The organism is Mitsuaria sp. MSU3D (assembly GCF_056867975.1).
This window is the reverse complement of the sequence record NZ_CP200314.1, coordinates 3,972,057-4,082,927: the sequence shown is the minus strand read 5'-3', so window position 1 is coordinate 4,082,927 and position 110,871 is coordinate 3,972,057. Positions and strand designations below refer to the sequence as shown.

Below are 110,871 nucleotides of genomic sequence, written 5' to 3'. Positions count from 1 at the left end.
TCGACCTGAGCGAGGCCGAGCCGCCCGCCCACGGCTACCGCTCGCTGCGGGACGTGTTCACGCGCCGGCTGAAGCCGGGACGGCGGCCGGTCGACCCGGCGCCGGCCACGATCGTGAGCCCCTGTGACGCCATCGTCGGGGCGCACGGCCCGGTCACGCGTGGGATGGCGCTGCAGGCCAAGGGCATGGATTACCGCATCGCCGACCTGTTCGGCGATGCCACGCGCGCCGCCCCGTATCTCAACGGCACCTATGTGACGCTGCGGCTGACCTCGGCGATGTACCACCGCTTTCACGCGCCGGCCGACCTGCGCATCCAGCGCGTCACGCACATCGCGGGCGATACCTGGAACGTCAATCCGATCGCGCTCAAGCGCGTCGAGCGGCTGTTCTGCCGCAACGTCCGTGCCGCCGTCGAATGCACGCTGCCCGATGGCACGCCGATCGCGCTGGTGCCGGTGGCGGCGATCCTGGTCGCCAGCTTGAGGCTGCATGCGCTGGACCTGACCTTGCGCCCGGACCACCCCGGTCCGCATCGCTTCGAGGTGGGCCACGATCACGCGCGCGGCGAGGAGATGGGCTGGTTCGAGCAGGGCTCGACGATCATCGTGTTCCTGCCGCCGGGCGTGAACCTGTCGGCCGGCTTGCAGACCGGGCAGCGGGTCCGCATGGGAGAGGCGATCGCGCGTCTACCATCCGCCGATGGCGATGAATGACACGACGCAGCTCCCGGGGGGATTGACCGGTCCCTATGCCGGCCCGTATGGCGGAGACGAGCACGGCCTGATCTGCGGCTTCTGGATCCATCCGGACCGGCCGACCGAGGCGCTGCCGACGCTGGCGCAGGCCCAGGCCCGGCTCTCCCAGCCGGACGGCGGCTATCTCTGGCTGCACCTGAACCTGGCGCATGCGGGCGCGCTGCCCTGGCTGCGCCGCAATGCCGCACTGGCCGAGAGCTTCGACGAGGCGCAGCAGCAGGGCTCGCGCTCGTCGCGGATCGAGCGCGTCGGCGACCACCTGTTCGCCGTGCTCAACGACGTGACCTTCGATTTCGCCTTCGACGTGGGCGATGTCTCGACGCTGTGGATGCAGGTCAGCGAGCACCTGGTGCTGAGCGTGCGGCGCGCGCCGCTGCGCTCGGTGGATCGGCTTCGGATGGCGATCAAGCGCGGCGACCGGCCGCGGTCCAGCGTCGCGCTGCTCGACCACCTGCTGCGCGACCAGGCCGATGAGCTCCAGCGCATCGTGCGCCAGGCCACCGAACGGGTCGACGACATCGAGGATGCGCTGCTCGCCGGGCGTCATGCCGGCCACGGTTCCGAGGTCGCCGCGCTGAGGCGGCTGATGGTGCGCTTGCAAAGGTTGCTGGCGCCGGAGCCGAGCGCGCTGCTGCGCATGCTGTCGAATCCGCCGGAGTGGGTCGCCGAACGCGACAAGCAGCAGCTGCAGCAGGCCAGCGAAGAATTCGCGCTGGTGCTGCGCGACATCCAGGCGCTGCAGGAGCGGATCCGCGCGGTGCAGGACGAGACCTCGGCGCGCGTCGCGCAGGAGAACAACCAGACGCTGTATGTGCTGACGATGGTCACCGTGCTGGCGCTGCCGATCAACCTGATCAGCGGCCTGTTCGGCATGAACGTCGGCGGGCTGCCGCTGCTGGCGCATCCGCACGGGTTCTGGGTCGTCGTCGGATTGATCGTGCTGCTGACCGGCCTGGTGACTTTGCTGCTCCTGAAGGCGACGGGCCGGAGGAAGTAGCGGCGACGGCATGTCCCGCCGGGACGTGTGCGCGGGCGAGACCGGCGATAGCCGCCGGGAATGACCGTCCCGCCGATTGGCATGACCGATGGTCCCGGGGCGCTCCCACAATGCGCGCGACTTCACGCCGCCGCGCCGCCATGACCTTCCCGCCGCTTCGATGCCTTGTCCACGCCGTGCTCGCGACGGCAACGGCGTTCGTTCCCGCGCTCGCCGCCGCGCAGTCGTGCGAGGCCCCCGGTGCGGCCCCCGAAGTCGGCGCGCGCATCGCGTCGATCGCGATGCAGGAGTACCAGCGCTTCAATGGCCATCGCATCGATGCACGCGGGCATCTGTGGAAGTTCGGCTCGGTGGAGACGGAGACCGAGCCGCTGCGCGCCGCCGATGGCGATGTCGCGCCGCCTGCCGACCGCTACGCGTGGCGACGTGTGTGGCACTACTGGCAGACGCTGGACCAGCACCGTCCCGGCCTCCTCGGCCAGCGCGACCTCAAGTGGGCGCCGGACCTGCTCGACGATCCGGTGTCGGCCGGCAGGAGCCGCGTCGACGCATTGGGCCCGCTGCTCGCCGCCGTGCCGGCAGACGCGCCGCAGGCGGAGCAGATGCGCGAGGCGCTCGTGCGGACCGCCATCTCCGATTCGCCATGGTCAGGCGCGTTCATCTCGTTCGTGATGCACGAGGCGGGGCTGAGCGACCAGGCCTTCCACTTCTCCGGCGCCCACGCCGTCTACATCGGCGGCGCGCTGCGCGAGACGCCGGGCTACGCCTTCCGCGCCTGCGACATCCGGCGCACCGCGCCGCGCGTCGGCGACCTGATCTGCTACTCGCGCGGCCGGCCGGTGCTCGATACCTTCGCGGATTGGCAGGCCCTGGCCGATCGCATCGACAACCGCACCAAGTCGCACTGCGATGTCGTGGTGTCGGTCGACCGCCGCGCGCTGAAGATCGAATCGATCGGCGGCAACGTGCTGCAGGCCGTGACCCGTCGCCAGCTGATGGTCAACGAGGCGGGCCTGCTGTCCCGTCGCCACTACGCGAGCGCCCCGACGAACCGGCCGCGTCCCGGCAGCCCGTGCGCCGAGGACGTCACCTGCGAGAAGTCCGATCTCAACCAGCAGCACTGGAGCGTCCTGCTGCAGCTGCGCTGAAGCACTTCCAATCGCCGGTCAGAGGCCGAGGAAGGCGGTCAGTTCGTCCAGGTAGTCGTCGAAGTCGGCCAGGCCATGGTCGCTGCCTTCGAGCAGCTTGATCCGGCAGGACGCGTAGCGCGCGTGCATCTCGCGCCAGTCGAGCACCTCGTCGCCCTTGGCGATCACCGCGAGCATCCGGTCGGGATGCGCCAGCGCGCCTGCATTCAGCGCGACGAGTTCGTCGACGAACTCGGGCCGGAAGAAGAAGCGCTCCTCCGGGTTCTGCCAGCAGGTCTGTTCGCCGATGTAGTGGGCGAGGTCCCGGGCCGGATCCACAGCCGGATTCAGCAGCACGGTCCGCGCGCCGGTGTGCTGCGCGACCCAGGTGGCATAGAACCCGCCGAGCGAACTTCCCATCACGGCCATCGTGTCGCGCGGCCAGTCGCGGATCAGCGTGTCGACGAGCGCCATCGCCTCGCGCGGCGACGGCGGCAGCTGCGGGCACACGAAGACCAGGTCCGGACGGTGTTCCGCCGTCCATCGCGCCATCCGCAAGGCCTTCGCCGAACGCGGCGACGAGCGGAACCCGTGCAGGTAGAGGAGATGGGTGCGACGGGTGACGGTGGGCTCGGTGGGGGAGGACTGCGCGGCCGGAGCGGAGGACGGGGGACTCATGGCGGGGCAGTGTAGGCGGCACCCCCCGCGCCGGGTGGCCGGGTCACTTCCGGCACGGGTGGGCGGACGTCGACGTGGGCGATCATCGCCAAACGCGCGATTCGCAGGGGCTGCGCGCTCGTTAGTGCGCATTGACGCGAGGGCGCCGGCCCCGCACATTGCCCGCTTCACCGGGGCCCATGCGGCGCAACGACCGCAACGCCCGCTTTCTCAACACGGTCCGGCCCCTCCAGGACGGACCCACGACCACATCGATCCATGATCCACAGGGACACGATCCAGCTGACGGCCATCGCCGCCGCGGCGCTGCTGCTCACCGCCTGCGCCACGACCGGCCCGGCCGGCACCTCCACCACCGCGCCGACCGCGCAGGCGGCGCAGCCGCCGGCCAGCGCCGCCTCGGGGGCACCGGGCCAGCCGGGCGCTTCGTCGCCGATGACGGCGCCGCGTCCCGCCGCCGATCCGACCGCGCCGAAGCCCTTCGCCGAAGTCAGCCGCGACACCAAGCGCGACGACGGTCTCTTCCCGATCCTGCGCAAGGACGAGAAGGTCTGGCTCGAGATCCCGCGGGCGATGCTGAACAAGCCCTTCCTGTTCACCATCAACATCACGAGCTCGATCGGCGAGCGCGGCTTCTACGCCAGCCAGATGGGCCCGGAGATCCTGGCCGAGTGGCGCCGCGTCGGCAATTCGATCCAGCTGATCGCGCTGAACACGGCGTTCCGCGCAGAGGGCGGCGGCAAGCGCGCCGGCGAGGAGGCGTTCTCGCCCAGCCTGATCGCGGCCGGTCCGGTCGCCAGCGCGGACCACCCCGAACGCAAGGCCTTCCTGGTCGACGCCGGCCTGCTGCTGAGCGACATCCCCGGCATGTCCACGCGCCTGGAAATGGCCTACCGGCTGCCTTACAACGTCGACCGCGGCAACTCGTACTTCGAGCACACCCGCGCCGACGCGCAGCTCACGACGCTGAACGCCAAGGTCCACTACTTCACGCCGCGCATCCCCGCGCCGCCGCTGGTGGCTCCGCCCGTGCCGGTGCCGACGCCGCCGCAGGCGCTGCCGGATCCGCGCTCGATGTTCATGGGCTTCGTCTACAACTTCCGCGCGCTGCCGGAAGAGAAGATGGCCACGCGCCGCGCCGACGGCCGCCTGGGTCACTTCACCGAGTCCTTCACCGACCTGAGCGACGACGCCAAGCCCAATCCGCGCGTCCACTACATCGCGCGCTGGCGCCTGGAGAAGAAGGACCCGGCGGCGGCCTTGTCCGAGCCGGTGCAGCCCATCACCTACTGGATGGACAAGAACATCCCGCCGAAGTACCGCCCCGCGGTCGAGGCCGGCATCCTGGAATGGAACAAGGCCTTCGAGAAGATCGGCTTCAAGAACGCGGTCGTGGCCAAGCAGCAGCCCGATGACGCGGACTGGGACAACATGGACGCGTCGCACGCGTCGATCCGCTGGTTCGTCGGGTCCGACGTGGGCTTCGCGATCGGCCCGAGCCATCTGGACCCGCGCACCGGCGAGATCCTGGACGCCGACATCGGCATGAGCGACGTGTTCGCCCGCGGCGGCCGCGCCTTCATCGCGGAAGACGCGCCGCGCGGCATGGCCGGCGGCCAGGTGTCGACGCTGGCGGAAGAGGCGCAGGCGCTGGCCGCGCTGAACCAGGGCTGGCGCGAGGGTCGCAACGCGACCTACTGCACCTACGCGCACGACGCGGCGGCGGAGATGGACTTCGCGCTGGACGTGCTCGAGGCTCGCGGCGACATCGCGCCGGACAGCCCCGAAGCCGACGCCTTCATCCAGGCCCGGATCAAGGACGTGATCATGCATGAGGTGGGTCACACGCTCGGCCTGAAGCACAACTTCAAGGCCTCGACGCAGGTGACGCAGGCGCAGCTCAAGGACAAGGCCTGGACCGACGCCAACGGCCTGTCGGCCTCGGTGATGGACTACAACGCCTACAACATCCCGCTGGAAGGCGAGGCGCCGACCACCTACAACAACACGACGCTGGGCACCTACGACTACTGGGCGATCGAGTACGCCTACAAGCAGGTGCCCAAGGAACAGGAAGAGGCGGAGCTCAAGCGCGTCGCCGCGCAGAACACGCTGCCGGGTCATGCGTACGCGGACGACACCGACGCCGGCGGCTTCGGGCCGTTCGACGGCATGGATCCGACGATCAACCGCTTCGACCTCGGCGACGACCCGATGGCCTACTTCCGCAAGCGCCTGAAGCTGACGCAGGAGCTGTGGACGCGCGTGCAGAACCGGACGCCAGAAGCGGGCGACGATCCGCTGCGCCAGCGCCGGCAACTGGCCAGCGGCTTCAACCAGCTGGCGCGCGCGTCGGACCTGGTGGGCAAGTACGTCGGCGGCATGTACACGCACCGCGACGTGCCGGGCGCGTCGGTCGCGGCGATGCGGCCGGTCGATCCGGCCAAGCAGCGCGAGGCGCTGCGCTTCCTGGCGCAGGGCATCTTCAGCGCCGACAGCTTCCGCTTCAAGCCGGAGTTCCTGACCTCGATCACGACCGACTATGTCGAGTTCATGCGCGCGGGCTTCGTGAATATCCCGGCGGCGGTGGCGCGGGTGCAGCTGGGGTCGCTGGACCGCCTGCTGCAGGCGCAGACGGCGATCCGCCTGATGGAGCTGCCGGCCTACGTGCCGGTGTCGCAGCGCAAGGGCCTGATCACGATCGGCGAGGTCTACGGCACGCTGCAGGCCTCGATCTGGAGCGAGCTCAAGACCGGCGCGGAGATCGATCCGCTGCGCCGCAACCTGCAGCGCGAGTACCTGCGTCGCATCCAGGCCAACCTGACGAAGAGCGGCGCGGCCTCGGGCCAGTTCGCCGATGCCTACGCGGTGCTGCGCCTGCACGCCGTGCAGCTGCAGAGCGACCTGCGCGCCGCGCAGGGCAAAGGCTCGATCGAGACCCGCGCCCACCTGGCGGAAAGCCTGGACTTCCTCAGCAGCGTGCTGAAGGCGACGATGACGCGGACGTGATGCCGGGCGAGCGGCCTCGCGGTCGCACGCCCAGCAACGCAAAGGCCGGCGAAAGCCGGCCTTTTTCGTTGGTGCGGGCGCTGGCCGGTCAGTGGTTGTCTCCGACCGGATAGCGCCGTTCGGCCGCGACGATGTCCCAGACCGCGATGAACATCGCCGCGATCAGCGGGCCGATGACGAAGCCGTTGATGCCGAACACCGCCATCCCGCCCAGCGTCGACAGCAGCACCACGTAGTCCGGCATCTTGGTGTCCTTGCCGACCAGCAGCGGCCGCAGCAGGTTGTCCACCAGGCCGATGACCACGGTGCCGAAGACGATCAGGCCGATGCCGGAGCCGACGTGCCCGGTCGACAGCAGGTAGATCGCCACCGGCGCCCACACCAGCGCCGCGCCGACCGCGGGCAGCAGCGACAGGAAGGCCATCAGCACCGCCCACAGCACCGGCGCGTGAATGCCCAGCACCCAGAACGCGATACCGCCCAGCGCGCCCTGGATCGCCGCCACGGCGATGTTGCCCTTGACCGTCGCGCGGATCACCGTCCGGAACTTCTCGCCCAGCTGGCGCTTGTACGAGTCCTGCAGCGGCAGCGCATCGCGGATGCGCGTCGAGAGCTGCTCGCCGTCGCGCAGCAGGAAGTAGAGCAGGTAGAGCATCACGAAGAAACTCACCAGGAAATCGAAGGTGTCCTGCCCGAAACCCAGCGCCTTCGTCGCCATGAACTGGCTGCCCTGGTTCAGCGCGCTGCCCAGCTTCTCCTGCAGGTTCGCCAGGTTGTGCAGGCCCAGCCGCTCCAGCACGTCGAGCAGCCACGACGGCAGCGCCGCGTAGATCTGCGCCACATAGGTGTTGAAGTTGAACTGGCCGGACTTGACCATCTCGAAGACGACCGCCGCCTCCCGCACCAGCGCGCCCATCACGTAGGTCATCGGCAGCACGACCAGCAGCAGGATCACGAGGATCGTCAGCCCCGCCGACGGCCCGGGCCGCTTCGTCTTGCGCAGCAGCTTGCGATACAGCGGCTGGAACACGATGGCCAGCGCCACGCCCCACAGGATCGCGCTCATCATCGGCCACACGATCCAGCCGAACGCCACCGTCACCAGCGCCAGCAGGCACAGGAAGGACCGGTTCTGCAGCGCAGGCACCAGCTTGCCAGGACCACTCATCGTGAAGTCGCTCCTCGGGAATCTTGAAGGATCTTGCAGGGGGCGGGGATCGCCGGATCGGCACGCGGCGTGCCCATCCGCCGCCGATGCAAACCGGGCCGGCGGCGCAGGATCGCCGGTTTACTTCAGCGCGTCCAGCAGCTTTTCGTGGATGCCGCCGAAGCCGCCGTTGCTCATGCACAGCACATGATCGCCGGGCTTGGCCGCGCGCTTGACCATCGCCACCAGGTCGTCGACGTTCGCGCCCACCAGGCCCTGCTCGCCGAGCGGGGCCAGTGCCTCGCGTGCGTCCCAGGTCAGGCCGTCCTGGTTGCAGAAGCTCAGGTCGGCTTCCTCCAGCGCCCAGGGGAGTTGCGCCTTCATCGTGCCGAGCTTCATCGTGTTCGAACGCGGCTCGAAGACCGCCAGGATGCGTTCCTGCGGCGCGATCCGGCGGCGCAGGCCGTCGACGGTCGTGTGGATGGCCGTCGGGTGGTGCGCGAAGTCGTCGTAGACCTTGATGCCGCGCACCTCGCCGCGCAGTTCCAGCCGCCGGCGCACGTTCTTGAAGCTGTCCAGCGATGCCGCTGCCTGCCCGGCATCGACGCCGACGTGCTCCGCCGCGGCGATCGCCGCCAGCGCGTTGAGCTGGTTGTGCTCGCCAAGCAGCTCCCAGTTGACGTGGCCGACCTTCAGGCTGCCGCGCAGCACGTCGAAGGACTGAGGCTCGCCGCGCGCGCGCAGCGCGCCGGGCTCCTCCTTGCGGGCGCCGAAGCGTTGCACCTCGCTCCAGCAGCCGCGCGACAGCACGCGCTGCAGCGCTTCCTCGCGCGCGTTGACGACCAGCCGCCCCGATGCGGGCACCGTTCGCACCAAGTGGTGGAACTGGGTCTCGATCGCGGTCAGGTCCGGGAAGATGTCGGCGTGGTCGTGCTCGAGGTTGTTCAGGATCGCCGTGCGCGGCCGGTAGTGGACGAACTTGCTGCGCTTGTCGAAGAAGGCGGTGTCGTACTCGTCGGCCTCGATGACAAAGAAGCTGCCCCCGCCCAGGCGCGCCGAGACACCGAAGTTCTGCGGAACGCCGCCGATCAGGAAACCGGGCGCCAGGCCCGCCGATTCCAGGATCCAGGTCAGCATCGAGCTCGTCGAGGTCTTGCCGTGCGTGCCGGCGACCGCCAGCACGTGCCTGCCCTGGAGCACGTGCTCCGCGAGCCATTGCGGTCCGCTGGTGTAGGGCAGGCCGGCGTCGAGGATGGCCTCCATCAGCGGGAAGCGTCCCTCGGACGAGCGCGTCACCACGTTGCCGATCACGAACAGGTCGGGCTTGAGGGCCAGCTGTTCCGCGCCGAAGCCCTGGATCAGCTCGATGCCCAGGGCCTCCAGCTGCGTCGACATCGGCGGATAGACGTTGGCATCGCAACCGGTCACCGTGTGGCCGGCTTCACGGGCGAGGGCCGCCAGGCCGCCCATGAAGGTGCCGCAGATGCCAAGGATGTGGATATGCATGTCTGTCTCTCAGCTGCTGTACCAATCGGTAAGCAAGCGTAATGCCTGTCGCGGTTTGAAAGGATCGCGACAGTGCTGGCTCAGTGTTTGCCGAGGCCAGGCTTTCCCGAACCGGCAACCGGGCCGCCCGCCCGGTCTGCCGACGCGCTCAGCGCAGTGCGGCGCGGGCTGCTTCCAGCGTGGCGTCGATGTCCGCATCGGTGTGCGCGGCGGACACGAAGCCGGCCTCGTAGAGCGCCGGCGCCAGGTACACGCCGGCGTCCAGCATCGCGTGGAAGAAGCGGTTGAAGCGCTCCTTGTCCGTCGTCATGACGGTCGTGTAGTTCTGCGGCAGCTCCGGCATCAGGAAGAAGCCGAACATGCCGCCTTCGCTGTCGGCGCTGAACGGCACGCCGTTCTCGGCCGCCACGGTCTTCAGGCCGTCGACCAGACGGCGCGTGCGCGCCGACAGGGCATCGAAGAATCCGGGCTTCTTGATCTCGCGCAGCGTCGCCAGGCCGCAGGCGGTCGCCACCGGGTTGCCCGACAGCGTGCCCGCCTGGTAGACGCCGCCCAGCGGGGCCAGGTGGCGCATGATCTCGCGGCTCGCGCCGAAGGCCGCCAGCGGCATGCCGCCGCCGATGACCTTGCCGAACACGCTGATGTCCGGCACGAAACCGGGGATCAGGTCGGCGTACACGCCCTGCGCGCTGCGCAGGCCGACGCGGAAACCGGTCATCACCTCGTCCAGCACCAGCAGGGCGCCGTGCTCGCGGCACAGCTCGCGCATCCGGGTCATGAAGGGCACGCTGGCGCGCACGAAGTTCATGTTGCCGGCGATCGGCTCGACGATCACGCAGGCCAGTTCCGGACCGTGCAGGGCGAAGGCCTCTTCCAGCTGGGCGACGTTGTTGTACTCCAGCACGATGGTGTGCTGCGCCGTCGCCTCCGGCACGCCGGCCGAGGTCGGGTGACCGAAGGTCGCCAGGCCCGAGCCTGCCTTCACCAGCAGCGCGTCGGTGTGGCCGTGGTAGCAGCCCTCGAACTTGATGAACTTGTTGCGCTGCGTCGCGCCGCGGGCCAGCCGGATCGCGCTCATCGTCGCCTCGGTGCCGGAGCTGACCAGGCGGACCTGCTCGCAGCTGGGGACCAGCGCCAGGATCTCCTCGGCCAGTTCGACCTCGCGCTCGGTCGGCGCGCCGAAGGAGAAGCCCTCCAGCACGGCCTTCTGGACCGCCTCGACGACCGCCGGATGGCCGTGGCCCAGGATCATCGGGCCCCAGGAGCCGATGTAGTCGATGTAGCGCTTGCCGTCGGCGTCGGCGATGTAGGCGCCTTCGCCGCGCGTGATGAAGCGCGGCGTGCCGCCGACCGCGCGGAAGGCGCGCACCGGCGAATTCACGCCGCCGGGAATGACGCGCTGGGCGCGGGCGAACAGGGTCTCGTTCTGGCTCATGGGGAAATCCGGTGCTGCGTGGCGCTCGGCCAACTCAAGGCGGAAAAGGACAAGGGCGCCGCGCGGGCGCCCTCGGCGGTCTCAATGGATGCGGCGAGGGCCGCGGCTGGACGGCTCGTCGATCGGCATCTCGTCGGTGGCCGGCGCGGTCTCGGCGCCTTCCTCCCCCTCCTCGCCGGGCGGCAGCGCCCAGAAGAAGCGGTCCGGCACGACGTTGCCCATGCCGGGGCGGAAGCCCGCCTCCAGCGACTGGTCGAGGAAGGCGAGCGCCTCGCCGACGGCGTCGTGCGGCTCCGAGCCGACCGACAGCAGCGCCGCCAGCGCCGCCGACAGCGTGTCGCCCGAGCCGACGAAGCTGGCCTCGAAACGCTCGAACTTCTCCCCGGTGATCGCGCCCTGGGAGTTGGCCAGCACGTTGTCGATGTACTGGTTGGGCAACTGGATGCCGGTCACCAGGACGTTGGCGGCGCCGTGTTGCTGCGCGGCGACGGCCAGCTCGCGCGGGGACGCCGGGCGGTCCGCGTCCCAGTCGGGCAGCAGGCAGTCGCTCAGCGTCTTCTGGTTGCCGACCAGCACCAGCGTCTGCGGCAGCACCAGCTCCCGGAACGCGTCGAGGTAGCTCTGCTGCTGTTCCTCGTCCAGCCAGGAGATGCTGGGCAGGTAGGCCACCAGCGGCACGTCGGGATAGTCGGACAGGACCTCGGCGACCGAGGAGACGCCTTCGGCGCTGCCCAGGAAGCCGACCTTCCAGGCGGCGACGGGGACGTCCTCGAGGATGGAGCGCGCCTGCTCGACGATGCAGTCGCCGTCCAGCGTCTGGTGGTCGAAGACCTCGGCCGTGTCGCGCATGACGATGGCGGTGACGACGGGCAGGGCGTGCGCGCCCATGGCGGCGATGGTGGCGACGTCGCCGGCGCTGCCGCCCGCGCCGCTGGGGTCGGACGCGTTGAAGCTCATCACGCAGGCCGGGGGCGGCGAGTCCTGGTCATCGATCGCGGCGGCGTCCTGGGGATCTTGTTGGTGCGGGTCTGGGCGGCTCATGAATGGTTCGGCGATAAGCCGTGAACTGGTGCGCATAACGTGAAGAAGCACCGCAACCGACTGTTGTTTCATCGGTACTTCCGCCCCCCGGGCCTGACCGGGGGCATGGCTACAATCTTTCGATCATTGTAGTGATGCAAAGTCAACCCATCGTGAGCGAAGCAAGGACCTGGATGTGCCTGATCTGCGGCTGGATGTACGACGAGGCCGTGGGCGACCCTGAACACGGCATCGCTGCCGGCACGCGCTGGGAAGATGTCGACATGAACTGGACCTGTCCCGAATGCGGCGCCCGCAAGGAAGACTTCGAAATGGTCCAGATCTGACCCTCGCATCGAGCTTTCGGCCAGGTGCCGGTCCTCGATCATCCGGCGTTCCTTCCAGTGCTCGGCGCCTGTCGCGAGCCTGAAATCTCTTTGACAACCATTGTCTGAACAATACGGAGAAGAGCTTGGATTCCAGCGCAAGCCCCCGCACGGCGACCAAGGTGCTGGTCATCGATGACAGCAACACGATCCGCCGCAGCGCCGAGATCTTCCTGAAGCAGGGCGGCCATGAGGTCGTCCTGGCCGAAGACGGTTTCGACGCGCTGGCCAAGCTGAGCGATTACCAGCCGGACCTCGTGTTCTGCGACATCCTGATGCCGCGCCTGGATGGTTACCAGACCTGCGCCATCATCAAGCGCAACCCGCAGTTCGCGTCGGTGCCCGTGATCATGCTGTCGTCCAAGGACGGCCTGTTCGACAAGGCCCGCGGCCGGATGGTCGGCTCGCAGGACTACCTGACCAAGCCCTTCACGAAGGACCAGCTGCTGCAGGCGGTCCGACAGCATTGCCAGGTGGGCTGACCGGCTCGACGGACAGCCCGCTTTCAACGACCTCATCCACGACATCCAACGACGCTCACGCCTGGCTCGAACGACGAATCCACCGACGCGAATCGACACGAGCCAAGACAGAGGGAGATCCCATGCCCATCCACAAGATCCTGCTGGTCGACGATTCGAAGACCGAGCTGCACGCGCTGAGCGACCTGCTGACCAAACGCGGCTTCACCGTGCGCACCGCCGAGAACGGCGAAGAGGCGATGAAGCGCCTGGCCGAGGAAAAGCCCGACCTCATCCTGATGGACGTGGTCATGCCCGGCCAGAACGGCTTTCAGCTGACCCGCGCCATCACCCGTGACGAGCGTTATGCCGACGTGCCGGTGATCATGTGCACGAGCAAGAACCAGGAAACCGACAAGGTCTGGGGCATGCGCCAGGGCGCGCGCGACTACGTCGTCAAGCCGGTCAAGGCCGACGAGCTGCTGGCCAAGATCAAGGCGTTGGGCTGACATCATGGCCAACAAGCAAGCGCTGCGCGAACTTCAACAACGGCTGGCGCAGCGCATGCAGGCGGCGCGTGAAGCGCCGCAGGCCGCGAGTTGGCTGGCGGTCGAATGCGCGGGCCTCGGCCTGCTGCTTCCGCTCAAGCAATCCGGCGAAATTTTCACGCCGGTGCCGCTTCAGGCGGTCCCGTACACGCAACCTTGGATGCTGGGCGTGGCCAACTTGCGGGGCGGTCTGCATACGGTCGTGGATCTGTCGGCCTTCCTTGGCCTGCGGGGCCCGGCCCCGCTGACATCGGCCCACCGGCTGGTGTCGATCAATCCGGAACTGGGCATCAACTGCGCGCTGCTGGTGGACCAGCTGCTGGGCTTGCGCGGCGATGAACAGCTCCAGGCCGAGCCCGATGCGGGCGGCCATCCCGATTTCGCTCCTGCCCGCATGCGCGACGGGCAGGGCCGGCGCTGGCAAGTGCTGGACCTGGATGCGCTGACGCAGCATCCGCAATTCCTGCGCATTGTTTTGAACTGATAGCCAGACGACGGTCCCGTCACAGGCGCCGATTCGACGAACGAGATCAAACGAGGGTGAGATGAGCTTCCTGGACAAGATCAAGAACAAGGGCAAGAACGAGGGCAACGACGACTTCGACGCCGGTCCGCAGACCGACGCGGGCTCGGCGCCGGAGGACACGCAAGACTTCCAGCCCTCGATCATCACCACGGCGCAGCCCACGCCGGAGTTCCAGGACACGTCCGCGGGCTATCAGCCCTCGGCGTCCGCCCCGGAATCGCCGACGCCGATGCCGGCCGTGGCCCGCCAGCCCGAGCAGCGCCGCACCGGCCTGCTGACGGCGCTGGTGGCCGCCGGTCTGATCGGCACGACGCTGACGGTGTCCTGGTCGCTGATCAGTTCGAACCGCTCCGCGGCGCAGGTGCGCGGCGCGGGTCAGGCAGCGACGCAGTCGCAGCGTCTGGCGAAGGCGGTCTCGACTGCGCTGCTGGGCAACAAGAACGCGTTCCCGGAAATGAAGGAAGCGTCGGAGATCCTGACCGGCGTGATCGGCTCGCTGCGCGACGGCAGCGGTGAGCTGGCCAAGGCGCCGGGCTCGGTCGATCCGCTGCTCGAGAAGATCGCCCCGATGGTGGCGCGCGCCGACAAGAACACCAAGGTCATGCTGGCGCAGGAAAAGGTGTTGACGCAGGTCGGCGCCGCGCTGCGCGCGATCAACCGGCAGTCGTCGGACCTGCTGGAGAGCGCCGAGGCCGTGGCCTCGCTGTCGCTGCAGAGCTCGGCGCCGACGGGCGAAGTCGCCGCGGTCGGTCAGCTGGTGATGCTGACCCAGCGGATCGGCAAGTCCGCCAACGAATTCCTGACGCAGGAAGGCGTGAGCCCGGAGGCTGTATTCCTGCTCGGCAAGGACTTGAACGCGTTCCGCGAGATCGCCCAGGCGCTGCTGAACGGCAACCCCGAGCTGCGCCTGAACGGCGCCAAGGACGCGCAGGTGCGCGAACGTCTGAAGGTGCTGCTGTCGCAGTACGACCAGACCCGCTCGCAGGCCACTGCCATCCTGTCGAACCTGCAGGGCCTGGTGTCTGCGCGGGAAGCGCAGACGGCGATGCTCAACGACTCGGAATTGCTTCGCAAGGACCTGGACGATCTGGGCGTCGGCCTGGAATCCGCCGGCGGTTTGAATCCGGCGGTGCTGATCGCCATGCTGGCCTCGCTGGCGGTGTTGGTGATCGGTTCGGTCGGCTTCCTGCGGCTGTACGTGTCCGACCAGTCGCGTCGTGCCCAGATGGCGGAAGAACAGCGTCGTGAAGCCGAGGCGCAGGAGCAGGAAGCCAAGCGCGTCAACGACGCGAACCAGGCCGCGATTCTGCGACTGATGAACGAACTGCAGACGGTGGCGGAAGGCGACCTGACGCACCAGGCGACCGTGACCGAGGACATCACGGGCGCGATCGCCGACTCGGTGAACTACACCGTGGAAGAACTGCGCTCGCTGGTGCATCAGGTGCAGACGACGGCGGTCCGGGTGACGGACACGACCGCGCAGGTCGACCAGACCTCGACCGAACTGCTGGCCGCGTCGACCGAACAGCTGCACGAGATCCGCGCCACCGGCGAGGCCGTGCTGCAGATGGCGCACCGGATCAACCAGGTGTCCGCGCAGGCCCAGCAGACCGCCGACGTGGCCCGCCAGTCGCGGGAAGCGGCCGAGCAGGGTCTGGAGGCGATGCAGAACAACATCGGCGGTATGAACCAGATCCGCGACCACATCCAGGAGACGTCCAAGCGCATCAAGCGGCTGGGCGAGTCCTCGCAGGAAATTGGCGAGATCACCGAGCTGATCTCGGACATTACCGAGCAGACCAACGTGCTGGCGCTGAACGCGGCCATCCAGGCGGCGTCGGCCGGCGAAGCGGGTCGCGGCTTCTCGGTCGTGGCGGAAGAAGTGCAGCGTCTGGCGGAACGTTCCGCCGACGCGACGCGCCGGATCGCGGCGCTGGTCAAGACCATTCAGACGGACACGCACGATGCGGTGGCCGCCATGGAGCGCTCCACGCTGGGGGTGGTCGAGGGGACGAAGCTGTCCGACGCGGCCGGTCGCGCGCTGGAAGACATCGACTCGGTGTCGCGTCGCCTGGACGACCTGATCGGCCAGATCTCGACGGTCGCGCAGAACGAAGCGCGCGCCGCCAACGAGGTCGGCGCCAACATCCAGCACATCTTCGCGGTGACCGAGCAGACCTCCGACGGTACGCGTTCCACCGCCCAGATGGTGCATGAGCTGTCGCGGTCGGCGGAAGCGCTGAAGCAATCGGTGGCCCGGTTCAAGGTCACGTCCTGATCGGACGGGCCCCGCCACGCGGCCACACCGGTAGAACAGGGATCACCCCGCACCGCGTCGACAATTAGAAGAGAACAAGAGCGAGCATGGACCTTACGCGCGAATCCGAGTTCCCCGCCGACCTGAGCCCCTTGGCCTGGGTCCAGGAGGAGCTGCGCCGCACGCTGGAATCGGTGCACAAGGCCCTTCGCCGCGTGCTGCGCGATGCCGATGCGCGGTCGACGACGCTGGGCGGCGACGGCCAGCCCAGTCCCGCCCTGCAAGGCGCGGCCCAGCAGATGCACCAGGCCGCCGGCGTGCTGGCGGTCGTCAGCCTGCCCGCCGCGGCGCATCTGCTTCGAGCCGCCGAGGCGACGCTGTTCCGTCTGGCCGAAAACCCGGCCGCCGTGAGCATCGCCGAGGTCGAGGCGGTCGAGCGCGCGGACTTCGCGGTGCTCGCCTTCATCGCCAAGACACTGGCTGGCGGACAGCCGAGTTCGCTGGCGCTGTTCCCCGCCTACCAGACGCTGCAGGAACTCAACGGCGCCGGTCGGATCCACCCGGCCGACCTGTGGACCGAGGAATTCCGCTGGCGCGAACTGCCGCTGGACCGTGGCGTGCGCGCGCTGACGTCCGAGCAGATGCGCACCCCGTTCGAGGCGCTGCTGCTCAAGCAGATGCGCGCGCCGGCGCCGGGACAAGGGCAGCTGCTGAGCGATCTGTGCGCCGGTCTGGCGCTGACGCAGACCCAGGCCAACGCGCGGACGCTGTGGATGCTGGCCGCGGGCCAGTTCGAAGCTCAATCGCGCGGCCTGCTGCCGGTGGACACGCTGGTCAAGCGGCTCGGTTCGCGCCTGCTCGCGCAACTGCGCGCCGGCAGCGACGCGGCGCCTTCCGAGCGCCTGGCCAAGGATCTGCTGTTCTTTGCCGCCGCCGCCAAGCATGCGCAGCCCGGCTCCGCGCCGCGCCTGAGCGCGGTGCAGCAGGCCTATGGCCTGATCGAGGCCGACACCGTCGACTACCGTGACGACGCGCTGGGCCGCATCGATCCGAACTGGGTCGCTGCCGCGAAGCGTCGCGTGGTCGCGGCGAAGGAATCCTGGGCCTCTGCCGCCGAAGGCGAGACCCACCGGCTGGGTGGCCTGGACGAGCAGTTCGCCAACGTCGCCGAGTCGCTGCAGAAGTTGTTCCCGAGTGGTGAAGTGCTGGGCGACACGCTGCGCCGCGCCGTCGTCACGACGCTGCGTTCGGGCCGCGCGCCCGAGCCGGCGCTGGCGATGGAGATCGCCACGTCGATGCTTTATCTGGAGGCCGCGCTCGAGGACGAAGCCTTCGACCAGCCTGAACAGGGCGAGCGCGTGAAGAGCCTGGCCCGCCGCATCGAGTCGGTGGGTCACGGCGAGGCCCCGCTGGCGCTCGAGAGCTGGATGGAGGAGCTCTATCGCCGCGTCGCCGACCGGCAGACGCTGGGCTCCGTCGTCCATGAACTGCGCGCGAGCCTGTCCGAGGTCGAGCGCCAGTGCGATGAGTATTTCCGCGACCCCAGCAAGCGCGACCTGCTGATCCCGGTGCCGGGACAGCTGCAGGCGATGCGGGGCGTGTTCAGCGTGCTGGGCCTGTCGCAGGCCGCGCAAGCCACGCTGAAGATGCGCGACCAGGTCGACGAGCTGGCCAACACCGAGGTCGATCCGACGCTGTCGGGGCCGCGCGCGCAATTCGACCGGCTCGCCCACAACCTGGGCGCGTTGGGTTTCCTGATCGACATGCTGAGCGTGCAGCCGCAACTGGCCAAGCGCATGTTCCGCTTCGAAGAAGACACCGGACTGCTGCAGTCGCTGGTGGGCCGCGAAAGCGAACTGCAGGCGGACGGGGAGGAACTGGCCGCTGCGGAAGCTGCGGCACAGCCCCAGCTGATCGATCAGTTGCAGGCCACGGCGCAAGCGGTTGCGCAGGGCGATCGCTCGACTGAGGATCTGGCCCGCGATCTGGAGCGGATCTCTCACGAAGCCCGCGCCGCCGACGACCTCGGCATGGCGCAGGCGGCTCAGCAGGCGCAGCAGCAGCTGTTGTCGGCCGGCGGCGACGCCGCAGGCAGCCATGCGGCCGAGTCGTTGCAGCAGTTCATCGAGGCCGCCGCCCCCGCGGCCCCGCCGGCGCAGGCGCCGAGCGCGCCGATCCCGCAGGCCGAGGAAGCCATCGACGAGGAGATGCTGGGCATCTTCCTGGAGGAGGCGGCCGAGGTCGTGACGACAGCTCGAGAGGCGATGACTGCGCTCGCCCGCAACGGCAGCGACAAGGAACAGCTGACGACCGCGCGTCGCGCCTTCCACACGCTGAAGGGCAGCTCGCGCATGGTCGGGCTGAACGAGTTCGGCGAAGCAGGCTGGGCCTGCGAGCAGCTGTACAACCAGCGCCTGTCGGAGCATCCGCAGGCCGATTCGGACCTGCTGCGCTTCAGCAACGAAGCGCTGGACGCCTTCCAGGCCTGGGCCGCCGCGATCGCCGAAGGGCGTCCGCACGGTTTCCACAGCGCGCCATTCCGCGCTTCCGCCGACGCGCTGCGCCTGGAAAACCGCTACGTGCCGCTGCAGGTGTCGGCCGAGCCGGTCGCCCCCGCAGCCGCGCCGATCGCCGCCCTGCCTGACGCCGTCGAGGTGGTGGAAGTGGTCGAGGTCGGCTCGGTCCCTGACGTGATCGAGGTCGCCGAGGTGGCTGAAGTCGTCGAGGTTCCCACCGTCGACGAAGTCCATGACATCGATCTTTCCGGTCTGCCGGAGCTGTCGCTCGCCGACGAGGTCGCGGCGCCTGCGCAGCCGGCCACGTCCGAACCTGCATCCGACGAACGGGCCGCGCTGGACCTGCTCGCCAGCCTGGACGCGGAACCGGTTCCGACGGGCTCGGTCCTGCCGTCGCTGGATCTGCCGGCATTGGATCTTCCCGGCCTGGACGTGCCGGCGCTGCCGGTGGCTGACCTGGGCATCGTCACCGCCGTCGAGCCCGCAACGCCTCACGCCGATTTCTCCCTGGACTTCCCGGGCGAGCTGCCCGAATTGACCCGGGCGGTGCCGGAACTGCGTTCCTCGATCGACCTGGACGCGCTGTCCGCGGCCGACCTGCCCGCGCTCGACACGACGATGTCGCTGCCGACCGTGGCTGACGTGATCGAGCCGTCGTCGCTGCCGACACCGTCGACAGCCGAGTCGCCACTTGCCGTCGAGCCGCCGGTCTTCCACGACGAGCCGACTCAGGCCCTGGAGCCGACGCTGACGTCCGTCGAAGAAGCGGATGTGACGATGGACCTGCCGGCTGGCTGGCCGGAAGATGCGGCGATGGTCGAGATCGAGGCCACGACACCGATGCCGCTGGACGAGCTGCCGGTCGCGTCGGTGGTCGACGAGCCTGCGTTGGACCTGCTGGATCTGTCCGACCTGAATACCGAACCGGTGACCGCGATCGATGCGGCGTCTGCGCCGGATCTGTCGCTGACGCTGGACCTGGGGCAGGAGCTGGTCGACACGCCGCCGGAAGGCCTGTCGCCGCGTACCTTGTCCGATCTGGACCTGCCGGACCTCGACCTGGACACGCCGCCCGTGCCCGCGACGCACGCGCCGGCGCTGAGCCTGGTGGGCGGAACGGCGGTCACTCCGCCGGCCGCCGAGGCACCGATCGAGACGCTCGACGAGGATGTCGACGCCGAGGACAGCGACGAAGGTGTCAAGGTCATCGGCCCGCTGCGCATCAGCATCGCGCTGTTCAACATCTTCCTGAACGAAGCCGACGAGCGTTCGCGCCGTCTGCAGGTGGAATTGACCGAGTGGTCGCTGCTCCCGCAGTCCCCGCTGCCGCAGGACGCGGAAGCGCTGGCACACGGCCTGGCCGGCAGCGCGGCGACGGTCGGCTTCGACGACCTGTCGACGCTTGCCCGCTGCCTGGAACATGCCCTGGGCCGCGCCCAGGGTCATGAGGTCGGCGACCCGACGCTCTTCCAACGCGCCTCGGACGAGATCCGCCGCCTGTTGCATCAGTTCGCCGCCGGATTCCTGAAGGAAGCCGATCCGGCGCTGCTGGTCGAACTGCAGGCCTTCGAGCCGGGCTCGGTGCTGCCCGACGGTCATGCCGACAGCGACGAGGGCCTGCTGGCCATGTCGCTGGAGGAAGTGTCCACCGCCTCGCTGCCGGCCAGCCTGCTGAGCGTTCCGGTGACGCCGGTCGTTCCGGACGAGCCTGAATTCCCCACCTCGCAGGCCGCCTTCCATCGGGCCGCCGAGGCGACCGACGACGATTTCGACTTCAACCAGCCCGACCAGATCGAGCCGGAACTGATGCCGATCTTCGAGGAGGAAGCCGAAGACCTGCTGGGTGAGTTGCACGGCGCGTTGCGCGAGTGGGCGGCCCAGCCGGCGGACACCAGTCGTGCCGCGGCCTGCATGCGTGTGCTGCACACCTTCAAGGGCGGCGCCCGCTTGTCCGGCGCGATGCGTCTCGGCGAGGAAGCGCACCGCCTGGAATCGCAGATCGAGCACCTCCTGGCCGACGGCGAACCCCGCTTCGAGCAACTGCTCGCGTTGCAGGACGCCGGCGACAGCCTGGAACATACCTTCAAGACGCTCCAGCGGACCTGGCGCAATCCGACGCCGGTGGTGCCCGCACCGATGGCGCCGGTCGCGCCGATCGCCGAGCTTCCCGCGTCCGTCCAGGCCGTGGAGACCGTCGAATCGCCCGCCGAGGGTTCGGATGCGATCCCGGCCCCAGTCGGTGACGTGATTGCCGAACCGGAGATCCCGGCCGCGGAGATTGCGGAGTTCGTCGAACCGGCTGTGCCGGTTGAAGAACCTGCGGCCGCACCGGTGATCGAACCCATCGCCGAACCCATTGCCGAACCCTTCGTCGAGCCTGTTGCCGCGATCGCTGAGCCGGTCGCCGAGGTGCCGACGGTCGAAGAGGCGCCGGTTCCCGCACCCGCCGTGGCGGCACCCTTGGCCGACATCGAGATCGACTGGGCGCACTTCAGCGAGGTCGCTGATCTTGGCCAGCCGCTGGAAAGCGCGCCGGTCGCTCCGGCCGCGCAAGTGCGCGTCCGTGGCGCGCTGCTGGAACGCATGGCTGCGCTCTCCGGCGAAGTGTCCATCCGTCGTGCCCGTCTGGAATCCGAGCTGGGCCAGATGCGCACGTCGTTGTCCGACCTGGACGACAACCTGGAGCGCCTGCGCACGCAGTTGCGTGAGCTGGAGTTGCAGGCCGAGGCCCGCATCGCCGCTCGACAGGAAGCCGCGCAGGCCACCGGCAAGGACTTCGACCCGCTGGAGTTCGATCGCTACACCCGCTTCCAGGAACTGACCCGGATGCTGGCCGAGTCCGTCAACGACGTGGCGACGGTCCAGCGCGGCCTGCAGCGCAACGTCGCGGCGGGCGAAGACGAACTGGCCGGACAGTCCCGTTTGACGCGCGAGCTGCAGGACGACCTGCTGCGCACGCGCATGGTGGAGTTCGACAGCAGCCTGGGCGAGCGTCTGCATCGTGTCGTCCGGCAGGCTTCCCGCGAAAGCGGCAAGCAGGCGCAACTCGAGATTCGCGGCGGCGGCGTCGAACTGGACCGCGCCGTGCTGGAACGTCTGACGGGCGCCTTCGAGCATCTGCTGCGCAACAGCGTGGTGCACGGCATCGAGACGCCGGACGTCCGCCAGCAGACCGGCAAGGCCCCGGTGGGCCGCATCGTGCTGAACCTGCATCAGGAAGGCAACGAGATCCAGGTTCGCTTCAGCGATGACGGCGCCGGCCTGAATCTGGCGCGGATCCGCGCCCGCGGCGAGAGCCAGGGCCTGATCCAGCCGGGCCAGGACGTCAGCGATTCGCAGTTGATGGACCTCATCTACGAGCCGGGCTTCTCCACCGCCGATGCGCTGACCGAAATGGCTGGGCGCGGCGTCGGCATGGACGTGGTCCGCTCCGAAGTGAACACGCTGGGCGGCTACGTGCTGACGCAGTCGACCGCGGGGCAGGGCGCGAGCTTCGAGCTGCGCGTGCCGCTGACGACGGCGCTGACGCAGGTCGTCGTGCTGCGTTACGGCGATCGCAAGGTCGCGGTGCCGGCGGCGCTGATGCTGTCGGTGCAGCGTCTGCCGGTCGAGACGGTGGAGCAGGCTTACGTCGACGGCTCGCTGATGGCGGCCGGCGAGCGCATGCCCTTCTACTGGCTCGGCGGCCTGATGCGCCACAGCGACCGCGGCTTCGCCCATGGCAAGACGCTGCCCGTGGCACTGGTGCACAGCGCGCAGCAGCGTCTGGCGCTGCACTGCGACGAAGTCCTGGGCAACCAGGAAGTCGTGATCAAGAACCTGGGCCCGCAGCTGATGCAGGTGCCGGGTCTGGCGGGCATCAGCCTGCTGGCGTCGGGCGACGTGGCGCTGATCTACAACCCGGTGGCGCTGGCCAACCGCTACGGCCACGCTGCGCAGCAGCGCGTGCACGACGCCGAAGCGGCGGCGCGCCAGGTCGTGGTCGAGGAAGCCAAGGTTCAGCTCGCACCGCTGGTGATGGTGGTCGACGACTCGCTGACCGTCCGCCGCGTCACGCAGCGCCTGCTGGAGCGCGAGGGCTACCGCGTGCTCCTGGCCAAGGACGGCCTGGATGCGATGGAGCGCCTGGGCGGTGACGAGTTGCCCACGGTCGTGCTGTCGGACATCGAGATGCCCCGCATGGACGGCTTCGACCTGGTCCGCAACCTGCGTGCCGACGCGCGTCTGGCGGGACTGCCCGTGATCATGATCACGTCGCGGATCGCTCAGAAACACCGCGAGTATGCACAACGGCTCGGAGTCAACGATTACCTGGGCAAGCCCTATGACGAAGAGCACCTGTTGGGCCTGATCGCCCGATACACTTCGCATCTGTCCGCCGGCCAGCCGGCGAGGGCGTAGCGTCCGGCCTCCCGGACATCGGAAAGCCGGCGCCAGGATCCTCCCTCCACGCTGCAAACACCATGTCCGGGGTAGTCGACCATCTTGCCGAACTGACGGGCTTCCGTGACCGCGATGTCATGGACGTCACGCTCGTCACCGCCCTGCGGGATCTGCTCAACGGCCCGGTGGCCGCGGTGGCGATCTACCGCTGCGTCGGCGAGCCCGGCCAGCAACGCTGGCTGACCCGGGCACGGCTGCGCTCGGGCGACTCGGTCGCCACGGCCGACTCGCTGTGGGTCGATCCCGAATCATTGCCCAGACTGGCCGAGCACGCGCGTCGCCTCGAATGCCTGACGCAGCGCAGCGTGCTGCAGCAGCGCGAGGGCGACGAGTGGGTGACGCTGTTCCCGCTCGCCACCGAGCGCGAGGTCGTCGGCGTGCTGGAACTGCACACCGCGCGCCGCCTCAAGGCCGAGGCGCAGCGCATGGTCTCCAGCGTGCTGCGGATCTATCACAACTTCCAGGGGCTGCTGGACTACAGCGAGCGCGATACGCTGACCGGCCTGCTCAACCGCAAGACCTTCGATGAGAGCTTCCTGAAGGCCGTCTCGGAACTGCCGATGCGCGCGCTGGGCGAGGCCGCCGCGCAGGATGAGACGGGCGAGGATCGCCGGCATGCCGCCGTGCATCCGCGCTACTGGCTGGGCGTCATCGACATCGACCTGTTCAAGTCGATCAATGATCGTTTCGGCCATCTGATCGGCGATGAGGTCCTGCTGTTGCTGTCGCGGCTGATGCGCAGCAGCTTCCGTTTCAACGACCTGCTCTACCGCTTCGGCGGCGAGGAGTTCGTCGTGCTGATGCGATGCGAGGACGAGCCCGACGCGGCCCATGCCTTCGAGCGATTCCGCAACAACACCGCGCAGTACGCGTTCCCGCAGGTCGGTCGCATCACGGTCAGCATCGGCTTCACGCAGATCCGCGGCGGCGATTCGCCGGCTGCGGCTTTCGAGCGCGCCGACAAGGCCGTCTATCACGCCAAGGGCGCGGGACGGAACCAGGTGCAAAGCCACGCCACGCTGGTCGCGCAAGGCGCGATGTCCGAGGCGAAGCACCTGAGCGACGTCGAACTCTTCTGACATCGTGACCAGGACGTGGCGCTGGACCGCGCTCGCCGCCTCGGCGGTCGCAGCGTTCACGGCGCTGCTCATCGGCTGCGCCTCTCCCCGCCTGCGAGCGGGCCTGACCTGCCGGCGCAGCCTGGTGCGCAACTGGCCGACGACGGCAGCCACCACTGGCAGGACTTCGACTGGACCGATCCCGCTCGCCATCGCGCGGTCCCCGTGCGCGTCTATTGGCCCGGCGGCGCCGCCCCGGCCGGTGGCTGGCCGGTGGTGGTGTTCTCGCATGGCATGGGCGGCTCGCGTCGAGGCTACAGCTATCTTGGCAGCTACTGGGCCGCCCACGGCGTGGTCGCGATGCACGTCCAGCACATCGGCAGCGACCGCCGGCTGTGGACGGGCGGCTTCGGCTGGTCCAACTCGCTGAATCTGGTCCTGCGGCTGCAGCATGCGGCCCAGCCGGAAGAAGCTGTCGACCGCACGCAGGACGTGCGCTTCGCGCTGGACCAACTGCTCGCCGGGCCGTTGGGTCCTCAGCTCGACCCGGCACGGCTCGCGATCGCCGGGCATTCCTACGGCGCCAACACCAGCCTTCTGCTTGCCGGCGCCAAGGTGTCGGCGTCCACGGGGATGCTGGGGGGTGCCGCGTCGATGCCCGCCCTGGCCGATCCGCGCTTCAAGGCGGCGATCCTGATCTCCGCGCCACCGTTCTACGGTGAAGGCGACCCCGTGCCCATCCTGGGCGGCATCGCCATCCCCACGCTGCACATCAGCGCCACCGACGACGAGATCACCATCCCTGGCTACTACAGCGGCCCGGCGGACCGTGTGGCGCTGTTCGACGCGACCGGCGGTCCGCACAAGGCGCTGGCGATGTTCAGCGGCGGCTCGCACAGTATCTTCACCGACCGGATGAACACCGGTGGCTTCGACCTCAATCCCAAGGTCAAGGCGGCCACGCGTGAACTGAGCCTGGCCTATCTCCGTCTGGTCCTGGACGGTGAGGACGCGCCGCTGCGTGACTGGCAACGGCGCCACGGCGCGTTGCTCGCACGCTGGCAAGCCCCTTGATCCGAGCCTGAACAGGACGTGCGATCGGGTCAAGTCCTGACCCCGCGATCGAGTACGTCGTGTATTGAGCGCGGACTCCGGCGGGTCGACGTGGCTTCCGCGGAACGCGGCACGTGAGCAGGGACTTGCTTTTCCGGCGCTACCCCTCTAGCGTTAGGCCCATGTGAACGGTCTCCGCAGAGAGACGCGACACCGGCCCCGGATGCGAGGGGCCGTAGAGAGGCGCGACGACATGTCGCGAGCCACAGAAGCACTGGGGTGGATGTCGGCGCGGATGTCATCGCTGTGATGCCGTCGTCCACAGGGTTGTACCAACACGGGCGCGCAAGCCCGGACCTTTGATGCGCATGCTGACCTTTCCGGTGGCTGCGGGCCTGTTGCTGGCCGGCTGCGTTGCTTTCGTGGCCACCGCCTACGGCGAGTACCGCAGTCTTGGCGAATTGACGCGTCAGGAGAACGTGCGCGCCCACGCGTTGCGCACGCAGCAACTGATTTCCGACCTCAATGCGCTGCTGATCGATCTCGAGACCGGCACACGCGGATTCCTGATCACCGGCGACGCCGCGTTCCTGCAGCCGTACGAGCACGCCCAACGCGACCTCGATGCCCACTATGCCGAGCTCAAGACCGCGCTCGCGCGTTCGGGCGACCGCCAGGAGGCGGCGTTCGTGCGCCTGGACCGCTTCATCGCCGAGCGCCGCCAGCAGGTCGAACGCCAGGTCGAGAGCCGCTGGAAAGAGGGCGAATCGGTGCTGAAGGACCGTCAGGCCTACGTGGCGGGGAAGCAGCTGATGGACGAGATCCGCGGCGAACTCGGCCGCTTGAAGTCCGTGCAGCAACAGCGGATCGACGGGATCGAATCGGCTGTCGCGATCCAGACGAAGGAGACGACGCTGCTGGCGCAGGTGCTGCCCTTGGCCGGCGGCGTGATGGTGGCTGCGGCGATGGCGGCGCTGTGGATGGAACGCGAGCGGCGTGACCAGGCCGAGCGCGCCTTGCGCGACAGTCACGCGCAACTGGAAGGCGCCGTGGTCGAACGCACCCGCGAATTGACCGAGGCGCTCGGCCAGATCCAGAGCTTTGCGGCGGAGCTGGATCGCAGCGTGGAGGCGGAGCGGCGCCGTCTGGCGCGAGAGGTTCACGATCAACTGGGCCAGCTCGGCACGGCGGCCAAGATGCTGGCGCTGTCCCTGGCGCGCAAGATCGCGCCGGCCAAGGAACCGATGCATGAGGAGATGCTGACCATCGCCGACGAAGTCATCGGCGCGGCGCGGCGCATCGCCAACACGCTGCGTCCGCCGCTGCTGGACGACTTCGGCTTCGCCGCGGCCGTGCAGCACTACGTGCAGGGGCTGCAGCGGCAGAGCGATCTCATCGTCGATGTCGACCTCGCGTCCGACGAGGCGCTGACGCCCGAGCAGCATAACCAGCTGTTCCGCCTGCTCCAGGAGGCCGCGACGAATGTGCTGCGGCATGCGCAGGCGCAGCAATTGACGATCGAGTCGCGCCTCGAGGACGGCGAGTACCGATTGAGGATCGAGGACGACGGGGTGGGCCCCGGCCATGTGCGGGTGGACGCGTCAGGTTTACGGAACATGCGGGAACGCGCCGTGCTCGCAGGCGGGGACATGATGTTCGGGCCGGCGCCCCAGCGCGGCACGCGGATCGACGTCCGGGTGCCGCTGGACGCTGGCGCAGACGATGCGGGGGGCGCGGACGGCATCACCAGTGGTGCCGTCGCGAGGCGGGAGAACGAGGAGGGTTGGGATGAGATTTCTGATCGTTGACGACCATCCGATCATGCGACTCGGGGTCAAGCAGTTGATCCAGGGTTACTGGCCGCAGGCGGTGATCGACGAAGCGTCGACCATCGCCGAGGGGCTGCAACTCGGCCAGGCGAACAAGCCCGACGCGCTGGTGCTGGACCTGTCGTTGCCCGACGCGAGCGGGACCGAGGGCGCCAGCCGCATGCTGCGCGCGATCAAGGGCGTGCCCGTGCTGGTGCTGAGCCTCAATGCGGAGTCCGCCTACGCGGCGCGGCTGCTGCAGATGGGCGTCTCCGGCTACCTCCCGAAGGACAAGGCGACCGACGAGCTCGTCGTCGCCTTGCAGCGCCTGCTGCAAGGCGGGCGCTATGTCACGGCGGCGATGGCGGATCACCTGCTGGGGCTGCTGAGCGGCGCGACGCCAGGGCAACTGCCGCATGAGCAGTTGTCGGCGCAGGAGCACCGCGTGATGCTGCTGATCGCCGCCGGCAAGACGCCGGCCGAGATCGCCGACACCATGCACCTGTCGGCCAAGACGGTCGGCACCTACCGTGCGCGCATCCTCGAAAAGACGGGCTGGCGCAACAACACCGAGCTGACGAAGTACTGCGTCCAGCACGGTCTCACGGACATCCAGTGATCGGGCGCAAGACGTAGGTGATTGCCCGACAAACCCTGCGGAGGCAACCCGACACCAGCTTGGGCGCGGTGCTGCTGCTGCGGGCGCAAGGGCGCGCGCAAGATGCCGGGCAGGCGGTGACAACCAGTCGCCGCGTCGATCCGGAGCACCCCTTCATGGATATCTTTCTCGTCGAGGACTCGTCGGCCATCCGCCGGCTCCTGGCACGCCGGCTTGAGGACCTGCCCGGCGCGCGCGTCGTGGGCGAGGCGGACTCCGCGCCGCAGGCGATCGCGCTGATCGACTGGCTGCAGCCGGACACGGTGTTGCTGGACATGACCCTGCTGGTGGGAACCGGGATCGACGTGCTGCGCAGGCTGCGCGCCAAGGGCTATCGCGGGCGCATCCTGATGCTCACGCATCACGCGATGGATGCCTACCGAGACATGTGCATGAAGGCTGGCGCCGACGGTTTCTACGACAAGGGGAGCGGGCTGGAGACGCTCTTCGGTGATCTCGATGAACTGCTGCAGAGCGAGCTGGTGGTCGGGCGGCAGCAGCGGCCGTCGCCGTTGCTGCGCGATGCCGCGACCGGCCTGCTCGGACAGGTCGCCTTGCTCGAGCGGCTGGACCAGGTGTTGCGCATGGTCCATGCCGAGGCCGGCAAGGTGGCCGTCTCGGTGGTCGTGCTGAAGGGGCTGGAGGCGCTGCTGCGCAGCCAGGGCGTGTCGGCGGCGGCACCGGTGCTGGTCGAGATCGGCCGGAGGATGTCGGGCTGCGCCGGCCCGGCCGACCTTCTGGCGCGACATGCCAACGAACAGTTCGCGCTGGTCGTCTCCCGCTGCGGATCGGCGCAGGAGGCGGAAGCGTTGACAGACCGCATCCGCGAATCGCTGGCCGACCCCTTCGATCTGGGCGGCCATGAGGCCAGGCTGGACAGCCATGTCGGCCTCGCCGTCTATCCGCGCGATGCGGTCTCCGCACGCGGACTGCTCATCCTGGCGGAGGCCCGCGCCCACGGCACGCGGCTGCCCGAAAGCGGCAGCGCCGTGGTGCACTGACGGGACACCGATGCCCTCAGCATGACGCTCACATGCCCGTGACGTTCATTCCCCGGAGAACCCCCGGTCCTTGACCACGGCATAGCGCGCCATCGTCGCCATCCGTGCCGTCTCATGCCGCACGACCGGCTCCGGATAGTCGCGCCCGAGCACGACGCCGCAGGCCGCGAGTTCTGCCGGCTTCGCCAGCCACGGTGCGTGGATCAGCTTGGGCGGCAGCTTCGCGAGTTGCGGCAGGTAGCGCTTGATGAACTTGCCGTCGGGGTCGAACTTCTCGCTCTGGTTGACCGGATTGAAGATGCGGAAGTAGGGCTGCGCATCGCAGCCGCTGGATGAGGCCCATTGCCAGCCGCCGTTGTTGGCGGCGAGGTCGAAGTCGATCAGCTTCTCGGCGAAGTAGGCCTCGCCGCGGCGCCAGTCGATGCCGAGGTCCTTGATGAGGAAGCTGGCCGTGACCATGCGCAGCCGGTTGTGCATGTAGCCGGTCTCGTTGATCTGGTGCATCGCCGCGTCGACCAGCGGATAGCCGGTGCGGCCCTGGCACCAGGCCTCGAAGTCGGCATCCGCATCGGGGCCGCCGGCCCAGGCGATGCGGTCGTATTCAGGGCGGAACGCACCCCCCACGACATGTGGATGGTGATGCAGGACCTGGTGGTAGAAGTCCCGCCAGATCAGTTCGGACAGCCAGGTCTGCGCGCCCGCGCTGACGTTCTTGCCGGCCTGCGGCGCATGGCCGCGCTGCCAGGCTTCGCGTGCCAGGCGGCGGATCGAGATCGTCCCGAAACGCAGGTGCGTGCTGAGATAGCTGGGACCCTTCGCGGCGGGAAAGTCGCGTGTGTCGGTGTAGCGGTCGATGCGTTCAAGGAACTCTTCGAACAGGCGCTGCGCGCCCGCGCTGCCGCCGGTCAACGCCGCGGCGAGACCGGCTGGCTCGAATCCGATGTCGCCCAGCGACGGCACGCCGCGCTGGGGCGCCTCCGCCAGATGGGACGCATAGCGCTCGACCGGATAGCTGCTCAGGAAGAACGGATTGATCTCCCGCAGCCACGCGTTCTTGTAGGGCGTGAAGACGCCGTAAGGCTTGCGTGAGCCCGTCAGGATCTCCGAACGTTCGAAGACGACGTGGTCCTTGAAGCTCTCCACCTGCACGCCGCGTGCGAGCAGCGTGTCGCCGACATCGGCATCGCGGCGCAGCGCGTCCGGCTCGTCGTCGTGGTTGAAGTAGAGCGCGCCGATGTCCAGTTCCGCTGCCAGGGCCGGGATCTGTTCCCGCGCAGTCCCGTGCCGCACGATCAGCCCGGCGCCGGGCGCCAGCGCCGCCAGGTCCGCGTCCAGCACGCGCAGGGCGTCGACGATGAACTCCACACGGCGGTCCGCGCGCGGCAGCACGTCCAGGATGTCCGTGTCCAGCACGAAGGCGCAGAACACGCGCGGGTGACGCTTGAGGGCGTGGAACAGGGCGGCATGATCGTCCGCGCGCAAATCGCGCCGGAACCAGACAAGGGCGTTCATGGAGAGGGAGTGTCGGTGAAATAGAATCCGTCTCTATGTCCAAGGAACGCATCGACCTGACCAACCAGTTCCTGATCGCCATGCCCGGCATGGTGGACGAGACCTTTGCCGGCTCCGTCATCTACCTGTGCGAGCACAACGAGAAGGGCGCGCTGGGTCTGGTCATCAACAAGCCGATCTCGCTGACCCTGGGCAACCTGTTCGAGAAGGTCGAGCTGGAGCTGTCCGATGTGGACATGGCCGCGCGGCCGGTGTTCTTCGGCGGCCCGGTCCAGACGGAGCGCGGCTTCGTGCTGCATGAAGCGCTGGACGAGCAGGGCAACCACTACAGCGCGACGCTGGCCGTACCCGGCGGGCTGGAGATGACCACCAGCCGTGACGTGCTCGAAGCCCTGTCCAACGGCGCCGGTCCCAAGCGCGTGCTGGTCACGCTGGGCTACAGCGGCTGGGCCGCCGGTCAGCTCGAGGAGGAACTCGGCCGCAACGGCTGGATCACCGTCGACGCCACGCCCGAGATCATCTTCGACACGCCGATCGAGGAGCGCTACGACAAGGCGCTCGCGCTGCTCGGCATCGACCCGCGCATGCTCAGCCAGGAGGCCGGGCACGCATGAACCCCGGAAGCGCCATGAGCCTCGCTTCCCCGTCCTCCTTCGTCGCTCCCCTCGCGTTTGATTTCGGTATCAAGCGTCTCGGCGTGGCCACCGGCAACCGGATGTTGGGGAGCGCGCGCGGCCTGCGGACCGTGACCGAGCAGGGCGACGCCCGCTGGGCCGCGATCACGGCGCTGATCCAGGAGTGGCAGCCCGATGCGCTGGTCATCGGCGTGCCGCGCCATCCCGATGGCGCGCCGCACGAGATGACCGCCCGCGCGCTCAAGTTCGCCGGGCAACTGCGCGGCCGCTATCGGCTGCCGGTGGTCGAAGTCGATGAACGCTATACCAGCGCGGAAGCCCAGTCGCAGGGCGCGCGCGATCTCGATGCCGCGAGCGCGGCATTGATCCTCGAACAATTCTTCCGGGAACATCCATGAGCACATTGCACCTCGATGCGGAAGCGCTCTACGCCGACCTCGTGCGCGGCGTCCAGCGCCTGCTGCAACCCGACTGCGCGCTGGTCGGCATCTGGTCGGGCGGCGCCTGGCTCGCCGAGCGCCTCCAGCAGGACCTGAAGCTCGCCGGCCAGCACGGCGTGATCTCCAGCGCGCTGCACCGCGACGACTTCGGCAGCAAGGGCATGAACGCCAGCGCCGATCACACGAAGCTGCCCTTCGAGGTCGACGGCCGCCACATCCTGCTGATCGACGACGTCCTCTACACCGGCCGCACGACGCGCGCCGTGATCAACGAGCTGTTCGACTTCGGCCGCCCCGCGAGCGTCACGCTGGCGGTGCTGGTCGACCGCGGCGGCCGCGAGCTGCCGATCGAACCGGTGTTCTCCGCCGCCCGCGTCGCGGTCGCGCCGAACCAGCGCCTGAGCCTGGTCAAGGGTGACGGCGGCCGCTTCAGCTTCGACGTGAAGGAGGACTGACCCCATGCTGAGCAAACGCAATCCGCAGCTGAACAAGCATGGCGAGCTGATCCACCTGCTGTCCACCGAAGGTCTGCCCAAGGCCGTGCTGCACCAGATCCTGGACACGGCCGGGACCTTCCTCTCGGTCAACGACCGCGAGGTGAAGAAGGTGCCGCTGCTGCGCGGCAAGTCGGTGTTCAACCTGTTCTTCGAGAACAGCACCCGCACCCGCACCACCTTCGAGATCGCCGCCAAGCGCCTGTCCGCCGACGTCATCAACCTCGACATCGCGCGCTCGAGCACGGCCAAGGGCGAGACGCTGCTCGACACCGTGGCCAACCTGTCGGCGATGCACGCGGACATGTTCGTGGTCCGCCACAGCGAGTCCGGCGCACCCTACCTGATCGCGCAGCATTGCGCGCCGCATGTCCACGTGGTCAACGCCGGCGACGGCCGCCACGCGCATCCGACGCAGGGCCTGCTCGACATGTACACGATCCGGCACTACAAGAAGGACTTCTCCAACCTGACGGTGGCGATCGTCGGCGACATCGTGCACTCGCGCGTCGCGCGCAGCGACATCCACGCGCTCACGACGCTGGGCGTGCCGGAGATCCGCGCGGTCGGCCCGAAGACGCTGGTGCCGGGGGATCTCAAGGACATGGGCGTGCGCGTGTGCCACGACATGGCCGAGGGCGTCCGCGGTGCCGACGTCATCATCATGCTGCGCCTGCAGAACGAGCGCATGAGCGGCGCGATGCTGCCCAGCGCCGGCGAGTACTTCAAGAGTTTCGGCCTGACGCCCGAGAAGCTGGCGCTGGCCAAGCCCGATGCGATCGTGATGCATCCTGGCCCGATCAACCGCGGCGTGGAGATCTCGTCCACCGTCGCCGACGGCCAGCACAGCGTCATCCTGCCGCAGGTCACCTTCGGCATCGCGGTGCGCATGGCTGTCATGTCCATCCTGGCGGGGAACGAAGCATGATTGACGCCGGGCCGTCCCAAGACAATCAACCCTCCCTCGGGGAGGCGGTGCGCAGCACCTGGAGGGCACAATGAAAATCCTGATCCAGAACGGTCGCCTGCTCGATCCGGCCTCGGGCCTCGACCGGGTCGGCGACCTCGCCATCGCCTCGGGCCGCATCGTCGGCCTTGGCAGCGTCGGCGACTTCAACGCCGATCGCGTCATCGACGCGACCGGACTCGTGGTCGCGCCGGGTCTTGTCGACCTCGCCGCCCGCCTGCGCGAGCCGGGCCACGAGCACGAAGGCATGCTGGAGAGCGAACTCGCCGCGGCTGCCGCCGGCGGCGTTACCAGCCTCGTCTGCCCGCCCGACACCGATCCGACGCTCGACGAGCCCGGCCTGGTCGACATGCTCAAGTTCCGCGCCCGCAAGCTCAGCCGGTGCCGGCTGTTCCCGCTGGGCGCGCTGACGCGCGGCCTCGCCGGCGAGTCGCTCACCGAGATGGCCGAGCTGACCGAGTCCGGCTGCGTCGGTTTCTCGCAGGCCTACGTGCCGATCCGCAACACGCTGACCGTGCAGCGCGCGATGCAATACGCGGCGAGCTTCGGCTACACGCTGTGGCTGCATGCGCAGGATCCGTGGCTGAGCGGCGGTGTCGCGGCCAGTGGCGCGGTGGCGACGCGACTGGGCCTGTCCGGCGAGCCGGTCGCGGCCGAGACCATCGCGCTGCACACGATCCTGGAACTGGTCCGCGTCACCGGCTGCCGCGTCCACCTGTGCCGAATCAGCAGCGCTGCTGGCGTGGAGCTCCTGCGCCAGGCCAAGAAGGACGGACTGCCGATCACGGCGGATGTCTCGATCAACTCGCTGCATCTGACCGACGTCGACATCGGCTACTTCAACTCCTCGATGCGCCTGCAGCCGCCGCTGCGCCAGCAGCGCGACCGCGACGCGCTGCGCGCCGCGCTGGCCGACGGCACCATCGACGCGCTGGTCAGCGACCACAACCCGGTCGCCGCCGACGAGAAGACCTTGCCCTTTGCCGAAGCCACGCCCGGCGCGACCGGCCTGGAGCTGCTGCTGAGCCTCGCGCTGCGCTGGGGTCAGGGCGAAGGACTGTCGCTGGCCCAGTCGCTCGACACGATCACCGCTCGTCCGGTCAAGGTGCTGGGCAGCGCGCTCGGCTCGTTGGCGGCGAGCGCGGGCCGCCTGGTCGAGGGCGGCGTCGGCGACGTCGTCGTCTTCGATGCCGAAGCCACCGGTGCCGTGACGCCGGAGCGTCTCGTCAGCCAGGGCAAGCACACGCCGTTCGCGTTCGACATCACCGGCTTCGAGCTGCCGGGCCGCGTGCGCTACACGCTGGTGGCCGGCACGGTCGCCTACGAAGCGCTGGTCACCGAAGCCGAGCGGATCGCCTGATGCGGACGCTGGTCGGCGTGTGGCGTGCGCTGCGGATGCTGGCGCACATCGTGCACGGCGTCTACATCGTGCAGGTGCGCTGGCGCGGTTTCGACACGCCGACCAAGCATCGCCATGTCGGCTGGTGGTCCGCCGAGCTGCTACGGGTGCTGGGCGTGCGACTGGAGGCGCCTGGTCCGCAGGCGCCGTCGCCGCGGCTGATCACGGCGAACCACATCTCCTGGCTGGACATTGCCGCGATGCACGCGGTGATGCCGGAGGCGCGTTTCGTCTCGAAGGCCGACATCGCGACCTGGCCGCTGGTGGGCGCGCTGGCGACGGCCGTCGGCACGCTCTACATCGAGCGCGCGAGCAAACGCGACGCGCTGCGTGTCGTACACAAGACGGCGGAGGCGCTGGCTGCTGGCGAGACGGTGGCTGTCTTCCCCGAGGGCACGACAGGCGCCGGCTATCCGCTGCTGCCTTTGCACGGCAATCTGCTGCAGGCCGCGATCAGCACGCACACGCCGCTGCAACCGGTGGTGCTGCGCTGGCACCAGCCGAACGTGCCGTACAGCGCCGCCGCGCAGTACATCGGTCAGATGTCCTTGATGGAGAGCCTGTGGCGAATCCTGACCGCGAAGGACCTGTCGGTCGAAGTGCGTTCCTTGCCGGCGATGCCCACGGAGGGTCTTGATCGCCGCCATCTGGCGGGGGCTCTCTCGGAGCGAATCAACAACGCACTCCCCAGGCCCTGAGTCCTGGGTTGATCAGGGACGCCCCAACCACCGGGCTCATTTCGCCCAGCCCGGGTATGCCGGATGCCCTCCGGGTCCCGATTGGTGCGAGGATTCGCCGATGCTGCTTTGTTTCGAAGATGAACAGGAGTTGGCCACGCGTCTGGCGCGTGAGTTGGGCCGTCCGCTGGGCGTGATCACGCGCCACCGTTTTCCGGACGGGGAACTGCGCCTGGTCCTGCCCAAGCCGTTGCCGGTCGACATCATCGTGCTGCGTGGATTGCAGCATCAGCCGAACGATCGCCTGGTCGAGCTGCTGATCGCCGCGCCTGCCGCGCGCGGTTGGGGTGTCCGGCATCTGATGCTGGTGGCGCCGTATCTCGCCTACATGCGACAGGACATGGAGTTCACCCCCGGCGAGGCCGTGAGCCAACGGCACATCGCCGCGCTGCTGTCGACGCAATTCGACCGCGTGGTGACGGTAGACCCACATCTGCACCGCATCGCGAGCCTGGACGAAGTGATGCCCAAAGGGCGGGGCGTCGCGCTGTCGGCAGCGTCGTTGCTCGGGCGTTTCATCGCGACGCAGGTCCCCGGTGCGGTGCTGGTCGGGCCGGATGAAGAGTCCGGCCAGTGGGTCGCGGAGGCGGCGCGTGCCGCCAAGCTCGAACATGCGATCGGCCGCAAGGTGCGTTTCGGCGATACCCAGGTGCAGCTCGCGTTCCCGGATCTGGACGTGCGCGGTCGCGCGGTGGTGCTGCTCGACGACATGGCGTCGACGGGTCGCACGCTGATCGGCTCGGCGCGCGAGGCGTTGGAACGCGGCGCGGCCAGCGTCGACGTCGCGGTGACGCACGCGCTCTTCAACGGCGACGCGTTGCCGGCGTTGCGGGCGGCCGGCGTGCGCCACGTCTGGAGCAGCAACGCGGTGCCGCACGAGAGCAACGCGGTCTGCATCGCGGAACTGCTGGCGACGGCGTTGCGCCGCAAGTAGGGCATCCGCGCAGCGCGGCGCCTCGCGCGCCATCAACGAAAAAGCCCGGCACTGCCGGGCTTTCGTTCTTCTGCGTCAGTCCCTGTGCGCCACCGAGCGCGGCGCACGAGGACGTCGCCTGACCCTCAGGCCTTGCCCTGGTTCGCCACCGCTGCGGCAGCCTTCGCGGCGGCTTCGGCATCGCCCAGGTAATAGCTCTTGATGGGCTTCAGGTCCTTGTCCAGTTCGTAGACCAGCGGGATCCCATTGGGAATATTCACGCCAACGATGGCTTCGTCGGCGATGCCGTCCAAATACTTCACGAGGGCACGGATCGAGTTGCCGTGGGCCGCGATCAGCACGCGTTGGCCCGACAGAATCGCGGGTGCGATCTGTTCGTTCCAGTAGGGCAGCACGCGGGCCACGGTGTCCTTGAGGCACTCGGTCAGCGGAATGTCCGAGGGCTGCAGTCCGGCATAGCGGATGTCGCCGCGCTCGCTGCGCGGGTCCGACGCTTCCAGCGCCGGCGGCGGGGTGTCATAGCTCCGGCGCCAGACGAGCACCTGCTCGTCGCCGTACTGCTTGGCCATGTCCGCCTTGTTCAGACCCTGAAGGCCGCCGTAGTGGCGTTCGTTCAGGCGCCAGCTGTGCTTCACCGGCAGCCACTGGCGATCCATCTGATCCAGGCAATGCCACAGGGTCCAGATGGCGCGCTTGAGCACCGAAGTGTGGGCGACGTCGAAGTCGACGCCGGCTTCCTTCAGCAGACGGCCCGCCTGCTTGGCCTGCTCCACCCCGGTGGGCGTCAGATCCACGTCGGTCCAGCCGGTGAAGCGGTTCTCGAGATTCCAGGTCGATTCGCCATGGCGAATCAGCACGAGCTTGTACATGGGTCTTGGGTGGGTTCGTGAGGTTTGGCCGGGTTCCGGCAGGCCCGGCGGATTCTAGAGGCAGCCCTCCAGGGCGCCCGCCTCAAGAAGGCTTCCGCAGGGCCGACAACTGCTTTCGTGCCGGGCGAAAGGCGCACCTGCGCCCCAGTTTGGTTCGTCAAAAGAACATGCCCACGTTGGGCATTCACGCTGTACAGGAGTACTTGCAATGATGGTGGTGAAGAACTTGCGCATGACGCCGCTGGCGCTGGCGTTGGTGGTTTTCGGCGCGCAGGCGCAGGGCCAATCGGACTCGATGTTCTCGTTCTCCGGCTTCGGCACGGTCGGCCTGACCGGCACGACCAAGGATGGCGCCGAGTACGTGATCCCCGGCCAGGTCCACGGCGCGGACAAGACGGTCAGCGGTGAAGTCGACAGCAAGCTTGGTCTGCAGGGCACGGCGAAGTTCAACGCGCAGTTCTCGGCCACCGTGCAGGTGCTGACCAAGCAAACCGGCAAGGGCGACTGGACGCCGCAGGTCGAATGGGCCTTCGCCAAGTGGCAGGCCACGCCGGGTCTGGCGATCCGCGCTGGCCGCATCGGCGCGCCGTTCTTCGCGGTCTCCGATTTCCGTGACGTGGGATATGCCAACACCTGGCTGCGTCCGCCGATCGACGTCTACGGCCAGGTGCCGGTGAGCCACTTCGACGGTGCCGACGTGAACTGGACGACGCAGGTCGCCGGCAAGAGCGTCTCGCTGCAGGCTTTCGGCGGCGAGGCCTCGTCGTACGTGCGCCAGACCAAGCTCGAGATCAAGAAGATGATTGGCGTGAACGCGACCGTCGAACTGGCCGACGGCTTGAACCTGCGCGTCGGCCATGCGCAGGGCAAGCTGACCGCGCACAGCGCCACCGTCGCCTCGCTGGTCGGCGCATTGCGCCAGACACCGTTCGCCTCGGTCGGCAACGAGATCGACCCGACCGACAAGGACGCGAGCTTCTCCGGCGTCGGCCTGACCTACGACGAAGGCCAGTGGGTCGTCGCCGCCGAGTACACCAAGCGCCGCAACGACTCGTTCGTGCCGGACACCACCGGCTGGTACACGACCGTCGGTTATCGCGTCGGCAAGTTCACGCCGTACGCGACGCTGTCGCAGCAGAAGACCGACAGCAGCAACGTCAACAACACGATCCCGGGCACGGTCGTCGTGGGCGGCCTGCCGCTGCGCGCCGTCGTGGACGCGGTCACCGCCGCGCAGAGCACGCCGCAGAAGACCATCGGTCTGGGTGTGCGTTGGGACGCCTGGCGCAACATCGCCGTCAAGGCCCAGTACGACAGCATCAAGACCACCGGCGCCGGCCAGTTCTACAACGTCCAGCCGGGCTTCAACAACGAGCGCGTCGGCGTCTACAGTGTCGCCGTCGACTTCGTGTTCTAAGCATCAGAAGAAGAGGCCCCCATGCAGTTCAACATGATCAAGCCCGTGATCGGCGCGGCGCTGTTCGCCGCCGCCGTGGCCGCGCAGGCGCAAGTCGCCGTCGTGGTCAATCCGAAGAGCCCCGTCGCCAGCATGACCGCCGACCATGTCGCGAGCATCTTCCTGGGCAAGTCCAACCAGTTGCCCAACGGCAGCGCCGCGCAGGCGGTGGATCTGCCCGACAGCGCCGCGGCGCGCGAGCAGTTCTATTCGAAGGCCACCGGCAAATCGTCCGCGCAGGTGAAGGCCGCGTGGTCGCGCCTGGTGTTCTCGGGCAAGGGCACGCCGCCCAAGGAACTGGGCAGCGCGGCCGACGTGAAGAAGTTCGTCGCCGCGAATGCCGATGCCATCGGCTACATCGAGAAGTCGGCGGTCGACGGCTCGGTGAAGGTGGTGCTCAGCGTCGATTGACGCCGCCGCCCGGGCGGCCCCGGCCGCCCGCGCCCACCGGCGCGAGTCCGCGCAGACGGACCGGCCGGTCGGCGCACCGGCGTCTCGCGAGGAGCGGGCGCTGCCGACCTGGGGAGGTCGTTGGAGACACAGGAAGAATTGGAGTCAGGCATGAACTTGAAGACCCGTATCGCGATGCTGCCGGTGCTGGCGGCGATCGTTTTCGCGGTGGGCATCGCGGTGGTGCTGTTCTTTTCGTCGCGGACCTCGGGCGCGATCCACGCGCTGGGCGAGGCGGACTATCCGTACCTCGTGGCCACCAACCAGGTGGCCGCGCAGCTTGAGGCGTTGGGCGGGACGATCCAGTCCGCCGTCGCCGAGGGCGAGAAGAAGCGCCTGGACGAGGCCGCCGAGCGCGCGACCGCGATGCGCAAGGTGATCGCGTCGATCAAGGCGATCCCGGGTCGCGCCGATGCCGGTGCGAAGCTGGAGAGCGGCTTCGAGGCCTACTACGCCGCCTCGGTCGAGACGGCGCAGCTGTTCCTCGGCATCAAGCAGGGCGATCAGGCGGGCTCGATCCCGAAGATGCAGGCGGCGCAGAAGGCGCTGGAGCAGACGCTCGGCGACGCGCGCGCCGACGCGAAGACCACCTTCGACGCGACGCTGTCGAGCGCCGAGAAGGGCGTCGGCGCCGGCCTGTGGGCGACGGTGCTGAGCGGGCTGATCGTCGTCGTGTGCCTGGGCGCCGGCTCGTGGCTGCTGATCACCAGCGTGTGGCGCCAACTGGGCGGCGAGCCGGAGTATGCCCGCGACGTGATGCGGCTGATGGCCGAGGGCGACCTCTCGCAGGCCATCCGCGTCGCGCCGGGCGCCGAGGCGAGCCTGCTGGCGGCGGTGCGCGACATGTCGCAGGGCCTGTCGGCCATCGTCGGCAATGTGCGCAGCGGCACCGACTCGATGACGGTGGCCTCGCGCGAGATCGCCGCGGGCAACCAGGACCTGTCGGTGCGGACCGAGAAGCAGGCGGGCTCGCTGGAGCAGACGGCGTCCAACATGCAGCAGCTGACCGAGACCGTGCGCCAGAGCGCCGACGCGGCCAGCCAGGCGAACCAGCTGGCCGGCAGCGCGGCGACTGTCGCGAAGAAGGGCGGCGAGGTCGTGGGGCAGGTCGTCTCGACGATGGACGAGATCAGCGCGAGCTCGCGTCGGATCGGCGACATCATCGGCACCATCGACGGCATCGCGTTCCAGACCAACATCCTGGCGCTGAATGCGGCGGTCGAAGCGGCCCGCGCGGGCGAGCAGGGCCGCGGTTTCGCCGTGGTCGCGAGCGAGGTCCGTTCGCTGGCCCAGCGCAGCGCCGAAGCGGCCAAGGAGATCAAGACGCTGATCGGCGCGAGCGTGACCCGCGTCGAAGCCGGTTCGCGCCTGGTGCAGGACGCGGGCGCGACGATGGAGGAGATCGTGGCCAGCGTGCAGCGTGTCTCCGACATCATCAGCGAGATCACCGCGGCGTCCGCCGAACAGAGCCAGGGCATCGGCCATGTCAACGAGTCGGTGGTGCAGCTCGACCAGATGACGCAGCAGAACGCCGCGCTGGTCGAGGAGGCCGCCGCTGCCGCCAACAGCCTCGAGCAGCAGGCCCGCGCGTTGCAGTCCGCAGTCTCCACCTTCAAGCTCAGCTGACGCGGGCATGGACCGAAGTGCTCGGTCCGAGCTGGCGCAAGCCGGGGCGGGGTCGACGATTTGTGGAGCCTGCGAGACGTATGAGAAGACCCCGCCCCGGCTTGCGCCGGCGAGCGGTGTCCGCGGACCCATGCCGGCTTCCTATAATCCTCGGCTTTTGCATCCAACCGAACGGGCCCCGCCTTGAAGTTCCTGATTGAAAACTGGTATCTCGTGCTGTCGGCCCTGGTGTCGGGCGGTCTGCTGCTGTGGACGTCGATGCGCGGCAAGGCGGGCGGCGTGCCGACGGCCGAGGCGGTGCGTCTGGTCAACCGCGAGAAGGGTGTGCTGGTCGACGTGAGCGAGCTGGAGGAGTTTGCCGCCGCCCACGCGAAGGGCGCCCGCAGCGTGCCGCTGTCGACGTTGACTGGCACGGACCTTCCGGTCAAGCAACTGCCCAGCAACAAGGCCCTGCCGGTGGTGCTGATGTGCAAGACCGGCGCACGCGCGCAGCGCGCTGCTGGCATCCTGCAGAAACAGGGCTACGCGAACGCGGTCGCTGTCCAGGGCGGTCTGACCGCCTGGCGCGAGGCGAGTTTGCCTGTCGAGACGTCCGCGGCCTGACCGCCCTGGCGACCGAGCCGGCACCTCGATTGCCGGAAGAGGACGCTCGACACGATTCTTGGAGAACTGGCGATGGCCGCCGTGAAGATGTATACGACCCTGGTCTGCCCGTACTGTGTGCGGGCGAAGCACCTGCTCAACCAGCGGGGTGTCAGCCAGATCGAGGAGGTCCGCGTGGACCTGGATCCGTCGCAGCGCGACGCGATGATCCAGCAGACCGGTCGCCGCACCGTGCCGCAGATCTTCATCGGCGAGACCCATGTCGGCGGTTGCGACGACCTCATCGCGCTGGACCAGCGCGGCGGTCTGCAACCGTTGTTGCAGGCCTGAAACCTCGCCATCGAAGTCCTCGACATTCTCCGGAAACCCCTCACCGGACTGTCGCGAACGCTCGGTCATAATGCCCGCCACGGCTCGCCGCTGGCGGGCTTTTTCATTTGGATGACCCCATGGCCGACGACAACAACGCTCCCGTGTTCCAGATCCAGCGCATGTACCTGAAGGACCTGTCGCTGGAGCAGCCCAACGCCCCGGCGATCCTGCTGGAGCAGGCCCAGCCGCAGGTCGACATCAAGCTCTCGCTGGCCGCCGAACCGGTCGCCGAGGGTCTGTTCGAAGTCAGCGTCACCGCCACCGTCACGACGACGGTGCAGGACAAGACCCTGTTCCTGATCGAAGCCAAGCAGGCCGGCATCTTCGAGATCCGCAACCTGCCGCAGGATCAGCTCGAAGGCATCCTGGCGATCGTCTGCCCGCAGATGATCTACCCGTACCTGCGCGCGATCGTCTCCGACGTCTGCACGCGCGCCGGCTTCCCGCCGGTGATGCTGACGGAAGTGAACTTCCAGGCGATGTTCGAAGCCCAGCAGGCGCAACTGGCCGCCAACGGCCAGGGCAACGGCGAAGCCATCCCGAACTGAGCTTCGGCTCCATGAGCGCGCCGGCCTCGCGGACCTGTCCGCTGGCCGGCGTGTTTCATTGCGAGATTCATTTCACCGATCCTCCGAACAGACCATGACTGCTCCGCGCATGAAGATCAGCGTGCTCGGCGCCGGTGCCTGGGGCACGGCGCTGGCGATCGCCGCGAGCGCGCGCCATGAGGTGACGCTGTGGGCGCGAGACGCCGGCGCGATCGCCGCGATGCGCGCCGACCGTTGCAACGTCCGCTACCTGCCTGATTCGCCGCTGCCGGCCAGCCTGGCCTTGACCGACGACCTCGAGGGCGCGCTCGCGCACGGCCGCGACGGGCTGATCGTCATCGCGACGCCGATGTCGGGCCTGCGCGGCATGCTCGCCCGTTTGCCGGCGGGCGCACGGGCGCAGTGGCTGTGCAAGGGCTTCGAGGCCGGCACCGGTCTGCTGGGCCATGAGATCGCCCGCGAGGTCGCGCCGCAACTGGCCACCGGCATCCTGTCGGGCCCGAGCTTCGCGCAGGAAGTGGCCGCCGGCCAGCCGACCGCGCTCGTGTCCGCGTCCGGCGACGCGGCGCTCGCGCAGCTGGGCGTGTCGGCCTTCCACAGCGAGCGGCTGCGCGTGTATTCGTCGGCCGATCCGATCGGAGTCGAAGTCGGCGGCGCGGTGAAGAACGTGATGGCGATCGCCGTCGGCATCGCCGATGGCTTGCGGCTCGTCGCCGAGGCGAAGGGCGTGAAAGGCCCCGGCCTCAACGCCCGCGCCGCGTTGATCACGCGCGGACTGGCGGAGATGCAGCGGCTCGCGCTCGCGCTCGGCGCGCAGCAGGAGACGCTGCTCGGGCTCGCGGGCCTGGGTGACCTGGTGCTCACCGCCACCGGTGACCTGTCGCGCAACCGCCGCGTCGGCCTGCTGCTCGCCGAGGGCCTGGACCTGCCGGGCATCCTTGTGAAGCTGGGTCACGTCGCCGAAGGCGTCTACAGCGCGCCGACGGTGCTGGCGCGCGCGCAGCGTGCCGGCGTCGACATGCCGATCACCGCCGCGGTCGTCGAGGTCCTGGAGGGACGCATGACCACGCACGAAGCCCTGGACGCGCTGATGGGGCGCCAGGCCAAGTCCGAGTGGTGAAGCGCCGCGCGCTGATCGCCGCGACCGCGCTCGGCGCGCTGCCGCTGTCCGGTCGCGCGGCAACGCCGTGGCCATCGCGGCCGATCCGCCTCGTCGTGCCGTTCCCCGGCGGCAGTTCTCCGGACCTGATCGCGCGTGATCTCGCCGAGCCGCTCGCGCAAGCACTCGGCCAGCCGATCGTCATTGACAACAAGCCCGGCGCCGGCGGCAACATCGGTACCGGCGCGGTCGCGAAAGCCGCGTCGGACGGACACACGCTGCTGTTCACGATCCAGGGACCGCTGATCACCGCGCCGCTGCTGGCGAAGGCCTTGCCCTACGACCCGCAGCGCGAGCTGCGCGCGGTCAGCTTCATCGCGAGCTCACCGAACGTGCTCGTCGTGCCGCCGTCGCTCGGCGTGGAGACGCTCGCGCAGTTCGTCGCGCTGGCGAAGCAGCGCACGGGAGCGCTGAACTACGGCAGCATCGGCAATGGCAGTGCCGCGCATCTGGCCATGGAATCCTTCATCGCGCGCGCCGGGTTGAAGCTGGTCCACGTGCCGTATGCCGGCTTCCCACAGGTCGTCAACGCGATGCTGGCCGGTCAGATCCACGCCGGCTTCATGGTGCCGGCGATCGCGATGCCGCAGGTCAAGGCCGGCAAGTTGAAGGCGCTGGCTGTGACCAGCGCCGGACGCTTCGGCGCGCTCGCGGAACTGCCGACCGTGGCGGAATCCGGCTATCCTGGCTTCGAGGCCACGTCGTGGCAGGCGCTGCTGGCGCCGGCCGGCACGCCGGAAGTGATCGTGCGTCGCCTGGCCGACGAGGTCATCCGCATCGTCCGCGGTGACGCCTTCCGGCGCCAGCTGCTGCCGCTGTACTTCAGCGCGGCAGGCACCTCGCCCGAAGGGCTGGACAGCCTCATGAGCGACGAACGCAAGCGCTGGGGCGCGCTGATCCGGCAGCTCAAGCTGGAACGCGAATAGGCGGCCTTTGACGGCCAGCAGCGGTGGAAGTGCCGTCGTGGGGCGTCGGCGATCAGACGCCGTCGGCGTAGCCGTTCTGCCGCCACGCTTCGAAGACCGCCACGGCCACCGCATTGCTGAGGTTCAAGCTGCGCTGCCCGTCTCGCATCGGCAGCCGCACGCGCTGCTCGAGCGGGAAGCTGTCGCGCAAGTCCATCGGCAGTCCCGCCGTCTCACAACCGAAGACCAGCCAGTCGCCGGGCTTGAGCGCGACCGACGGCAGCAGCCGGCTGCCGCGCGTGGTGAACGCGAACATCCGCGTCGCATCCGGCTGCTCCGCGGCGATGAAGCGTTCCCAGTCCGCGTGCCTCAGCACCGGCGCATACTCGTGATAGTCGAGGCCGGCGCGCTGCAGCAGCTTGTCCTCCATCGAGAACCCCAGCGGTTCGATCAGGTGCAGCCGGCAGCCGGTGTTGGCCGCCAGCCGGATCACGTTGCCGGTGTTGGGCGGAATCTCCGGATGGACCAGCACGATGTTGAACATGGGGCGAAGCTCTTTCGACAAGGATCAAGGCGTGCGCGCGGCCACCCAGGCCTGCACGTCGCGGGCGCCCGCGCGGCGCAAGGCCAGCGCGGCCTCGTGCAACGTGGCGCCGCTGGTCATGACGTCGTCGACGATCGCGACACTCAAGCCGTGCACCGGCTTCACGACGGCGAACGCACCGCGCAGATTGCCGCGGCGCTCGTCGAGCGGCAACTGCGCCTGCTGGTCGGTGTTCCGCAAGCGCATCAGCGTCAGCGCGCAAAGCCGGGATTGTCGCTCGGCCTCCGGCGGCAGCACGAGGCGGCGCGCGATCTCGTGCGCCTGGTTGTAGCCGCGCTCGCGCAGGCGCTGCTCCGACAACGGGATCGGCACGATCAGGTCGGGCGGCTCGACCTCCGCGAGCGCCAGCGCGCGCGACAACCGCGTCGCGAGCAGCGGCGCATGTTCGAGCCTTTCGCCGAACTTCAGGCCGAGCAGCAGCCGGTCCCACGGGAACAGGTAATCCATCGCCGCGATGCATCGCGACAACGGCATCGGATGCGACGCGCATCGTCCGCACCGCATCGCGTCCGTGGCGCGTTCGCCCGTTGGCAGTCGAAGGGCGCAGAGCGCGCAGCGCGGCCCCGCGTCGACCGGATGCCCGGCCTCGCAGTCCTCGCACAGCGGTCCGCGGCACCAGCATCGGCAGAACGCGCACTGCCCCGGCCAGAACCGCGCGAGGCCGCTTGCCATCGAGGATCGCGCCAATGACCGGCGCCGGAACAGGTCAAGCATGGCCGCCTACAATCCCGCCCCATGACTGGAGATGAGGCCTTGCCGCCGAGCACACAGCAGATCGATGCGGGCGCGGCGCGGCGGCAGCGCCGTCGCCTGGCCGCGTCGGACCAGGCCCCGTGGCTGCATCAGGAAGTCGCCACGCGCATGCTGGACCGACTGCCGGTGATCCGGCTGCAGCCGACGGCCGTGCTGCAGAGCCGCCCGTCGATCGGCGGCGGCGACGAAGGCCTGCGCCAGCATTACCCGCAAGCGACCCAGCTGTGGCTCGAACCCGACGCCGATGTTCGCGCGCTGCTCGCGCAACGCCTCAAGCGCGGCTTCATGCAATCGATGGTGGACAAGCTGCGTGGCAGCGCGCCGACCGAGCTCATCACCGAGCCGCCGGCCGGCGCCGCGCAACTGGCGTGGTCCAACATGGAACTGCACGCCGAGGCCGACAAGCCCGAACTCGTGAAGCGCTGGCACGCGGGCCTCGCGGTCGAAGGCTGCCTGATGTTCTCGTGCCTCGGGCCGGACAGCTTCATCGAACTGCGCCCGATCTTCGCCCGCGAGGGCTGGGGCCCGCCGGCGCCGGACTGGGTCGACATGCACGACCTCGGCGACCTGCTCGTGCATGCGGGCTTCGCCGACCCGGTGATGGACCAGGAACATCTGCGCCTCACCTGGAGCTCGCCGCAGGACCTGCTGCGCGATCTGCGCGCACTCGGCGGCAACCTCGCGCCGGCGCGTCTGCGCGGTCTGCGCACGAAAGCCTGGCGCGAGCGGCTCATGCACGCGCTCGAGTCCTTGCGCGGCGCGGACGGCCGCCTGTCGCTGAGCATCGAACTGGTCTACGGCCATGCGTTCAAGCCTCAACCGAAGGTGAAGATCGCGGCCACCACCGAGGTCTCGCTGGACCAGATGCGGGCGATGGTGCGCGGCGCGGGCAAACACTGACCCCCGTCGTTCGCGGGCTCGGCTAGCCCCGCGTTTCCAGAGGGCGAGAGCGCACCATTCTGCGGGTAATCCTGGGCGGTTTGGCGCGCTGCGCCCAGTCATAGTGCGTCAGGGGGGTGGGCTAGAATCCGCCCCCGACTGGAGTACGTCTGCTGGCCCCGTAGGTTTCCGCCATCGCTTGGCGCCGGAGCCCGCGCTACGAGCGGGCTCGAGCACCGAAGCCGCCTGGAAGAGACCTGGGTGACAAGAGCTTGAGAAAGACTGGATAAAGAGACGACCATGACGATTGAACACAGTTGTGTGCAACTGGGGCGCCGCTGCAGCCAGCTCGCGTTCGGCCTGTCGGCCGCGCTGGCCAGCCAGGTCGCCTTGGCGGTCAATGACCTCCCCGGAGGTCCGGCCGTCAACCAGCTGAATCTGCACCCGCCGGTCACCAAGATCGCGCATGAGCAGATGTGGCTGCACAACATGATGCTGATCCTCTGCCTGGCGATCTTCATCGCCGTGTTCGGAGTCATGTTCTATTCGATCTTCAAGCACCGGAAGTCCAAGGGCGCGGTGCCGGCGAACTTCCACGAGAGCGTGAAGGTCGAGATCGCGTGGACCATCGTGCCCTTCATCATCGTCATCCTGATGGCGCTGCCCGCGACCAAGGTCGTCGTGGCGATGAAGGACACCACCAACTCCGACATCACGATCAAGGCCACCGGCTACCAGTGGAAGTGGGGCTACGACTACCTGAAGGGCGAGGGCGAGGGCATCGGCTTCGTCTCGACGCTGGACGCCTCGCACCGCGCGCTGTCGGACTCCGGCCACCCCGGCCAGGTCGACAACTACCTGCTCAAGGTCGACAACCCGCTGGTGGTGCCGGTCGACAAGAAGATCCGCATCATCACGACCGCCGACGACGTCATCCACGCCTGGATGGTGCCGGCCTTCGGCGTCAAGCAGGACGCGATCCCGGGCTACGTGCGCGACACCTGGTTCAAGGCCGAGCAGGTCGGCGACTTCTACGGCCAGTGCGCCGAGCTCTGCGGCAAGGAGCACGCCTACATGCCGATCCACGTCAAGGTGCTCAGCGCCAAGGACTACAGCGCCTGGGTCGGCGAGGAACAGAAGAAGATCGCCGCCAAGGCGGACGATCCGAGCAAGGTCTGGACGATGGACGAGCTGCAGGCCCGCGGCCAGAAGCTGTTCGACGCCAACTGCGCGGTCTGCCACAAGGCCGACGGCAAGGGCACGGGCCAGTTCCCGGCGCTGGACGGCTCGGCGATCGTGAAGGCCGACGACCACGCCCAGCAGCTCCACCTGGTGCTCAACGGCAAGGGCCAGATGCCGGCCTGGAAGACGGTGCTCAAGGACAGCGAGATCGCCGCCATCGTCACCTATACGAAGAACGCCTGGTCCAACAAGACCGGCCAGATCGTGCAGCCCGCGGAAGTCGTGGCCGAGCGCGCCAAGTGACCGCCGTCACCGCCGCCTGACCCGACGCCTTCCGACTGAACGACTGAACGACTGAACGCCAGATCGCCCCGGCGACCAGCTACCGAGGATTTGACATGAGTGCAGTGCTCGACCACCCGACCGGTCATGCCCATGACCATGACGATCACCACGACCACCATGCCCCGACGGGCTGGCGGCGCTGGGTCTTCGCGACGAACCACAAGGACATCGGCACGATGTACCTGCTGTTCAGCTTCACGATGCTGATGGTCGGCGGCATCCTGGCGCTGTGCATCCGTGCCGAGCTGTTCCATCCGGGCCTGCAGTTCTTCAATCCTGAGCTGTTCAACCAGTTCACGACGATGCACGGCCTGATCATGGTGTTCGGCGCGATCATGCCGGCCTTCGTCGGCTTCGCGAACTGGATGATCCCGCTGCAGATCGGCGCGGGGGACATGGCCTTCGCGCGGATGAACAACTTCAGCTTCTGGCTGATGATCCCGGCGGCGCTGATGCTGGTGGGTTCGTTCTTCATGCCCGGCGGCGCGCCGGCGGCCGGCTGGACGCTCTATGCGCCGCTGACGCTGCAGATGGGCCCGTCGATGGACGCCGGCATCTTCGCGATGCACATCCTGGGCGCGTCCTCGATCATGGGCTCGATCAACATCATCGTGACCATCCTCAACATGCGCGCGCCCGGCATGACGCTGATGAAGATGCCGATGTTCGCGTGGACCTGGCTGATCACCGCCTACCTGCTGATCGCGGTGATGCCGGTGCTGGCCGGCGCGATCACGATGACGCTGACGGACCGCCACTTCGGCACCAGCTTCTTCACGCCCTCGGGCGGCGGCGACCCGGTGATGTACCAGCACATCTTCTGGTTCTTCGGCCACCCCGAGGTCTACATCATGATCCTGCCGGCGTTCGGCATCGTGAGCCAGATCGTCCCGGCCTTCGCCCGCAAGCGCCTGTTCGGCTACGCCTCGATGGTGTACGCGACGGCCTCGATCGCGATCCTGTCCTTCATCGTGTGGGCGCACCACATGTTCGCCACCGGCATGCCGGTCACGGGCCAGCTGTTCTTCATGTACGCGACGATGCTGATCGCGGTCCCGACCGGCGTGAAGATCTTCAACTGGCTGGCGACGATGTGGCGCGGCTCGATGAGCTTCGAGACCCCGATGCTGTGGGCCGTGGGCTTCATCTTCGTGTTCACGATGGGCGGCTTCACGGGCCTTATCCTGGCGGTCGCACCGGTCGACATCCAGCTCCAGGACACCTACTACGTGGTGGCCCACTTCCACTACGTGCTGGTGGCCGGCTCGCTGTACGCGCTGTTTGCCGGCGTCTACTACTGGGGTCCGAAGTGGAGCGGCGTCATGTACTCGGAGACGCGCGGAAAGATCCACTTCTGGGGCTCGCTGATCTTCTTCAACCTGACCTTCTTCCCGATGCACTTCCTCGGCCTCGCCGGCATGCCGCGACGCTACGCCGACTACCCGATGCAGTTCGCCGACTTCAACGCGGTGGCCTCGATCGGCGCCTTCGGCTTCGGTCTGATGCAGGTCTACTTCTTCCTCGCCGTGGCCATCCCGATGATGCGCGGCAAGGGCGAGAAGGCCCCGCAGAAGCCCTGGGAAGCCGCCGAAGGTCTGGAATGGGAAGTGCCGTCGCCGGCGCCGTTCCACACCTTCGAGACGCCGCCCAAGCTGGACGTGACGGCCACGAAGATCATCGCCTGATCGAAATCGCCACCGCAGCGGAACCCGAGGACCGATCGATGTCGCCGACGCCCGAGCAACGCAAGAGCAACCTGCGCCTGGCCCTGATCCTGGCCAGCGTGGCCGCGATCTTCGGGATCGGCTTCGTGGTGAAGATCGCGTTCCTCGGCGTGTCATGACCGCACCGGCCCGACGCGCCAGCTGGATCCGCCGGGAGAACCTGCGGATGACCGGCAAGCTGCTGGTCGTGGTGGCGGTGATGTCGTGCTTCGGCTACGCGTTGGTGCCGATGTACCGGGCGATCTGCACGGCGCTGGGCATCAACGTGCTGTCGCTGTCGGAGCGCCAGCACGCGGTGCGCGCCGAGGACGTGAAGAACACGCAGATCGACTACAGCCGGACGATCTCGATCGAGTTCGACGCCAACGCCCGCGGCCCGTGGGACTTCAAGCCGGCCACGCGCCACCTGACGGTCCATCCGGGCGAGCTGACGACGGTGATGTACACGTTCCAGAACATCCAGGCGCGGACCATGTCCGCGCAGGCGATCCCGAGTTACGCGCCCAAGCAGGCGACGCCGTATTTCAACAAGCTCGAGTGCTTCTGCTTCAACGAATACACGCTGAAGCCGGGCGAGCAGAAGGAGTGGCCGGTGGTGTTCGTCATCGACCCGAAGATCCCGAAGGACGTGCGCACGATCACGCTGTCGTACACCTTCTTCGAGGTTGCGGGGAAGGGCAAGGCGCAGGCGAACCTGTCGGCGCCGACCACGGTGAAGACGCCCGCGGGCGAAGTGAAGATCCAGCCCGGCGCCTGAGCGCGGCGGGCTGAGCAGAACGACGATAGCGACGATGTCCGATGACCTGAAGCCGGGCGAGGATCTCAAGCAGGCGATGCAGCGCAAGGGCTCCTTCTGGGCCACGCTGCGCGCGGTGGCCTGGTCCTTCTTCGGCGTGCGCAAGGGATCGGACTACGAGAAGGATGTATCGCAGCTCAATCCGCTGCACGTGATCGTGGCGGGCGTCATCGCCGCGGCGCTGTTCGTGGTCGGATTGATCCTGCTGGTCCGCTGGGTGGTGAGCAGCGGTGCGGCAATGAACTGAGAACCGAGTTCGAGGAGAAGAACGCATGTCGGCAACGACGACTCATGGCAACACGCCTTATTACTTCGTGCCTGGCCCTTCGCGGCATCCGGCGATGGCCGCGTTCGGCCTGTTCTGGGTGATCCTGGGCGCGGGCCAGTGGATCAACGGCCATGACTGGGGCAAGTGGTCGCTGCTGTTCGGGCTGCTGTGGTGGGCGTTCACGCTCAAGCAGTGGTTCGGCGACGCGATCCGCGAGAGCGAAAGCGGCCAGTACAGCGACCGCATCGACCTCTCGTTCCGCTGGAGCATGGGCTGGTTCATCTTCTCGGAGGTGATGTTCTTCGCGGCCTTCTTCGGCGCGCTGTTCTGGTCGCGCGGCTACAGCATCCCGACGTTGGGCAGCCTGGACAACGCGCTGCTGTGGCCCGACTTCAACGGCCTGTGGCCCAGCGTCGCGGCGGGCGCGACGGCCTCGCCGGCGGGCACGGTGGACGCGTTCGCGACGATGGGCCCGTGGCCGATCCCGACGATCAACACGGCGCTGCTGCTGACCTCGGGCATCACGCTGACCATCGCGCACCATGCGCTGATCGCCGGCCACCGCGCCAAGACGATCGCCTGGATGTGGATCACCGTGATCCTGGGCGTGACCTTCCTGGGCTTCCAGGGCTACGAGTACTTCCACGCGTACCACGCGCTCAACCTGAAGCTGAACTCGGGCATCTTCGGCTCGACCTTCTTCATGCTGACGGGCTTCCACGGCTTCCACGTGTTCGTCGGCATGCTGATGCTGCTGTTCATTACGCTGCGGCTGATGAAGGGGCACTTCACGCCCGACCGCCACTTCGGCTTCGAGGGCGCGGCCTGGTACTGGCACTTCGTGGACGTGGTGTGGCTGGGCCTCTACGTCATCGTCTACTGGATGTGACCGCGCCGCGCGGCGCGATCCCCTGAACGACAAAGCGCCGCTCGATGCGGCGCTTTTCTTTTGCGGCGGTCCGGTCGGCGACCGGATGGGGCGGTCGGATCAGGCGATGATCGACCGCCGGTCAGGGGCTCACTTCCCGATCGGCAGGCCCGTGGGATGGATCCATCCCATCCAGGCGCTGAAGAGGATGAACAGGAACAGCGCCACCGACAGCCCGACACGCACCGCCAGCGCGCGGGCCATGGTGGCCTTGCCCTTCTGCTTGCGCAGCATCAGGATGCCGGCCGAGAAGAGCGCGGCCAGGATGCCGATGAACGCGATGAGGACGATGACTTTCATGGCGGACGATTATTCCCACCCGGCCCCGTCGGGGCCATCGGGCCGGGCCCGAAGGCGTCACGCCGTCGTGGTGATCGCGACGATCGCCGGCGTGGCGGCGGCGCTGTCGCTCGGGACCTGGCAACTCGATCGGGCCGATCAGAAAAAGACGATGCAGCGGGCGATCGACGAACGCGGACAGGAAGCGCCGCTCGCGACGGCCGCGCTGCCGCGGGCGGACCAGGCGCCGCCGCCCACGCTCGAGCACCGCCGTGCGACGCTCGCCGGCCAGTGGGATGCGGCGCACACCGTCTACCTCGACAACCGCGTGATGGACGGCCACACCGGCTTCTACGTGGTGACGCCGCTGAAGCTCGCGGGTCGCGGCGACGCGATCCTCGTGCAGCGCGGCTGGGGCCCGCGCAACTCGGCGCAGCGCGAGGCGCTGCCGCCGGTGTCGACCCCGACGGGCGAGGTGCGGATCGAAGGCCGCCTGGCGGCCTCCGTGTCGAAGGCCTATGCGCTGGGCCGGGACGCGGAGACGGGGCCGATCCGGCAGAATGTCGACCTCGCGGCCTTGCAGGCCGAGACCGGTCTGCGGCTGCTGCCGCTGGTGCTGCTCCAGACGGAGCCGGACCGGGTGGCGCCGTCGGACCGCGCGGCCCCCGCGACGCCAGCCGCCGACGGGCTGCAACGGCACTGGCCGCCGCCCGCGGTCGATGTCCACAAGCATTACGGGTACGCGTTTCAATGGTTTGCGCTCGCGGCGCTGATCCTGGGTCTTTATGTCTGGTTCCAAGTCCTCGCTCCCTATCGCGCTGGCCGAGCCGCCCGTGCCACCAAGGTCTCCGATGAACAGCGTGATGCGTGACGAACACGACCACGGCCGCGATGCCGCCCCGGCGCCCAACGACACGCCGCTGCCGCCGGACGGTCCGGTGACGATGGCCGTCCATTCGGTGCCGATGCCCGACCTCGATCCTCCGAAGCGCACGCGCTGGACGCTGTGGCTGGTGCTGCTGGTCTGCGCGGCGCCGGTGATCGCCTCGTACTTCAGTTTCTATGTGCTGGATCTGCGCGGTCGCGCCTACAGCGACCTGATCACGCCGACGCGCGATCTGCCGGCCGCGATGCCGCTGACGACGCTGCAGGGCGCGCCGGTGGCGGCTGAATCGCTCAAGGGCCAATGGCTGCTGACCTATGTGCCGGACCGCGCCTGCGACGAGGCCTGCGAGCGCATGCTCTTCATGCAGCGCCAGTTGCGCGAGATGCTCGGCAAGGACCGCGACAAGCTCGACAAGCTGGTGCTGGTGCCCGACGACGTGACGCTGACGCCGGCGCAGATCGACGCGCTGACCGGCCACGGCGCGCCGGCGACGGTGCTGCGCGCGCCGCGTGCCGCGATCGAAGGCTGGCTGATGGCTGCACCAGGGCGTCGGATGGGCGAGCATCTGTTCCTGGTCGATCCGATGGGGCGATGGATGCTGCGCTCGCCGGCGACGCCGGAACCCTCGCCGCTGAAGAAGGACCTCGAGCGCCTGATGCGCGCCAACGCCGGCTGGGACAAGCCGGGCCGGTGATGAAGAGGACGGCCCGCGCATGAACGGATTGGCGATCGGTTTCGATTTCGAGCCGCTGCTGGAGCTGCTGGCGATGGCCGCGCTCGTCGGCGCGGTGCCGCTGGTCTGGTGGCAGTGGCGGCATCGCGGCGACGCGGCGGCGAAGCGGCTGCGCGCGCTGACGGTGCTCGCGACCTTCCTGACCTTCGACCTGATTTTGATCGGCGCGCTGACGCGGCTGACCGATTCCGGCCTCGGCTGCCCGGACTGGCCGGGCTGCTACGGCAGCGCCTCGCCGATCGGCGCGAGCGCCGAGATCCTCGCCGCGCAGACGGCGATGCCGACCGGGCCGGTGACGCATGGCAAGGCATGGATGGAGATGCTGCATCGCTACATGGCGGGTGGCGTCGGTTTTCTGCTCGTGGTGCTGGCGCTCCTGAGCTGGGGGGTGTGGCGGCGCGGCCGCCGCACCGGCGAGGCAACGCCGTCGCCGTGGTGGGCGACGCTGTCGCTCGTCTGGGTCGTGGTGCAGGGCTTCTTCGGCGCCTGGACGGTGACGATGAAGCTCTTCCCCGCGATCGTGACGACGCATCTGCTGCTGGCGCTCGGATTGCTGATGCTGCTGGCCTGGCAGGCCGAGTCCTACGCGCCGAAGCCGCTGGCCTGGTCCACCGGCCTGAGACGTGCATTCATGGCATTCACGGCGCTGGCGATCGTGCAGGTGGCGCTGGGCGGCTGGGTCAGCACGAACTACGCGGTGCTGGCCTGCCAGGACTTTCCGACCTGCCAGGGACAATGGCTGCCGCCGACCGACTTCGAACACGGCTTCACGCTGTGGCGCGAGCTGGGCCGCGGCGCCCACGGCGGCTGGTTGCCGTTCGAGGCGCTGACGGCGATCCACCTGGCGCATCGCGGTGGCGCGATGATCGTGTTCGCCGCGCTGCTGGCGCTGGCCTGGGCCTTGTGGCGCCAGGGCGGCACCGGTGCCGGCGGTGACGGCCTCGAAGCCCGACGCTGGGCGCGCCGCCTGCTGGCGGTCGGCGCGTGGCAACTGGCCTCCGGCCTTTCCAACGTGGTGCTGGGGTGGCCGCTGGTGGCCGCGCTGGCCCATACCGGCGGCGCCGCGGCGCTGCTGCTGATGTGTGCGATCGTGCTGGCGCGGCTGCGTGCCGGCACGACCCGCAATGTGATCGAGCCGGCGCCCGTGCGCGCCGGCATCCTGACGATGGGTTCGAAATGAGTTCCGCGACGCAGGCCGCCATGCCCTCCCGCTGGTGGCAGTTCTACCAACTGACCAAGCCCAAGGTCGTGCAGCTGATCGTGTTCTGCGCGGTCATCGGCATGGCGCTGGCGATCCCCGGCCTGCCGCAGGGCGAGGAATGGGTGCGCCTGATCGCCGCCACCGGCGGCATCTGGCTGGTGGCGGGCGCGGCGGCGGCGTTCAACTGCCTGATCGAGCAGCACATCGACGCCAAGATGAAACGCACCGCGTGGCGTCCCACGGCCCGCGGCGAACTCAGCCGCAACCAGACGCTGCTGTTCTCGGGCGGGCTGTGCGCGCTGGGGTCGGCGATCCTGTACGCGCTGGTGAACCCGCTGACGATGTGGCTCACCTTCGCGACCTTCGTCGGCTACGCGATCATCTACACGGTGATCCTGAAGCCGATGACGCCGCAGAACATCGTGATCGGCGGCGCCTCCGGGGCGATGCCGCCGGTGCTGGGCTGGGCGGCGATGCGCGGCGAGCTCGGCGCCGAGGCCTGGCTGATGTGCCTGATCATCTTCCTGTGGACGCCGCCGCACTTCTGGGCGCTGGCGCTGTACCGCAGCGAGGACTACCGCAAGGCCGGGCTGCCGATGCTGCCGGTGACGCACGGCAACGAGTTCACGCGGCTGCAGATCTTCCTCTACACCTGGGTGCTGTTCGCGGCGACGCTGCTGCCCTTCCTGACGGGCATGAGCGGCTGGATCTACCTGGCCGCGGCCATCGTGCTGGGGCTGATGTTCTGCCATCACGCGTTCAAGCTGTGGAAGGCCTATTCGGAAGCGCTGGCGCGCAAGACCTTCCTGTTCTCGATCCTGCATCTGTCGCTGCTCTTCGGCGCGCTGCTGCTCGATCACTACGTCAGTCCCTGGATCAGTTGAGCCGCCTCGGCGCTCGGGACCTTCTTTCGGATCGGATGTGCAGATGATCTCGCGACGTTTTCTGGGCCTCGGCGCCTTGGGGGCCCTGGGTGCGGCAACGCTGCTGGCGGGCTGCGACAAGCTGGGCTTCTCTTCCGCGCCCAAGGCGAGCTTCCAGGGCGTGGACCTGACCGGCGCGGCGTATGCGCGCGGCTTCAGCCTGCCCGACCAGAACGGGAAGACCCGCACACTGGAAGACTTCAAGGGCAAGGTCGTGGTCGTGTTCTTCGGCTTCACGCAGTGTCCCGACGTCTGCCCGACCACGCTGGCCGAACTGGCGCAGGTCAAGAAGGCCCTCGGGCCAGAGGGCGACAAGGTCCAGGGCGTGTTCATCACCGTGGATCCGGAACGCGACAAGCCCGAACTGCTGAAGGCCTATCTCGAAAGCTTCGACCCCGGCTTCGTCGCGCTGCGCGGCTCGCCGGAGCAGCTCAAGGAAACGGCCAAGGAGTTCAAGATCTACTACGCCAAGGTGCCTGGGAAGACACCGGACAGCTACACGATGGACCACACGGCGGCGAGCTTCCTGTTCGATCCGCAAGGGCGGGTGCGGGTGTTCTCGCGCTATGGCGCGGGGGCGTCGGCGTTGATGGGCGATATCAAGGCGTTGATCGCCGGTCAATGAACGAGCGCTCGGCCTGCGGGGCCAGGGGCTTGGCCCTCATACGTCTCGCAGGCTCCACAAATCGGGCCAACCCCCTGGCCCCGCAGGCCTCAGGGACGGGGCGTTGACATCCGGAAAGACGAAGGCCCCGCAGTGCGGGGCCTTCTTCATGGGGCGTCGATCAGGGGATCGAGCGGCTTTTCGATCAAGCGGCTTCCGCCACCATCGCTTTGCGCATCTTCTTCATCGCGGCGACTTCGATCTGCCGGATGCGTTCCGCGGACACGTTGTACTCGGCCGCCAGCTCGTGCAGCGTCATGCCGCCGGACCCGTCGTCGTTGACGTTCAGGTAGCGCTCCGTGACCACGCGGCGGCTGCGGTCGTCGAGCTGCTCCAGCGCCTTCTGCAGGCCGTCCGTGGCCAGCCGGTCGCGTGACTTGGACTCGATCACCCGCGTCGGTTCCTGCGTGTCGTCCGCCAGGTAGGCGATCGGCGCGAAGGTCTCGCCGTCGTCGTCGGTCTGCGGCTCCAGCGCCACGTCACCGCCGGACAGGCGCGTCTCCATCTCGACCACGTCCTCGGGCTTGACGTTGAGCTCTTCCGCCACCAGGGCGATCTCGGCTTCCGTCAGCGAGGTGCGCTGCTGGTTCGCGGCGTGTTCCTTGAGCGCGTGCTTCTTCGAGCGCAGGTTGAAAAACAGCTTGCGCTGCGCCTTGGTCGTCGCGACCTTGACCATGCGCCAGTTCTTCAGGATGTACTCGTGGATCTCGGCCTTGATCCAGTGCATCGCGTACGACACCAGCCGCACGTTCTGCTCCGGATCGAAGCGCTTGACCGCCTTCATCAGGCCGACATTGCCTTCCTGGATCAGGTCGCCCTGCGGCAGGCCGTAGCCCAGGTACTGGCGCGAGATCGACACCACCAGCCGCAGGTGCGACAGCACCAGCCGGCCCGCGGCGTCCACGTCGCCATGCGTCTTCAGACGCGTGGCGTAATCCTTCTCTTCTTCCGGCGTCAGCAGAGGAATGTGGTTGATCGCCGTGATGTACGCATCCAGGTTCCCGAGCGATGGCACCAGGGACCAGGGATCGCGGACCTTCAATGCAAGGGTGTTGGACATGTGTTCGTTGCTCCTGTATCGGGCCGGTCCTCCGGCTCGACGCTGAGAATATTAGCACTCATGGACGATGAGTGCTAAGGCTCCGGAAATCGGACGCGTCACGGGAGGGCTACCCCTGAAACCGAGTGTGTGCCTGCCGTCTTAGGATCCACTTAAGTCATTGATCTACCGAAGAAATTGGCAGCTCAAAGCTGAACGTCGCCCCCTCGCCGGCGGTGCTGGCGACCCGCAACTGGCTGCCCATCAGCGCCAGCAGCCGCTGGGTGATCACCAGCCCGATCCCCGTGCCTTCAATGCCGCCGACCTCCCGGCCCAGGCGGTTGAACGGCTGGAACAGCTGCGCCTTCTGCGCCTCGGTCAGCCCCGGCCCGGAGTCGGTGACGCTCAGTTCAACCTGCGAATCCCCGACCCGCCGCGCCCGGAGCCAGACGCGTCCGCCGTCGTGGTTGTACTTGACGGCGTTGCTGAGCAGGTTGGTCAGCACCTGCTTGAGGCGGGTCGCGTCGGCGCGCACCCGGCCGACCTCGGGGGCCAGTTCGACCTCGATGCTCACCCCGCGTCGCTGGCGCTGGGTCTCGATCATCGCGAGGCTGTCCGCCGCGATCGGCGCCAGATCCTGGTCGTCGATCTGCACGCGCAGGCCGCCGGCGTCCAGCCGCGAGAGGTCCAGGGTGTCGTTGATCATCTCCAGCAGATGCCAGCCCGACTGCTGGATCTGCGCCAGCCAGCCTCGCTGCCGGGCGCTGAGCGTCGATCCGAGGTCCGACTCCAGCAGTTGCGAGAAGCCGAGCATCGCGTTGAGCGGCGTGCGCAGCTCGTGGCTCATCCGGGACAGGAACTCGTTCTTGGCGCGGTTGGCGGCCAGCTCGGCCTCATGGATGCGCTCCAGCTCCGCCAGCCGCAGTTGCTCGCCGATGTCTTCGACGACGCCCAGCAGCCGCGACGGCAGGCCTTGGGCGTCGCGCAGCAGGCTGACGGTGGCCCGGACCGTGATCACCTGACCCTGGCCGCCGATGTAGCGCTTGATGCGGCTGTAGCGGCGGAGCTCGCCCCGGATCAGCGCCATGCCCAGCCGGCTGTCCTCGGCCCGGTCCTCGGGGTGGGTGATGGCCATGATCGAGCGCGCCTGCAACTGCTCGACGCTCATGCCCAGCAGCTGGCAGAAGTAGGGGTTGATCTCCTGCGGCCGCGCCTGGAGGTCGCAGGAGACGACGCCGATCGGCGCGTGCTCGACGATGGTCCGGAAACGCTCCTCGCTGGCGCGCAGGCGCTGGGTGGCTTCCTCGACCCGGCGCGCCACCCGCGCGGTGCTGCCGGTGACCGAGAGCAGCAGCAGGCCCAGCAGCGCGGTGCCGGCCAGCCCCGCGATCGCGAAGGGCAGGGCGGCGCTGCCGTCCAGGGTCGGCAGTCCGGACGGGTTGTAGACGATCAGGCGCCAGGCCCGTCCGGCGAAATCGACGTCGCGGGACCGGCTCGGGAGCGCGGCGGGCAGGTGCAGGCAACGCTCGTCGCCGGCCAGCAGCGGACGGCGGCTGCCGGAGGTGGCATCGATGAGGCAGTAGTCGAGCCGGCCTGCGCGAGCCGGCAGCGCGTCGTGCAGCAGCGCCTCCGGGCGCAGCGTCGCGAAGGCCACGCCGGTGGGTTTGCGGGCGTGGCCGGCGGCGTCGCGTGGATCGGTGAAGCCACCCTCGTAGAGTGCGCGGTAGACCACGACGCCCATCAGCGTCACGCCGGCGTCCTGCGACAGCGGGAAGCTTTCGCTGGCCGACGGCTCGCCGGTGGCCATCGCGCGCTCCTGCGCGGCGCGCGCCTGCGGGATGTTGCGGATGTTGGCGCCCATCGCCGGCCGGTTGCGCGCGAACGGCGCGATGAGCCGGATCGGCAGCCTGTCCTCGGCGGGGTCGGGGGTCAGGTCACCGGGCCGGCGTCGTTCGTAGACGTGATAACCGACGTAGCCGTCGGCCTGGGCCGCGCGTTCGAACGTGGGCACCTCCTGCGGACGCACCAGCGGCGCCCAGCCCACCGCGTACACGGCGCCGCCGGCGCGGGCGCGCTCGGCATGGGCGCGTTCGAAGTCGCCGCGGCGGATGCCCGGCGCGACCAGCAGCAGGCTGTGGTTGGCCTCGAGCGCGGTCAGCGGCATCGACAGCTTGTCGGACAGCGAATTCAGCGCATTCACCGCTTCCAGTTCGAAGGCATGGCGCCGGCGTCCATCCTCGTTGCGCGCGACATGCAGCGTGGCGCCGAACAGCAAGGCGCACGCGACCAGCATCGGCAGGGCGACGCTCAGTCGTCGCGGCGCCCAGTGCTTGCGCGGCAGGCCGAACAGCGCCAGCGCCACCGGCGCGCCGATCAGCACGCCGATCGCGTCGCCGACCCACCACGCGAGCCAATGCGGCAGGACCTGCGACGGCCCGATCGCACCGGTGATCCACAGCGCCGCGACGCCGAAGCTCGGTGCGACGAGGCAGGCGATGCCGGCGGTCGCGGCGAGGAAGCGCATGAGTTCGGCGGGTTCGCACAGGGGCGGGTTCGCGCCGATCCAGCGTCTCGCGAGCCACGCGCCCAGCCACGCCTGCAGCGCGCCGCCAAGGCCGACCATCAAGGGCTGCAGCGGTTGAAGGTGCGCGCGCTCGACGCCGATCGCCAGGCTGACCGCCGCGCCCCCGATCGCGATGCCCGGCAGCGCGCCGGGGCCCCAGCGCAAGGCAGCGGCGACGGCGAGGCCGGCGGCGGGATAGATGGGGGAGACGAAGTCGGGCTGCAGGATCAGCTTGAGCGCCAGCACGCCGAGCGCGGCGTAGGCCACCGCAAGAGCGATGTTCAGCAGCATCAGCCAGACGGTCCCGCCCGGCGCGCCCGGTGGCGGTTCCCCGCTGCCCTGATCGAGCGCGAGCGCGATGGAGGCGGACGTGGCGGGCGCAGCGCCCGCGGCGTTCGTGGCGGCCGGAGCGGGGGAGGACGCGTCGGTCATGAACGCCAGCCTACCCTTGCAACGACGCGCCCGATATGCCGGAATGCCCCCCGGATCGGGCGCTTGTCCTGGGAAACCAACGAGGCGCCCGGCCGCCGGCGTCGCGGCGGCCGAGGCCCGATCTCGCCAAGGTCGGCGGTGGCGGCCTCAGGCCGGCAGGTCCCAGCCCAGGCCCAGGCTCTTCTGCAGCGCGACGAAGTCCTTCAGCAACGCGGACTCGCCATCCAGCGCCTTGAGTCGCGCGTCGATGTCGCGGCGCTGCGCGTCGAGCAGGTCGATCTGGCTCGCGACGCCGGCCTGGCGGCGTTGCCCTGTCAGATCGAGTGTCCGCGCCGTCGAGCCCCGCTGCGCGAGCAGATGCTGCACCGATTGACGCTGCCGGCCGAAGCGCGCCAGCGAGGTGTTGGCGTCCTGCAGCGCGCCGAGCACGGCGGACTGGTAGTTGGCGACGGCCTCGTCGCGGCCCGCCTCGGCCTCGCGCACGGCGGCGGCAGTGCGGCCGAAGTCGAGGACGTTCCAGCTCAGGTACGGCACGGCGGCGAGGGCCAGGTTGTCCGTCCGCAACAGCTTGCCAGGCTCGGTGCCGGCGACGCCGATGTTGCCCAGCAGGCTGAGCTTGGGAAGGTACTTCGCCGTCTCCTGGCCGATCTGCGCCGTGCGGCCGGCCAGGCGGCGCTCGGCCGCGCGGATGTCCGGACGGCGCTGCAGCAGCGCGGCGGGATCGCCGATGGCGACGCGGTCCGGCGCGTGCGGCAGTGCGGGCGTGGCGGCGGCCAGCGCGTCATCGAGCGTGCCCGGCGCCTGTCCCGTCAGCAGCGCGAGCTGGTCGAGCGAGGCGGTGATCTCCGCGGCCACGTCGGCCAGCGAAGCCTGCGTCGCCTCGGCCTGCTGGGCGCGTTGCTCGACATCGTCGGCGGTGGCGACGCCCTGGTCGCGCCGCTGGCGGACCAGCGTCAGCGCCTGCGCGTCGACCGCGGCCGTGTCGCGCAGCAGCGCCTGCCGGGCTTGCTGGGCGCGCAGGCCGACGTAGGTGGACGCGACCTCGGCCGTCAGCGACACCTGCGCATCGGCCAGGTCCGCCTGCACCGCCTGCGCCTGCGCCGAGGCGGACTCGACCGCGCGGCGCGTGCCGCCGAAGAGATCCACTTCCCAGGTCGCATCGAAACCGATGCTGTAGAGATGAAGCGAAGTCTCGTGGTCGGTGCCCGGGCCTTGCCAGACGCCGGCGCCGAGCGCCGACGCCGAGCCCTTCGGTCGACCGTTGGCCTCCTGCGCATTGAACGCGGCACGCGCCGAACGCAGGCGTGCCTCGGCGGCCTGCAGCGTGGGGCTCTGCCTCAGCGCCTGCACGACGAGGGCGTCGAGCGTGCTGTCGTCGAGCGCACGCCACCAGCGCGCCGCGACGGGCGCAGAGGCGTCGGTGGATGCGCCGGCAGACGCGCCTGCGGTCGCGCCGCTGGTCGCGTCATCGCGTTTGAAGCGCGTCTGCCGGAGCGCGTCGCTCGCGACGGCGGGCGCGCTTTGGTAGTCGGGGCCGACCGTGGTGCAGCCGGCGAGCAGCAGCATGGCCGCGGCGGCGGCCACGGCCGACAGCGTCGTGACCGTGGTGAGCCCGACGCGGAGCGGGCCGGGCCATCGGACGCGGGACAAGAGGGAGACGTGTGGAAAGTGGGTCATGAGGATCTCAATGGGCGTCGTTGGACGCCGGTGCCTGGCCGGGCTGCCTTGGCGTCCTGAGCGTCAGCGCGAGCGGCACGCAGAGCAGCAGCGCGGCCGCGAGCACGTAGAAGGTTTCCGAGAAGGTCATCACGCTGGCCTGCTGATGGACGGTGAGCACCAGTTCCTTCATCGCCTGCAGTTGCGCGTAGGCGAAGTCGCCTCCCTGCGCGAAGTGGCTGGCCGCACTGCCGGCGAGCCGTTCCTGGACCAGCGTCGAATTCGCGTTGAGCGTCTCGCCCAGCCGATCGATGTGCAGGCTGTTGCGTCGGTCGATGAAGGTGCCGATGACGGCGAGTCCCACCGAGCCGCCCAGGTTGCGCGCCATGTTGTAGATGCCGGCGGCGTCGCCCGATTCCTCGCGCGTGACCGTCGCCATCGAGGCCTGGTTGAGCGGCATCATGCAGAGCATCTGCCCGACGCCGCGCAGCAGCTGCGAGCCGACGAAGTCGTGGCCGACGCTCTGGGCGGTGAGGCTGATGTCGAGCAGGCAGCTCGCGGCGAAGGCCGTGAGTCCGAGGATCACCATCACGCGCAGGTCCACGCGCGAGATCAGCCGCGGCAGGATGGGCATCATCAGGAAGGCAGGCACGCCGGCCAGCAGCATGATCGCGCCCGACTGCTGCGCGTTGTAGCCGGCGATCAACGCGAGGAACTGCGGCACCAGGTAGGAGATGCAGTACAGCCCCGCGCCGACGGTGAACACGATGACGATGACGCTGGCGTAGTGCCAGTTGCGCATCAGTTTCAAGCGCAGGATGGGCCTGGACGCGTAGCGCTGCGAGAGCGCGATCATCGCCATGCCGATCGCCGAGACCAGGCTCAGCGACACGATCAGCGAGGACTCGAACCAGCGTTCGCGCTGGCCTTCCTCGAGCACGACGGTCAGCGTCGACAGGCCGACCGCGAGGCCCACGATGCCGAGCCAGTCGGCGCGGATGAACTCCTCCAGGTGCATGCGCTGCGCGGGCAGTCCCAGCAGCAGCAGCGTCAGCAGCGCGGCGCAGACCGGCACGTTGATGAAGAAGCACCAGTGCCAGCTGGCGTTCTCGGTCAGCCAGCCGCCGAGCACCGGGCCCAGCAGCGGCCCGAGCAGCACGATCAATCCGAACAGCGTCATGCCGACGGGAAGCTGATGGCGCGGCAGCCGCGTGCGGATGATGGTCTGCGCGGTGGGGATCATTGCGCCGCCGGTGAAGCCCTGACCGATGCGGGCGAGGATCAGCATCGGCAGGCTGCCCGAGAGGCCGCACAGCACCGAGAAGAAGGTGAACAGCGCCGCGTTGCCGACCAGGAAGTTGCGCAGCCCGAAGACGCGCGTGAGCCACGCGGCCAGCGGGATCATGACGATCTCCGACATCAGGTAGCCGGTGGAGATCCAGGTGCCCTCGGTGCCGGTCGCGCCGATCGCGCCCTGGATCTGCGGCAGCGCCGAGTTGGTGATGGAGATGTCCAGCGTCGCCATCAGCGCGCCGAGCGCGCCGGCCGCGACGGCGATCCAGTCGCCCGTGCCGGCGTTGGGCTCGGCGTGCGGTGTCGCGCCGGCCGCGCGCGGCGGACCTTGCGTGCTTGGTCCACCCATTGCACCCGGCGCGGCCGACGATGCGGCCTCAGCCATGGCGGGCTCCGCGGGTGTCCACGTCGGTCGTCACGGAGAGTCCGGGCAGCAGGCGGTCGCGCAGCGCCGGGTCCGCCTTCGGATCGAGCTGCACGCGGATGCGCACCGGCACGCGCTGGACGATCTTCGTGAAGTTGCCGGTGGCGTTCTCCGACGGCAGCAGCGCGAACTGCGCGCCGGTGCCGGGCGAGAAGCTCTCGACGGTGCCGTGCAGGTCGAGGTCGGGCAGGGCGTCGACGTGCAGCGTCACCGGCTGGCCAGCGCGCATGCGGCCGATCTGCGTCTCCTTGAAGTTGGCGACGAGGTAGACGTCCTGCGTCGGCACGACGGTCATCATCCGCGTGCCCGGCTGCACGAACTGCCCGACGCGCACGGTGGTGTCGCCGATGCGGCCGTCGATGGCGGCGCGCACGACGGTGTCGTCGACGTCGAGGTGGTTCTGGCGCAGCGCGGCCTCGGCGGCCTCGACCTGCGCCTTCGACTGCGCGACCTGAGCCTCGCTCGACTTCAGCCGGCCATCGGCGGCCTTCACCGCGGCGTCGGCGGCGGCCAGGCTGGCGACGGCCTGGTCGCGCGTGTTGCGCAGCTCGGCCAGACGTTCGGCGGTCGTGGCGCCGGTGGCGGCCAGCGGCGTGTGGCGCGTGACCTCGTCCTGCGCATGCGCCAGCGCCAGGCGCGAGGCCTCGGCCTGGGCGCGGGTCTGCGCGAGCTGGCCCTGCTGCTGGAGGATGTCCGCCTCGAAGCGGCGGATGTCGGCCTTGCGGCCGTCGATGGTCGCCTGCGACTGGTCGGCGGCGGCCTGGTACTGGCGGGCGTCCAGCTTCACGAGCGGATCGCCGCGCTTCACCGCCTGGTTGGCGACGACATAGACCTGCGTCACGTAGCCGCCGACCTTGGGCGCGGCGGTGACGCTGTCGGCCTTCAGGTAGGCGTCGTCGGTGGTCTCGATGAAGCGGCCGGTGGTCCACCAGTGCACGCCGTAGGCGCCGGCGGCGAGGAGCGCCGCGGCGGCAATCAACAGCAGCACGGGCTTGCGGCCGGCGGGGGACTTCGGCCCGTTCGGGCCGGCAGGGGTCTGGGACGACATGGGCGGGGCCGGGCTGACCGGCTCGAAGAATTATTCCGACCGATATCTTTTTCCAGTTGGAAGATTTCTGTCAACTGCTATATTTTTGACTTCAGTTTCCTTTACACATGACCGAACGCCCTGTCCGAGCTCCCCGACACCGCGCCGATGCGGCCTATGCGCGTGGCGAGGAGACCCGTCGCCGCATCATCGACGTCGCGCTGCGGCTGTTCAGTGAGCGCGGTTTCGAAGGCGCGTCGACGCGGGAGATCGCCAAGGCGGCGGGGGTGAACGCGCCGGCGCTGCAGTACTACTTCGACAACAAGGAAGGCGTGTACCGGGCCTGCGCGCAGTACATCGCGGACAGCTCGGCGGCGCATTTCGGACCGGTGGTCGCGCAGACGAAGGCGGTGCTCGCCGACCCGGCGGCGACGCCGGACCAGCTCTTCGAGGCCTTCGGCGTGATGCTGGACGCGCTGACCGATTTCCAGCTGCTGCCCGACGACGCCGAGTACCGCCGCCTGTTCATCGCGCACGAGCAGATCGGGCATGCGCCCGGCGTGCTGTTCGAGATCTTCGACAAGACGATCCGCCCGCAGATGGGTGAGCTGTCGGCGCGCGTGGTCGCGCGCTACTGCGGCATGCCGGAGAAGGACCCGCTGCTGGCGATGCGCGTGATGATGCTGTGCGGGCAGGTGATGGTGTTCTCGCTGGGGCGACGGACCATGCTGACCAAGCTCGGATGGGAGCGCTTCGGGCCCGAGGAGGTCGCGACGATCAAGCGGTCCTCGCGCGAGCACAGCCGCGTGCTGATGGACAGCTGGCGCGAGGAGTCGCGCAAGAGCGCCGCCGGCCGCTGACGAAGGACGGTGTCCGCGCCTACGCTTATCGCGGCTCGCTACCGGGATCTGTCAGCAGACCCTGCTGCCACTCGCCTGCCATGCGTCTTCCTACATTGAACGGACCGGTCGCGACGGGCGTCGCCATGCAACGCGGCGCAGCGCGATCGGGCTTGTTCAACGATCCCAGGAACGACCATGGCACTGACCGTCACCACGCACCTCAACTTCCGCGCCCAGGCCCGCGAGGCACTCAACTTCTATCACCGCATCTTCGGCGGTGACCTGATGGCCGTGACCTACGGCGAGGCGCATGCCGCGCGATCCGAAGCCGATACCGCGCTGCTGCTGTTCGGGCAAGTCCTGGCACCGAACGGTTTCCGCGTCATGGCCTACGACGTGCCGACCGAGCTGAGCTGGGACCGCGGCGACCGCTCGTTCTTCGTCTCCATCCAGAGCGGCGAGGCGGAGGAAATCTCGGGCTTCTGGCGGCAGTTGGCCGAGGGCGCCTCGATCCTGCAGGATCTCGCGCCCTCCGCCTGGTCGCCGCTCTACGGCATGCTCACCGACAAGTTCGGCGTGACCTGGGTACTCAACGTCGCCACGTCCTGACCGAAGCGCCGCTCGGCGACCCGAGGCGGGCGTCAGGCCTCCTGCCGCAGCAGCTCCACCTGCCGGCCAGTCAGCAGCGGCAGGATGCGCTGCACCACCAGCTCCTTGTAGTGGGTCGAAGCGCGATGCGCCTCGATCGCGGCGTGGTCGGCGTAGCGCTCCAGCAGCAGCAGTTCGCCCGGGACGCCGACGCTCTGGAACGCTTCGTAGCCCTGGCAGCCGGGCTCGGCCAGCGATTGCTCGCGCAGGCCGGCCACCAGCGCGAGGACCTCGGGTACCGTCTCCGGCGCCATGCGCCAGCGGGCGACGACCACGATCGGACCGCCGGCGCTCATGCCACGTCCTTGTTGAGCGCTGCCACGATCTCCTTGGCCAGCGGGGCGCCGGACGCGGGGTTCTGACCCGTCATCAGGCGGCCGTCGACGACGACCTTGGGCTGCCACACGTCGGCCTTCTCGTAGGTCGCGCCTTGCTCGACCAGCGCGCTCTCCAGCAGGAAGGGCACGTCGGCGATGGCATACCCTTCCTCTTCGGCGTTCGAGAACGCGGTGACGCGTCGACCCTTCAGGAAAGGCGTGCCGTCGTCCAGCGTCGCGCCGGCGAAGGCGACCGGGCCGTGGCACACGGCGGAGACGATCTTGCCGCCGTTCCAGGCGCGGATCACCGCCTGCTTCACGTCGGGATCGGTCGCGATGTCGGCCATCGGGCCGAGGCCGCCGGGGAAGAAGATCGCGTCGTAGTCGAGCACGTCGACCTCCGACAGCTTGCGGCTACGCGACATGCGGCGGAACGCCGCGCTCTCGCGGAAGGCGCGCTGCGCCGGGTCGCTCTCGTCATACGCGTCCGAGGGCGGCGTGCCGCCGAGCGGCGACACGAAATCGACCGCCACGCCGGCGTGGTCGAATACCTCGAACGGATGCGCCACCTCGGCGAAGAAGTAGCCGGTCGGGCGATGGTTCGGGCCGATCTGAGCGGTGTTGGTCAGAACGAAGAGGACATTCTTGACAGTCATGATGAGCTCCTTGGCGGTGCCCGCGTGGCGGGCGATTTGAGGGTCGTCGCTCCCCTGGGGGAGATGAATTTCGACGTCGCCAGGGAATGATGGGCGTTCGACTTCAATTCATGAAATTTATTCGATGGATATCAGTCATTCACAGCGGAGCATGACTCCGGGATTCGTCTGGCTCAGCGAAGCCGCGCGCGTGTTGACCTTCCGCGCGCCGCGCTGGGAGCGGCTCGACGGCGGGCCGTGGACGCTGGTCGTGCTGGTGCTGCTGTCGCTGGCGGTCGGGCTCGGCCTGCAGCGCGAGGCGATCGACGGCGCCGCCACCTTCGAGTGGCGCAGCATCTTCAAGAGCTGGAGTGCGACGGTCGTGTCGGTGTGGATCTGCTGGCTGATGATCGCGTCGCCCAGGCGCCTCGAGCCGGGGCCCGCCAACGTCGGCACGCTGGTGTCGCTGCTCGTCGCCGTCACGGTGCTGCTGAACATCGCCGACGGTCTTGCCGCCAAGCTCGCGCCCGCGGTGTTCGGCCCGGCCGACGCCTGGCCCGATTGGGGCCGGTGGGTCGCGTGGCTGTTTCCGATGGTCTGGGAGGGCCTCGCGAGCCTGCGTCTGTGGTGGCGGCTCACAGCCTCCGGCATGGTGCGCGTGATCGCGCTGCTGCTCACGCCGCTGCCCATCGCGATCAGCGGCTGGCTCGATCCGATGTACTTCTGGTGGCCGGCCCGTTCCGCCGAAGCGCGCGAGGAGTACTCGGGCCTTTCGCTGAGCGAGGACGTCCTCGACACGCAGTCGCAGCTCATCGCCAACGCCCTGCGCGCGTTGCCGCCGTCTCAACCCGGCGTGGTGAATGTCTACGCTGCGACCTACGCGCCGTATGCGTCCGAAGACGTGTTCATGCATGAGAGCGCCGTCGTCGCCAAGACGATGAGCGAGCGCTTCGGCACGTCGGGACGCACCGTCGAGCTGGTGACGAACGCGAAGTCGCAGAACACGATCCCGTGGGCGACGCGGCCAAACCTCCACAAGACCATCGTGCGCATCGGCGCCGTCATGGACCGCGAGAAGGACGTGCTGTTCCTGCACCTCACTTCGCACGGCGGACGCGACGGGCTGCTCGCCACCGACTCGTATCCGCTGGAGAGCGAGCCGATGACGCCCGCGCTGCTCAAGCAATGGCTCGACGAGGCGGGCGTCCGCTGGCGGGTGATCTCGATCTCCGCATGCTTCTCCGGCAGCTGGATCGAGCCGCTGGCCGACGACGGCACCTTGGTAATGACGGCGGCCGACGCGACGCACACGTCCTATGGCTGCGGCTCGCGCTCGCCGCTGACCTTCTTCGGTCAGGCGATGTACGTCGATGCGCTGAAGGCAACGTGGTCCTTCCGGCAGGCGCATGCGCAGGCGCGCCAGCTGATCGAGGTCCGCGAGAAGGAAGCGGGGAAGACCGATGGCTATTCGAATCCGCAGATCCGCGAAGGCGCGGCGATCGGCGAGGTGCTGAAGCGGCTGGAGGCGCAGCAGAGCGCGCAGACGCGTCGTTGACGGCACCATGAAGAAGACCGCCCAAGGGCGGTCTTCCTTCTTCGCGTCGTCATGTCAGCGCAGGTAGTTGAACACCGTGATCATCACGGCCAGCATCCCGCTGCTACCGAAGACCGACGCCACGACGAAGCGCTGCAGGTCGGAAATCCGTTGGATCAGGTCGCCCCTCAAGTCGGCCAGATCGGTCTTGGTGGCCATGTCCTTTGTCGCGTCGCGAACGTCACTTCGCACGCCCTGTTGAATCGCCTCTGCCGCGGATCGCGCGTCGGCTTCAGACACACCGGCGCCCTTCAGCGCCTGGAAGATCGCGATTTCCATTCATCACCTCACTTTCAGCGAGTCATTGCGGAGAGAGAAATCTACGCCCGCAGGCCAGACTTGGCACTGACTGGTTCTGAGGTTTCTCGTCGCGATCCGACGCGAATGAGTAGTGGTCCTTCGCAGCAATGAGTGACTGCGGCTTGCGCTGTCGAGCGACCGCAACACCTGACCCTGAATCGGGTGCGGTCATCGCGGCGGCCCATTGCGCGGCCGCATCGATTCGCTCAAAATCACGTCCATCATGAAGACCTCCCAAGTGATCAAGGCGACTTTCGCCACCTGACGCGCCCTCCGATCGCATTCGGAAGGCGTGCGCGCCTTCCGGTCTTCCACAGAACCCCGGCAGGCCCAGCGCCCTCCGGGGTTTTCTGTTTTCCGAGTCCACCCATGCGCACCCGCACCTACGACAAGCTGATCGCGACGATTCCCGCCCGCCGGAGTCGCGTCCGCACGCGCCTGCGCCCAAGCCCACGCTTGCGCCCGCGCACCGCGCTGCACTCCGGCAGTCAGCCGCTTCTCTCTCGACGCTAGCCCCATCAGGTGAATCCGCCTGAGGGCCGCGTCTTGCCCTCAGATTTCGAAAGAAGGATTCACCATGAACCCGGTCCACAAGCCTCTGCGCAATCTCGGCGTCATCGCCCACGTCGACGCCGGCAAGACCACCACCACCGAACGCATCCTGTTCTACACGGGCGAGAGCCATCGCATCGGCGACGTCAACGACGGCACGACCCGCATGGACTTCGATCCGCAGGAGCGTCGCCGCGGCATCACCATCAACAGCGCCGCCGTGTCCGTCCAATGGAAGGGCACGCAGCTCAACCTGATCGACACGCCCGGCCACATCGACTTCAACATCGAGGTCAACCGATCGCTGCGCGTGCTCGACGGCGCGGTCGTGGTGTTCGAGGGCGTCGCCGGCGTGGAGCCGCAGACCGAGACCAACTGGCGTCTCGCGGACAAGTACCGCGTGCCGCGCATCGCCTTCATCAACAAGCTGGATCGCGTCGGCGCGGACTTCCTGCGTGTCGTGGCCATGATGGAGGACCGTCTCGGTGCGACCGTGCTGCCGCTGCAGCTGCCGATCGGCGCGGAGGGCGACTTCCGCGGCGTCGTCGATCTGATCGCGATGAAGGCGCTGGTCTGGGAACGCGACGACGCGACCGCGCCCTTCGTCGAATCGGACGTGCCCGCCGCGATGCTCGACCAGGCGCGCGCCCATCGCGCCCGCCTGATCGAGACCGTGGTCGAGCAGGACGATGCCGCGCTGGTCGCCTATCTGGACGGTCAGCCGATCGATGACGCCACGCTGGGCCGCTGCGTGCGACGCGGCGTGCTGTCGGGCGCGTTCGTGCCGGCGCTGGCGGGCTCGGCCTTCCGCAATCGCGGCGTGGAGCCCTTGCTGGACGCGGTCGTCGACTACCTGCCGGCGCCGGAGGACATCCGCCGCGCCGACATCGACGACACGGCGGGGTCGCCTTCCGATCCGGACGGCCCCTTCGCGGCGCTCGCCTTCAAGGTGGCGGCGGACGGTCACGGAACGATGGTCTTCGTGCGTGTCTATCGGGGACGTCTGCGCCGCGGCGACGCGGTGCTCGACGTCAACACCGGCCGCATGGAACGCGTCGGGCGGCTCTACGAGATCCACGCGGACGACCGCGTCGAGCGCGACGAGCTGCGCGCCGGCGACATCGCGGCGGTGATCGGCCTGAAGGAGACGCTGACCGGTCACACGCTGTGCGACCCGGCGAGTCCGCTGCATCTCGAGGAGATCAGCGTGCCCGAACCGGTGATCGACATGGCGATCGAGCCGAAGACGCGCGACGACGTGGCCCAGCTGTCGAAGGCGCTGCAATCGATGCTGCGCGAGGACCCGAGCCTGCGGATGCGGTTTGACGCCGAGACCGGGCAGACGATCCTCTCCGGCATGGGCGAGCTGCAACTGGAGGTCTCGATCGAGAAGCTGCGCGCGCGTCACGGCGTCGAGGTGCAGGTCGGCCGACCGCAGGTGGCGTATCGCGAGACGCTCGGCCGGTCGGTGGACGTGCATCACGTCCACAAGAAGCAGAGCGGCGGCCCCGGGCAGTTCGCCGAGGTCGTGCTGCGCTTCGAGCCGCTGTCGCGCGGCGAGGGCGTGCGCTTCGAGAGCCGCATCGTCGGCGGCGCGATTCCCCGCGAGTTCATTCCCGCGGTGGAGGCGGGCATCCGGCGCGCGGCGCTCAGCGGCGTGATCGCGGGCTTCCCGTGCGTGGACTTCCAGGCCACGCTGCTCGACGGCGGCTTCCACGAGCGCGACTCGTCGGCGATGGCGTTCGAGCTGGCGGCGGCGAATGCGGCGCGCGAAGCCTTTGCGAAGGCCGATGCGCAGCTGCTGGAACCGGTGATGGCGGTGGAAGTCGTCACGCCGGCCGAGTCGCTCGGCGACTGCATCGGCGACCTGAATCGCCGGCGCGGTCTGGTGCGCGGCCAGGCGCTGCGTGGCACCGCGATCGTCGTCGACGCCCAGGTGCCGCTCAGCGAGATGTTCGGCTACATCGGCAACTTGCGCGCGCTCTCGTCGGGACGCGCGTCGTTCTCGATGCAGTTCGAGCGGCACGAACTGGCGCCGCGGAAGGTCCGCGACGCCGTGGTCCAGTGATCGTCTGAAAGCGATGGTCTGACTGCCGCCTCATGAGGCGGCCCAAGGAGCCCGCGACTGCGGGCTCCTTTTTTTCGTCAGTGCGAGGTCTTGCGACGTCGCGTCGTGAACCCCAACGCGCCGAGACCCAGCGCCGCCAGCAGAGCGGAGGTCGGCTCCGGCACCGCAGACACCGCGAGATTGAGCGACGCGTTGAGCGGCTGCACATCGCTCCACAAGTAGCTGAGCCCGTGGTTCAGATTGCGGGCGTCGGTGATCAGGCTGATCTGCGCGAGGCCGCCCTGCAGCGCGTCGAAGTGCAGCGTGCCGAGCAGCAGCGAGCCCTGACCGCCGTTGGCGACGCCGGGGAAGCTCGATCCGCCGAAAGTGCCCGCACCCAGCCACGGGCTGTCGTCGTCCCAGCCAGCGGCGGCGGTGAAGCTGCCGAAGGAGAGCTTCGTCGTGTCGTAGCTGAGGCGGAAGCCGAAGGACAGCAGTTCCTCATCGGAAGGCAGGCCGCCGAACGGATCGACGAGGCTGATGAGCAGGTCCACGCCTTCACCGGCCTTCGCCGGACCGGCGGCGGTCAGCGAGACCGTGGCGGCATGAGCGGTCGTGGCGGCCAGCGAGGCGAACGCCAGCGCAGCGGCGGCGAGCAGGGGCTTGAAGTTCATGAGGGTTCTCACAGGGTGCTGAAGAGCTGGTACCAGACGCGGTAGTCCGCTTGCGTGATGCACTTGTCGCCGTCCATGTCGGCCAGCGGCTCGAAGCGCGTATCGCCGGCGCAGCTGCCGATGGCGTTGCGCAGCGTGTCGCGGTCGGCGGCGGTGACGGCGCCGTCGGCGTTCACGTCGCCGTTCTTGCGGATGCGGACCGACAGGCGCGGCGCGGCTTCGCCGTAGCCGTCGTTGAGGAACAGGCCGAAGAAGTAGTCCCCTTCCGGCTGACCGGCCAGCGAGAACACCTGCGATCCCGACGGGCTCGCCACGTAGTTCCACTTCAACGAGCCGGGGCCGCCCGGCGTCATTCCGACGCGGTAGAGGCCGATCCAGTTCGTCGTGCTCGACGGCAGCCCGGTCCAGCTCAGCGACACGCCGCCGCCGATGCGCACGCGATCGACGTCGGCCTTGAACGTGGCGGTCGGCGTGCTCGGCGGCAGCACCGGCGGCGCGTTCCACGTGACCTGCGCGAGGCCGTTCAGCACCGGGTCGGTGAAGTCCAGGCCGGCGCCTTCGACGTGACCCGCCAGGCGGCGCAGGAAGGCGTTGTCGCCGTCGACGGTCACGACCAGGTCGTACCAGCCGTAGCTGGCCGTGACCGCGCGGACATGGTCGCGGCTCGAGCCGGCCGGCACATCGACCGTGACGACGGTCTTGTCACCGTAGGCGTTGTCGACGATGCGGAAGCGCATGGCCTGCGTGCTCGCATTGCGCAGCGTCAGCGTGACGCTCGCGCTCGCGGGTTGTTCCTTCAGGCTGGTCGCGGCCAGACGGCCGATGCCGTCGAAGCTCATGCGGAACTCGCGCAGGAAGCCGTTGTCGCCGTGCACGGCGAGCTGCATCGGCGCGCTGCTCCAGTTCCAGACTTCCTGGTCGATGCGCTTGCCCGGCTCGACGGTGTAGTGCCACGGGCCGTCGGTGCGCAGCGTCGAATAGACGATGAACGCCGCCGTGACGCTGCCCTCGTTGGCGAAGCTCAGCGCGAACTGGCGCGCGTTGGTCGCGGCGATGCCGTCGACGGTCGAGCGGTACGGCAGCGGCGCCGCGCGGCGCGGGATGCCGCTGGCGGCCTTCTCCTGCCGCGGCAGGCTCTGGTTGGCCGGCGGCAGCGCGTCCTTCGTGCCCCAGCCCTTGAAGTACACGGCGTTGGCCGGCACGCTGGACGGGAACTCGGCGCCGCCGGACTTGAAGTCGAAGGCGCTGGTCATGTCGCCGCAGACCGCGCGGCGCCACGGCGAGATGCCGTTGCACTGCACGCTGCTGCGCGGGTGGCCGAGGGCCACGAGCCATTCCTCGGTGAAGCGGATCAGCGAGGTGTGGTCGAACAGCTGCGAGCAGACGCGGCCGCCCTTGCTCCACGGTGAGATCACCATCGTCGGCACGCGGGGGCCGAGGCCGATCGGCTGGCTGTTGGCGATCTCGCCCTGCGTGGCGTTGGTCATCGTCGTGCGGCCGCGGTCGGTGTTCAGCGGCGCCATCACCGACGGCATGTGGTCGAAGAAGCCGTCGTTCTCGTCGTAGGTCAGGATCAGCGCGGTCCTGGACCAGACCTCGGGCGTCTGCACCAGTGCCTGCAGCAGGCGCGCGGTGAAGTTCTCACCGGCGTTGGGCGTGTCGTCGGGGTGCTCGCAGTACTCGGTCGGTGCGCAGATGTAGGACACGCGCGGCAGGTTGCCGCTGCGCACGTCGGCGGCGAACTGGTCGATCAGCCACTGGCCGGTCGTGCCCGGCGCGTTGGCCTGGGTCGATCCCGCGGCCAGCGCGCGGCCCTGGCGATACAGCGGCGAGGCGCTGGTCAGCTTCTGCCCGTTCGCGTCGGTGCGGAAGTTCTTGAAGTACTGGAGGTAGTTGTCGCCGTAGTTGTCCCACTCCTGGTAGACCTTCCAGCTCACGCCGGCGGTCTCCAGGGTCTCGGCGTAGGTCAGCCACTCGTTGCCCTTGGCGGCGGGGTTGTCGTTGGCGATGTCGCCGTTGTAGGTGCCGTTGGTGACGTTGTAGAGCCGGGAGTCGGAGATCCCGGTCACGACCGCGTTGCTGTGGCCGGTGAGGGCGTAGAAGCGGTTGGGATCGGTCGGTCCGAAGATCGAGCAGTGGTAAGCGTCGCAGACGGTGAACGCGTCGGCAAGGGCGTAGTAGAAGGGCAAATCGCTGCGGTCGAAGTAGCCCATCGTGCGGGGCGACTTCTTCGACACCCAGACGTTCCAGTCCTTCCACGCGGTCTCGGTGCCTTTCCAGCTGTGGTCCAGGCCGACGCGCAGCGCGTTGGTGTTGCGGATGTCGAAGTGGTAGGGCAGGACCTGCGAGCCCAGGGCGGTGCCGGGCTGCATCCACACGGGCTGGCCGGAGGGCAGGGCGATGGGGCGCGGATCGCTGTAGCCGCGCACGCCGGCCAGCGTGCCGAAGTAGTGGTCGAAGGAGCGGTTCTCCTGCATCAGGATGACCACGTGCTCCACGTCGGCGAGGGTGCCGGTGGCGTTGTTGGCCGGCGTGGCGAGCGCCTTGCGGAGGGTCTGCGCGAACGAATGGCTGCTGGCCATGCCGGCGACCGCGGCGGTCAGGAAGGACCGGCGGGATGTCGTGCTCATGAAGCTTCACCTGGGAGGTCGTGAAGCGCGTGATTTTTTTCGCGGAGGAAGTCAGCAGCGTGAAGGGATGAAGTAGCGCGTGCGATGGGGGTCGCACGCTGACGTCAGAAGCTGTGCCGCAGGCCGGCCTCGCACCCCTTCGAGTCGCCGCCCGCGGGCAGACCCGGGGGGCCGCCGGGAACCACCGCGGCCGCCCGACCCTTGTTGCTGATCCAGGACGCGGTGGTGTAGAGGGCCGTGCGCTTGGAGAGGCTGTGCACATAACCCATGGCGAGCTGGGTCGACGCGTTGCCGTCGATGCTCGTCGCGCCGACCCGCCCGTCGAACTTCGCCCGGTTGATCGAGAACTTGAGCTCGCCGGCCACGCCCAGCGGGACGACGGCGCCCAGCAGCATGAGCAGCTGCTTGGCATCGGCGTACTTGAACACGCGCAGCGCGCCGGAGAACTTCGCCCCGGCGAGGCTGACGGTGCCGCCGATGCCTGAGTCCTTCAGCTTTCCGGCCGTCGTCAGGTCATTCTCGATCTGCGCATGCGCCACGGAGATCTCGAAGGTCGGTGCCGTGTAGCCCAGCCGGGCGCTCGTCAGCTTGTGCTGTGCATTGGCCGAGAGACCGCCTTCGCCCGCCGCCACCATGACGACGCCCTCCACGCCGCCGAGCTCGCCAGGCAACACGTATTGCACCGCGTTGCTGGAGCGGACGGTGGGGGCGAGTCCGGTGCCGAACGCCGACCGCACAGGCCCCACCGCGGTGGTGTTGATGAAGTTGCCGGCGCTGGCGGCGCCCGTGTATCCGAACGGGTCGAACCGCGCCCAGTTGGTGAAGTTGGGTGTGTAGTCCCGGCCGAGGCGAACTTCACCGAGCTGCTTGTCGGCGATGGCGACAATCGCGCGGCGGTCCCAGAACTGCGACGCGGACGCCTGCGTCCCCGAATCGACGAGCACGCCGTGCTCCAGGTTGAAGGAGGCCGTCAGGCCCCCGCCCAGGTCTTCGACGCCGCGTACGCCCAGGCGGCTGGTCATGCCGCTGCCGCTCACGAGCAGCTTGATCGAGCCGACGGCGTCGTTGTGGACGTAGCGCATGGCGGAGTCGAGGATCCCGTAGAGCGTGACGGTGCCCTGCGCGTGCGCCGGTGTCGCGATCAGGGGCAGCGTGGCGGCGAAGGCACCCAGGAAGGGGACCAGGGAGGACGGTGGCTTCTGCATGATGCTCTTTCTCCAATGCGCCGTGGCGCTCTCGATCGTTGACGGGTTGAGGACTCGGACAACTGGGACCAGGCATGGCTCCGCCCATGGCGGAGGCATCCGCCATACGCTGGGTCGGTCAAGGGAGGGCTGGCGGAGCGCGAGTGGGACACGAGGCCCGCGGCCTCGATGACCTGGCCCAGGTCATCGATCCGGCGGTGTGGAACCGTGCCAGCCCTTCAGGCGTGGAGGTCGAGGGCTCAGCGCCGGTGGCGTCGAAGCGATCCGGGGCAGCGAGGCTTCTGCGGTCGGGCCGGAGCGGGCGCGTCAGGCGCGCCGACGCTGATCGTGATCGCCGCGGCCAAGGCGCTGCCGGCCCAGCGTTCGATCTGAAGCTGCTGCATGTTTGTCTCCAACGCTTTCTTATCGTGGGGCGTACTCTAGGGAGCGCTGAGCTACTCGGGAATTCGAAAGATAAGATCAACCTATCTGGAATGCCGATCAATCCCGCCACTGAGCCAGCGACTTCTCACGCCGTTGATGCCATGTCCGCAGTCTCCGACCTGCTCGCCGCTTACGACGCGCAACTCCGCTCGGAGGCCGAGACGCCGAGCGCGATTGCGGTCGCGCTGTCGGGGCCGCTGCGGCTGGTGACCTTCGCGCGTGGGCGCGGCTTCGTGACCTACCGGGATCTCGGCGGCGCCGATGCGACGGAGATCCGGCGACTCGTCGGAGCCGCGCTGCGGCACTACCAGGCCGACCCCGCCATCACGCACGTCGAATGGAAGTCGCGGGGGCATGACCTGGCACCGGGGCTGCACGAGGCGCTCATCGAGCACGGCTTCGAGCCCGATCCGCCGGAGTCGATCATGGTCGGCGAGGCGCGGCTGCTGGTCGCCGACGTGCCCTTGCCCGCGGGGGTGACGATCCGCACCATCCGCGAACCGCGGGAGGTCGCGCGCATGTGCGCGATGCAGGCCGAGGTCTTCGGCGACCTTGATCCGGAGCCGATGACCCTGTCGCTGCTGGAACGGCTGGCGCGCAACGACGGCATGTCCTTGTGGATCGCCGAAGCCGACGGCGAGCTCATCACCGCCGGGCGCCTGGAGCCCGTCGCGGGCACGGCCTTCGCCGGCATCTGGGGCGGCGCCACGCGCCCGGCCTGGCGCGGACGAGGCGTCTACCGCGCGCTGACGGCCGCGCGTGCGCGCGCCGCGCTGGCGCTGGGGAAGACGCTGATCCACAGCGATTCCACCGACTTCTCGCGACCCATCCTCGAGGCCTCAGGTCTGGTGAAGGTGTCGACGACGACGCCGTACAACTGGGAGCGCCAGACGGTCCGTGGTGTCACGCCCTCTCCCCTTCGGTCGCGGGAATGATCTCTCGCATCGGAACTGCAGTTTCCTGGCTTGTCGGCCCGGCGCTTGCCGCCGCCCTGATCACCTTCGCCTTGGTCGGAGGAGGCGGCCCCGGGTTCGTGCTTCTGGCGCTGGTCGTCGGTGCGTGGTTCTTGGTGGGGGTTCCGCTGGCGCAGGCCCTGCTGCTCAGGACGCCGAGATTCAAGGGGCGTCACTTCGAGGCATGCGGCATTGCGCTGCTGATCGGCCTGAGCGCGCTGCCGCTCGTCGCGATCCTTGGCAACTTCAACATCTGTTGAGCGCATGCACGGCGCAGGCCGATGCGCCCCTCACTTCGCAGGATTCTCATCCGGGTCCTGCATGCCCCCGGCGGCGTGGCTCCCCGCCGCCCCGAGTCCAAGTCCCGCACCGAGTCCACCTGCGCCCGCAGCGCCGCCTCCAGCACCGCCGCCGCCGCGTGACCCGCCTTCACGCCCTCCGGCTCCGCCTGCCTTGCCGCCGCCCGCGGGCCTCAGCGGCCCCTGCTTCGGAATCACGACGGACGCCGGGATCGGATCGAGCTCCAGCACCTCGCGGATGAAGTCGCGCAGCGAGGCGACCAGCGCCGCGGTCTCCACCGGCTTGCCCGTGACCATGTCCTGCGCCGCCTGCGCGGCGAGCCGCACCTGCTCATCGGTGCCGAGCAGGATGATGTCGGACAGGGCGGCCTCGACGGCATCGCGCATGCGTCGCGCGCGGTCGGAAGCGCCGATCGCCATCGTGCCCGGCTCCGCGAGCTGGCGCAGTTCCCGCAGATGGCGCGGGTCGACCGCGAGCGTGCCGGTGAACGATCCGCCCAGCGTCTTGTACGCGGCGATGAGCGTCTTCAGCCGCTCATTGATCTGGCGGTTGGCGCGCTCGCGCCGCTGCTGCACCGACTGCATCACGAGCAGTCGCACGCCGACGGCGATGAGCGACACGATGACCAGCCCGTTCAAGGTCGAGAGCATCGTCTGCCAGGAAGTGAAGTCGAGGGCGCTGCGCATGGATGGATCTCCGGGATGGCGGGCCTGGGCAAGCCGAAGGCCCGGCACGTGCGGGTACGCCATCCGGCTTATTTCCCGGGTGCGTCGACCCATTCATCATGCGCGTCACGATGTCGCCCCGGCACGCAGGCGCCGTGTCTCGTTCTCATCCCAGTGGGAGCTTCCCATGCTCATCGGGCACCTTTCCGATCCTCACGTCCGCCCGCGCGGCCAGCTCTACCAGGGCGTCGTCGATTCGAATCAGGCGTTGCGTGAGGCGATCGACCATCTGCTGCGCATGGACCGACAGCCGGACCTGATCCTGGTCACCGGTGATCTGGTCGACGAGGGACGGCCCGACGAATACGAGGTCGCTCGTGAGCTGCTCGACACGCTCGGCCTGCCGTATCTGGTGATTCCCGGGAATCACGACCATCGCGAGCAGTTCCGTGCCGCGTTCGCCGATCTCGGCTATCTGCCCGGCGAAGGGCCGTTGCACTACTGCATGGACGACTATCCCGTCCGCATCATCGGTCTCGACTCCTGCGTCCCTGGCGCGCATCACGGCCATATCGACGAGGCAGGACTGCGGTGGTTGTCGGAGACCCTCGCGAGCGATCGATCCAAGCCCACCCTCGTCATGCTGCACCACCCGCCTTTCGCTTGCGGGATTCCCTACATGGACGAGTACCGCTATCTCGACCCGAGTCCGTTGGCGTCGGTGCTGGATCGATGCGCGAATGTCGAGCTCGTCCTCTGCGGTCACGTTCATCGCCCGATGCTGCGGCGCTGGGCCGGCACCGTGGTGTGCGCCTGCCCCAGCACCGTGACCGAGATCGACCTGCAACTGCATCCTGCGGCCGCGCCCAGCAGTCATGCAGGTCCGCGCGGCGTGATGCTTCACCTGTGGGAACCGGGACTCGGCATGGTCAGCCACTTGTCGCAGATCGGCGCGTTCGCGGGGCCCTATCCCTTCGCGTGACGACCAGCCGCGCCCCGGTCAGAAACCCGGAATGCCCCGCCGTCGCAGGATGACGTGCGACAGCGCGAGGGCGACGCCGGTGGAGGCGAGGCGGGGGCGGTCATGCGCTTTCAGTCCTGGTCGTGGAACGATTCGGTGTGCTTGCCATGGTCTTCGGTCAGGGAACCAGACTGGGCGCTTATTGGCAGGACGCGACCTGCGCGCCGCGCAGCTCCCGCTCGCCGATGTAGCGCTCTTCGTCGCCGCAGTTGGAGCGCATCGACATGATCAGCGCGAAAAACAGGAACGCGATCATCAGGAGGACGGAGGTCACGATTTTCGTCGTCAGATGCATGCGCGTCCTGAAGATGAGGAAGGCCATCATCAGTCCGGCGACGATGAACGACCACGACGACAGCTCGTGCCAATGGTCGCTCCTGAATCGTCCGGGCATCTGTTCGGCAATCTGCAGACTGCCTACGGTGACGGCGAACGGCGCCGCGGCGACAGCCACGTACAGCGCGGCAGTGAGCACGCGTGACAGCACGGTAGGCTCTTCGTTCAAAGGTTCTTCGGAAACGGTCATCTTCAGGCATCAGCTCTTGGCTGCGAGATCCTCTTCCGGGTCGTCGTCGAGCCGGTAAGCGCCGGACTCGAATTCCGAGATGGTCCTGCGCGCGGCCGCAGCTTCCGATGCCGGGACCAGTACGCGCACGCCGCCGAGCGCCGGCGTCAGCAGCGAGTAGTTCCGGACCATGTGTTCGTCCGCGAGGTGCGGCGAGAGGTGGGCGGCTTCCAGCACCCCCTTGAGCAAGTGGGCTTCGGTCGGTGAGTTCAGCGTCGCGACGCAGACGAAGTCATCGGATGTCGGCTCGTTGTGTTCTGGCATGGATCCTCCCAGCCGCGAAGCTTAAATCGCTTTGCGACCGGGGCGACCCGTCTGGATGCTTGGCGATCACACGGGCACCGCCGCCCTCGGTGCCATCGCCGCCGGCGCATACCGCGTCACATACTGCTGATGCCCCGGCATCTGCGCCACGGTCTTGTCGATGCGCGCGGTGATACCGCCGAGGAAGCCGGCGAGCTCTCGATCCCCCATCAGGTCCGCCGACGGATGATGCTGCTCCGGCACCAGCCCCTGGCCGAGCATCACCTGCACCCACGAGTTCTCGGTGAACAGCTCGTTGGGCACGCGGAACACGCGCCCCGTCTCGCGGAACAGGTCCAGCCGGTGCTGCAGCGAGGCCGGCACCGGCATCTCCCGCATGGCCTGCCACATCGGTGAATCCGTCCGCTGCTGCACGTGGTAATGCAGCACGATGAAGTCGCGGATGTGCTCCAGCTCGTAGCGCATCTGCGCGTTGTACTCGTCGATGTCGGACTGGCGGATCCCGTCCTTCGGGAACATCTGCAGCAGCCGGATCGCCGTGCGCTGGATCAGGTGGATGCTGGTCGATTCCAGAGGCTCCAGGAACCCGCTCGACAAGCCCGCGCCGACGCAGTTGCGCTTCCACACCACCTCGCGCTGGCCCGGCTTGAAGCGGATCACGCGATGCGGTGTCAGCACCTCGCCGGCGATGTTGCCGAGCAGCGCGGCGCGCGCCGTCTCGTCGTCGGTGTAGCGGCTGCTGAAGACCACGCCGTTGCCGACGCGATGCTGCAGCGGGATCTGCCACTGCCAGCCCCACGGATGCGCAATGGCGCGCGTGTACGGCACGGCGTCGCGCACCGACGCCGTCTGCAGCGCGATCGCGCTGTCGCAGGGCAACCAGTGCGACCAGTCCTCGTAGCCGACCCCCAGCGCCTGGCCCAGCAGCACCGAGCGCATCCCCGTGCAGTCGACGAAGAGGTCGCCCTCGATCTCCGTCCCGTCCTGCAGCTTCAGCGCGCGGATGTCGCCGTCGGGCTGCATCAGCACCTCGGCGATCTTGCCCTCGAGGCGCTTCACGCCGTAGCCCTCGCTGAACCGGCGCAGGAACTGGCCGTACAGCGTCGCGTCCAGGTGGTACGCGTAGTTGATGCCCTCGTCGGGCAGGTGCGCGAACTTGTTCTCCTTCGCCGCGCGCAGCTCCAGGCAGTAGTCGCCGTAGTCCGACGCGAGGCCGCGCTCGCGGCCCTTCAGCCAGAAGTGCTGGAAGCCCGCCGTCCAATGGTCGACGCCGGTGTTGCCGAACGCGTGGATGTAGCTGGCGCCCAGGTCGCGCCAACCTTCGAACTGGATGCCCAGCTTGATCGTCGCCTGCGTCGCGGCCATGAACTCACGCTCGTCGAGCCCGAGCAGCTGGTGGAAGGTCAGCATCGTCGGGATCGTCGCCTCGCCGACGCCCACCGTGCCGATCTCGTCGGACTCGACCAGCCGGATGTCCAGCTGCTTGCCCAGGTGCTTGGAGATGCAGGCCGCCATCATCCAGCCTGCGGTGCCGCCGCCGGCAATGACGACGCGCTTCACCGGACGGCGCGGGGTGGGGGGCTCTGGCGAGGTGAAGGTCATGGCGTCTCCTCCATGGGGGTGGGGGTGTTCAGCGTTGCTTGAGCCGCTGAATCAGATGTCCGCGCAGGTGGCCGGCGCCTTCCGCCGTCAGCGGGGCGAGCGCATGCCGCGCGTGCTCGGGGATGTGGGCCGCCGTGTCGGCGTCCGCGTTGAACACGTAGTGATCGAAGATCCCGCGCCACGCCGCGCGCTGCGGCGCGGGCAGGTCGCGCATCGACAGCAGCGCCTGCATGAGCGCGAACAGCGGCGGATCCATGTGCGCCGGCGACTGCCGCCACCAGTAGTTGATCAGGACGTTGAACGCATCGAGCGCCTCGACGTGATGCCACCACATGCTCGGGATGTAGAGCGCGTCGCCGGGGCCGAGCTCGGCGACCTGCGCCTGCTCGAGCGCCTGCGCGAAGCGCGGGAATCGCTCGAAGTCCGGGTGCTTCAGATCGACCAGGCTCACCGGCTGACCGGCGGGCGTGAAGTCGATCGGCCCGACGTAGAGATTGGCCAGCTGCTCCGGCGGGAACAGCGTGAAGCGCCGATGCCCGGCCGCGACGCAGGCGATGTTGTCCGGCAGGTCGTAGTGCGGCGCGATGCGGCTGCGATTGCCGAGCCACACGCTGGCCAGCGCGTCCTGCGCCGTGCCTTCGCCGGTCGCCAGCGGTGAAAGGTCCAGGTCGTTCGCGGCCCGGAAGCCCGGCAGGCAGGTGTCCACCGTCGTCGAGCCGACGTAGTAGCAGGGCGGACGTTCGACGTCGGCCAGCTTGAGCAGCGCCTCCATCAGCGCCGGCAGCGGCGCGTCGGCACGACCGAAGTTCATGCCGGTCAGGTCGTCGTTGTAGAAGATGCGGCCGTCGATCTCCGGCGGCCCCGTCATGATGGCCACCGGCGCGCCTCGCCAGCAGCCGTGCAGGTAGTCGACCGCCGCGCGGTCGGAGCGCCGCGCCTCCCGCACCATCGGCCAATGCGACACGAGGCCGCGCAGCACCACCGGCTGCGCGGCCTCGAGCAGGTTCGACGGAAGCCGACCCGGGACCAGGTCCTTGATTTCCAGGATCGGCTTCATGCGGGCAGGGGCCCTCGCGGGCTCAGAACTTGTAGCGGAGTCCCAGCATATAGCGGCGACCTGTCTGCGTGACCGAGTAGACCTCCTCCGTCGTCCGACCGTGCTGGCGCAGGATCGAATCGCCGACGTTGATCACCTCGGCCTGCAGGCTCAGCTTCTCGCTGAAGTTGTAGCCCAGGCTGATGTCCACCTGCGAGTACGGCTCCGTGAAGATCGGCGCCGAGCGGCCCAGCTGGTTGCCGTCGTTGACCGCGGCCAGGAACTTGTCGCGCCAGTTGTAGGCCACGCGCACGCTGAACCTCGCGTCCTCGTAGAAGCCCACCAGGTTGGCGGAGTCGCTCAGGCCCACCAGCGCGTACTGCTGCGCGAAGCTCGAGTTGTCGTACTTCAGTCCCGACTTGACCTTCGTGTAGTTGGCCGCGACGCCGAAGCCCGAGTTCCCGAACGCGTGCTGCACGTTCAGCTCGAAGCCCTTCAGGCTGTTGGACTGCGTGTTGGCCGGCACCGTGATCTGGAAGTTGGCGATCGGATCGCCCGGACGATCGTCCCCAGCGCATGCCCGTTGCTGTCGCCGGTCTTGGTCACGCCCGGCTGGCCGTTGTAGCGGTTGAGGATGTAGTCGCGGATGCAGGTGATGTCGCTGCCGCAACCGCCGGTGGTCGACGCCTCGTTGTAGTACGCGCCGCCGATCGGCGTGTGCAGGTTGAACGGGGTCGCGTTCTCCAGCGTCGAGCCGATGTAGTTGCTGATGTTCTTGCGGAACACACCCGCCGCCACGTAGCTCGACCGGGCGTAGTAGTACTCCAGCGAGAAGTCGAAGTTCTTCGACTTCAGCGGCTTCAGCCCCGGGTTGCCCTGCGAGCCGGTACCGCCGCTCAGGCGCGCCAGGTCGTTCAGCGTCTGCCCGCCCTGGATGGCGTCCCAGCCCGGACGGCCGATCGTCGTGCCGAAGCTGGCGCGCAGCTTCAGCTTGTCGGTGAGGTCGGCCTCCCAGTCGATGTTGGGCAGCCAGTAGCTGTACTTGCCGTCCAGCGTCGTGAAGCCCGGATCGCCCTTCAGCACCGTCAGCTCGTTGTTGGAGCCCCAGGTGATGCCCGTGGCGATCGGCACCAGCGCGCTGGAGGTGACCTTGGTCTTCTCGTAGCGCATGCCGACCGTGGCGCTCATCGGCACGCCCAGCTCCCACTCGCGGGTGTACTCGGCGTAGGCGCTGCTGGACTTCTCCGTCGTGCGGCGGTCGGTCGAGAAGACGTTGGACGCGAGGTACTTCGACGGATCGCTCCAGGACTTCGCCGCCAGGTCGCGGATGGTGCCGAAGTCGAAGGTGTAGAACTGCGTGAACAGGCGCGGGTCGCCGACGCCGCCGATCTTGCCGAAGAAGTCGCGCAGGTCCTGCGGGATCCACACGTTGTCCGGATAGTTGGCCGGGCCGTTGGCCACGCCGCCCCAGTTGTCCAGCTGGACGTTGGAGTAGGCCGAGCGGTTCTTCGCCTTGGTCAGGCCGACGCCGAAGTCCAGCTTCGATTCGTCGGAGATGTTCCAGCTGCCGCGGATCTGCTGCTGGTCGACTTCCGCCTTCATGTAGCTGTTGCGGAAGGACGAGCCCGTCACCTGCTGCAGCGCCGCGTTGCGCGTCGTCGTCGGCATCATCAGGATCGGCAGGTCCTGGCTGAAGTCGACGCCGGTCTGGCCGCGGTTGAAGCTGGCCGTGCCGATCACGTTGTTGCTGCCCCAGGGGCTGTCGGCGCCCGACTTGGCGGTGGACTTGTGCGCGTCGAATTCGAAGCGCAGCTTGTCGGTCGCCTTCCAGTCGAGGTTGAAGCCCAGCGACTTGTTGTCGTTCTTGGTGGCGAAGTCCGCGCCGCCCATGGACAGGTCGGCGTCGCCGCCCGCGATCAGCTCGGTGTAGTTGAGCGGGCCGGACACCGGGCCGCCGGTCCACGAGCTCGACGACGGGCCGAAGCTGAACCACGCCGACAGGTCGTTGCGGCGCGTGTGCACCTTGTTCTGCGAGGCCGTGTAGTCCAGCGTCGTCGTCAGCGACTTGGTCGGCGCGAACTGGAAGGTCACCTGCCCGTTCGTGCGCTCACGGCGGATGCCGTTCATGTTGTAGTTGACGTTCTGCGGCAGCGAGTAGACGTCATTGGGACCGGGACGGTTGGTGATGCGCTCCGACCCCGGCGCGCCCGGCAGCGGGATCGCGCCGTTGCCCGTCTCGTCGCCCTTGAACGGCAGCCAGCCGTTGGGCACGCCGGCGCTGTTGTAGCCGGCGTCGCGCTTCTGGTAGCTGCCGGAGACGGACACGCCGAACATGCCCTCGCCGAAGGTCGTGCTGTAGATGCCCGACACCTCGGGCGTCACGCTGTCGCCCTTGATGTTGTCCGGCAGGCGCGAGTTGCCGCCGTCATGCACGGCCTTGACGCCGATGCTGGCGATGGTCTTCTTCGTGTCCAGCGGGCGCGCGGTCTTGATGTTGATCGTCGCGCCGATGCCGCCGGTCGGGGCGCTGGCGCGGCTGGTCTTGTAGACCTCCAGCGCGGCGATCGATTCCGTGGCCAGGTTGGCGAAGTCGAAGGCGCGCGAGTTCGACGGACCCGTGTCCGCCAGCGTCGACGCCGGCATCTGGCGGCCGTTGAGCAGCACCAGGTTGAAGTCGGGGCCGACACCGCGCACGGTGACCTTGGAGCCTTCGCCCATCGAGCGGTCGATCGACACGCCCGAGATGCGCTGCATCGATTCGGCCAGGTTGGTGTCGGGGAACTTGCCGATGTCCTCCGCGACGATGCCGTCGACCACGCCGCGCTGCTGGCGCTTGAGGTTCAGCGAGGTGTCCAGCGACTGGCGGATGCCGGTGACGACGACGGTGTCGATCGTCGCGTCGGCCTTGCGCTGCGCCTCGGAGGCGGCCGCCTCGGGCGCCGCCGGCGCCTGCTGCGCATGCGCGGCAGCGGCGATGAACAACAGGGCGCAGGCGGCCGCCACGGGCTGGCGCTGCGGTCCGCGGACCTGCCGCAGTCGGGTGGGGTGGACGTGCTTCATCTTGTCTCCTTGTTATCTCTCAGTCTTGACCATGACCCCCATGCGATGGCGGGCCCGATTGTCTGCAGGGCAAGCTGGATCCGTGTATTCGGCGGTAACTTTGAAAGCGCTTTCAGAATTTATCTGCTTCAGCCACGGGACCTCTACTGACTTTCCCTAGCGAGGGGTTCGCGCCACACGGGCGCGGGGGTACTGCGGGGATCGGGGCCGGCCTCCGCGCAGGGAGGCGGGCCGGGGCAGTCCCGCACCGGGACTGCCGGGAGCGTGGCGGCTCAGGCCGCGGCCGGCACCGGAACGCGCGGCTCGAGGGCCCGCGCCTCGGCGTCGAAAGCCAGCGCGTGGTCGGCGGTGGCGATCAGGCGGACGGTGTCGCCGTCATGCAGCGACGCCGCGCCCGCGGGGAGCTTGGCGGTGAGCAGGTCGGCGATGCCGTCGACGCGCAGGTGCAGGATCGAGGTGTCGCCCAGGTGCTCGGCGAGCACGACGGTCGCGGGCACGGCGCCCTCGTCGTTGCTTGTCCCCAGAAGCAGGTGCTCGGGCCGCAGGCCCAGGCGCTGCGCCGCGGGTCGCGACGCGCCGCCGAGCGAATCCCACAGGCGTCGTGCCGCGCCGGGCGCGTTGGCCGTCGGGCGTTCGATGAAGTTGATCTTCGGCGCGCCGAGGAAGCCGGCGACGAACTCGTTGGCCGGACGGCGGTAAAGGTCCATCGGCGCGCCGAGCTGCTCGATGCGGCCCTTGTTGAACACGGCGATGCGGTCGCCCATCGTCATCGCCTCGACCTGGTCGTGGGTGACGTAGATCATGGTCGTGCCGAGCTGCTGGTGCAGCCGCGTCAGCTCGATGCGCATGTCCACGCGCAGCGCGGCGTCTAGGTTGGACAAGGGCTCGTCGAACAGGAAGACCTTGGGCTTGCGCACGATCGCGCGGCCGATGGCCACGCGCTGACGCTGGCCGCCGGACAGCTGCTTGGGCGTGCGCTGCAGCAGGTCGGTGATGCGCAGGATCTCGGCGGTGCGGCGCACCTGCTCGTCGCGCTCCGCGCGGCCGACGCCGGCCATCTTCAGCGCGAAGCCCATGTTCTCCGCGACCGTCATGTGCGGGTAGAGCGCATAGCTCTGGAACACCATCGCCGCGCCGCGGTCGGCGGGGCGCAGGTCATTGGCGCGGTTCCCGTCGATCAGCAGGTCGCCGGCGCTGATGTCTTCCAGGCCCGCGATCATGCGCAGCGTCGTGCTCTTGCCGCAGCCCGACGGGCCGACGAAGACCATGAACTCGCCGTCCCGGACGTCGAGGTCGATGCCCTGGATCACCTCGTGATCGCCGTAGCGCTTGCGGATGCCGCGCAGCGTGACTTGTCCCATGACGGTCTCCCGATCAGCCCTGGCGCGCGGTGCGCCGTTGCAAAACAAAATCGCGGTAGGCGAGCGCGCTGTCCTTCGGGGTGCGCTGTTGCGTCGCGTAGTCGACGTGCACGATGCCGAATCGTTTCGCGTAACCGGAAGCCCATTCGAAGTTGTCCAGCAGGCTCCACACCATGTAGCCGCCCATCGGCACGCCCTGCGCGATCGCGTCGCCGACGGCGGCGATGTGCGTGTCGAGGTAGCGGGTGCGGTCGGCGTCATGCACCTGGCCGTCGACGCCGACCGGATCGGGGAAGGCGCCGCCGTTCTCCGTCACGTACAGGCGCCGGGCGCCGGGGTAGTCGCGCTTGATCGACACCAGCAGGTCGGTCAGCCCCTGCGGATAGACCTCCCAGCCCATGTCGGTCAGTTCCAGGCCGCTGGTCTTGCTGTCGACCGGACCGGCCGCGCTGATCAGACCGCGCGAGTAGTAGTTGATGCCCACGAAGTCGATGGGCACCTGGATCTTTGCCATGTCGCCGGCCTCGATGTAAGGCGCGTCGTGGCCGAGGTGGTCCAGCACGTCCTGCGGATACCGGCCCTCGAAGAGCGGGTCCATGTACCAGCGGCGCAGCTTGCCGTCTTCCAGGCGGGCCGCGGTGCGGTCCGCGTCCGACTCGGTGGCCGGGTACATCGGCGCCATGTTCAGCACGATGCCGAGCGCGGCCTTCACGTTGAGGGCTCGCATCGCGGTGACCGCGAGGCCGTGGCTGAGCAGCAGATGGTGCGAGACCTGCGCGGCGATCTTGCGGTCCTTCAGGCCGGGCGCGAAGACGCCGGACTCGTGGCCCAGCTGCGCGACGACCCAGGGCTCGTTGTGCGTGGCGATGGAGACGACCTTGTCGCCGAGCCGCTTCGCGATGCCGACGGCGTACTCGACGAAACGCTCGACGGTGACGCGGTTGCCCCAGCCGCCGATGTCCTGCAGCGCCTGCGGCAGGTCCCAGTGGTTGAGCGTCAGGTAGGGCTTCATGCCGCGGGCGAGCAGGCCGTCGACGAGCTTCTCGTAGAACGCGAGGCCGGCCTCGTTCCAGTCGCCTTGCCCGGTGGGCATCACGCGCGGCCAGGACACCGAGAAGCGATAGGCATCGACGCCCAGGCGCTGGATGAGGTCCAGGTCCTCTTCCCAGCGCGTGTAGTGCTCGCAGGCGACGTCGCCGTTGCTGCCGTCGGCGATCACGCCGGGCTGGCGGCAGAAGGTGTCCCAGATCGACGGCCCCTTGCCGTCGGCGTCGTGCGCGCCCTCGATCTGGAAGGCGCTCGTGGCGACGCCCCAGACGAAGTCGGCGGGGAAGTCCTTGGCGGCGGCCGTCGGCAGCGCGGACGAGGCGGCGGTCGGCACTGCAGTCGACCCTGCGGTCGATGCGGCGGACGAGACGGGAGTGGCAGATGACATCGATGCAGGCTTTGTTGTGCGTTGGAGGAGAGGCGCAGGCGTCGGGCGTCACTTCACCGCGCCGACGGTCAGGCCCGAGATGAGCTGCCGCGAGCACAGGACGAAGAGCACGATCAACGGCAGCGTCGCGATGGCGGATCCGGCCATCAGCGCGCCCCATTCGGTGTCCACCGGGCTCTGCAGTGATCGCAGCGCCAGCGGCAGCGTGTACATGTCGGGCGAGCGCATGACGACCAGCGGCCCGATGAAGTTGTTCCAGGAGGAGATGAAGGTGATCAGCCCCAGCGTGCCCAGCGCCGGCTTGAGCAGCGGCAGCACGATGCGGGCGTAGATGCCCAGCTCCCCGCAGCCGTCCATGCGGGCGGCCTCGACCAGCTCGCGCGGCACGGCGGAGCCGATGAACTGGCGCATCAGGAAGATGCCGAAGGCGCTGGCCGCGCCGGGGATGTAGAGCGCGCGCGGCTGATCGATCCAGCCCAGCAGGTCCATGATCATGAAGCTCGGGATCATGTTCATGAAGCTGGGCAGCAGCATCGTGCCCATGACCAGCCCGAAGAGCGCCTTCTTGAAGCGGAACTCGTACATCGCGAAGGCGTAGCCGCCCATCGAGCAGAACAGCAGCGTCAGGCCGGTGTTGCAGATGCCGACGTACAGGCTCAGGCCGAGGTTGCGCCAGAAGGGCAGCCGCTTGGTCAGGATGTCGACGTTGGCGAGGAAGTCGTCGCCGAACCACATCGGCGGCGGCAGGCTGAAGATCTCGGTGCGCGAGTGCGTCGCGAAGACGAACATGAAATAGAACGGCGCCAGCATGATCAGCGCGCCGGCGCCCACCAGCAGGTAGGCGGCCCAGGCGGTCATGCGCGGCGGCTGCGCGGCGTGGGGCGCGGCGGCGTCGAGGGGGGCGTGCATCGTGGTGCTCATGGCGTTTGCTCCGGTCGGCCCTCAGTCGTCCTTGCGCCGGAACGCACGGTTGGTGAGCCACGTCAGCGCCGCCACGACGAGGAACAGCAGCCACGACATCGCGCTGGCGGCGCCGAAGTCGTTGAAGTCGAACGCGTTGCGGTAGAGGTAGACGGCCGCACTCATGCCGGCCTGGTCGGAGCCGCCCTTGCCGCCGGTGAGGATGAAGGGCTCCTCGAACAGCTGCAGCCCGCCGATGACGCTCAGCGTCACGCCGAAGAAGATCATCGGCCGCAGGCTGGGCAGCGTGATGTGGAAGAACTGCTGCAGGCGGCTGGCGCCGTCCATGGTCGCGGCCTCGTAGAGATCGGGCGGGATGGTCTGCAGCGCGGCCAGGTAGAGCACGACGTTGAAGCCGACGTAGCGCCAGAACACGATCATCGAGATCGCGGGCTTGAGCGCGTCGGGGTCGTTGAGCCAGTCGACGGCGGCCTGCGGCACCAGATGGCCGAGCAGCGGGACCTCGCGCAGCGTCGCGATGGCGAGGTTGATCAGGCCGTAGTCGGTCGAGAACAGCGAGCTGAACAGGATCGCGATCGCGACCGACGAGGTGATGTAGGGCAGGAAGTACGCGCCGACCATCGGGTTGCGCCAGCGCTTGAAGGCCAGGTGCAGGAAGGTGGCGAGCGGGATCGCGACCAGGTGCTGCGGCACGCCCGAGGCGATCGCGAGCCAGCCGGTGTTGCGCAGCGACTTCCAGAACCATTCGTCCTGCAGCGCGAAGGCGAAGTTGTCGAGACCGACCCAGTGCATCGCGCCCAGGCCGCTGGTCGGTTCCCAGCTGTGGAATGCGAGGTACAGCGAGAACAGCAGCGGGAACAGCCCGAAGACCACGAACAGCAGCAGGAACGGCGCCAGCAGCGCGTAGGGCGCGTAGCGGGGCGAGAGGCGCAGGGTTTGTGGAAGGCGGAAGCTCATCGTCGTCGTTCCGGGTCAGCGGTGCGCGCGCAGTTGCAGCAGGCGCTGCGCGTCGGCCAGGGCGGTCGGGATGTCCTTGCCGCGGTCGAGCACCTTGTCGAGTTCGGTGTCGATCACTTCCTTGGCGAAGTTGTCCTGCTTGTGCACGGGGAAGGCGCGGATGTGGTCGGCGGCCTCGCGCCAGTCGCGGCGGGCCCGCTGGCCGCCGAGGAAGGGCAGCGGCAGGTCGTAGAAGGGATCGGTCTGTGCGTCGATCAGCGCGGGGAAGGCGTCCTGGGCCTTGAAGGCCGCGAGCTGCTGCGTGCGGTTCATCGTCATGAAGCGGATGAACTCGTAGGCCATCGGCTTGCGGGCCGCGTCGCCGTGGCGCGCGATGGCGAAGAAGGTGCCGCCGTAGGCCGCGAAGGCGCCCTCGGGCAGTTGCGCCGAGCGCCACTTGCCGCGGGTGCTGGGCGCGAGCCACGTGTTCAGGTGACCGGCCAGCCAGGCGCCGGACATCTGCGTGGCGATGCCGCCGCGCTTGAAGCCTTCGGACCAGTCGGAGGACCAGGCGATGACCTTGGCGTCGAGCTGCTGGCGGCGCACGGCGCGGGCGAGCTCGAAGGCGCGGACGAAGCGCGGCGTGTTCACCAGCGGGCGCGAGTCCTTGTCGAAGAACAGGCCCTCGCCGGGCTCCAGGCCGGTGCGGATCAGGATGTCCTTCATGTCGCGGGCGTGAGCCATCAGGTAGGCGCCGGTCGCGGCCTTGATCTTCACGCCGGCGGCGACGTAGCCTTCCCAGCTCGTGGTCAGGTCGGACTCCTTGAGCCCGGCCTTGGCCAGCAGGTCGGTGCGATAGAGCAGGGCGCCCGGGCCGATGTCCGTGGGGACCGCGAGCACCGCGCCCTTGGGCGTCGTCGCCTGGTCGAAGGCATAGGCGACGAAGCGCGCCTTGTCGCGGTTCAGGTCGTAGGGCGGGCCGGAGAGGTCCTCGAGCCCGGTGCCCTGCGCGAAGCGGCCGAGGTAGCCGATCTCCAGCGCCATCACGTCCGGCAGACCCTTGGCGGTCGACAGCGCCGTCGTCATCGCGGTGTGGTGGTCGTTGAGCTCGCGGCTCACGATCTTCACCTCAACGTCGGGATGCAGTTCCCTCCAGGCGGGGAGCGCGCTGCGGACGATCTCGTCGATGGCGGGGAAGGCGGCGACGGTCAGCGTGGTCGTAGTCGTCGTGGGGGTGGTCGTCGTCGCGGGCGCGGCCGGCGAGGACGCCTGCGCAGCAACGCCTGACCCCGCCTGGGCACCGCCCAGGGTCAAAGCCAATGCCGATAGCCACCGGGCCCACTGCCGCATGCTGTCCGTCTCCGAGTTCGTTCTGTTTATGAAAGCGCTTTCATGATATCCAACGAGGCAGCGTGACCGTACCAGGGTTATCGCTAGGGAGGCGCCTTGACTGCCTGGGACAGAGCGTTGGCCGCCATTGCATGGGGCCGCAGCCGGCAAGCGGCTGAACCCCAAGCAATGCCGTCCCCCATCACTGCCGTCCTTCGACGGTTTTGCTACCGAGGACTGCGGGTGGGGGGCTCTCGCGTCAGAGGGAGCGGGTGGACGATCGGATGATCAGCCGCGGTTCAGGCAACTGAGCGGTGGGGTTCTTGTTGCCGAGCAGATCGAGCAGCGCCTGGGCGGCGCAGCGGCCCAGCTCGAGGCCGGCCTGGTGGATCGTCGTGAGCGGCGGGATGCAGTGCGCGGCGCCGGCCAGATCGTCGAAGCCGACGATGGAGACGTCCTCAGGCACGCGCAGGCCGCGGCGGTACAGCGCCAGCGACGCGCCGAACGCCATCTGGTCGTTGGCCGCGAAGATCGCGGTGAAGGGCTCGCGGCTGTCGATCAGGCGTTCGACCGCCATCACGCCGCTGTCTTCGTGGAAGAGACCCGGCAGCACCAGCGCCGGCTTGTATTTCACGCCGGCCGCTTCGAGCGCGGCGCGGTAGCCCTTCAGGCGCTCCTGCGCGTCGGGGTGGACCGGGTCGCCGGTGATGAACGCGATCTTGCGGTGGCCCTGCGTCAGCAGGTGATGCGTGGCGAGACGCGCGCCCTCGAAGTCGTTGAAGTTCAGGGAGTACAGGCTGGTCGCCTTCAGCGTCCGGCCGGTGACGACGACCGGAAGCTCCTTCGCGAGCTTGCGCAGCGACTCGTCGCTGAGCCGGCCGGTGAGCACGATGATCCCGTCGACGCGGCGCGCGCGCAGCGTGTCGATGCAGCGCTGCTCTTCCTTGGCGTTCCAGTGGCCGCTGGCGAAGAGGGGCACGTAGCCGGCGGCGTCGAGGACTTCCTCGATGCCCCGCAGCGCGACGCCGTAGTACGGGCTGTCGATGGCCTGCGTCACCACGCCCACGCTGAGCGAGCGTCCGCCGGCCAGCACGCGGGCGATCGGGTTCGGAACGAAGCCGAGGTCCGCGATCGCGCGGTCGACGGCGTCCTTCTTTTCCTGGCTGACGACGGCGGTGCCGTTGAGGATGCGCGAGACGGTGCTCGGCGAGACCCCGCTGACTTCGGCAACCATGCCCAGCGTCACCTTGGCGGGCGTGCGGGCGGACTTGGTGCTCTTCATGAGGGGGATCGCGTTGTCGGTGGGCGCGGGCGAGTGTAAGGGACGGTTGCAGGACGTTGGCAAGCGGGACGGTGACCGGGTGATGTCAGGGGCGAAGGCCGATGCCTTGGTGGGGGCACGGATTGATAAGGCAGCGTGAAGACGGTAACGTCGCGCCCCGGCGCATGGCGGGAGCCCTGCGGACACGACCTCGACAACGGGGCGATGTCGAAAAACATAAGAGATTCACTGAGGGAGTGGAACCATGAAGAAGCTGGCAAGGCTGATGGCCTTCGTCATGGCAGCGGTGCTGCCGGTGCAGGTGTTCGCGTTCGAGTGCAACGTGAAGATCAATTACCTGCTCGTGTATTCGCACGGCGATGTGAATGTGCATCACACCGGACGCAACGACTTCACCGTCATCTGCAACATCAACAACACCTACCAGGGTGTCTCGCCGACCACCTGCGCAATGTGGACCGCACTGCTGCTGGGCGTTAAGAAGCGCAATGCGATGGCGACGTTCTATTGGGGCCGGGAAGGCAGCTGCGCCACCTTGCCGACCTACGGCGAGGCGCCGGTGCCGAGCTACATCGGCGAGATGCCCGGGCCGTGAGCCGCCAACCGGCGCGTTGACTGGAATGCGGCGCCCTCAGGGGGCCAGATCAATTGGGAGAGAGGCCATGAAGCCAATCGTTTCGATCGCAATCGCGGCGTGCCTCGCGATGCTCGCGCAGTCTGCGTCGGCGGTGGAGAAGGTCACGTTGATCCCCGCGGGCGCGAACTTGCAACTGCGCGCGCACTCGAGCACGCATGTCACCGTCGGCGCACGGAAGATGCAGATGCTCTACGCGCCGGGGCTCGAGAACGGCTGCACCAGCGTCTACCTGTTCTCGGATGCCGACGTCGTGATGTACGCGACGCTGATGAAGGCTGTGATGGCCAAGGTTCCGATGACCCTCATCTACGACGTCGACCTCGACAAGCGCGGCCCTTGGGGCGATCCGCTGTCGTGCCCGTTGACGTCGGTGACGGTGACGCCGTGAACGGGCAGTGAGAGGACAACGGATGACGAAGATGAAGCGTGTGGGTGTGCGTGCGTTGGGGGCGACTGTGATTGCGGCGCTGTCGGCCGTCACGTCAGGCACTGCAATGGCGGAGACGACCGTGACCGGTCAGGTCGACCTCATGCGCACGCACGACGCGGCGTCGATCCCGGGCTGGCCGGCGCCGATGTTCTGGTTCACGCTGAAGGGCGTGACCGCAGTGGAGAACTGCGGGAAGTTCTCCAACGGTCAAGTGCTGTTCGTTGGCCGCGACCTGCAGATGATGGCCTTCGTGATGTCGGCGCTCGGCAAGGGGCTGACGCTGAACGTCAACATCGATGCGCCGGAGACCGCCAACGGCTTCTGCGTGGCGCGGCATGTGACGGTGAGCAAACCGAACTGACCGACGTATTCGAAGGCGCGCACCGGGGCGGCGAAGATGCTGCTGTACTACCAGCCCGTCAGACGGCCGATGCGCTGCGAGATCAAGAGCTTCGGTTTCGAAGCCGGCCGATGAATCATTGAGAGAGTCCGCAACCATGAACTTCAAACACTTCTTTGGCGTCTTGCTCGTCGCCCTGCTGCCCCTGACCAGCCAAGCCTATACCGAATGCCCACCCGTCAAATTGACGAAGGTCTGGAGCGACATCAACGGCAACTTCTTCATTGGCACGGTCTCCGACCTCAACGGCACCATTGATGCAGTGACCAATCCGCCGTTGGCCAAGCCGGCGATCGCAGTGGCCATTGCTGCGTACACGGCCAATCGGAAAGTGGTCATCCGCTATGCGCGAGACAACGTCAACTGTGCAGCGCCGAGTTGGAGCGAGCTGATCGGCTCCATCGGCATGGCCGGCGACTGACGCTCACTGGATCCTGGAACATGAACAGCCACCTCCGACTCCTTGCCACCGGCCTGCTGGCCGCATCCACCTCCTGTGCCTTCGCCGCCGGCGGCAACCTGCCGCAGACCGTGGTGAGCGTCGGCATGCACGACACCGGCCACGCGATGGTCGAGTACGCCGCGGTCGGTCATTCCGACGGCTGCGCGACCGCTGGTCACGAGAAGCTCGTGCTCATCGAGAAGACCAACCCGAGTTTCAAGTACATGTATGCGACCGCGCTGGCCGCCGCCGCGTCCGGCAAGAAGCTCAATGGCTGGGTCGACGGCTGCGTCGATCTGTGGGGCGACGGGCGGGTCCGCATTCCCAAAGCGCTGACGCTCGGGCTCATGGGGCAGTGAGGGCGCGAAAGCGTTCCGACACGCACAGACCTCCCCCGCTACTTCTGAAAGCCTCGCATGACCTCGATGCGCTCCGTGTTCTCGACGATGCTCGCCGCCCTCGGCCTGCTCACTGCCGTCTCCGCGCAAGCCGAGGAGTGGCTCACGCTGAGGCCCCAGGATCTCGCCCAGTACGAAATCACGCAGGCCAACACCGTCAACAACGCGGCTGAGGGTCTCTACATCAAGCACATCGGCCTGTTCCAGCCGACCACCTTCACCTGCGCCCGCAAGGACTTCGTCATGATCGGGGGCGATGCCCGCGTCGTGAACCGGGCGCTAGCCACCTTGATGTTCGCCATGGCCAACAACAAGACCATCCAGTTGTGGGTGACCGGCTGCAGCACCAATTACATCGAGGCGAAGAACCTAATGTTGATCAACCAGTGAGGCTGTGAAGCGCTGGCAACGGCTCTGCCCGAGCCGGCGTGCCCAACCTAGGGCAATCTCTAGCCTCCATCGCGCCCGCCGGAAATCCAACCGCCATGCCGACACGGTAAAGTCGCGCCCTGGCCGCAAGAAGAGTCAGGCCGCGCGGCGCGCCCAGCACCGCGGATCAGGGAGGGTCACATGAAGTTTTCTGTCGTGCGCGTATCGGACGCGCAGCGGCGCGCTGCGCGTGTCGCGAAGCCATTCGGCTAGCCCGGAACCCGTCATGCGTTCGGCAGCAGTTCCGGCCGGATTCCTCCGTCCCGCCCCACTATCGATCTCGTCATGCGCCTGACCGCCATCGACTGGCGGGCGCTCACGGATCCCGCCACGCTCAAGCAACGCCTCTCCCGCGCGCCGACCGCCGTGTGGGTCGTCGTCGCGCTCGTGCCGCCGCTGATCGCTGGTGCGCTGCTCGTCGCCGCGCGCCAAGCCGAGCACCTCTCGCTCGCGCATGAGCAGGCCGCCCGCACCGAACTCGCCGCGCTGCGCGCCAAGGCCGCTGCCGCGCCGGCCGCCGACGTCTCCCCGTTCGCCGCACGTCTGCCGCTGACGCAGTCGTCCGCGCGCGCCGTCACGCACCTGCGCGAGGCCGCCGAGTCGCAATCGGTCCTCGTCACCGCGATCTCCACGGCCCATCAGGCGCCGACCGCCAGCACGCTCGGACGCATGAGCCTGGACGTCAACCTGCGCGGCAGCTACGCCGCGATCAAGACCGTGCTGGCCGAGCTGCTCACGCGCGATGCGCAGCAGGCCGTGCTGCAGCAGATCTCGATGCGGCGCGCGCCCGGTACCGCCCCCAATCCAGCGGGCGGCTTCGCGCCGATGAACACGATGAACGGCATGAACGCAGGGCGCCCCGCCGCCCCCGCCGGTGGCGACCTGGAAGCCCGCGTCGTCGCCACTTGGCTGAGCCGACCGCTGGCCGACCAGCCGTCGCCAGGCGCAGTCGTCATCGCTCCCACGGCGATCGCCGCCTCGTCGCCGACCGCGCCCGCTTCGGCTGCGAGTGCCGCCCCGGCCGCCGCTTCCGCGACGACCCGGTCGCCCGCTCCTTCCGCGTCATCGGCCTCCGCGCCGACGCCGCGTCGCTGAAAGCGCGCCGATGTTCAAGCGCACTCCCACCTCCACCGCCGCGGCCGCCACCGGCGCGCCCGCCAAGGGCCTGCGTCCCGGCTTGCGCTGGGCGCTCGGCCTGAGCGCCGTGGCCAGCGCGTGGGCGATGCTCGCGCCGGCCGATCCACCGGTCGTCGCCGCCACCTCACCGGCTCCGGCGGGGCAGGGCGGACCGAGCTCACCCGCACCGCGTCCGCCGATGCCGACGACCGCGCCGACGAATGCACGGACTGCCGCACCGGGGCAGGCACTCGCCTTGGCGTCCGTCCCGGGGCGTCTGCCCGAGCAACCCCTCGAGCCCACCGACCGCGATCCGTTCTCGATCCCGCAGCCGCCGGCCCCACCGCCGCCACCGCCGCCTCCACCCCCGCCGCCGCCGCCCCCACCGCAGGCGCCGGCGCTGAACTACCGCTACCTCGGCCAGTTCATCGACCCCCAGGGCCAGCGCAAGGTCTACCTCGCGCGGCCCGACAAGGACCTGCTGGTCGAAGCCGGCACCCGCCTCGACGAGGGCTACCGCGTCGAATCGATCACCGACGACGAGATCCGTCTCGTCTACGAACCCCTCCAGCAGCGCACCGTGATCCGCATTCCGGCGGCCGCGCCGTCACCCTGATCCGCCCGCCCGATGCTTCAACGATCCGTCCGCCTCGTCCGTTTCGGTGCCCTCCGGTCCCCGGCCCCGACGACCCGCTGCACTGCCGGCGCGCTCGCGGTGCTGCTGCTGCTGGCCGGCTGCGCCGAGAACCGCATCCGCGACGAGTCACGCCGCGCCATGGCCGGCGGCCAGTACCGCGAGGCGATGAGCACCCTCGAGAACGGCCTGCGCGACTATCCCGAGAGCACCGCGCTGCGCACCACGCTGCTGCAGGCGCGCGCCGATGCGCAGCTGCGGCTGGTCTCGCAGGCGCTGACCCAGCGCGCCGCGGGCCAGTTCGACGAGGCCACCGCCACGCTGCGCCAGGCGCTCGAACTCGATCCGACGAACGCGCGCGTGCAGGCGCTGCTGTCGGACATGGAGCTCGAACGCAAGGGCGCCGCGGACCTGGCCGTCGCGCAGAAGTGGGTCGAGGCCAAGCAGCCCGACCGCGCGCTGCGCGTGCTGGAACAGGCGCTCAAGGACAACCCCCGCCACGGCGGGCTGCAGGACCTGCAGCGCCGACTGCTCAGCGACCAGCGCAGCGCGCAGGTCCAGGCGCTCAACGGGGTGCTGACCGAGTCCCGTCCGATCTCGCTCGACTTCCGCGACGCCAGCCTGCGCACCGTGCTCGACGTGGTGACGCGACACAGCGGCATCAACTTCGTGCTCGACCGCGACGTGCGCGCCGACGTCCGCGTCACCGTGCTGCTGCGCCAGGCCAAGGTCGAGGACGCGCTGGACCTGATCACCTCCAGCAATCAACTGGCGAAGAAGGTCATCGACTCGCGCACCATCGTCATCTATCCCAACACCGCCGAGAAGCACCGCGAGTACCAGGAGCAGCTCGTGCGCGTGTTCAACCTCGCCAACAGCGATCCCAAGGGCGCCGCCGCCTTCCTCAAGGCGATGCTCAAGATCCGCGAGCCCTTCGTCGACGAACGCTCCAACCTGCTGGCGCTGCGCGACTCGCCCGAGAACATCCAGCTCGCCGAGCGCCTGCTCGCCGTCTTCGACAGCGCCGAGCCCGAGGTGCTGCTCGAGGTCGAGGTGCTGGAGGTCAACGCCACGCGCCTCACCGAGCTCGGCGTCAAGCTGCCCACGTCGTTCTCGCTGACGCCGCTGCCGATCGGGAACTCCTCGCAGCTGACGCTCGCCGACTTCGAGAACATCGGCCGCAACCGGATCGGCGTCGGCCTCAACCCGAACAACGTCCTGGTCAACCTGCGCCGCGAGGTCGGCGACAGCTCCACCCTGGCCAATCCGAAGCTGCGCGTGCGCAACAAGGAGAAGGCCAAGATCATGATCGGCGACAAGATCCCCGTCGTGTCCACGACCACGGGCACCGGCGGTTTCGTGTCCGAGAGCATCAGCTACCTCGACGTCGGCCTGAAGCTCGACGTCGAGCCGACCATCTTTGCCGACGACGAGGTCGCCATCAAGGTCGCGCTGGAAGTGAGCTCGCTCGGCACCTCGATCAAGACCTCGGCCGGTTCGATCGCGTACCAGATCGGCACCCGCAACGCCACGACGCTGCTGCGCCTGCGCGACGGCGAGACCCAGCTGCTGGCCGGCCTGATCAGCCGCGACGAGCGCGCGACCTCCAGCCGCGTGCCCGGACTCGGCGACCTGCCGGTGCTCGGCCGGCTGTTCTCCAGCCAGCTCGACGACGGCAAGCGATCGGAGCTGCTGCTCGCCATCACACCGCGCGTGCTGCGCAACGTCAAGCGCCTGAACGCGAGCGAGTCCGAGATGTGGGTGGGCACCGAGGCCTCGCCCAAGCTGCGCCAGGTCGGCGGGCTGCAGTTCAACACGCCGCAGGCCGATGCCAAGTCCGCTGCGCCAGGAACGCCGGGCGCGCCCGGGGCATCGGGCTCGCCCTCGACACCCGGCGCTCCAAGCGCTGTCGCACCGGGCACCCCCGGCGCCGCAGGACCGTCCGGCGTTCCTGGCACAGGCCTCGCCGATCTGCCGTCGCGCAAGATGCCCGCGTTGTCGCTCGCCGCGCCGGCGCAGGCCAAGGTCGGCGACACGGTCGAGGTGCGCTTGGACCTGCGCGACGCCAACCTGCGCGGCCTCATGACCGAGCTGCAGTACAGCGCCGACAAGCTGACGCTGGTCGACGCGGACGAGGATGAGTACTTCCGCAAGGGCGGCGCGGTCACCAGCTTCAGCAAGCGCGTCGAAGCGGGCCGCGTCAACCTCAGCGTGCTGCGCAACCAGGCGACGGCGGCGGAGGGAGCCGGCGGCGTCTTCAAGCTGCGTTTCAAGGCCGCCGCCGCGGGTCGGGCCGAAGTGCGCGTGGGCACGGCGCAGCCGGTCTCGCTCGAGCCCAACGGCGAGCGGCCCACGCTGCCGGCGCCCGCCGTGATCGAGGTGAAATGACGATGACGCCGTACCGCACGCCCGCCCCCGCCATGCGCCGCTCAGGCGGCGTCGGTGCGCGCGCGCGTTTGCGGATCCGCGGCTTCACCCTGATCGAGTTGCTCGTGTGCCTGGGCATCCTGGGCTTCCTCGCCTCGCTGGCGCTGCCGATGGCCGAGATGACGGCGCAGCGCGAGAAGGAACGCGAACTCAAGCGCGCGCTCTGGGAGATCCGCGACGCGCTCGACGCCTACCGCGCCGCGCGCGAGTCCGGCGCCGTGCTCGGTCCGAGCGACCGGCCGCCGTATCCCGAGACGCTGCAGAGCCTGACGGTCGAGGTCGCCGACGCGCGCACCGAACATCAGGGCCAGACGATCCGCTTCCTGCGGCGCGTGCCACGCGATCCGTTCGCGGAGCCCGGCGTGACGGCCGAGCAGAGCTGGGGCCTGCGCGGTTACCAGTCGGACGCCGACAACCCTCAGCCGGGCGCGGAGGTCTACGACGTGTATTCGAAGTCGACGGCGACCGGTCTCAACGGCGTGCCGTTGAAGCAGTGGTGAGGCGATCGTGAGACGAGAAAAAGTCCGGGGCTTCACCGTCATCGAACTGCTGGTGGTGCTGGCCGCGTTGGCGCTGCTGCTCAGCGTGGCCGCGCCGCGCTATGTGCAGCATGTCGACCGCGCGCGCGACACCGCCCTGCGGCACAACCTGCACGCGATGCGCGATGCGATCGACAAGTTCTACAGCGACCAGGGCCGGTATCCGAAGGAACTGCCCGAACTGGTCGAGCGACGTTATCTGCGCGCGATTCCGGTCGACCCGGTGACGAGCCGCGCCGACACCTGGGTCGCCGTGCCGCCGCGGGCGGGCAACGCCGACGGCGAAGGCGTCTTCGACGTGCGCAGCGGCGCGCGCGAGATCGCGTCCGACGGGAGCAGCTATGCCTCGTGGTGATCGCTGCGCCTTGCACGTTCCCATGAGCCGCCCGACGCGGGTGCCGATGCGCGTCCGCACGCGCGGCTACGGCCTGGTGGCGGTGCTGGTGCTGGTGGCGCTGGCGTCGGCGGCGCTGTCGGTCACCGCGCAGTCCTGGGCCGACGCGGCCCGGCGCGAGAAGGAGCAGCAGCTGCTGCGCGTCGGCGCGCTCTACGTGCAGGCGCTGGAGCGCTACCGGCGCAGTTCACCCGGTACCGACAAGCGCCTGCCGCAGGAGCTGGAGGAACTGCTGATGGATCAGCGCTTCGTCGGCACCGTGCGGCACATGCGCCGCCTCTATCCGGATCCGGTGGGGCCCACCGGCCGCTGGGCCGTCGTGCGCGGCGAGGATGGGCGCGTCCGCGGCGTCCAGAGCCTCAGCGAGGAGGCGCCGCTGATCGCGGGCGCCGTGCGCCGCCCCGGACTGCTCCTGCAGCCGGCCCAGCGCTATTCGGATTGGAAATTCGTCGTGGACTCCGAGAAATGAGAGACCAGAGCAACATGAAGCACACCGAGCACATCAATACCGTCGCGGCCTCCGCATCCGCTGCATCCGTCGCGCGTGGCCGCGTCCCCGGCCTGCGGCGCTCCCGCGGCTTCACGTTGCTGGAACTGCTGGTGGTGATCCTGATCATCGGCCTGCTGACCGGCATCGTCGGTCCGCGTTTTCTGGCCCAGATCTCGCGCTCCGAGGTCACGACGGCCAAGGCGCAGCTCGACGCGATCGACAAGGCGCTGCAGGCCTACCGCATCGACATGGGCCGCTTCCCCGACACCGGCGAAGGCCTGGCCGCGCTGGTGCGCAGCGACGCCAACGATCCGCGCTGGCGCGGCCCCTACCTGAAGGGCGAACTGCCCAACGACCCCTGGGGCATGGCGTACCAGTACCGCATCCCGTCGCAGCAGGCCGGCAAGGACTACGAGCTGTTCAGCTTCGGCCGCGACCGGGTCGCCGGCGGCACCGGCGACGATGCCGATGTGCAGCTCTGACGACGGGCGTTGACGAACCGCTCCGACAGCCCGCTCCGACGATCGCCACCGCCCCCCCCCGACCCGTCGCCACGACCCCGGCATGAAGCTCCGCGTCCGTCTGCTCGATCCCGTGCACCTGTCCATCAGCGAGGAGCTGATGGAGGTCGCGTCGCGCGAGTCGCTCGGCGCGCAGTTGCCCGACGGACGCAAGGTGCTCGCCGCCGAGCCCGTGCGCGAGCCCGCCACCGTGCGCGCTTCCGCCGGCGCCGGGACCGCCGGCGCGCGGGCGAGCGCGCTGGACATCGCCTGGTGGTGCCATGAGTTGCGCACGCTGCTGGTGGCCGGGATGACGGTGGTCGAGGCGATCGAGACCCTGCAGGCGCAGTCCGGCGCCGACGGCGCCCGCGCCGAGCTCCAGGCCGCGTTGCTGGCGCAGCTGCATCAGGGCAAGGCGCTGTCCGTCGCGATGGAGGCGCTGGGCCGATTCCCGATGGTGCTGGTGGCGAGCGTGCGCGCCAGCGAGCGCAGCAGCTCGCTCGCGGAGGCGCTGTCCGAGTTCCTGCGTTATCACGAGATGGTCGAGACGCTGCGCAAGAAGGTCGTCAGCGCCGCGATCTATCCGAGCCTGGTGCTCGGCCTCGGGCTGCTGGTGAGCGGCTTCCTGATCGTCGTGGTGCTGCCGCGTTTCGCGTCGATGTACGCGGACCTGCGCGGCGAGATGAGCTGGTCGACCCATCTGCTGACCGTCGCCAGCACCTTCGTGCGGGAGCACCGACTCGGCATCCTGGCGGCCGCGGCGGCGTTGGGGGCGCTCGGCGTCGTGGCCTGGCGCCAGGGCGCGATCCAGCGCGCGGCGATGCGCGCCGCCGCGGTGATCCCGCCGGTGCGGCGCGCGCTGCGCGAATTCCGCCTGGCCAAGCTGTACTACTCGATGACGGTGATGTTCCGCGGCGGCTACACGCTCGACGAGACCCTGCTGCGCTGCGAGGGCCTGGCCCTGGGTACCGACATGGACCATGCGATGCGCGACGCGCGGCTGGCGCTGACGCGGGGCGTGCGCGTGTCCAGCGCGTTCTCCGAGCACGGTTTGACCGACACCGTCACGCAGCGCCTGCTGGCCGTGGGCGAGCGCTCCGGCAACTTCGAGCGCGTGCTGCAGACGATCGCGGAGCGGCACGCCGGCAACTTCGCCGCCTTCATGGATCGCGCGACGCGCATCGTCGAGCCGGTGATGCTGCTGCTGGTGTCGCTGCTCGTGGGCAGCATCGTCGTGCTGATGTACCTGCCGATCTTCGACATCGCGAGCAGCATCCGCTGAGCGCCATGTCCCGCCCTTGCCGAATTCACCGACTCCACCGACGCTGCCCATTCCACCGACCCCGCCGACCGACTTCCCGATGAGAGCCTCCTTCCGATGAACGCCGACTCCCGCCCCGACTTCCGCGCCGCGCTGCAGGCCGCGCGTCGTCAGGCCGCCCAGGCCGGCGCGGACACGGTCCTCGACCACCTGCTGCGCGGCGGCTGGGGCGAGGACCTGCCCGCGCTGCTGCGCGAGATCGGCGGCATGGAGATGCTGCAGGGCCCCAGCGCGGACCGGGCCATCGCGGACCTGGCGCTGCTGGGCGCGGGCGGCGTCGCCGTGGCGCGGCAGCTGCGGGCGGTGCCGGTGCGGCTGGACGGCGATCCGGACCGGCTGCGTCTGGCCATGGCCGATCCCTGGGACGAGGCCGTGTTGCGCCGCGCGGCACAGGCGGCGGGACGACGCATGGCCCCGGTCGCTGCGACACGCGCTCAACTGGACGCGTGGTGCGGGACGCCCGCCGCGACGCCGGGCCAGAGTGCCGGCGTGGCGGACGCTGCGACCGCGGCGGACGGCCCGGTGGTGGCCTTCGTCGACCAGGCACTGCGCCGCGCGTACGAGGTCGGCGCCAGCGACATCCACTTCGAATGCGACCGCCAGGGCGTGACGGTGCGTCTGCGCCGCGACGGCGTGCTGATGCCGCATGGCCGCCTCGAGGGCACGCGGGGCGCGGAGGAGGCCATCTCCCGCATCAAGGTGCTGGCGCAGCTCGACATCACGGAGCGGCGGCTGCCGCAGGACGGTCGCTTCCGCATCGCCTTGGGCGGCGGCGAGATCGACCTGCGCGTGTCCATCATCCCGAGCGTGTTCGGCGAAGACGCGGTGCTGCGGCTGCTGGACAAGGCGCAGCTGCGCGACCCGGCGGACCAGGTGTCGCTGGACCTGCTCGGCTTCGACGCGGCGGGTGCGGCGATGATCCGCGAGCTCGCGGGCCTGCCGCACGGCATGCTGCTGGTGACGGGACCGACGGGCAGCGGCAAGACGACGACGGTGTACGCGGCGCTGTCGGAGGTCAACAACGGCATCGAGAAGATCATCACGATCGAGGACCCGGTCGAATACGAGCTGGCCGGCGTGCTGCAGGTGCCGGTGAACGAGCGCAAGGGACTGACCTTCGCCAAGGGGCTGCGGTCCATCCTGCGGCACGACCCGGACCGGATCCTGGTGGGCGAGATCCGCGACGCCGAGACGGCGGAGATCGCGGTGCAGTCCGCGCTGACCGGCCACCAGGTGCTGACGACGGTGCATGCGAACAGCGTGTTCGACGTGACCGGGCGCTTCAAGCATTTCGACCTGGACATGTTCGGCTTCATGGCGGCGCTCAACGGCGTGATCGTGCAGCGGCTGGTGCGCTGCATCTGCCCGCATTGCGTGAGCGACCGTCCGGCGCAGCCGCGGGAGCAGCAATGGTTCGTCGACATGGGACTGGAGCGGCCGGACACGATGCCGCTGGCCGTCGGATGCGAGCGCTGCGGTGGCACCGGCTACAAGGGCCGGCGCGTGATCGCCGAGGTGCACACGATCGACGACGGTTTCCGCGACCTGGTCACGACCGGCGCGCCGGTGTCGGCCTTGCGGGAGCACGTGTACCGCAAGGGCGTCCGGACGCTGTCGCAACTGGGCGCGGACATGGTGAGCCGGCGCGAGTCGAGCGCGGAGGAGATCAAGCGTGTGGTGGGCTGGTAAGCGCAAGCGCGCGTCGGCGCGGACGGCGGTCGCCTATGCGGGCGAGCGCGCGGTGCGGCTGTCGCTGGGCGGCATGCTGCTGGTGGCCGCGGACGTCGACGGGCGCGACGCCGCGGTGGCGGCGTTGGCTGCCGGCGTCCGGGAGCTGCCGCGCGGGACGCCATTGCGGATCACGGTGAGCGGCGCGGTCTGCCGCCCGTTCCTGCTGCCGGAAGTGGCCGGGGTCGCGGGGGAATCCGACTGGATGGCGATCGCGACGTCGATGGTCGAGGACCGCGCGGGACTGCCCGCCGGTAGCCCCGTGTGGCTGGACAACGGGCAGTCGTCGCCGCGGATGGCCGTGGCGATCGATGCGCCGTGGCAGCTTGAGCTGCTGGCGCTCAGTGGCCGCGCATTGGAGAGCATGAGGCCCTGGTGGGCCGTCGCCATCGAGGCCGTCGGGACGGATGTTTCGGGTCTGGCCGTCGCCGACAGCGACGAACTCGTGCTGTTGATCGCCGAGGGCGACACCTATCGCGTGGCGCAGACCTACCCGCTGGACGGAGAGTCCGCATCGGCCGTCCTCAACCGGGCGCTGGTGACGCACGACGTTCCGGCGGACGGGATCGAGTTGATCGAATTCAACGGCGGTGCGCTGCCGGGGCAGCAAGCCGGCGATGCGTTGCCGTTCCGCAAGGAGGCCTCGGCATGAGGGCGTTGAAGGTGGACTTCGCGCCGGCGCGGCGACCGATCGCGGTGTTGGCGGTCTGGGGCGCGATCTGTGCCGTCGCGACGGTGGGGCTGGGCGTCGGTGCCTGGCAGGCGTGGGAGGAACGAGCCACGCGCGTGGGGCGGACCGATGCCGATGCGGCCGAGATCGCGCGCCTGCGGGACACCTTGCGTCTGCGCGCGGACAAGGCGGCGTCGGATGCCGTGCCGCCGTCCTACGCGCGCGACGCGCTGACGGTCGCGCGCACGGCGGCGTTCCCGATGCAGTCGGTCCTGCGATCGCTGGAGACCGTGGCGGTCGACGGCGTGCGCGTCAGCGGCATCGAGCTCAACGCCACGCGCGGCGGCGCCGACGTGACGCTCGAGTTCGACGACTACAAGGCGCTGCTCGCTTACCTCGAGCTGCTCAACGAGGGCGAGACCGTGCAGCGCTGGACGCTGGTTCGCGCCGAGGCTGCCGGCGCGCGGCGCCAGGCGGTGATCCGGTCGACGTGGCCGTGAGGCCTGTGACAGAAATACTCAGGAGGACCTTGATATGAAGAAGACCTTGCTCGCTTTAGCGCTCATCGCGCATACCTTCACCGCTCACGCAAACATCGCCTGCACGGGCCAGATCAACTATCTGGGCTACGACCAGAACGGGGCTGTGGTGGTCGCCAACGGCGCCAACCTCCACACCATCTGCAGTTCCTCCGTCCAGGGGAACTTCCAGATCAATACGCTGGCGTGCAAGGGCTTCTACGCCACCTTGCTCACGCACCGGATCGCCGGCAAGCCGGTCACGATCTTCTACAACGATCCCGCGCTGACCGCGTGCTCGCAGATCGGTGCCTGGACGAACCAGCCGAGCGCGTACTTCATCCAGATGGCGGATTGACGGAACCGAGGCCGTCGGCACGGAACCATTGGCGTTCTCGAACACAGCGCGCCGTCCGCAAGACTTCGAACGGACATCGCCCCGTGGGATGATCCTCGCCGCAGAAAAAATAGCTCCACAAGGAGTCAGGGAGGAATCAATGAACACTCGCGTCCATCGCGTCCATCGCGTCCTGGCCGGTCTGGCCGCCGCGGCCTTCGTCCTGAACCCGTTGGCCGCGCAGGCATTCGATTGTCAAGGCCCGGTGCGTCAACCTTCGGTCGAGGCCTCGACCGGCGATGTGCTCGCACAGGGCATCGGCGACTTGCGCTGGCCACGCCTGTGCAACTTGCGCGCGACGTCGCCGCAGGGCATCACGCCCGAGACCTGCAAGGTGATCTACGCCACGCTGATGACGGCGGCGCTCACCGGCAAGCATGTCCGCGTGGCGACGAAGACTGCGCCCTACGCCTCTTGCGGAGCCTATCCGGAATGGGTCTGGTTGCCGGACTTCTATTGGATGGTGCTGGTCACTGAGTGACCCGAGTCAGAAGGACTTCGACATGAAACGCTTCCTGGCCGTGATGGCCCTGGGCGCGCTCGCATTCTGCGCGAACGCACAACCGTGGGACGGCTCCGCCGTCGGCAAGGTGAGAACACTGGACGTGACGGCCTCCGAGAACTTCGGATTCCGCGTCTTCCTGGAGGGGCAGGCCATGTGCACCGGCGGCCCGAGCTGGGCCTACGTGAACGGCTCCGACCCGAGCTACAAGAGCTACGTGTCCTTGCTGATGATGGCGAGAGCCATGGACAAGCCCGTACTCATCTATTCGCAGCGCACCGGGGACTACTGCAAGATCGGCTACGTGTCGATGCAGCCGTGAGCCGCGACGTTGTCTGATTGACGTTCCATCGTCGGGCGGCCTGCGCCCGACCGTGTCGATCAAGCGTTAAAAACCCCCGCTTCCCGGCCACCTGGCGGTCGGACTTCCGGGTTGTCCCGTAGCTGTAACGAAGCATTGCAAGACTCGCGGCGCCTCCCCAGCACCGGCCTCCCCAGGTCCCGCCGCATGTCTCTCAAACATCGTCTCGCCGTCGTCGCGCTCCTGTGCGGCGCCGTCTGCCTGCTGCCGACCGCGCAGCTGGGCTTCAACCTCCTCGACGCCCTGCGCACCGTCAAGGCGCAGCGCGCCGCGCTGCCCGCCAACCAGGCGTGGCAACGCGTGATCGCGGATCTCTCCGAACACCGGCTGGCCTCGGCCACCGCCTCCAGCCATCCCGAGCAGGCCGCCGCGCGCGACGCCGCCGCCACGAAGATCGAGAAGGACTTCGAGGCCGTGCTCGCCGAGCTCGACGACGTGCGGCATGGCGATGCGCTGGTCGACGAAGCGACGAAGGTCCGTGAGCAGTTCAAGGCGCTGCACGCCAAGGGCGTGAGCCAGATGCTCCAGGTCCAGGCGCCGCAGTACCGGGCGCTGTTCGACGCCATCTTCGATGCCGTCGCGCAACTGAACGCGCGGTCCGGGCTGCTGATGCAGCAGGACGGCGCGACCTACTTCAACGTCGTGGCCGGGCTGCAGGTCGCGCCGCAGTTGACGGACACGTTGGCCGAGCTCGGCGCGATCGGCGCCGCGGCTGCGGTGGACGACGTCGCGGCGGTCGGCAATGCCGCCGGGCGCTACCGCGCGGACCTGCGCCAGCTCAACGCGGCGCTGCGACAGGCGGCCGTCGCGGATGCGCCGCACGCGGCCGACTACGCCGAGACGCTGCAACGCGTCGCCCGGCAGCGCCAGGTGGTGCTGGATGCGCTCGATGCGTCGGCGAAGGACGTGAACTATCCGCTCGATCAACTGGTCGCCACGCTGAAGAAGGGCGCGGTGCTGCAGTCCGAGCTCTCCGCCCGCGTGATGGACACGCTGGCGCAGCGGCTCGACGACAGCGAGTCCGCCGTCGCGCGGCGTTTCCTGTTGACGACGATCGTCGTGATCGGCGGGCTCATCGCGATGGGCCTGGTGCTGTGGCGCACGCTGCTCGGCGTCTGGCGTCCGATCCATGAGGCGGAGACGCTCACCGAGCGCATCGCGCAAGGCGATCTCACCGCCGAGTCCTCGTGGCACACGAACGACGACCTGGGCCGGATGCTCGATGCGATCCGCTCGATGCGCGACCGGCTGCGCGGTCTGGTGACGCAGATGCAGGTCGCGTCGGGCGAGATCCACGGCGCCGCCGACGAGATCGCCTCCGGCAACCAGGACCTCAGCGTGCGCAGCGAGCACGCGGCGGCACGCGTGCAGGAGGCGTCGAGCAACGTGCAGCGGCTGTCGGAGACGCTGGACGGCACGGCGCAGGCCTCGGTCCGCACGCGCGGGCTCGCCGATGAAGCCAGCGCGAGCGCCGCCGCCGGCGGCCGGATGGTGCAGGGCTTCGTGGAGACGATGAACTCGATCGGCGCGAGCTCCAGGCGCATGTCGGAGATCGTTTCGGTGATCGACATGATCGCGTTCCAGACCAACATCCTCGCGCTGAACGCGGCCGTGGAGGCGGCGCGGGCGGGCGAGCAGGGCCGCGGTTTCGCGGTCGTCGCCGCCGAGGTGCGCCACCTGGCCAAGCGCAGCGCCGGCGCGGCCGGCGAGGTCAAGGTGCTGATCGGCGAATCGGTCGCGCGGGTGGAGCGCGGACAGTCCGAGGTGCAGGCGGCCGGCGCGGCCATCGCCGGCATCGAGCGCGGCATCGGCGCCGTCAGCGCCGAGATCGAGCGGATCGCCCACGAGGTGGCCGAGGAAGCCGTCGGCCTCCAGCAACTGCGCGGGACCTTCACCGATGTCGAGCGCATGGTTCAGCAGAACGCGGCGCTGGTCGAGGAAGCCGCCGCGTCGGCCGCCTCGCTCAACGATCAGGCGGAGCGGATGAACGAGCTGGCGTCGGCGTTCCGGCTGGGCTGATCGTCCGACCGATCGAGTGTCCCGCGCCGGCGACCAGCCGCGCGCGGGCTTCGTCGAGTACGTCCACGAGTTCGGACGATGCGACGTGAACCGCGAAGCTCGCTGGCGAGGTACCCCGATCGTCCAGCGCGTCGCTGCGATCGACGCGTTCGGCGTCGTGCAGCCACAGGGCGAGCCGGTAAGCGCGCTCCAGCAGCGCGGCCAGTTCGCAGCGCTCGTCGCGGGGCGGATCGATGCTCATAGCCCCCGCCACAGGTTCGCGACGCCGAGCACGATGAAGACGACGAACAGCGCGCGCTGGAACGTCGTCGCGCTGATCCTCGCCCGCACGGCGGCGCCGACGCCCAGGCCGGCGAAGGCCGCGGCGAGCGCCAGCAGCGAGGACACGGTCAACACCGATCCGCTCTCGAAGGAATGCAGCCGCGCGGCCAGCGACAGCGTCGCGACGGTGAAGGACAGGCCGAGCGCCTGGATCATCGTGTCCTTGTCCAGGCGGAGCGCCTGGAGGTAGGGCACCAGCGGCAACGCGAAGACGGCGGTCGAGGCGGTGACGAAGCCGGTCGCCAGTCCGGCGGCGAGGCCGATCCACCACGCGTGCGGCGAGACCTGCGGAACGACGGGTTTCCACAGTCCCCACAGGCCGTAGACGACGAGGATCACGCCCAGGGCGAGCCGCGCGTCGATGGGCGCAATCATGCTGAGGTCCGGTCCCCAGACGGTGGAGACGGCCATGCCCAGCCACACCGGCCACAACATCGTGACGATGCGGCGCCAGGCCGGGCCCTGGCACTGCGCGATGTTCGTGACGAGGGACGGCATCACCAGCAGCGCCGCGGCCTGCGCCGGGGCCATCCACAGGCCGAGCAGGCTCATGGCGACCGTCGGCAGTCCCATGCCGGTGACGCCCTTGACGCCGCCGGCCAGGATGAAGACGAACCCGATGCCGAGCCAGGGCGCGAGCGCCGCGAAGGAAGTGGAATTCATGCGGCGCATCTTCGAGGCGTGCCCGACGACTGTCGATCTCGATGTGCGGCGGATATCCTTCGCGTCCGCAAGAGGATTCGCGAGAGGATGGCCTCGATGACCGCAATGCGCTCCACCGCCCGCCCGATCGACTACCGCGTCGATCCCTTCGACCTGCAGCTGTTCGAGGCGGTCGTCGCGCATGGCTCGATCACGGCCGGCGCGGCGGCGATGAGCCTGTCGCTCGCGGCCGCGAGCGCGCGCCTGAAGGGGCTCGAGCACCGGGTCGGCGTGCGGCTGCTGGATCGTTCCAAGGCCGGCGTCGTCGCGACCGATGCGGGCAGGGCGCTCTCGCGCCAGGCCCGCCGGGTGCTGTCGGAGCTGGATTCGCTGCATGTCGAGATGTCGGCCTTCGGCCGCGGGCTGCGCGGCACGGTGCGCCTGCTCGGCAACACGGCCGCGGTGGTTGAGGCGCTGCCGCCCCGGCTCGGCCGCTTCCTCGCGGACCATCCGGACATCGACGTCGAACTGCAGGAGATGCCCAGCGACGCCGCGCTGCAGGCCTTGCGCGAAGGCGTCGCCGACGTCGCGATCGTCACCAATCATGTCGACACGACAGGCCTGACATCGCAGCCCTGGGTGGAGGACGAGCTTGTCGCGCTGCTGCCCGCGGTCAAGCGAGGCCGGATGCCGAAGAGCGTGCGTTTCATCGAGCTGCTGGATCAGCCCTTCGTCGGTCTCGGCGCCGACAGCGGCCTGAGCCGCTACCTGCTGGCGCAGGCCGCGCGCAGCGGCCGCGTGCCGCATCACCGCGTGCGCGTATCGAGCTTCGAGGCGGTCGCCCGACTGGTCGAAGCCG

107 protein-coding genes (2 of these 107 running past the window's edge) are annotated in these 110,871 nt (G+C 68.8%); 71 read left to right on the top strand and 36 right to left on the bottom strand.

Annotated features, from left to right (window positions below; all coding sequences use genetic code 11):
• The 3 genes from asd to AC1VNM_RS17980 all read left to right on the top strand — a co-directional run.
• A protein-coding gene (asd, locus tag AC1VNM_RS17990; RefSeq protein WP_483107824.1) for an archaetidylserine decarboxylase crosses the window boundary here: on the top strand, window positions 1–716 show its 3' portion. 178 nt of this gene lie to the left of the window's left edge; 716 of the gene's 894 nt are visible here — the last part of the coding sequence; its start codon lies beyond the left edge, outside the window; its stop codon occupies window positions 714–716.
• Window positions 703–1,755 (top strand): transporter, encoded by a 1,053-nt coding sequence (locus AC1VNM_RS17985; protein WP_483107823.1) that lies wholly within the window; start codon window positions 703–705, stop codon window positions 1,753–1,755. Before asd ends, AC1VNM_RS17985 begins: the two co-directional genes overlap by 14 nt.
• 140 nt (window positions 1,756–1,895) lie before the next feature.
• Window positions 1,896–2,903 carry a DUF2272 domain-containing protein gene (locus AC1VNM_RS17980; protein ID WP_483107822.1) on the top strand — a complete coding sequence of 336 codons (1,008 nt, stop codon included), beginning with the start codon at window positions 1,896–1,898 and terminating at the stop codon, window positions 2,901–2,903.
• An 18-nt stretch (window positions 2,904–2,921) separates the two neighbouring features.
• Here the strand turns inward: AC1VNM_RS17980 and AC1VNM_RS17975 are convergent, their stop codons facing one another.
• Window positions 2,922–3,560 (bottom strand): YqiA/YcfP family alpha/beta fold hydrolase, encoded by a 639-nt coding sequence (locus AC1VNM_RS17975; RefSeq protein ID WP_483107821.1) that lies wholly within the window; start codon window positions 3,558–3,560, stop codon window positions 2,922–2,924.
• A gap of 258 nt (window positions 3,561–3,818) precedes the next feature.
• On the opposite strand from AC1VNM_RS17975, the gene AC1VNM_RS17970 reads away from it, so the two are divergent.
• Window positions 3,819–6,569: a zinc-dependent metalloprotease gene (locus AC1VNM_RS17970; protein WP_377160238.1), complete on the top strand. Its 2,751-nt coding sequence runs from the start codon at window positions 3,819–3,821 to the stop codon at window positions 6,567–6,569.
• 88 nt (window positions 6,570–6,657) lie between these two features.
• Here the strand turns inward: AC1VNM_RS17970 and AC1VNM_RS17965 are convergent, their stop codons facing one another.
• From AC1VNM_RS17965 to thiD, 4 genes are all read right to left on the bottom strand, one after another.
• Complete coding sequence (locus AC1VNM_RS17965) at window positions 6,658–7,737, bottom strand: AI-2E family transporter (RefSeq protein WP_377160240.1); 1,080 nt, start codon at window positions 7,735–7,737, stop codon at window positions 6,658–6,660.
• A gap of 120 nt (window positions 7,738–7,857) precedes the next feature.
• Window positions 7,858–9,222 (bottom strand): UDP-N-acetylmuramate:L-alanyl-gamma-D-glutamyl-meso-diaminopimelate ligase, encoded by a 1,365-nt coding sequence (gene mpl, locus AC1VNM_RS17960; RefSeq protein ID WP_431100153.1) that lies wholly within the window; start codon window positions 9,220–9,222, stop codon window positions 7,858–7,860.
• Between the two features lie 148 nt (window positions 9,223–9,370).
• Window positions 9,371–10,657: a glutamate-1-semialdehyde 2,1-aminomutase gene (gene hemL, locus AC1VNM_RS17955; protein WP_483107820.1), complete on the bottom strand. Its 1,287-nt coding sequence runs from the start codon at window positions 10,655–10,657 to the stop codon at window positions 9,371–9,373.
• A gap of 81 nt (window positions 10,658–10,738) precedes the next feature.
• The gene (gene thiD, locus AC1VNM_RS17950; RefSeq protein WP_483107819.1) at window positions 10,739–11,698 is read right to left on the bottom strand and encodes a bifunctional hydroxymethylpyrimidine kinase/phosphomethylpyrimidine kinase; all 960 of its coding nucleotides are present in this window, start codon (window positions 11,696–11,698) and stop codon (window positions 10,739–10,741) included.
• Between the two features lie 134 nt (window positions 11,699–11,832).
• On the opposite strand from thiD, the gene AC1VNM_RS17945 reads away from it, so the two are divergent.
• From AC1VNM_RS17945 to AC1VNM_RS17895, 11 genes are all read left to right on the top strand, one after another.
• Window positions 11,833–12,024: a rubredoxin gene (locus tag AC1VNM_RS17945; RefSeq protein ID WP_088406382.1), complete on the top strand. Its 192-nt coding sequence runs from the start codon at window positions 11,833–11,835 to the stop codon at window positions 12,022–12,024.
• 125 nt (window positions 12,025–12,149) lie between these two features.
• Entirely contained in the window at window positions 12,150–12,545 is a 396-nt protein-coding gene (locus tag AC1VNM_RS17940) for a response regulator (protein WP_331615093.1), read from the top strand.
• Between the two features lie 122 nt (window positions 12,546–12,667).
• Window positions 12,668–13,033: a response regulator transcription factor gene (locus AC1VNM_RS17935; RefSeq protein ID WP_088406380.1), complete on the top strand. Its 366-nt coding sequence runs from the start codon at window positions 12,668–12,670 to the stop codon at window positions 13,031–13,033.
• 4 nt (window positions 13,034–13,037) lie between these two features.
• On the top strand, window positions 13,038–13,556 hold the full coding sequence (locus AC1VNM_RS17930; RefSeq protein WP_377160250.1) for a chemotaxis protein CheW: 519 nt from the start codon (window positions 13,038–13,040) through the stop codon (window positions 13,554–13,556).
• 61 nt (window positions 13,557–13,617) lie between these two features.
• Window positions 13,618–15,879: a methyl-accepting chemotaxis protein gene (locus tag AC1VNM_RS17925; protein ID WP_377160252.1), complete on the top strand. Its 2,262-nt coding sequence runs from the start codon at window positions 13,618–13,620 to the stop codon at window positions 15,877–15,879.
• 86 nt (window positions 15,880–15,965) lie between these two features.
• Window positions 15,966–22,775 carry a hybrid sensor histidine kinase/response regulator gene (locus AC1VNM_RS17920; protein WP_483107818.1) on the top strand — a complete coding sequence of 2,270 codons (6,810 nt, stop codon included), beginning with the start codon at window positions 15,966–15,968 and terminating at the stop codon, window positions 22,773–22,775.
• Between the two features lie 62 nt (window positions 22,776–22,837).
• The gene (locus tag AC1VNM_RS17915) at window positions 22,838–23,896 is read left to right on the top strand and encodes a GGDEF domain-containing protein (protein ID WP_377160256.1); all 1,059 of its coding nucleotides are present in this window, start codon (window positions 22,838–22,840) and stop codon (window positions 23,894–23,896) included.
• A gap of 15 nt (window positions 23,897–23,911) precedes the next feature.
• Window positions 23,912–24,949, top strand: coding sequence for an alpha/beta hydrolase family protein (locus AC1VNM_RS17910; protein WP_483107817.1), 1,038 nt, complete (start codon window positions 23,912–23,914; stop codon window positions 24,947–24,949).
• A gap of 341 nt (window positions 24,950–25,290) precedes the next feature.
• Window positions 25,291–26,736, top strand: coding sequence for a CHASE3 domain-containing protein (locus AC1VNM_RS17905; RefSeq protein ID WP_483107816.1), 1,446 nt, complete (start codon window positions 25,291–25,293; stop codon window positions 26,734–26,736).
• Window positions 26,717–27,355, top strand: coding sequence for a response regulator (locus AC1VNM_RS17900; protein ID WP_377160262.1), 639 nt, complete (start codon window positions 26,717–26,719; stop codon window positions 27,353–27,355). The genes AC1VNM_RS17905 and AC1VNM_RS17900 overlap by 20 nt, the downstream gene beginning before the upstream one ends.
• Window positions 27,356–27,423: 68 nt before the next feature.
• The gene (locus tag AC1VNM_RS17895; RefSeq protein ID WP_483109299.1) at window positions 27,424–28,395 is read left to right on the top strand and encodes a response regulator; all 972 of its coding nucleotides are present in this window, start codon (window positions 27,424–27,426) and stop codon (window positions 28,393–28,395) included.
• 45 nt (window positions 28,396–28,440) lie between these two features.
• Here AC1VNM_RS17895 and AC1VNM_RS17890 read toward each other — a convergent pair whose 3' ends face one another.
• Window positions 28,441–29,907 (bottom strand): cryptochrome/photolyase family protein, encoded by a 1,467-nt coding sequence (locus AC1VNM_RS17890; protein WP_483107815.1) that lies wholly within the window; start codon window positions 29,905–29,907, stop codon window positions 28,441–28,443.
• A 35-nt stretch (window positions 29,908–29,942) separates the two neighbouring features.
• On the opposite strand from AC1VNM_RS17890, the gene AC1VNM_RS17885 reads away from it, so the two are divergent.
• From AC1VNM_RS17885 to AC1VNM_RS17855, 7 genes are all read left to right on the top strand, one after another.
• Window positions 29,943–30,521 carry a YqgE/AlgH family protein gene (locus AC1VNM_RS17885; protein ID WP_377160266.1) on the top strand — a complete coding sequence of 193 codons (579 nt, stop codon included), beginning with the start codon at window positions 29,943–29,945 and terminating at the stop codon, window positions 30,519–30,521.
• Between the two features lie 14 nt (window positions 30,522–30,535).
• Window positions 30,536–30,940 (top strand): Holliday junction resolvase RuvX, encoded by a 405-nt coding sequence (gene ruvX / locus AC1VNM_RS17880; protein ID WP_377160268.1) that lies wholly within the window; start codon window positions 30,536–30,538, stop codon window positions 30,938–30,940.
• Window positions 30,937–31,437: a bifunctional pyr operon transcriptional regulator/uracil phosphoribosyltransferase PyrR gene (gene pyrR / locus AC1VNM_RS17875; RefSeq protein ID WP_377160270.1), complete on the top strand. Its 501-nt coding sequence runs from the start codon at window positions 30,937–30,939 to the stop codon at window positions 31,435–31,437. The genes ruvX and pyrR overlap by 4 nt, the downstream gene beginning before the upstream one ends.
• A gap of 4 nt (window positions 31,438–31,441) precedes the next feature.
• Window positions 31,442–32,404 (top strand): aspartate carbamoyltransferase catalytic subunit, encoded by a 963-nt coding sequence (locus AC1VNM_RS17870; RefSeq protein WP_377160272.1) that lies wholly within the window; start codon window positions 31,442–31,444, stop codon window positions 32,402–32,404.
• Between the two features lie 70 nt (window positions 32,405–32,474).
• Window positions 32,475–33,803: a dihydroorotase gene (locus tag AC1VNM_RS17865; protein ID WP_483107814.1), complete on the top strand. Its 1,329-nt coding sequence runs from the start codon at window positions 32,475–32,477 to the stop codon at window positions 33,801–33,803.
• Window positions 33,803–34,540: a lysophospholipid acyltransferase family protein gene (locus AC1VNM_RS17860; RefSeq protein WP_483107813.1), complete on the top strand. Its 738-nt coding sequence runs from the start codon at window positions 33,803–33,805 to the stop codon at window positions 34,538–34,540. The genes AC1VNM_RS17865 and AC1VNM_RS17860 overlap by 1 nt, the downstream gene beginning before the upstream one ends.
• Window positions 34,541–34,640: 100 nt before the next feature.
• Entirely contained in the window at window positions 34,641–35,513 is an 873-nt protein-coding gene (locus AC1VNM_RS17855; protein ID WP_377160278.1) for a ribose-phosphate diphosphokinase, read from the top strand.
• Window positions 35,514–35,638: 125 nt separating this feature from the next.
• Here the strand turns inward: AC1VNM_RS17855 and gpmA are convergent, their stop codons facing one another.
• Window positions 35,639–36,382 carry a 2,3-diphosphoglycerate-dependent phosphoglycerate mutase gene (gpmA, locus tag AC1VNM_RS17850; protein WP_297526590.1) on the bottom strand — a complete coding sequence of 248 codons (744 nt, stop codon included), beginning with the start codon at window positions 36,380–36,382 and terminating at the stop codon, window positions 35,639–35,641.
• A gap of 211 nt (window positions 36,383–36,593) precedes the next feature.
• Here gpmA and AC1VNM_RS17845 point away from each other — a divergent pair, with 211 nt between their 5' ends.
• The 8 genes from AC1VNM_RS17845 (at window position 36,594) to AC1VNM_RS17810 (ending at window position 43,522) form a co-directional block, all read left to right on the top strand.
• Window positions 36,594–37,799 (top strand): porin, encoded by a 1,206-nt coding sequence (locus tag AC1VNM_RS17845; RefSeq protein ID WP_483107812.1) that lies wholly within the window; start codon window positions 36,594–36,596, stop codon window positions 37,797–37,799.
• Between the two features lie 21 nt (window positions 37,800–37,820).
• Window positions 37,821–38,249, top strand: a complete 429-nt coding sequence (locus AC1VNM_RS17840) for a type 2 periplasmic-binding domain-containing protein (protein ID WP_483107811.1) — start codon at window positions 37,821–37,823, stop codon at window positions 38,247–38,249.
• Window positions 38,250–38,399: 150 nt separating this feature from the next.
• Window positions 38,400–39,914: a methyl-accepting chemotaxis protein gene (locus AC1VNM_RS17835; protein ID WP_483107810.1), complete on the top strand. Its 1,515-nt coding sequence runs from the start codon at window positions 38,400–38,402 to the stop codon at window positions 39,912–39,914.
• Window positions 39,915–40,097: 183 nt separating this feature from the next.
• Window positions 40,098–40,517 (top strand): rhodanese-like domain-containing protein, encoded by a 420-nt coding sequence (locus AC1VNM_RS17830; protein ID WP_483107809.1) that lies wholly within the window; start codon window positions 40,098–40,100, stop codon window positions 40,515–40,517.
• Window positions 40,518–40,589: 72 nt separating this feature from the next.
• Entirely contained in the window at window positions 40,590–40,847 is a 258-nt protein-coding gene (gene grxC, locus AC1VNM_RS17825; RefSeq protein ID WP_377160289.1) for a glutaredoxin 3, read from the top strand.
• A gap of 119 nt (window positions 40,848–40,966) precedes the next feature.
• Window positions 40,967–41,437, top strand: a complete 471-nt coding sequence (gene secB, locus AC1VNM_RS17820) for a protein-export chaperone SecB (protein WP_377160291.1) — start codon at window positions 40,967–40,969, stop codon at window positions 41,435–41,437.
• 109 nt (window positions 41,438–41,546) lie between these two features.
• A complete protein-coding gene (locus AC1VNM_RS17815) occupies window positions 41,547–42,557 on the top strand; it encodes an NAD(P)H-dependent glycerol-3-phosphate dehydrogenase (RefSeq protein WP_431104961.1) in 1,011 nt (336 codons plus the stop codon).
• Window positions 42,551–43,522 (top strand): Bug family tripartite tricarboxylate transporter substrate binding protein, encoded by a 972-nt coding sequence (locus AC1VNM_RS17810; RefSeq protein WP_483107808.1) that lies wholly within the window; start codon window positions 42,551–42,553, stop codon window positions 43,520–43,522. Before AC1VNM_RS17815 ends, AC1VNM_RS17810 begins: the two co-directional genes overlap by 7 nt.
• Before the next feature lie 52 nt (window positions 43,523–43,574).
• Here AC1VNM_RS17810 and trmL read toward each other — a convergent pair whose 3' ends face one another.
• The gene (gene trmL, locus AC1VNM_RS17805; protein ID WP_377160295.1) at window positions 43,575–44,045 is read right to left on the bottom strand and encodes a tRNA (uridine(34)/cytosine(34)/5-carboxymethylaminomethyluridine(34)-2'-O)-methyltransferase TrmL; all 471 of its coding nucleotides are present in this window, start codon (window positions 44,043–44,045) and stop codon (window positions 43,575–43,577) included.
• A 24-nt stretch (window positions 44,046–44,069) separates the two neighbouring features.
• A complete protein-coding gene (locus tag AC1VNM_RS17800) occupies window positions 44,070–44,552 on the bottom strand; it encodes a ComF family protein (protein WP_483107807.1) in 483 nt (160 codons plus the stop codon).
• 288 nt (window positions 44,553–44,840) lie between these two features.
• On the opposite strand from AC1VNM_RS17800, the gene AC1VNM_RS17795 reads away from it, so the two are divergent.
• The 7 genes from AC1VNM_RS17795 to AC1VNM_RS17765 all read left to right on the top strand — a co-directional run bounded on the left by AC1VNM_RS17795 (window position 44,841) and on the right by AC1VNM_RS17765 (window position 50,941).
• On the top strand, window positions 44,841–45,758 hold the full coding sequence (locus AC1VNM_RS17795) for a biotin synthase (RefSeq protein WP_483107806.1): 918 nt from the start codon (window positions 44,841–44,843) through the stop codon (window positions 45,756–45,758).
• A 279-nt stretch (window positions 45,759–46,037) separates the two neighbouring features.
• Window positions 46,038–47,222: a cytochrome c oxidase subunit II gene (gene coxB / locus AC1VNM_RS17790; RefSeq protein WP_483107805.1), complete on the top strand. Its 1,185-nt coding sequence runs from the start codon at window positions 46,038–46,040 to the stop codon at window positions 47,220–47,222.
• Window positions 47,223–47,317: 95 nt separating this feature from the next.
• On the top strand, window positions 47,318–48,949 hold the full coding sequence (gene ctaD / locus AC1VNM_RS17785) for a cytochrome c oxidase subunit I (RefSeq protein WP_483107804.1): 1,632 nt from the start codon (window positions 47,318–47,320) through the stop codon (window positions 48,947–48,949).
• 38 nt (window positions 48,950–48,987) lie between these two features.
• Window positions 48,988–49,107 carry a cytochrome oxidase small assembly protein gene (locus AC1VNM_RS17780; RefSeq protein ID WP_297529912.1) on the top strand — a complete coding sequence of 40 codons (120 nt, stop codon included), beginning with the start codon at window positions 48,988–48,990 and terminating at the stop codon, window positions 49,105–49,107.
• The gene (locus AC1VNM_RS17775; RefSeq protein ID WP_483107803.1) at window positions 49,104–49,745 is read left to right on the top strand and encodes a cytochrome c oxidase assembly protein; all 642 of its coding nucleotides are present in this window, start codon (window positions 49,104–49,106) and stop codon (window positions 49,743–49,745) included. Before AC1VNM_RS17780 ends, AC1VNM_RS17775 begins: the two co-directional genes overlap by 4 nt.
• Window positions 49,746–49,779: 34 nt before the next feature.
• Window positions 49,780–50,031, top strand: coding sequence for a DUF2970 domain-containing protein (locus AC1VNM_RS17770; protein WP_377160307.1), 252 nt, complete (start codon window positions 49,780–49,782; stop codon window positions 50,029–50,031).
• Window positions 50,032–50,056: 25 nt separating this feature from the next.
• A complete protein-coding gene (locus AC1VNM_RS17765) occupies window positions 50,057–50,941 on the top strand; it encodes a cytochrome c oxidase subunit 3 (protein ID WP_377160309.1) in 885 nt (294 codons plus the stop codon).
• 129 nt (window positions 50,942–51,070) lie between these two features.
• Here the strand turns inward: AC1VNM_RS17765 and AC1VNM_RS17760 are convergent, their stop codons facing one another.
• A complete protein-coding gene (locus tag AC1VNM_RS17760) occupies window positions 51,071–51,280 on the bottom strand; it encodes a DUF2909 domain-containing protein (protein WP_297529916.1) in 210 nt (69 codons plus the stop codon).
• Between the two features lie 67 nt (window positions 51,281–51,347).
• On the opposite strand from AC1VNM_RS17760, the gene AC1VNM_RS17755 reads away from it, so the two are divergent.
• The 5 genes from AC1VNM_RS17755 to AC1VNM_RS17735 are packed head-to-tail and all read left to right on the top strand — an operon-like array spanning window position 51,348 to window position 55,627.
• Complete coding sequence (locus AC1VNM_RS17755) at window positions 51,348–52,130, top strand: SURF1 family protein (RefSeq protein ID WP_483107802.1); 783 nt, start codon at window positions 51,348–51,350, stop codon at window positions 52,128–52,130.
• Complete coding sequence (locus AC1VNM_RS17750) at window positions 52,123–52,839, top strand: SCO family protein (protein WP_483107801.1); 717 nt, start codon at window positions 52,123–52,125, stop codon at window positions 52,837–52,839. Before AC1VNM_RS17755 ends, AC1VNM_RS17750 begins: the two co-directional genes overlap by 8 nt.
• A gap of 19 nt (window positions 52,840–52,858) precedes the next feature.
• Window positions 52,859–54,058 (top strand): COX15/CtaA family protein, encoded by a 1,200-nt coding sequence (locus tag AC1VNM_RS17745; RefSeq protein ID WP_483107800.1) that lies wholly within the window; start codon window positions 52,859–52,861, stop codon window positions 54,056–54,058.
• Window positions 54,055–54,963, top strand: a complete 909-nt coding sequence (cyoE, locus tag AC1VNM_RS17740) for a heme o synthase (protein ID WP_431100122.1) — start codon at window positions 54,055–54,057, stop codon at window positions 54,961–54,963. Before AC1VNM_RS17745 ends, cyoE begins: the two co-directional genes overlap by 4 nt.
• Before the next feature lie 43 nt (window positions 54,964–55,006).
• A complete protein-coding gene (locus tag AC1VNM_RS17735) occupies window positions 55,007–55,627 on the top strand; it encodes an SCO family protein (RefSeq protein WP_483107799.1) in 621 nt (206 codons plus the stop codon).
• Window positions 55,628–55,811: 184 nt separating this feature from the next.
• Here the strand turns inward: AC1VNM_RS17735 and rpoH are convergent, their stop codons facing one another.
• From rpoH to AC1VNM_RS17710, 5 genes are all read right to left on the bottom strand, one after another.
• Entirely contained in the window at window positions 55,812–56,726 is a 915-nt protein-coding gene (gene rpoH / locus AC1VNM_RS17730; RefSeq protein WP_377160321.1) for an RNA polymerase sigma factor RpoH, read from the bottom strand.
• 157 nt (window positions 56,727–56,883) lie between these two features.
• A complete protein-coding gene (locus tag AC1VNM_RS17725; RefSeq protein WP_483107798.1) occupies window positions 56,884–59,700 on the bottom strand; it encodes an ATP-binding protein in 2,817 nt (938 codons plus the stop codon).
• A gap of 147 nt (window positions 59,701–59,847) precedes the next feature.
• Window positions 59,848–61,266: an efflux transporter outer membrane subunit gene (locus AC1VNM_RS17720; RefSeq protein ID WP_483109298.1), complete on the bottom strand. Its 1,419-nt coding sequence runs from the start codon at window positions 61,264–61,266 to the stop codon at window positions 59,848–59,850.
• A gap of 118 nt (window positions 61,267–61,384) precedes the next feature.
• The gene (locus AC1VNM_RS17715; protein WP_483109297.1) at window positions 61,385–62,998 is read right to left on the bottom strand and encodes an MDR family MFS transporter; all 1,614 of its coding nucleotides are present in this window, start codon (window positions 62,996–62,998) and stop codon (window positions 61,385–61,387) included.
• A gap of 28 nt (window positions 62,999–63,026) precedes the next feature.
• A complete protein-coding gene (locus tag AC1VNM_RS17710; RefSeq protein ID WP_483107797.1) occupies window positions 63,027–64,121 on the bottom strand; it encodes an HlyD family secretion protein in 1,095 nt (364 codons plus the stop codon).
• A gap of 107 nt (window positions 64,122–64,228) precedes the next feature.
• On the opposite strand from AC1VNM_RS17710, the gene AC1VNM_RS17705 reads away from it, so the two are divergent.
• Both AC1VNM_RS17705 and AC1VNM_RS17700 read left to right on the top strand, forming a co-directional pair.
• A complete protein-coding gene (locus AC1VNM_RS17705; protein WP_377160327.1) occupies window positions 64,229–64,960 on the top strand; it encodes a CerR family C-terminal domain-containing protein in 732 nt (243 codons plus the stop codon).
• A 177-nt stretch (window positions 64,961–65,137) separates the two neighbouring features.
• Window positions 65,138–65,551 (top strand): VOC family protein, encoded by a 414-nt coding sequence (locus AC1VNM_RS17700; RefSeq protein ID WP_483107796.1) that lies wholly within the window; start codon window positions 65,138–65,140, stop codon window positions 65,549–65,551.
• Window positions 65,552–65,583: 32 nt separating this feature from the next.
• On the opposite strand, the gene AC1VNM_RS17695 is transcribed toward AC1VNM_RS17700, so the two are convergent.
• Both AC1VNM_RS17695 and AC1VNM_RS17690 read right to left on the bottom strand, forming a co-directional pair.
• Window positions 65,584–65,886, bottom strand: a complete 303-nt coding sequence (locus tag AC1VNM_RS17695) for a putative quinol monooxygenase (RefSeq protein ID WP_431100114.1) — start codon at window positions 65,884–65,886, stop codon at window positions 65,584–65,586.
• Window positions 65,883–66,563: a type 1 glutamine amidotransferase domain-containing protein gene (locus tag AC1VNM_RS17690; protein WP_483107795.1), complete on the bottom strand. Its 681-nt coding sequence runs from the start codon at window positions 66,561–66,563 to the stop codon at window positions 65,883–65,885. Before AC1VNM_RS17690 ends, AC1VNM_RS17695 begins: the two co-directional genes overlap by 4 nt.
• A 151-nt stretch (window positions 66,564–66,714) precedes the next feature.
• Between AC1VNM_RS17690 and AC1VNM_RS17685 the strand changes: the two genes are divergently transcribed.
• Window positions 66,715–68,097 (top strand): C13 family peptidase, encoded by a 1,383-nt coding sequence (locus AC1VNM_RS17685; RefSeq protein ID WP_483107794.1) that lies wholly within the window; start codon window positions 66,715–66,717, stop codon window positions 68,095–68,097.
• A gap of 54 nt (window positions 68,098–68,151) precedes the next feature.
• Here AC1VNM_RS17685 and AC1VNM_RS17680 read toward each other — a convergent pair whose 3' ends face one another.
• Window positions 68,152–68,415 carry a hypothetical protein gene (locus AC1VNM_RS17680; RefSeq protein ID WP_483107793.1) on the bottom strand — a complete coding sequence of 88 codons (264 nt, stop codon included), beginning with the start codon at window positions 68,413–68,415 and terminating at the stop codon, window positions 68,152–68,154.
• 598 nt (window positions 68,416–69,013) lie between these two features.
• Between AC1VNM_RS17680 and fusA the strand changes: the two genes are divergently transcribed.
• Entirely contained in the window at window positions 69,014–71,056 is a 2,043-nt protein-coding gene (gene fusA / locus AC1VNM_RS17675) for an elongation factor G (RefSeq protein ID WP_483107792.1), read from the top strand.
• Window positions 71,057–71,133: 77 nt separating this feature from the next.
• Here the strand turns inward: fusA and AC1VNM_RS17670 are convergent, their stop codons facing one another.
• The 3 genes from AC1VNM_RS17670 to AC1VNM_RS17660 all read right to left on the bottom strand — a co-directional run bounded on the left by AC1VNM_RS17670 (window position 71,134) and on the right by AC1VNM_RS17660 (window position 75,544).
• Complete coding sequence (locus AC1VNM_RS17670; RefSeq protein WP_483107791.1) at window positions 71,134–71,709, bottom strand: cohesin domain-containing protein; 576 nt, start codon at window positions 71,707–71,709, stop codon at window positions 71,134–71,136.
• 8 nt (window positions 71,710–71,717) lie between these two features.
• A complete protein-coding gene (locus AC1VNM_RS17665; RefSeq protein ID WP_483107790.1) occupies window positions 71,718–74,339 on the bottom strand; it encodes a phosphocholine-specific phospholipase C in 2,622 nt (873 codons plus the stop codon).
• 104 nt (window positions 74,340–74,443) lie between these two features.
• Entirely contained in the window at window positions 74,444–75,544 is a 1,101-nt protein-coding gene (locus AC1VNM_RS17660; RefSeq protein ID WP_483107789.1) for a porin, read from the bottom strand.
• A gap of 524 nt (window positions 75,545–76,068) precedes the next feature.
• On the opposite strand from AC1VNM_RS17660, the gene AC1VNM_RS17655 reads away from it, so the two are divergent.
• A complete protein-coding gene (locus tag AC1VNM_RS17655; protein WP_483107788.1) occupies window positions 76,069–76,902 on the top strand; it encodes a GNAT family N-acetyltransferase in 834 nt (277 codons plus the stop codon).
• Window positions 76,899–77,180 (top strand): hypothetical protein, encoded by a 282-nt coding sequence (locus AC1VNM_RS17650; protein WP_377160349.1) that lies wholly within the window; start codon window positions 76,899–76,901, stop codon window positions 77,178–77,180. The genes AC1VNM_RS17655 and AC1VNM_RS17650 overlap by 4 nt, the downstream gene beginning before the upstream one ends.
• 30 nt (window positions 77,181–77,210) lie before the next feature.
• Here the strand turns inward: AC1VNM_RS17650 and AC1VNM_RS17645 are convergent, their stop codons facing one another.
• Window positions 77,211–77,906 (bottom strand): hypothetical protein, encoded by a 696-nt coding sequence (locus tag AC1VNM_RS17645; protein WP_483107787.1) that lies wholly within the window; start codon window positions 77,904–77,906, stop codon window positions 77,211–77,213.
• A 166-nt stretch (window positions 77,907–78,072) separates the two neighbouring features.
• Here AC1VNM_RS17645 and AC1VNM_RS17640 point away from each other — a divergent pair, with 166 nt between their 5' ends.
• A complete protein-coding gene (locus AC1VNM_RS17640; protein WP_483107786.1) occupies window positions 78,073–78,867 on the top strand; it encodes a phosphodiesterase in 795 nt (264 codons plus the stop codon).
• A gap of 178 nt (window positions 78,868–79,045) precedes the next feature.
• Here the strand turns inward: AC1VNM_RS17640 and AC1VNM_RS17635 are convergent, their stop codons facing one another.
• The 12 genes from AC1VNM_RS17635 to AC1VNM_RS17580 form a co-directional block, all read right to left on the bottom strand.
• The gene (locus tag AC1VNM_RS17635) at window positions 79,046–79,432 is read right to left on the bottom strand and encodes a hypothetical protein (RefSeq protein WP_483107785.1); all 387 of its coding nucleotides are present in this window, start codon (window positions 79,430–79,432) and stop codon (window positions 79,046–79,048) included.
• Between the two features lie 9 nt (window positions 79,433–79,441).
• Window positions 79,442–79,735: a putative signal transducing protein gene (locus AC1VNM_RS17630; protein ID WP_483107784.1), complete on the bottom strand. Its 294-nt coding sequence runs from the start codon at window positions 79,733–79,735 to the stop codon at window positions 79,442–79,444.
• Between the two features lie 66 nt (window positions 79,736–79,801).
• Window positions 79,802–81,337: a tryptophan halogenase family protein gene (locus AC1VNM_RS17625; protein WP_483107783.1), complete on the bottom strand. Its 1,536-nt coding sequence runs from the start codon at window positions 81,335–81,337 to the stop codon at window positions 79,802–79,804.
• Between the two features lie 28 nt (window positions 81,338–81,365).
• Entirely contained in the window at window positions 81,366–82,394 is a 1,029-nt protein-coding gene (locus AC1VNM_RS17620) for a cupin-like domain-containing protein (RefSeq protein ID WP_483107782.1), read from the bottom strand.
• A 22-nt stretch (window positions 82,395–82,416) separates the two neighbouring features.
• Complete coding sequence (locus AC1VNM_RS17615; protein WP_483107781.1) at window positions 82,417–82,899, bottom strand: TonB-dependent receptor domain-containing protein; 483 nt, start codon at window positions 82,897–82,899, stop codon at window positions 82,417–82,419.
• Entirely contained in the window at window positions 82,869–85,433 is a 2,565-nt protein-coding gene (locus tag AC1VNM_RS17610) for a TonB-dependent receptor (protein ID WP_483107780.1), read from the bottom strand. The genes AC1VNM_RS17615 and AC1VNM_RS17610 overlap by 31 nt, the downstream gene beginning before the upstream one ends.
• 272 nt (window positions 85,434–85,705) lie before the next feature.
• Complete coding sequence (locus AC1VNM_RS17605; RefSeq protein WP_483107779.1) at window positions 85,706–86,794, bottom strand: ABC transporter ATP-binding protein; 1,089 nt, start codon at window positions 86,792–86,794, stop codon at window positions 85,706–85,708.
• Between the two features lie 13 nt (window positions 86,795–86,807).
• A complete protein-coding gene (locus AC1VNM_RS17600; RefSeq protein ID WP_483107778.1) occupies window positions 86,808–88,229 on the bottom strand; it encodes a GH1 family beta-glucosidase in 1,422 nt (473 codons plus the stop codon).
• A gap of 48 nt (window positions 88,230–88,277) precedes the next feature.
• Window positions 88,278–89,150, bottom strand: coding sequence for a carbohydrate ABC transporter permease (locus tag AC1VNM_RS17595; RefSeq protein WP_431100098.1), 873 nt, complete (start codon window positions 89,148–89,150; stop codon window positions 88,278–88,280).
• Window positions 89,151–89,171: 21 nt separating this feature from the next.
• Window positions 89,172–90,107 carry a carbohydrate ABC transporter permease gene (locus AC1VNM_RS17590; protein WP_483107777.1) on the bottom strand — a complete coding sequence of 312 codons (936 nt, stop codon included), beginning with the start codon at window positions 90,105–90,107 and terminating at the stop codon, window positions 89,172–89,174.
• Between the two features lie 15 nt (window positions 90,108–90,122).
• Window positions 90,123–91,406 carry an extracellular solute-binding protein gene (locus AC1VNM_RS17585; RefSeq protein ID WP_483107776.1) on the bottom strand — a complete coding sequence of 428 codons (1,284 nt, stop codon included), beginning with the start codon at window positions 91,404–91,406 and terminating at the stop codon, window positions 90,123–90,125.
• 268 nt (window positions 91,407–91,674) lie between these two features.
• A complete protein-coding gene (locus AC1VNM_RS17580; protein WP_483107775.1) occupies window positions 91,675–92,697 on the bottom strand; it encodes a LacI family DNA-binding transcriptional regulator in 1,023 nt (340 codons plus the stop codon).
• A gap of 244 nt (window positions 92,698–92,941) precedes the next feature.
• Here AC1VNM_RS17580 and AC1VNM_RS17575 point away from each other — a divergent pair, with 244 nt between their 5' ends.
• The 21 genes from AC1VNM_RS17575 to AC1VNM_RS17475 all read left to right on the top strand — a co-directional run bounded on the left by AC1VNM_RS17575 (window position 92,942) and on the right by AC1VNM_RS17475 (window position 109,049).
• Window positions 92,942–93,292: a hypothetical protein gene (locus tag AC1VNM_RS17575; RefSeq protein ID WP_483107774.1), complete on the top strand. Its 351-nt coding sequence runs from the start codon at window positions 92,942–92,944 to the stop codon at window positions 93,290–93,292.
• A gap of 67 nt (window positions 93,293–93,359) precedes the next feature.
• On the top strand, window positions 93,360–93,722 hold the full coding sequence (locus tag AC1VNM_RS17570; protein ID WP_483107773.1) for a hypothetical protein: 363 nt from the start codon (window positions 93,360–93,362) through the stop codon (window positions 93,720–93,722).
• A 22-nt stretch (window positions 93,723–93,744) separates the two neighbouring features.
• Window positions 93,745–94,125 (top strand): hypothetical protein, encoded by a 381-nt coding sequence (locus tag AC1VNM_RS17565; protein ID WP_483107772.1) that lies wholly within the window; start codon window positions 93,745–93,747, stop codon window positions 94,123–94,125.
• Window positions 94,126–94,261: 136 nt separating this feature from the next.
• Complete coding sequence (locus tag AC1VNM_RS17560) at window positions 94,262–94,585, top strand: hypothetical protein (protein ID WP_483107771.1); 324 nt, start codon at window positions 94,262–94,264, stop codon at window positions 94,583–94,585.
• A gap of 20 nt (window positions 94,586–94,605) precedes the next feature.
• Complete coding sequence (locus tag AC1VNM_RS17555; protein ID WP_483107770.1) at window positions 94,606–94,965, top strand: hypothetical protein; 360 nt, start codon at window positions 94,606–94,608, stop codon at window positions 94,963–94,965.
• A 57-nt stretch (window positions 94,966–95,022) separates the two neighbouring features.
• Entirely contained in the window at window positions 95,023–95,394 is a 372-nt protein-coding gene (locus AC1VNM_RS17550; RefSeq protein ID WP_483107769.1) for a hypothetical protein, read from the top strand.
• Window positions 95,395–95,718: 324 nt separating this feature from the next.
• The gene (locus tag AC1VNM_RS17545) at window positions 95,719–96,528 is read left to right on the top strand and encodes a hypothetical protein (RefSeq protein ID WP_483107768.1); all 810 of its coding nucleotides are present in this window, start codon (window positions 95,719–95,721) and stop codon (window positions 96,526–96,528) included.
• A 10-nt stretch (window positions 96,529–96,538) separates the two neighbouring features.
• Complete coding sequence (locus AC1VNM_RS17540) at window positions 96,539–97,165, top strand: hypothetical protein (RefSeq protein ID WP_483107767.1); 627 nt, start codon at window positions 96,539–96,541, stop codon at window positions 97,163–97,165.
• 12 nt (window positions 97,166–97,177) lie between these two features.
• Window positions 97,178–99,571, top strand: a complete 2,394-nt coding sequence (locus tag AC1VNM_RS17535) for a secretin N-terminal domain-containing protein (protein WP_483107766.1) — start codon at window positions 97,178–97,180, stop codon at window positions 99,569–99,571.
• Entirely contained in the window at window positions 99,568–100,110 is a 543-nt protein-coding gene (locus tag AC1VNM_RS17530; RefSeq protein WP_483107765.1) for a type II secretion system protein, read from the top strand. Before AC1VNM_RS17535 ends, AC1VNM_RS17530 begins: the two co-directional genes overlap by 4 nt.
• 4 nt (window positions 100,111–100,114) lie before the next feature.
• Entirely contained in the window at window positions 100,115–100,504 is a 390-nt protein-coding gene (locus tag AC1VNM_RS17525; RefSeq protein WP_377161744.1) for a type II secretion system protein, read from the top strand.
• 22 nt (window positions 100,505–100,526) lie between these two features.
• Window positions 100,527–101,012 (top strand): hypothetical protein, encoded by a 486-nt coding sequence (locus AC1VNM_RS17520; RefSeq protein WP_483107764.1) that lies wholly within the window; start codon window positions 100,527–100,529, stop codon window positions 101,010–101,012.
• A 14-nt stretch (window positions 101,013–101,026) separates the two neighbouring features.
• The gene (gspG, locus tag AC1VNM_RS17515; RefSeq protein WP_483107763.1) at window positions 101,027–101,515 is read left to right on the top strand and encodes a type II secretion system major pseudopilin GspG; all 489 of its coding nucleotides are present in this window, start codon (window positions 101,027–101,029) and stop codon (window positions 101,513–101,515) included.
• A gap of 82 nt (window positions 101,516–101,597) precedes the next feature.
• Window positions 101,598–102,815: a type II secretion system F family protein gene (locus tag AC1VNM_RS17510; protein WP_483107762.1), complete on the top strand. Its 1,218-nt coding sequence runs from the start codon at window positions 101,598–101,600 to the stop codon at window positions 102,813–102,815.
• A gap of 96 nt (window positions 102,816–102,911) precedes the next feature.
• Complete coding sequence (locus tag AC1VNM_RS17505) at window positions 102,912–104,543, top strand: GspE/PulE family protein (protein WP_483107761.1); 1,632 nt, start codon at window positions 102,912–102,914, stop codon at window positions 104,541–104,543.
• Window positions 104,527–105,234 (top strand): hypothetical protein, encoded by a 708-nt coding sequence (locus AC1VNM_RS17500; protein ID WP_483107760.1) that lies wholly within the window; start codon window positions 104,527–104,529, stop codon window positions 105,232–105,234. The genes AC1VNM_RS17505 and AC1VNM_RS17500 overlap by 17 nt, the downstream gene beginning before the upstream one ends.
• On the top strand, window positions 105,231–105,752 hold the full coding sequence (locus AC1VNM_RS17495; RefSeq protein ID WP_483107759.1) for a hypothetical protein: 522 nt from the start codon (window positions 105,231–105,233) through the stop codon (window positions 105,750–105,752). The genes AC1VNM_RS17500 and AC1VNM_RS17495 overlap by 4 nt, the downstream gene beginning before the upstream one ends.
• A 34-nt stretch (window positions 105,753–105,786) precedes the next feature.
• Entirely contained in the window at window positions 105,787–106,128 is a 342-nt protein-coding gene (locus tag AC1VNM_RS17490; RefSeq protein ID WP_377160415.1) for a hypothetical protein, read from the top strand.
• A gap of 139 nt (window positions 106,129–106,267) precedes the next feature.
• A complete protein-coding gene (locus tag AC1VNM_RS17485; protein ID WP_483107758.1) occupies window positions 106,268–106,648 on the top strand; it encodes a hypothetical protein in 381 nt (126 codons plus the stop codon).
• A gap of 22 nt (window positions 106,649–106,670) precedes the next feature.
• Entirely contained in the window at window positions 106,671–106,991 is a 321-nt protein-coding gene (locus tag AC1VNM_RS17480; RefSeq protein WP_483107757.1) for a hypothetical protein, read from the top strand.
• 186 nt (window positions 106,992–107,177) lie between these two features.
• Window positions 107,178–109,049 (top strand): methyl-accepting chemotaxis protein, encoded by a 1,872-nt coding sequence (locus AC1VNM_RS17475; RefSeq protein ID WP_483107756.1) that lies wholly within the window; start codon window positions 107,178–107,180, stop codon window positions 109,047–109,049.
• On the opposite strand, the gene AC1VNM_RS17470 is transcribed toward AC1VNM_RS17475, so the two are convergent.
• Window positions 108,994–109,290, bottom strand: a complete 297-nt coding sequence (locus AC1VNM_RS17470; protein WP_483107755.1) for a hypothetical protein — start codon at window positions 109,288–109,290, stop codon at window positions 108,994–108,996. The two genes, AC1VNM_RS17475 and AC1VNM_RS17470, sit on opposite strands and share 56 nt — an antisense overlap.
• Window positions 109,287–110,033 carry a sulfite exporter TauE/SafE family protein gene (locus tag AC1VNM_RS17465; RefSeq protein WP_483107754.1) on the bottom strand — a complete coding sequence of 249 codons (747 nt, stop codon included), beginning with the start codon at window positions 110,031–110,033 and terminating at the stop codon, window positions 109,287–109,289. Before AC1VNM_RS17465 ends, AC1VNM_RS17470 begins: the two co-directional genes overlap by 4 nt.
• A 96-nt stretch (window positions 110,034–110,129) precedes the next feature.
• On the opposite strand from AC1VNM_RS17465, the gene AC1VNM_RS17460 reads away from it, so the two are divergent.
• Window positions 110,130–110,871: the 5' portion of a LysR substrate-binding domain-containing protein gene (locus AC1VNM_RS17460; RefSeq protein ID WP_483107753.1), read on the top strand. Its footprint extends 194 nt past the window's final position; 742 of the gene's 936 nt are visible here — the first part of the coding sequence; it begins with the start codon at window positions 110,130–110,132; its stop codon lies off the right edge, out of view.

Bases quoted from the DNA above. Each gene is read 5' to 3' on its own strand.
- AC1VNM_RS17510 (WP_483107762.1), top strand. From the start codon at position 101,598: ATGAAGCTCCGCGTCCGTCTGCTCGATCCCGTGCACCTGTCCATCAGC.
- AC1VNM_RS17610 (WP_483107780.1), bottom strand. From the start codon at position 85,433: ATGAAGCACGTCCACCCCACCCGACTGCGGCAGGTCCGCGGACCGCAG.
- AC1VNM_RS17750 (WP_483107801.1), top strand. From the start codon at position 52,123: ATGCGTGACGAACACGACCACGGCCGCGATGCCGCCCCGGCGCCCAAC.
- AC1VNM_RS17915 (WP_377160256.1), top strand. From the start codon at position 22,838: ATGTCCGGGGTAGTCGACCATCTTGCCGAACTGACGGGCTTCCGTGAC.
- hemL (WP_483107820.1), bottom strand. From the start codon at position 10,657: ATGAGCCAGAACGAGACCCTGTTCGCCCGCGCCCAGCGCGTCATTCCC.
- AC1VNM_RS17870 (WP_377160272.1), top strand. From the start codon at position 31,442: ATGCTGAGCAAACGCAATCCGCAGCTGAACAAGCATGGCGAGCTGATC.
- AC1VNM_RS17595 (WP_431100098.1), bottom strand. From the start codon at position 89,150: ATGAGCACCACGATGCACGCCCCCCTCGACGCCGCCGCGCCCCACGCC.
- AC1VNM_RS17900 (WP_377160262.1), top strand. From the start codon at position 26,717: ATGAGATTTCTGATCGTTGACGACCATCCGATCATGCGACTCGGGGTC.
- AC1VNM_RS17965 (WP_377160240.1), bottom strand. From the start codon at position 7,737: ATGAGTGGTCCTGGCAAGCTGGTGCCTGCGCTGCAGAACCGGTCCTTC.
- AC1VNM_RS17705 (WP_377160327.1), top strand. From the start codon at position 64,229: ATGACCGAACGCCCTGTCCGAGCTCCCCGACACCGCGCCGATGCGGCC.
- AC1VNM_RS17465 (WP_483107754.1), bottom strand. From the start codon at position 110,033: ATGAATTCCACTTCCTTCGCGGCGCTCGCGCCCTGGCTCGGCATCGGG.
- AC1VNM_RS17845 (WP_483107812.1), top strand. From the start codon at position 36,594: ATGGTGGTGAAGAACTTGCGCATGACGCCGCTGGCGCTGGCGTTGGTG.
- AC1VNM_RS17535 (WP_483107766.1), top strand. From the start codon at position 97,178: ATGCTTCAACGATCCGTCCGCCTCGTCCGTTTCGGTGCCCTCCGGTCC.
- AC1VNM_RS17840 (WP_483107811.1), top strand. From the start codon at position 37,821: ATGCAGTTCAACATGATCAAGCCCGTGATCGGCGCGGCGCTGTTCGCC.
- AC1VNM_RS17605 (WP_483107779.1), bottom strand. From the start codon at position 86,794: ATGGGACAAGTCACGCTGCGCGGCATCCGCAAGCGCTACGGCGATCAC.
- AC1VNM_RS17495 (WP_483107759.1), top strand. From the start codon at position 105,231: ATGAGGGCGTTGAAGGTGGACTTCGCGCCGGCGCGGCGACCGATCGCG.
- AC1VNM_RS17710 (WP_483107797.1), bottom strand. From the start codon at position 64,121: ATGTCGTCCCAGACCCCTGCCGGCCCGAACGGGCCGAAGTCCCCCGCC.
- AC1VNM_RS17620 (WP_483107782.1), bottom strand. From the start codon at position 82,394: ATGAAGCCGATCCTGGAAATCAAGGACCTGGTCCCGGGTCGGCTTCCG.
- AC1VNM_RS17865 (WP_483107814.1), top strand. From the start codon at position 32,475: ATGAAAATCCTGATCCAGAACGGTCGCCTGCTCGATCCGGCCTCGGGC.
- grxC (WP_377160289.1), top strand. From the start codon at position 40,590: ATGGCCGCCGTGAAGATGTATACGACCCTGGTCTGCCCGTACTGTGTG.
- AC1VNM_RS17530 (WP_483107765.1), top strand. From the start codon at position 99,568: ATGACGATGACGCCGTACCGCACGCCCGCCCCCGCCATGCGCCGCTCA.
- thiD (WP_483107819.1), bottom strand. From the start codon at position 11,698: ATGAGCCGCCCAGACCCGCACCAACAAGATCCCCAGGACGCCGCCGCG.
- AC1VNM_RS17665 (WP_483107790.1), bottom strand. From the start codon at position 74,339: ATGAGCACGACATCCCGCCGGTCCTTCCTGACCGCCGCGGTCGCCGGC.
- AC1VNM_RS17725 (WP_483107798.1), bottom strand. From the start codon at position 59,700: ATGACCGACGCGTCCTCCCCCGCTCCGGCCGCCACGAACGCCGCGGGC.
- AC1VNM_RS17480 (WP_483107757.1), top strand. From the start codon at position 106,671: ATGAAACGCTTCCTGGCCGTGATGGCCCTGGGCGCGCTCGCATTCTGC.
- AC1VNM_RS17655 (WP_483107788.1), top strand. From the start codon at position 76,069: ATGTCCGCAGTCTCCGACCTGCTCGCCGCTTACGACGCGCAACTCCGC.
- AC1VNM_RS17540 (WP_483107767.1), top strand. From the start codon at position 96,539: ATGTTCAAGCGCACTCCCACCTCCACCGCCGCGGCCGCCACCGGCGCG.
- AC1VNM_RS17520 (WP_483107764.1), top strand. From the start codon at position 100,527: ATGAGCCGCCCGACGCGGGTGCCGATGCGCGTCCGCACGCGCGGCTAC.
- fusA (WP_483107792.1), top strand. From the start codon at position 69,014: ATGAACCCGGTCCACAAGCCTCTGCGCAATCTCGGCGTCATCGCCCAC.
- AC1VNM_RS17695 (WP_431100114.1), bottom strand. From the start codon at position 65,886: ATGAGCGCCGGCGGTCCGATCGTGGTCGTCGCCCGCTGGCGCATGGCG.
- AC1VNM_RS17720 (WP_483109298.1), bottom strand. From the start codon at position 61,266: ATGCTGCTGCTCGCCGGCTGCACCACGGTCGGCCCCGACTACCAAAGC.
- AC1VNM_RS17630 (WP_483107784.1), bottom strand. From the start codon at position 79,735: ATGCCAGAACACAACGAGCCGACATCCGATGACTTCGTCTGCGTCGCG.
- AC1VNM_RS17485 (WP_483107758.1), top strand. From the start codon at position 106,268: ATGAACACTCGCGTCCATCGCGTCCATCGCGTCCTGGCCGGTCTGGCC.
- AC1VNM_RS17925 (WP_377160252.1), top strand. From the start codon at position 13,618: ATGAGCTTCCTGGACAAGATCAAGAACAAGGGCAAGAACGAGGGCAAC.
- AC1VNM_RS17835 (WP_483107810.1), top strand. From the start codon at position 38,400: ATGAACTTGAAGACCCGTATCGCGATGCTGCCGGTGCTGGCGGCGATC.
- AC1VNM_RS17670 (WP_483107791.1), bottom strand. From the start codon at position 71,709: ATGAACTTCAAGCCCCTGCTCGCCGCCGCTGCGCTGGCGTTCGCCTCG.
- AC1VNM_RS17715 (WP_483109297.1), bottom strand. From the start codon at position 62,998: ATGGGTGGACCAAGCACGCAAGGTCCGCCGCGCGCGGCCGGCGCGACA.
- AC1VNM_RS17690 (WP_483107795.1), bottom strand. From the start codon at position 66,563: ATGACTGTCAAGAATGTCCTCTTCGTTCTGACCAACACCGCTCAGATC.
- AC1VNM_RS17860 (WP_483107813.1), top strand. From the start codon at position 33,803: ATGCGGACGCTGGTCGGCGTGTGGCGTGCGCTGCGGATGCTGGCGCAC.
- AC1VNM_RS17700 (WP_483107796.1), top strand. From the start codon at position 65,138: ATGGCACTGACCGTCACCACGCACCTCAACTTCCGCGCCCAGGCCCGC.
- AC1VNM_RS17980 (WP_483107822.1), top strand. From the start codon at position 1,896: ATGACCTTCCCGCCGCTTCGATGCCTTGTCCACGCCGTGCTCGCGACG.
- AC1VNM_RS17975 (WP_483107821.1), bottom strand. From the start codon at position 3,560: ATGAGTCCCCCGTCCTCCGCTCCGGCCGCGCAGTCCTCCCCCACCGAG.
- pyrR (WP_377160270.1), top strand. From the start codon at position 30,937: ATGAGCACATTGCACCTCGATGCGGAAGCGCTCTACGCCGACCTCGTG.
- AC1VNM_RS17475 (WP_483107756.1), top strand. From the start codon at position 107,178: ATGTCTCTCAAACATCGTCTCGCCGTCGTCGCGCTCCTGTGCGGCGCC.
- AC1VNM_RS17580 (WP_483107775.1), bottom strand. From the start codon at position 92,697: ATGAAGAGCACCAAGTCCGCCCGCACGCCCGCCAAGGTGACGCTGGGC.
- gspG (WP_483107763.1), top strand. From the start codon at position 101,027: ATGAAGCACACCGAGCACATCAATACCGTCGCGGCCTCCGCATCCGCT.
- AC1VNM_RS17565 (WP_483107772.1), top strand. From the start codon at position 93,745: ATGACGAAGATGAAGCGTGTGGGTGTGCGTGCGTTGGGGGCGACTGTG.
- mpl (WP_431100153.1), bottom strand. From the start codon at position 9,222: ATGCATATCCACATCCTTGGCATCTGCGGCACCTTCATGGGCGGCCTG.
- ctaD (WP_483107804.1), top strand. From the start codon at position 47,318: ATGAGTGCAGTGCTCGACCACCCGACCGGTCATGCCCATGACCATGAC.
- trmL (WP_377160295.1), bottom strand. From the start codon at position 44,045: ATGTTCAACATCGTGCTGGTCCATCCGGAGATTCCGCCCAACACCGGC.
- AC1VNM_RS17660 (WP_483107789.1), bottom strand. From the start codon at position 75,544: ATGCAGAAGCCACCGTCCTCCCTGGTCCCCTTCCTGGGTGCCTTCGCC.
- AC1VNM_RS17545 (WP_483107768.1), top strand. From the start codon at position 95,719: ATGCGCCTGACCGCCATCGACTGGCGGGCGCTCACGGATCCCGCCACG.
- AC1VNM_RS17490 (WP_377160415.1), top strand. From the start codon at position 105,787: ATGAAGAAGACCTTGCTCGCTTTAGCGCTCATCGCGCATACCTTCACC.
- AC1VNM_RS17555 (WP_483107770.1), top strand. From the start codon at position 94,606: ATGAACAGCCACCTCCGACTCCTTGCCACCGGCCTGCTGGCCGCATCC.
- AC1VNM_RS17855 (WP_377160278.1), top strand. From the start codon at position 34,641: ATGCTGCTTTGTTTCGAAGATGAACAGGAGTTGGCCACGCGTCTGGCG.
- AC1VNM_RS17470 (WP_483107755.1), bottom strand. From the start codon at position 109,290: ATGAGCATCGATCCGCCCCGCGACGAGCGCTGCGAACTGGCCGCGCTG.
- AC1VNM_RS17780 (WP_297529912.1), top strand. From the start codon at position 48,988: ATGTCGCCGACGCCCGAGCAACGCAAGAGCAACCTGCGCCTGGCCCTG.
- AC1VNM_RS17685 (WP_483107794.1), top strand. From the start codon at position 66,715: ATGACTCCGGGATTCGTCTGGCTCAGCGAAGCCGCGCGCGTGTTGACC.
- AC1VNM_RS17970 (WP_377160238.1), top strand. From the start codon at position 3,819: ATGATCCACAGGGACACGATCCAGCTGACGGCCATCGCCGCCGCGGCG.
- AC1VNM_RS17570 (WP_483107773.1), top strand. From the start codon at position 93,360: ATGAAGCCAATCGTTTCGATCGCAATCGCGGCGTGCCTCGCGATGCTC.
- AC1VNM_RS17640 (WP_483107786.1), top strand. From the start codon at position 78,073: ATGCTCATCGGGCACCTTTCCGATCCTCACGTCCGCCCGCGCGGCCAG.
- AC1VNM_RS17650 (WP_377160349.1), top strand. From the start codon at position 76,899: ATGATCTCTCGCATCGGAACTGCAGTTTCCTGGCTTGTCGGCCCGGCG.
- secB (WP_377160291.1), top strand. From the start codon at position 40,967: ATGGCCGACGACAACAACGCTCCCGTGTTCCAGATCCAGCGCATGTAC.
- AC1VNM_RS17635 (WP_483107785.1), bottom strand. From the start codon at position 79,432: ATGACCGTTTCCGAAGAACCTTTGAACGAAGAGCCTACCGTGCTGTCA.
- AC1VNM_RS17645 (WP_483107787.1), bottom strand. From the start codon at position 77,906: ATGCGCAGCGCCCTCGACTTCACTTCCTGGCAGACGATGCTCTCGACC.
- AC1VNM_RS17985 (WP_483107823.1), top strand. From the start codon at position 703: ATGGCGATGAATGACACGACGCAGCTCCCGGGGGGATTGACCGGTCCC.
- AC1VNM_RS17745 (WP_483107800.1), top strand. From the start codon at position 52,859: ATGAACGGATTGGCGATCGGTTTCGATTTCGAGCCGCTGCTGGAGCTG.
- gpmA (WP_297526590.1), bottom strand. From the start codon at position 36,382: ATGTACAAGCTCGTGCTGATTCGCCATGGCGAATCGACCTGGAATCTC.
- AC1VNM_RS17935 (WP_088406380.1), top strand. From the start codon at position 12,668: ATGCCCATCCACAAGATCCTGCTGGTCGACGATTCGAAGACCGAGCTG.
- AC1VNM_RS17600 (WP_483107778.1), bottom strand. From the start codon at position 88,229: ATGTCATCTGCCACTCCCGTCTCGTCCGCCGCATCGACCGCAGGGTCG.
- AC1VNM_RS17760 (WP_297529916.1), bottom strand. From the start codon at position 51,280: ATGAAAGTCATCGTCCTCATCGCGTTCATCGGCATCCTGGCCGCGCTC.
- AC1VNM_RS17765 (WP_377160309.1), top strand. From the start codon at position 50,057: ATGTCGGCAACGACGACTCATGGCAACACGCCTTATTACTTCGTGCCT.
- AC1VNM_RS17920 (WP_483107818.1), top strand. From the start codon at position 15,966: ATGGACCTTACGCGCGAATCCGAGTTCCCCGCCGACCTGAGCCCCTTG.
- AC1VNM_RS17625 (WP_483107783.1), bottom strand. From the start codon at position 81,337: ATGACCTTCACCTCGCCAGAGCCCCCCACCCCGCGCCGTCCGGTGAAG.
- AC1VNM_RS17590 (WP_483107777.1), bottom strand. From the start codon at position 90,107: ATGAGCTTCCGCCTTCCACAAACCCTGCGCCTCTCGCCCCGCTACGCG.
- AC1VNM_RS17815 (WP_431104961.1), top strand. From the start codon at position 41,547: ATGAAGATCAGCGTGCTCGGCGCCGGTGCCTGGGGCACGGCGCTGGCG.
- AC1VNM_RS17680 (WP_483107793.1), bottom strand. From the start codon at position 68,415: ATGGAAATCGCGATCTTCCAGGCGCTGAAGGGCGCCGGTGTGTCTGAA.
- ruvX (WP_377160268.1), top strand. From the start codon at position 30,536: ATGAGCCTCGCTTCCCCGTCCTCCTTCGTCGCTCCCCTCGCGTTTGAT.
- AC1VNM_RS17560 (WP_483107771.1), top strand. From the start codon at position 94,262: ATGAACTTCAAACACTTCTTTGGCGTCTTGCTCGTCGCCCTGCTGCCC.
- AC1VNM_RS17905 (WP_483107816.1), top strand. From the start codon at position 25,291: ATGCGCATGCTGACCTTTCCGGTGGCTGCGGGCCTGTTGCTGGCCGGC.
- AC1VNM_RS17575 (WP_483107774.1), top strand. From the start codon at position 92,942: ATGAAGAAGCTGGCAAGGCTGATGGCCTTCGTCATGGCAGCGGTGCTG.
- rpoH (WP_377160321.1), bottom strand. From the start codon at position 56,726: ATGTCCAACACCCTTGCATTGAAGGTCCGCGATCCCTGGTCCCTGGTG.
- AC1VNM_RS17945 (WP_088406382.1), top strand. From the start codon at position 11,833: ATGCAAAGTCAACCCATCGTGAGCGAAGCAAGGACCTGGATGTGCCTG.
- AC1VNM_RS17775 (WP_483107803.1), top strand. From the start codon at position 49,104: ATGACCGCACCGGCCCGACGCGCCAGCTGGATCCGCCGGGAGAACCTG.
- AC1VNM_RS17735 (WP_483107799.1), top strand. From the start codon at position 55,007: ATGATCTCGCGACGTTTTCTGGGCCTCGGCGCCTTGGGGGCCCTGGGT.
- AC1VNM_RS17770 (WP_377160307.1), top strand. From the start codon at position 49,780: ATGTCCGATGACCTGAAGCCGGGCGAGGATCTCAAGCAGGCGATGCAG.
- coxB (WP_483107805.1), top strand. From the start codon at position 46,038: ATGACGATTGAACACAGTTGTGTGCAACTGGGGCGCCGCTGCAGCCAG.
- AC1VNM_RS17550 (WP_483107769.1), top strand. From the start codon at position 95,023: ATGACCTCGATGCGCTCCGTGTTCTCGACGATGCTCGCCGCCCTCGGC.
- cyoE (WP_431100122.1), top strand. From the start codon at position 54,055: ATGAGTTCCGCGACGCAGGCCGCCATGCCCTCCCGCTGGTGGCAGTTC.
- AC1VNM_RS17795 (WP_483107806.1), top strand. From the start codon at position 44,841: ATGACTGGAGATGAGGCCTTGCCGCCGAGCACACAGCAGATCGATGCG.
- AC1VNM_RS17930 (WP_377160250.1), top strand. From the start codon at position 13,038: ATGGCCAACAAGCAAGCGCTGCGCGAACTTCAACAACGGCTGGCGCAG.
- AC1VNM_RS17890 (WP_483107815.1), bottom strand. From the start codon at position 29,907: ATGAACGCCCTTGTCTGGTTCCGGCGCGATTTGCGCGCGGACGATCAT.
- AC1VNM_RS17505 (WP_483107761.1), top strand. From the start codon at position 102,912: ATGAACGCCGACTCCCGCCCCGACTTCCGCGCCGCGCTGCAGGCCGCG.
- AC1VNM_RS17885 (WP_377160266.1), top strand. From the start codon at position 29,943: ATGTCCAAGGAACGCATCGACCTGACCAACCAGTTCCTGATCGCCATG.
- AC1VNM_RS17800 (WP_483107807.1), bottom strand. From the start codon at position 44,552: ATGGATTACCTGTTCCCGTGGGACCGGCTGCTGCTCGGCCTGAAGTTC.